Raw genomic sequence first — 115343 nt, forward strand, 5'->3', positions numbered from 1 at the left:
AGTAATGGAGAATGCAGCTTTTTTTGTATTTCCGCCAGCACCTACAAATCTGATTCAAAAAAATACATGCTCTAATAAAAGGAGCGTGTGCACAGCCGAGATCGGCGAGCGTGGTCATTATTGTGATTCCAGTCGATTATGCTATGCTGAATGACATACAGCTTTTTCAAATGAAAGAGGGATCAATATGCTTATTCTTGCAGTGGAGGATGAAAAAGCGCTGCTTCAGACAATTGCAGGAGTCCTGACCGATGAAGGATATCAGGTGGATAAAGCAGAGCGCGGAGATGACGGCTTGTTGTTGGCGGAACGCGGCATCTACGATTTGTTGGTCCTAGACATTATGATGCCAGGAATGGATGGTCTTTCACTGGTGAGAACGTTGCGTGCAAAAGGTATAATGACGCCGGTATTATTTTTAACGGCAAAAGATAGCGTAGAGTCGAGAGTCGAGGGATTGGATGCCGGAGCAGATGATTATTTGGTCAAGCCTTTTGCGGCCGAAGAACTGACGGCGAGAGTGAGAGCCCTTCTGCGCCGACAAGGGAAACAGAACGCAGAAGGCGAGTTGGCATACGGTCCTCTATCGCTGAAGATAAATGAATATGACGGTTTTGTTGATGATGAGCCGATGAAGCTAACAACGAAAGAGTACGAGCTGCTTAAGTACTTCCTGCAAAATCGGGAGCAAATATTGACGCGCCAGCAAATTTTTGACCGCGTATGGGGAATTGATTCAGATGCGAATTACGGAGTGGTCGATTTGTATGTCCACTACCTGCGCAAGAAGCTGGGTGCTTACGAAGGCTTCATCCGAACAATCCGCAATGTGGGCTACATTTTGAAAAAGGAAGACAAATGATGTTTCGAAAAACGAGGATTCGGCTCGTAACCTTGAACGTAGTAGTGGTGCTTCTCTTGTTAAACGGGCTGGGGAGTGCAGTCTACTACACGATGAAGTACCGTCTCTATTCGCAGGTGGACCGAGAAATGACCAAAGTCAGTCAAAGGCTGGCAGTTGATTCCTTGCCTCGTCTCCATCGAATTGAAGACGACCCTTTTCCATACAACCGTCAGGAGAGGAAAAAGTTTAACGATCTGGATCGCCGCTATGTTTTGCTTGTCTGGGATGGTTTTGGGCGTGTCATCGGGACCGCTTTTGGTGACCGGCTGGAGCCGGAGGAGTATGCAGAATTCCAGCATAACGGAAAAGCAGACGGAATCGAAACGAAAACTGTGAATGGACAAGTCTATCGCGTGCAGACAGTTACCGTTCCGAAAAAGGTCGTTGTAGGTAATCGGATACAGACCGCGTACCAGTTCCAACTAATTTACAATCTGGCACCTGAGCAAAACATGCTGGACAGCTTGCTGTACGTTGTCATCATCGGCGACATTATCAGTATTGTCATTGCGATCGTGACTGGGTGGTTTTTGGCGAGAAGGGCACTCATCCCGATCCAAGTCTCGTGGGAAAAACAACAGCAGTTTATTGCCGATGCTTCTCATGAGCTGAGGACGCCCCTCACGGCCATCATGGTCAATCTGGAGAGGCTTTTCAGACACCCGGATCATACGATTGAACAGGAAAGCGAAAAAATCATGATTGGGATGCAGGAGGCCAAGCGTTTGAGCAAGCTCGTCTCTGATTTGCTCACACTGGCTCGCAGTGATTCTAACGAGCTGCAGATCATGAATAAAACGCTGCGCTTAGACGAAGTCGCGATGAAATGCACCCAGGTTTTTGCACAACTTGCCATCGCACGGGAAATTCGTCTCGAAACAGACATCGAGCAACCCATTGAGATGGTGGGAGACCAAGAACGTCTGCATCAGCTCATGGTCATCTTGCTGGACAATGCCTTGAAGTACACGAACGAAGACGGCCGGATTTATGTCTCTTGCAAAAAGGAAGGCGGTCGCGTTTCGATTCTCGTAAAAGACAGTGGGATCGGGATTTCCAAAGAGGATATTCCGTATTTGTTTGATCGCTTCTTTCGGGTGGATAAAATGCGCTCTCGAGCGACAGAAGGAACAGGCTTGGGGCTTTCCATTGCCAAATGGATCGTGGATGCGCACCACGGAAAGATTCAGGTTAGCAGTGAGGTAGGTATCGGAACGAGTTTTTTGGTTACACTTCCAATAAAGCCTTAATCAGATGAAAAGAACCGTTTTCCCAGCGTAGGGAATCGGTTTTTTTTCAAATAGTGGAGCAATTCCATTTAATATACTTTTATGTTTCAAATATCTCTAAATTGAGGTAAACTATTAGCAGAGAGGAGTGGCGTACTAATGAACATGACGATCACTAAAGCAGCGGTAGCATGGTTTCGGGAAGAATGGGGATGCAAAGAAGGAGACAGCATTCGTTTTTTTGTCCGGTATGGAGGCGTTAGTACGGTTCAGGATTCATTTTCGATGGGGATTGCCAAAGAGTTGCCGAATGAAATCGGCATTTCTAAAGTAGAGGATGGCATCACATTTTATATGGAAAAAGATGAGTTGTGGTATATGAATGGAAGAGGGTTGATTGTCGATTATCGGCCAGAGACAGACGAAGTAGAATTTAAACTGGATTAAGCAAGGAAAAGGATAGCGAGTAGATGAAGGGCTCCGGATATACGGGGCCTTTTTTATATGAGCGAAAAACCAAAATACAATACTTTACAAACAAAAATGTATAGTATATGATGGGTACATAAATGGAAAAAGGAGGAAGTTACATGCGTTTACTTGATTCTTACTTGGAGCTTGGCATTACGGGAATGGCACGTGCAGCTGGAGCAGGATGGTTCGACGGTCATTATGGGGCAGCCTTATTGGCAGGGTACTTCATGGATCGTGAGCACGATCTCCCAGAACATGTAAAAGAGGGCATTGAGCGGACATGCGAGTCCTTCCGCAAGCAAAAACCTGAATGGTTTGTTCCACTAGATCAAGACGAGCAAGCTGATTCCTCCTTGTTACAGCACGTCATCGATGGCCTCCAGCAAAATGTGAAGCAACTGCGGACCTCAGGTCATGGACTAGCACTAGGTGTGTTGGCATTAAAAGCACTGCGCGAGCGCCCTGATATGATCACTCCGACTGTGGTGAACGGCCTGGTCAAGATTCTCAAAGCGACGACAGAAGACAGGTTAGACCGTTATTGGGGCATTGAGAATTACCATGGCATGACAATTGATGATGTCAAAGACGAAGTTGCGCCTTACCATACAACTGCAGAGATGGCAGAGCGGGCGTTTGACGAGCTACATTTGGTTATACCACCGCGTGATATTAACGGGGTACGCTATCATTTGGCGAGCGAGGTCGTCCATAACATCACACATGCTCATGCGTTAACAGATCTGGAACGATTCGGTTATGAGGATATTGTGAAGCCTGGAATCGTAAACCATCGTCTTCAAATCTATTTGAATCGCCATGTTCCTCCGTTTACTTTGGAGGATGAGGTGAAGGAGCCTGCGTTTGAACAAATTTTTTCACCGCTATACTGGGAAAGACTGTACAGCGATCCTCATGCATTGAAGCTTCCGTATGCTGCGTTGGATCTGCTAAAGCGGTTTCCGCCAGAGAAGAGAGCTCATGCCGAGCGAAATTTGTGCAAGCTTTTGACGATTACGGATTAATACAATCACCTAAATAAAAAGAACAGGGAGGCCAATAGGCTCTCTCTGTTCTTTCTCACTTCGATTGAGTGTTGTCTACCAGGTTGGAATGACAGTGGTAGTAGACTCTTGATTTGCATAGTAGCTTTTATGCTCGATTAGGGCATTGCGAATGGCAGACTCATTGATGTCGAAACCGATTCCTGGAGTTGTCGGTACAGCCAGCATACCAGGTGCTGCAAAATCGATGACAGGTGTCACGATATCTTCCGCAAAGTAGCGATGGGACGGGGATGTGTCGCCAGCAATCGTGAAGTTGCTAAGCGAAGCCATCGCGATGTTGTGCGCACGTCCAATCCCTGCCTCCAGCATTCCTCCGCACCATACTGGTACGCCGCGTGTCGCACACAGGTCATGAATCTTCTTGGCGTCGGTGAGACCGCCTACGCGACCGATCTTGATGTTGATAATCCGGCAACTGCCGAGCTCGAGTGCTTTGCGGGCATCTTCCACCGTATGGATACTTTCGTCGAGGCAGATCGGTGTTTTTAGTTCCCTTTGCAAGGTCGCATGGTCAATGATGTCGTCATGAGCCAATGGCTGTTCAATCATGATCAAACCGAAGCCATCCAAAGCCTTCAGCATCTCCATGTCTGCCAGCGTATATGCAGAGTTTGCGTCCGCCATCAGAGGAACGGCTGGTCCAAATGTGTTGCGGATCGCACGCATTGGCTCGACATCAAAGCCCGGTTTGATTTTCACTTTGATCTTTTTGTAGCCGTCACGAATGAAGCCTTCTACGCGTTGCAGCAGTTTTTCGATGGTCGGCTCGATTCCGATACTTACCCCGACGTCAATCGTCGTACGAGTTCCGCCCAATGCTTGGGAGAGGGAGAGGCCGTTCATTTTGGCGTACAAATCCCAGATGGCACCTTCCAAAGCGGCTTTGGCCATGTGGTTGCGGCGCATCCAGGAGAAGAGGCGGGAAACGTCATCAGGATGCTCGATCTCCCTTGAAAACAGCTGCGGGATTAAATACTTTTCGAGCATATACCAGACCGTATCGACATCTTCCTCATTGTAAACAGGGACGTCCATTGCGACGCTTTCGCCGAACCCGACATAGGCACCGCTGTATGCACGCACCAGAATGCATTCCTTGTGGGTTTCGACTCCCATGCTCGTCTCAAAAGGGGAATTCAACGGAATTTTGATTCGTTGCAGGTCCACGCGTTCGATTTTCATGTTCATCTCTCCTCAACCGTTCATATGGATTGTCGCTCAAACGTTTTCAGTACCGTTCTTGCCAAAATCTCGATGCCGTCTAACAGTGCTTCTTTTTCAAAAGTCATCTGCGGATGATGAAGTCCTGGTGTCAGGCCGCAGCCTAAACCAAGCATGGTCGCCCGAAGCTGTGGACGTTCTTTTGTGTAATAGTGGAAGTCCTCCGCGCCCGGTGTCTGAATCGGTGGTTCGAGCTTCTCTGCTCCCAAGGTTTGGGTAATGGCATCCGCCATGATCAGTCTCGCTTCTTCATTCACTTCCGCCGCATAGACGCGTTCGGTGATTTCGTAAGACAGTTCAACTTCATAGAGACGGGAAACGTGTTGCAAAATGTGCTCGACACGGGCAAATAGGGCGTGAATGACTTCATTCGTCTGTGCCCGCAGGTCCAAGTGGAACTGCGCCGAGCCCGGAATGATATTGCTGCTTTTGCTGCCGGCGGAAAGCTGCGTCATTTTGACGGAATAAGGGACGAGCGGATCGAGATGAATGCCTTTTAACTGCTCGACAATTGCAGTGGCTACCTCGATAGCGTTGACTCCGAGATGAGGCCGTGCACCGTGAGCATCGGCACCCTTGATTTGCCCGGATATCGTTCCAGCCGCCCCGTGCAAGATGGCAGAAGCAGCTGTGCCGCGCGGGATTTCCTGTATGGGACGAAGATGGACACCGTACAGAAAATCAATATCGTCCACAACTTTCTTGTTCACCATCGCAAGTGCGCCATTTCCGCTTTCTTCTGCTGGTTGGAAAATGAGCTTCAGGCGCCCAGGGAGCTGGACGTCCAATGCTTGCAATACCATCAGGACACCTAATGCCATGGTCATATGCGCATCGTGTCCGCAGGAATGGTTCGCGGTAAAGACGCCGTTCACTTCTTGCCAGAGTGCGTCCATGTCAGCTCGTACGCCTACAGTGAATTTTCCTGGTGTCAGATCGCCCCATTCGCCGACAACTCCTGTCACGTCGTCAAAGGTAGTGACACGGCAATTGTGTTTTTTCAAGAAGTCAGCGATGAATGAGGTGGTTTGGATTTCCTCCCAGCTTATCTCTGGATGCTGGTGTAAATGCTCGTATAGAGAAAAAATGGCGGGCTGCAATTGTTTGATCGTTGTGCGCATGGTTCCTCCATCGGTTTCGTTCGTAGGTAGTCAATAAGTGAAGCGAAGGCTACGCCAATCTACTTGACGCAGCCAGTTTTGCGAAAAGCTCATTTGTTACGAAATGCCGATTGTCACTGCTACAATGAGCGCGATTGAGGCGATCACGGCCCAACCGGCTAGCAGCTTCCAAATGAATTTGACCCATTTCTCATACGGAATGCCTGCAACAGCCAGATAGCCCATCAACGCAGAAGAAGTCGGGATAATGGAGTTGGTGACCGCATCACCGTATTGGAAGGCAAGAACCGCTACCTGACGCTGGATGCCGAGCAAGTCCGCAATCGGTACCATAATTGGCATCGTTGTCGCTGCCTGTCCACTACCGGAAGAAATGAAGAGATTGAGAAAGGCTTGAATCACAAACATGGCGATGACGGTTACGGCATCTGGCAAATGACTAATCGCCGAAGTCAGGCTGTTAATCATCGTATCGATTATTTTACCGTCTTCCAAGACGACCGTGATCGCACGGGCAAAACCGACGATCAGTGCGCCAAACGTAACGGCTCTCGCACCAGCGACGAAGGAATCAAACAGCGTATTGACCGATAAACCTCCGACGAGACCAGCAACCAGGCCCATGATCAGGAAGGAAGCGGTAAGCTCTGTCAGGAACCATTCGTACTTGAATACACCGTATACGTTGAAGGCGAGACCACAGACCATTACCAGGAACACGAGCTTGTGGCGTGCATTCAGATCTGGGATGTCTACTGTTTCCTGTTCTTGACTTTCGTGATTCTCTACGCCATAAAGCACACTCTTGGTCGGGTCTGCTTTCACACGATACGCATAGCGCATGACGTACCAGATGGCAAAACCGAGTACGAAGACATACACAACAGCACGGAAGGTAAGACCAGAGAAGAGCGGCAATTGCGCGAGCGACTGCGCCACCCCAACCGTAAATGGATTGATCATTCCGCCCATGAAGCCGGCTGCCGCCCCCATGGTGATCATGGCCGTACCTGTTACGGCATCAAAGCCCATTGCACGAGCCAGAGCGATACCGATCGGAACGAAGATGATGCTTTCTTCTGCCATTCCCATTGTGAAGCCACCGATGGAGAAGAGGAACATGGAAGCAGGAATGAGCAGCTTTTCCCGCCCTTCCAAGTATCGGACACCTTTATTGATCCCGGCTTCAATCGCTCCAGTCTGACGGATGATTCCGAATACACCGCTTACAATAAAGATGTAGAAAATGATTTGTGCTCCTTTTTGCATCCCTTCTGGAATCGCTTTGAACATGTCAAAGAACGAGACCGGATCACTTTCTACAGGATGGTAGCTGCCGTTGACGACGACGGTCTTGCCTGAGGCAACGTCCTTGACGCGTTCGAACTCACCAGCCGGGAGCACGTAGGAAGCTAGGGCTGCCAAAATGATGATGATAAAGAGGATGGCATAGGTATGCGGCACAGAAAAACGTTTCTTTGCAGGTTTCAATGGATGTGTAGACATGAGGTCACCTCGCTTTTTTTTGCTTATGACAAGCAAGGGTCGTGCCAAGTGTCGAAATTTCCCGAATATAAGCGTTTTCAGTGGATTTTCATAGGTAAGGTAAGGGAATAAAATGAGCTTTAGGAATGTTTATTAGGTTTTATGCAGCCTAATACATCCTATTATTCATTGGGCGGAAGCTAAATCCGCCCGTGTTTTCGCAACAATTCAATACCCGCGGGGGTGATGGAGGTTCCTTGTCGGGTTGTTCCTGAACGCACGAAACCTTGCTGCTCTAGCAGTTTTAGCTTGTGTCGCAGTGCACTCTCCGTCCAGCCTACGGACTGTAGTTCAGGGGAGTGCGCCAATTGATAACGCCCGACTGGTTTGTTGGATACGTAATAATGATGCAAGCAATACAAAATATCCAGGTCGCGGTTGTCGTCCAAATTGGGGATAGAAGCCGACTGCTGCTTTTGAAACAGGCTATCCGTTAATCGTTTAGGGAGGTCCTGAATGCCGATGACAGGATGCTCGCTTACCGTAATGGCATAGTCGACGACATTTTTCAGTTCGCGAATGTTCCCCCGCCAGTCATGGCGATAGAATAGCTCCATTACTTCTGACGACCAGGTTTTACGAATGCCTTGCTGCTCCAGATGTTCATCGATGAGAAGGGGAATATCACTGATTCGCTCGCGCAAAGCCGGAATCTGGATCGGCAGGACAGCCAAACGATAGAAAAGGTCCTCGCGAAAGCCTCCTTGGGAAACAGCGTCTTCCAAATCACGATTGGTAGCAGCGATGATGCGGCAATCCACAGAGAGAATGCCTGTACCGCCCACGCGGATGACCTGCTTTTCTTGCAGCACGCGAAGTAGCTTGACCTGAATGGCCCCAGAGATGTCCCCCACCTCATCGAGAAAAATCGTCCCACCGTCCGCTTGCTCAAACAGGCCGGGCTTTCCGCCTTTTCGTGCTCCTGTAAAGGCACCGTCTTCGTAGCCGAATAGCTCGCTCTCCAGCAGGTTTTCCGGCAAGGAGGCACAGTTGATTGCGACAAAGGGGCCGTTTTTGCGTAACGAGTGCTGATGAATGGCATGGGCGAACAGCTCTTTTCCCGTTCCGTTTTCGCCTGTCAGTAGAATCGTTTGATTGTTTTTGGCCATCTTTTTGCCGAGTTCGATGACTTGGAGCAGCGGTTGACTTTGTCCTTTGATATCGGAAAAGGAGTAGGTCGCTGTATGACCGCGCAAAGTAAGCGTAGTTCGCAAGCGTTGGATTTCGGTCACGTCTTTTAGTGTACAAACGAAGCCTAAATGCTCATGTCTGCGACGGATGCTTTGACTGCTGACGATAAATTGTTTGTGATCAATGGTTACGAGTGCGTCCTCCTGATCTTCCTGCTCAAAAAAGGGCTGCAGCAAGCTGTGCTCCTTTAACACCGTGTACGGTTGTCCAACAATAGAGGATGCCTGTGGACAAAACAGCTCAACAGCGACCTCGTTTATAAACGTGATCAGACCTTGTTCGTTGCAAGCGATCACGGGGTCTTTGACTGCCTGAAAAGTAGATTGTAGCTGGCTGTTGAGCTTTTGTACTTCTGCGTAGGAGGTGCCGAGCATTTTCGCGAGCTCAGACATTTCTAAGATGAAGGAAGACAAGTACTCGCGCTCCCATTCACTGGGCACGCCTACCTTGCGACCGATATCAATCAAGTCATGAATGTTGATTTTGCGAAATCCGAGATCGATAACCTCCACGTGAGGAGGCAGCGGTACATCAGCGATGCTCATAATGATTGCGTACTGAAATTCGAGATCATCAAATGTACAGCCAGGGTGAAAAGGAACGTAATTGATATGATCGACGTTCGCTTCTATTAAATTTTGGATGACCTCTTGTGCCGTCACTGGCGAATTGTTCATGACAGGGACGGTCGTCCCCGGAGGGATCTGCATCAGCGCTTTCATTTTGCGTAACTCGAAAAAACGGTTTAAAACCGTGATGGGTACGGAGTCGGCGACAGCTTGACGGGCAACTGTGTACAGCTCCGGGGATTTGGTTGTGATAAAGACATGATCGACTCCGCTCAAATCGGGAATATGCTCATGGCTGGCGTAACCGACGACTTTGCAATACGGCTCGAAGTAAGCTCGCAGTTCTTTTAACAAAAATTCGAGAGTGTCCGTTCCTTTTGCAATCAAGACAATGGTGTGGTCCATGCTGCACCGCCTTTGCTCAAACAATCGTGAATGTTTTGTAATCTCATGATAGCACAATGCCTGACTGTAATCGGATGGATTCGCTTGTATAGAGAGGAAAGAGAAGGATTGATTTGGGGGCAGGGAAATGTGATTTAATAGAAGATAGAAAAGCAATAACAGGAGCAGGAGGAATCAGCATGGGGGACAGATTGGTTCCAGAGGTGCTGCAAATGATTGGGGAAGTCGTGCCAGACGGGGTATCGATTGCGATCTCGGACGGCTCACAATACTTGTACTATCAACCGAGTTCCAATATTGATTTGAAAATTACGCCAGGGGATCTCGTTCCCATAGGCTCGGCTACACATCAAGCACTCATGGAAATGGGAAAAGTGGGGCATCAGGTGGAGAGTCGTATTTTTGGTGTGCCGTACTACGGACTCTCGCTTCCATTAGTGCGAAATGGTCAGGTCATGGGCTGTATTACCGCCATCTATCCACCTCAAAACGTTCCGCTCACAAATCCGGAGCCGCGTCTATCGTTTTTGGTCGGAAAAGGGGAGGACGGCTGGCTACCCATTCCGTTAACGGAGATCGTCTTTATCAGCTCTCATGAAGGAAAAACGCTTCTGCATACGGCTAGTGGATCATATGCGAACAAATACAACATGGCTGAACTCGAGTACATGCTCCCGCAAGAGCGATTTGTGCGCTGTCATCGGTCGTATTTCGTCAATATGGAATCGATCGGCTTTATTCACCCGCATTTTCATTCGACGTTTTTATTGGAGATGAAGGACAAGCAAAAGACGAGAGTTCCTGTGAGTCAGTCGTATGCCAGCTCGTTTCGGCAATTGCTCGGCTTCTGAAATATCTGACAAATGAGAATGGTTCGCTGTCGTTTTTGCTTGATCGCCGCTTAAATATTCTGTTTTGTTGAAAATCGAGTGCCCGCTCAGAATCCATGTGCTAGTGTAAAGGCAATAAAGATGGCATGGGAGGTCACAATGATGTGGGAGCGCTTACGCGATAAAAGACTGGCAGATAAAATCGTGACGGCTGAGGTAGCAGCAGGATGGATTGAGGATGGCATGACAATCGGGTTAAGTGGTTTCACGCGTGCTGGTGATGCCAAGGTCGTGCCGCTCGCATTGGCTGAGCTGGCGAAAAAAGAGAACAAGCCTTTTGGCGTAAACGTATATACAGGAGCTTCACTCGGCTCCGATGTGGATGCCGTGATGGCAGAAGCGGGGATCATCAACAAGCGACTGCCTTTTCAAGCAGATCCGGTCATGCGCAAAAAAATCAACGATGGCAGCATGATGTTCGTTGATCAGCATCTGTCGCATACAGCGGAAGCAATCCGTCAGGGAGCGATAGACGCGATCGATTACGCCATTGTGGAAGCGGTTGCAATTACAGAAGAGGGCATGATTATTCCGGCTACGTCCGTGGGGAACTCCAATATTTTCGTGGAAAATGCCAAGCATGTCATCATTGAGTTGAATATGGCTCAATCGGTGGAGTTGGAAGGCGTCCATGATATTTATACTCCAGCGAAACAGGGAGAGCGTGAACCGATTCCGCTCACGTCCGTGGATCAGCGAATAGGCACAGCGGGGATTCCCGTCGATCCGGATAAAGTAAAAGGGATTGTCCTGACGAATCAGTTGGATTCTCCCTCGACAATTGTGGAACCGGACGAAGAAACGGCGCAGATTGCGGCACATCTGATCGAGTTTTTGCGTCAGGAGGTAAAAGAGGGGCGCTTGCCGAACAACCTCGCGCCATTGCAATCGGGAATCGGATCGGTAGCAAATGCGGTTTTCAACGGATTTTTGGATTCGGAATTCACAGATCTGACTGTCTTCTCGGAAGTGTTGCAGGATGCCGTGTTTGATTTGCTCGACGCAGGTAAAATTTCGTTTGCCTCAGGTTGTTCGATTACATTAACGGCTGACAAGATGAAGCATGTCACAGAAAATTTCGCCCAATACCGTGACAAGCTGCTGTTGCGTCCGCAAGAAATCACGAACCATCCGGAGCTGATTCGCCGCCTCGGTCTGATTGCGATCAATACCGCGATTGAAGCGGACATCTACGGCAACGTCAACTCGACCAATGTATCAGGTACGAGAATGATGAACGGCATCGGCGGCTCTGGTGATTTTGCTCGCAACGCACGTCTGGGCATCTTCGTAACCAAGTCGATTGCCAAAGGTGGAAATATTTCGAGCATCGTTCCGTTTGCCTCTCATGTGGATCATACTGAGCACGATGTAGATATTATCGTGACCGAGCAAGGCTTGGCTGACCTGAGAGGCTTGGCTCCGCGTCAAAGAGCCATCAAAATTATCGAGAACTGTGCGCATCCGATGTACCGCGATCAATTGATGGCGTACTATGAGGAAGCACTCACACGCGGCGGGCACACTCCGCATGTACTGGAAAAGGCATTCTCCTGGCATGTGCGTTACGCGCAGGAAGGCACGATGCTGGAGAAAAAGCCAGCGCTGGTCTAGTTGATTGAATGATGAAAAAACAAACCCGCTCGGGCATGGAAGCCTTGGCGGGTTTTTCTCTATTTTTGCCGTACATACTGCTCGTCCCTCATGAACAGACGCCAGAAATAAATAAAGCCGGGTACGAGAATCGCAAAGCCGACTAAATAACAAATGAACAAAGCGTGGAACGTATCTGGATGTGTAAAGCTGGACTCAATCGTCACTTGGGGATAGACGATGTAGGGGAGGCGCGCTGCACCGTACGCATAGCTGGCGAGCAGGTATTGCGTCGTGGCGACAATGACCGCAATCCGCGGAAGATGGATGCCGAAGTATCGACGGTCTTGGGGCAACAAGAGAGCGATATAACTAATGAAAAAACAGACCGCCGATGCAATCAGCCACGGCAAATAGTCGAGCATGCGGTCATATAGCCATTTTGCCTCCAGTTGCATCGTGAGCACGGTAACCAATGCCGCAAGCAACGTAATTGGCCCCAGAAGCACCGCATCCCGGAGGTAGACGGAGAAGGCTTTCGTTTCACCTGCGACGAAGGAGTAGTCCGCGAGAAGCAGCGACGAGAGGTAGAGTGTGCTGCTGACGGCAAGACCAATAAAGGAATAGACGTGCGGGCTGGTCAAAAACAGTCCCCAATCGAGATACTCCACACCATTGATCGTTCGAGACAACCCGCCCTGAGTCACAGGAAGCACGCTGATTAACAGAGCTGGCACCAATATCCCAGTAACGCCGGAGACGATGCTGAGCATCTTGTCATACTTGTAAATTAGATGAGAAAACACCATGAACGTACTGCGAATCAGCATCAATAACACCACGAGACATCCGGGAACCAACAGCAGGCTCCCTAATGTGTAGGTCGCGCCAGGGAAAAAGGTTACGAGCGCGACAACAATTAACACGATAAAGACATTCACGACCTCCCAGGAGGGCGAGAGATAGCGATTGGCGATTTGAGTGGCTTTGGTTTTTTCCCGATTCAAATAGATCATCGACCAAAAACCTGCACCGAAGTCGAAGGAGGCCGCGACGGAATAGATAACGACGAAAATCCAGAGCAGCGTAATGGCAATAATCGTGTCGGTCATGCCGTTCCTCCGTCCACTTTCGGCTGTTCTGGCGGATCGAGCTCCAAGGGATGGCGGCCAAAATAGCTACGGAATACGAGCAGGGTGACGATCGCGAAAAATAGGTACACCGAGAGGAAAATCCAGAACAGGGTGGAGATGCCTGCTGCTTGTGTAGCGGCATCAACTGTTTTCATCACACGATAAACTACCCATGGCTGGCGTCCTGTGCAGGCAAAAATCCAGCCAAATTCGATGCCTAACAAGGCGAGCGGTCCACTCGCGACAAATACCCAGAGAACCCAACGAGGAAACTGAGAGCGCTTTAGGAGCTTCTTCCAAGCGAAGCCGATGAAACCAACGAAGATCAACAAGCTGCCGATGATGACCATCCCGTTAAATAGCGTATGGACGTAGAGTGGAGGCCACAGCTCCTGTGGAAAGTCATCCAGACCGACCACGACCTCGTCAAAGCGATTGGCTGCAAGGAAGCTGAGCGCCCATGGAATCTCGATGGCGTATTTGACTTCTTTCGTCTCGGGGTCGGTAAAGCCGCCAATCGCGAGTGGGGCGTATGCTTGTGTTTCAAACAGTCCTTCCGCAGCGGCCAGCTTTTCCGGCTGGTATTTATGCAAAAGCTGTGCGGATTCATGACCGTTCAAGGCGGTTAAAAGCGAAAAGGTGCCGCCCACGATTAAACCGGCCAAAAGAGCTTTTTGATGATACAAATAAACCCGACTGCCTTTTGCAGCCCGCAGCATTTTCCACGCTGCCACTCCAGCGACGATGAATGCCCCCGTCATATAAGCAGAGACCGTTACATGACCTGCCGTCACGATAAAGCTGGGATTGAAAAAAGCTTTCCACGGGTCCACATCGACGATCTGCCCATCGACCATCCGGAACCCAGTTGGCGTGCCTTCAAAGGCGTGGACATTCGTAATCAGAATCGCGGAGGCCGTCGCACCAAGCAAAACCATGAACAAACTCAACAAACGCATGTTACGGGATAGGCGGTGAGCTGCGTAGACGTAGATGGACATAAATAAAGCTTCCACGAAGAAAGCGAATATTTCGATCTGAAAAGGCAACGAGATCACCCTGCCGACAATCTCCATGAACCCAGGCCATAACAGAGAGAGTTGGACCCCAGCAATCGTTCCAGACGGGATCGCGACACCTAGCAAGATCGCCTGGGCTTTTGTCCAGCGTTTGGCCATAATCTCGTAGTCGCGGTCACGCGTCCGCCAAAAGAGGAGCTCCACCAGCAAGATCATGAGCGGGAGACCAACGCCCAAGGTCGCAAAAATAATGTGAAAGGCCATAGTCGTCCCGAATATGGCTCTGGTCATCACGATATCTTCCACGTTCAACTTCCTTTCTGATCGGCACCAAAAATTGTTAACGATTTCCTCGTTAATGTCCCATGAGGAGGCGGAGTTTATACGAAAAAGACCGTCACAAAAATGTGACGGTCGGGCTTGATGATAGGATAAGGGCGTTTGGAAGAGTAGATTATTTACGATAAAGTGGATAATCAACCTCAGTGGGTACTTGAATCAACACCAGGCGGAGCGGGGCATCCGTTGATGCTTGGTAGATGGCTGTGCTGCTTTCCTCGGAGGAGAGAACAACAAAGTCACCTTTGGTTGCCGGGGTGTGGTTCTCGCTGACAGTTGCTTTCTCTGCAACGCTTCCGTTCCCTTCCACTATGACGACTGCGTGAGCATAACCAGCCGGGAGTTCTTTTGCATACGATTTTCCAGCGGGAATCGTGATGTCGCGCATCAAGGAATCGGTGACCAACTGAATGGGAGCAGATGATCCGATGATGTGTTTTACTTGCACACCATCTGCATCCTCAGACGGAAACTCCTCATGATCATATTGATAGTAAGTCGGAGGTTGCTTCGTCGTTTGTGCAAGATGCGGTTCAAACCAGATTTGAAACATATCCGTATCCTTGCCAAGCTCTTCTGCATGGTACGCGCCTGAACCGGTTTGCATGATCTGCGCGCCGCCTGTCGACACCTCTTGAAGATTTCCGAGCGTGTCCCGATGTCCGACTGTCCCTGTAAGGACGTACGACAAAATTTCGAAGCCGGAGTGAGGGTGCAGCGGAATTTCAAATGTCTTCAGTGATTTTGCCCATGCCCAGTAAAATAGTGGTCCTACCCGTTTGACAACGGAGCCTTCATGAGGGAAGCCAATTGGTTTGTTCTCTACGATTTCACCGTCGCCAAAATGTCCTTTTGCTTGCTGGTCCTGTTTGTAGACGAGGATTTCCATCTGATGTTCCTCCCTTAGTACGATTGCTGACTTACGGGTGGTGAGGAGTCACCATTAAAACAAAACGTATGCGCCTGGACCGATCAACGCTACACCAATAACAACTGCGATTAACGTGAGGTTGTATTCGAATCCGTTTTGTGTGACCCAATATCCATTTTGACCGTGTACTTTCAGAATGGCAACCAGCATTGTGAAAGCAAGCAAAATAGAACTTGCCCAGATACCTACGCCTGCCGCAAACATCAGACCGCCAACGAGTTCAGCGAATCCAGCGACAAAGGCCATCGCTACGCCAGGTTTTACTCCGATGGACTCCAGCCAGCCGCCTGTTCCTTTCAAACCATAACCCCCAAACCAGCCAAACAACTTCTGCGCACCATGACCTGCAAACGTCAAACCGATGACCAAACGAATTAACAACAATCCAGTATCCAACACTTTTCATCTCTCCTTAATTGTTTTTAATTAGTATATCTTTATTTTGAGATATTTGTCCAAAAAGGCTGGCGGGCCTTAGAAGGATTCCGCCAGTTTTGCTGCTTTTTCTACACCAGCTGCAACGAGCTCAGCTGCTTTGTCTTGGAATTGGTTGTGACCTTCTACGATCACTTCAGTTACATTGCTGATGCCCCAGAAGCCGAGGATCGTGCGAACGTATTTGTTTGCCATTTCAATCTCAGCCATAGGCCCTTCGGAATAAACGCCACCGCGTGCGCTCAACAGAGCTACTTTTTTGTCGCCCATCAGACCAACTGGACCTTCAGCAGTGTACTTGAATGTTTTGCCTGCTTGGGAGAGGTAATCCATATAGGAGTGCAGAACAGCAGGAACAGTGAAGTTCCACATTGGGAAAGCAAATACGATTTTGTCTGCTTCTGTAAACTGGTTCAGGTATTTGTTAACCAAGTCAGCACGTTTTTGCTCATCAGCAGACAGCTCGATGCCGTTTCCTGCTTTCCACATAGCAGTCAGCATATCGTTACCGTAATAAGGGAGGTTTTCAGCAAACAGATCCAACTCAACGATTTCGTCATTTGGATGTGTTTCTCTGTATGCTTTCGTGAAAGCTTCGTACAGCTTTACACTTGTTGCCTGCTCAACTGGGCGATCGTTTGCTTTAATAAAAAGTACTTTACTCATGAAAATTTCATTCCCCTTCCATTTAGTAAGTTGCTAACTTTTAATGCGTAAATCTTGATTTTAAGATTATTACGTATCAGATCGTTTGTCAACACTTTTTTGAAACGATTGTAGTGGTAGGAGGGACTGCTCATCTAATAAGTAGCCTGAGCAGTGCGTCCCAACTTTTTTAGCAGTTCGATTGCTTGACGCTGTTCTTCTGGTGTGAGACCTTCCATCGCTTTCTCAATGGCGAGTTGATGAGGAGGGAAGATTTCGGACAAAAATTGATGCCCTTTTTCTGTGAGTTCCGCATAAATGACGCGGCGGTCTGCCGAACAGGGCTTGCGAATGAGCAGTTGCTTCTTTTCGAGTTTGTCCACAACGTATGTGATGTTTCCGCTGGAGATCAAGATTTTTTCGCCAATTTGCTGCAATGGTTGAGGACCTTTATGAAATAATACCTCTAGTACCCCGAATTCAGTCGGATTAAGTCCATGCTCGCGAATGTGACGATTGGAGTGAGCGGTAACCCAGTTGTATGACCTTGATAAAACTACAAAAAGATCGAGGGGATCATTTCGCAGTGGTTTGTCAGACATATGGACCCTCCTATACATCAAAATTTCGATATCTCTAATTTAAGATAATCCTACATGATCGTATTCCTATTTGTCAAATTGAGATAAAAATAAAATAAAAAACACGCTTGTACAAACAGTTGTCTTCATGATAAACTTTTGTTTGTAAACAAGCTGTGAAAGCGAAACAGAAGAAAGGAGGATGACCGTGGAAAAAGACATGCAGATCCTTCATCATATCCGGCAAAATCCTTTTATCACGCAACAGGAGCTGGCTGATCTGATTGGCATCTCACGTTCAGCGGTAGCTGGCTACATCGCACAGTTGACCAAACGCGGGGAAATCAAAGGACGGGCTTATGTACTTCGTGATGAAGGAATGATTGCTTGTATCGGTGGGGCCAACCTGGACCGCAAAGCACGCGGCAAGCAACAGGTGCGTCTACACTCATCCAATCCCGTAACGATTATGGAATCGTGTGGAGGGGTGGCACGGAATATCGCGGAGAACCTCGGTCGTCTTGGCTGCAATACGTCACTCATCACCAGCATTGGTGAGGACAAAGAAGGCGAATGGCTCTTGCAGGAGACGAAAAAGCACGGGGTGCACATCAGCCAAGTGTGGCGACTGCCTACACAGCGTACGGGAACGTATACGGCGCTTCTCGATATTGATGGCGAGATGGTTGTTTCCTTGGCGAACATGGATATTTACGATGCTCTCACACCGGAGATGTTCGCGGAGAAATGGTCGCACATTGCAGCAGCCCACGTGGTTTTCATCGATACAAACATTCCGGCGGACTGCTTGGCGTACATCATCGAACGTTGCCGGGAGGAAAACATCCTGCTCTTCGTTGACCCGGTCTCTTCAATAAAAGCAAAGAAGCTCCCACAGCAATTGGACGGAGTAGAAGCGATTTTGCCGAATCGCGAAGAAGCCGAGCTGATGGCTGGCATGAAGATCACGACGATCGAAGAATGCGCCGAGGCTTGCCGCAAGATTAGGGAACGAGGCGTCAAGCACGTCATTGTGACCTTGGGCGAAGAAGGCATTTATTATCAATCCGATGAAGTTGAGGAGCATATGGCTCCATATCCAACGGAAGTAGTAGATGTAACAGGTGCGGGAGATGCGTTCGCGTCGGGCCTCTTGTATGGCATTGTAAACGGAGAGTCTTTCCAGAGAGCATGTCGCCTTGGATTGGCAGCATCCGCTCTGACATTGCAAACAGAGCAGTCCGTATCTCCTCTATTAAAAGCAGAACAATTGGAACTGGCCGTAGAACAATTCGAAAAGGAGCGATAAGAGATGAAACAATATTTGACCTTTACTGAGGAAGTACGCCACGCACTGGAGAACAACCTGCCGGTAGTTGCTCTGGAGACGACGATTATTTCGCACGGTATGCCATATCCGCAAAACATTGAAATGGCAAAAGAAGTAGAGCAAATCATTCGCGACAACGGTGCTGTACCAGCTACGATCGGGATCATGGACGGCAAAATCAAAATCGGTTTGACTGACAGCGAGCTGGAAGAGTTTGCGACGAACAAAAATGTAGCAAAAGTAAGCCGTCGCGACTTCGCTTACATTTTGGCTAGCGGTAAAATCGGTGCGACTACAGTAGCCGCTACCATGATCGCAGCTGAGATGGCTGGCATCCACATGTTTGCAACTGGTGGTATCGGCGGGGTACACCGTGAAGGCGAAATCACTTGGGACGTGTCTGCTGACCTGACTGAGCTGGCGCAAACTGATGTAGCTGTAGTATGCGCAGGGGCGAAATCGATCCTCGATATCGGCCGCACCCTCGAATATTTGGAAACACAAGGTGTACCAGTTGTGGGCTACCGCACAGATGAATTCCCATCCTTCTTCGCTCGCGAAAGCGGATTTGGCGTAGACATGCGCATCGATACACCGGAAGAAGTCGGTAAGATGATGAACACCAAATGGGATCTGGGACTCAAAGGCGGTATGATTATCGCGAACCCAGTACCAGAATCCGATGCACTCAACCACCAGGAAATCGAGGCTGTGATCCAAAAAGCACTCGCAGAAGCAAAAGAAAACAACATTGCAGGTAAACAGGTAACGCCATTCATGCTCGATAAAGTGAAAAAGCTGACAGAAGGCAAGAGCTTGGCAACGAACATCGCGCTGGTGAAACACAATGCTGAAGTAGCTGCGAAAATCGCGGTAGCTTATCAGAAAGAAGCGAATCAAGGTAAATAAGAGAGATTGAACAACTAAATAGTTTTAAAAAAAACGAGCCTCTAGAATCGCTTCTAGGGCTCGTTTCGTTTATTTTACTCACTCCCACCAATGTTGCATTCCACGAATTCCAACATCCCACAGCTTGGCGTTTCCGGAAACGATAATGGTAATTTCGTTTACCTCGTTAAAAGGCATCTCCCTTAAAGCTTCTGCCCCTTGATAGGATTGTTCGTTTAACGGAGTTATTTCTTGTCCGTCTACGATGATTTTGGCTTCACCCTTAGAGTCTCCATTGTCGGGAATGCCGAAATAGAAAGAAAGCCAAACATTTTCTTTGTTCCCCAGAATATAGTTGTATGTTTGGGTTGATTCCCCTTCACTGCTATACACGTTCATTTTCGGTTCTATTCGCTCACCTGCTACGGTGAAGCTTGGGAGGTTCTCAGTCATAGGTGTAGTTCCTGTCATTTCTTTCATGACCGTTAATGATTGAATAGGGCCTTCTCTTTTTTTGAGGATTTCAGAGACCACCATGACTCCAAGCCATGAGCTTTTTATAAGAAATGTTTGAAGAAAATCCAACTCGATAGGCAATATAGCCAATCGCTGCACCTAATGTATTGGATATCACATCATTTACATCAAAGCTACCAAGATAGGTTAAAGCCTGAATAGTTTCTAGAACAAGAATCGCTAAGACAAACAAGGATATGAACTTCCCAAATCTTACACGATACAACAGGGGAAATAGTATTCCAAAAGGGATAAAAGCAGCTACGTTTCCAAAATCAACAATCCATGAATAATTTAGTTCTGGAAATGTAAGTGGTACTCCTTCTGGAACAAGGATAAAGGTGTATCCTTCTAGACTGGTTACACCGTCGAGCCTGTTAAATGCAAAGAACATAAAAAATAAAATGAAAATCGTATAGCATATGGTGCCAGCTAAAATGATTTTCCGTGATTTCGTTTCCATCATTTCAATCTCCTTAAAGCCATTGTGTCTGAATGATTTTACTCTGAATGAATACGTAAGTGATTAGCTGTTAGTCACATCCTTCATGTAACGGTGTAAAGCTGGGGGGTGACATTTGCTTCGCCCGGCACCAAGGATAGAGGACGCCCGACATTTTTCCCTGTGTTTTCAGCACTTGAAGCCCATTTAGAAAAAAATTGAAAAAAGTACTTGATATACCCTGAGGGGGTATTGTATAGTAAAGGTGTGATCAGGAAACAACGTAAGGGAAACGATACGATAAAATATACCCCATAAGGGTATTTGGAGGGATTAGAATGAGTGCCAAAACAGCAGAGGCAACAGTTGCAATCTCAGGGATGACTTGCGCAGCTTGTGCACTGCGCATCGAAAAGGGCTTGGGTAAAATGGAGGGAGTGGAGACCGCCAACGTCAATCTGGCTTTGGAAAAATCCACAGTCGTCTTCGACCCAACGAAAACGAATATCGACGACATCCGCTCCAAAATTGAATCGCTCGGCTATGGCGTCGTCACTGACAAGGTGGAGCTAAACATCTCGGGAATGACATGTGCGGCTTGCTCCACACGGATCGAAAAAGGCTTGAACAAAACCGCTGGGGTTCTGAAGGCAAACGTGAACCTGGCGATGGAAACAGCCACTGTCGAGTACGATTCATCACAGGTAAGTGTGACGGACATTATTCAAAAGGTAGAAAAGTTAGGGTATCAGGCGACTCGTAAGGAAGAAGGAAAAGAAGAAGAAAAAGTAGATCGTCGCCAGGAAGAAATCAAACGTCAGACCCGCAAGTTCTGGATTTCCGCGATTCTGTCGCTCCCGCTGCTCTGGTCGATGGTGAGCCACTTTTCCTTCACCTCGTTTATCTGGCTGCCTGAAATCTTGATGAATCCGTGGGTACAGCTCGCATTGGCAACACCAGTACAATTCATCATCGGCGCACAGTTTTACGTCGGAGCTTTCAAAGCCCTTCGCAACAAGAGTGCCAACATGGATGTGCTGGTTGCTCTCGGTACCTCGGCTGCTTATTTCTACAGCCTGTGGGTCGCGATCAACTCCATCGGTGCTCACGGTGGCCACATGCTGGAGCTGTACTTTGAGACCAGTGCGGTACTGATCACGTTGATCGTCTTGGGTAAACTGTTTGAGATGAAAGCAAAGGGACGCTCTTCGGAAGCGATCCGCAAGCTGATGGGCTTGCAAGCAAAAACAGCAGTAGTCGTACGGGATGGCGTCGAAATGACTATTCCTGTAGAAGAAGTGAGACTGGGCGACGTCGTTCACGTGAAGCCGGGCGACAAAGTACCTGTCGATGGCATCGTCATGGAAGGACAGTCCGCAGTTGATGAATCAATGCTGACTGGTGAAAGTATTCCAGTGGATAAAGCCGCAGGCGATACCGTCATCGGCGCCACCTTGAACAAAAACGGCTTCTTGAAGGTTCAAGCAACCAAAGTCGGAAAAGAAACGGCTCTGGCGCAAATCATTAAAGTAGTGGAAGAAGCACAAGGAACAAAAGCACCGATTCAGCGCGTAGCTGACAGCATCTCCGGGATTTTTGTCCCAATCGTAGTAGGGATTGCTATTCTTACCTTCTTGATTTGGTACTTCTTCGTTATACCTGGCAACTTCGGTGAGGCTTTGGAAAAAGCAATTGCTGTACTCGTAATCGCTTGCCCATGCGCTCTCGGTTTGGCAACGCCGACTTCGATCATGGCGGGCTCTGGACGCGCAGCTGAGTTGGGCATCCTGTTCAAAGGCGGGGAGCATCTGGAGACGGCTCACCATCTGGATACGATCGTCCTCGATAAAACAGGGACTGTAACCAAAGGCGAGCCAGAACTGACAGACGTCATCAACATTGATATCGAAGAGCAAGAGCTGCTCTCTTTGGTAGGTGCCGCTGAGAAAAATTCCGAGCACCCGTTGGCTCAAGCCATCGTTCGCGGTATTGCGGATAAAGGAATCACCCTGTCCGATACAGGTTCATTTGAAGCCATTCCTGGTTTCGGTATCCGGGCAACCGTCGCTGGTAAAGAAGTACTCGTCGGTACGCGCCGTTTGCTGGAAAAACACCAAATTTCGTACCAAGCAGTGTCTGATACCATGCTGGCACTGGAGCGCTCCGGTAAAACGGCGATGCTCGCAGTCGTCGAAGGCAAGCTCGCTGGCTTGATTGCCGTAGCGGATACGATCAAACCAACCTCCAAGCAAGCTGTTCAGCGCATGAAAGCAATGGGATTGACTGTGATCATGATGACCGGTGACAACCGTCAAACAGCCGAGGCCATTGCCCGTGAAGCAGGAATCGATCACGTCATCGCAGAAGTCCTGCCTGAAGGCAAAGCCGCAGAAGTGAAAAAACTGCAAGAACAAGGCAAAAAAGTCGCGATGGTCGGCGATGGTATCAACGATGCGCCTGCACTCGCTACCGCTGACGTCGGGATGGCAATCGGTACAGGTACAGATGTGGCTATGGAAGCAGCAGATATTACCCTGATGCGCGGCGAACTGACCAGTGTCGCAGACGCCATTGAGATGAGCAAACTCACCATCCGCAACATCAAGCAAAACCTGTTCTGGGCATTGGCCTACAACACTTTGGGCATCCCGATTGCCGCAATCGGCTTCCTCGCTCCGTGGCTTGCCGGTGCCGCAATGGCCTTCAGCTCGGTCTCCGTTGTACTCAACGCACTGAGACTGCAACGAGTAAAGCTGTAACAACAGTAACAAGCGGCTTTGTCCGCCTTACCTATATAACATAAAATGTAAGGAGAGATTGATCATGACAAATATCACATTGAACGTAGAAGGTATGTCTTGCAACAAATGCGTAGCGCGCATCGAGAACACATTGAAAGAACTGGGTGCAGAAGGCAAAGTAAACCTGGCTGAAAAAAAGGTTGAGGTTTCCTACAACGAGGGTAACTTGACTCTCGATGCAGTAAAAGAAGCAATCGAAGACCAAGGCTACGACGTCGTTTAAGCATCGTGTCTTTGAAAAGCAAAGCTCCTGCCTGATTCATTGAGGCAGGGGCTTTTTGGTGTTGAGATAAAAGTGGCTGTAGTGGAGGGGAAGAAGCCCCATTTCCAGTCTACGCTTCGGCCTACGCCCCGCAAGGGGTTAGACTGTCCGCTCCGAAATGAATGTCGGGAGCGCTTCAAAACTGAAAACGTTACAACGTTTTTGTATGTGATAAAAGCTGAAAACCCCCGCCATTCATTTCTCCGCTAGGTAGGGCTCCAGAGGCGCTAGGACTGGAAATGTTCTTCTTCCCAAGCAGCTTTTTACTACCTTTTGAAAGCAGCATTCAAGCTGTCTTTTAAAAAGCATGTAGAACCCCAACAGCTCGTAGAGGAAACAGGAGAAATAAGCGAAGATCTTTGGACACACCTACCGAGGCGCAGTGAAAAAAAGAGAAACTGCCTTTAGCGTCCACCTCTGAGCCACATCCTGATGGACTACTTTGGACGCGGTTTCGCTTTTTTTCACGGAGCCGGGCACCCTATGCTCCCGCGCAGGGGTTCCAAGAAGCTGAGCGTTTTCTCCTGTTTCCTCCCACCACAACAGCGAGAATAACGCACTAATACCTTGATTCAATGAGCAACCGAGAGCTAATCCAATCCGACTCATAAAGAAAGACAAAGTCTGGTTAAAACTGTGCTAAACAAACGTTCACAATAACTGGAAGCGAGCGTATAATCAAATCACAATCAAGCTACAAAACACATACGGCCTAGTTCCGAGATTCTCGGAAGCGGGGGAACCAATCTTTTGGGGTTAATCCTGAGTGATCAGGAGGGATGAGAAAATGTCTTCTCTGCCATCCTACCCGTCAGCTAACCTCGTCGGCCAAAGCAGGGAAGGTCATGGATGGATAAAGTCTAGGCATTTAATGCGCAACAAGGGAATTCCTTGCGGGCGTGTGATAGGCCGATGCAGGCTTTTTCTTTGGGACCTTTGTTCTGGAGAAAAAGGATGGATCGGCCTATTTTTTATGGAAATACCGATGAGCAGCTTACGCGATACAGACGTGAAGGAAAGGGTGTGGATCGCTGGGAGGCAGTTGGTACGACATAAACCGCTGACAATCGAAATCAGGAAGACAGAGTACAGGGAGTCCTGAAAATGGATGCCAGGTATTACGTAAGCCTGCGGATTTTCAACACGAGTAAAAATCAAGCGTGCCTTGGTTTTGCTGGAGTGTGGAAACTTCGCGGGCTTTTTTCATTTACAAAAAACGAAGGATGGGGATACCATGCCCAAAATGAAAGTCCATCAACTGACAAAAGTGTTCGGCAAGCAGCCCGAGCTGGCCTTGAAGCTGCTGGCGGAAGGACGTACGAAAGAACAAATTTACAAGCAAACGGGCCAGTCTATCGGGGTAAATCAGGTCAGCTTTGAAGTCGAGGAAGGTGAAATCTTCGTCATCATGGGCCTGTCCGGCAGCGGCAAATCAACCTTAATCCGACTGTGCAATCGACTGATTGACCCAACAAGCGGAAGCATCGAGATCGATGGGGAAGAGATCGTGGACATGAAGGCGACAGATTTGCGCGAGGTGCGGAGGAAGAAGCTCGGAATGGTTTTTCAAAATTTCGCCCTGTTTCCGCAGAGGACGGTACGAGAAAACGTCGAGTTTGGATTAGAGATTCAACAAGTACCACTAGGGCTCCGGCAAGAAAAAGCACGGGAAGCACTCGCGCTCGTTGAATTAACCGAGTGGGAAAATGCGTACCCGAATCAATTGAGTGGAGGGATGCGCCAGCGGGTCGGATTGGCACGGGCGTTGGCTAATCATCCCGATATTCTCTTGATGGACGAAGCGTTCAGTGCACTAGACCCGCTCATTCGAAAAGATATGCAGGATGAGCTGCTGGAGCTTCAGATGACGATGAAAAAGACGATCCTGTTCATTACACACGACTTGCACGAGGCGTTGCGGCTGGGCGATCGGATTGCCTTTATGAAAGACGGACAGATCATTCAGATCGGCCGCCCGGAAGAAATCATGGCAGACCCAGCGGATGAATTCGTGCGGAAGTTCGTGGAGGATGCGGACCTGTCCAGGGTGCTCATTGCTGAAAATGTGATGAAACGGGCAGAAGCAATCACCCCTGACAAAGGGGCGCGAGTGGCGCTGCAACTCATGATGGATAACGGCGTTTCCAGCTTGTACGTCGTGGACAAAAAGCGCACACTGCTCGGCTTGATTACGGCGTATGACGTATCACTTGCGATTGGTACGGGAGATTCGCTGGAGACGATTATGAAAACCGACCTCCCTACCGTTTCACCTGACGCACGTCTGCACAGTTTGTTCCCGATGATGGCAGACCTTCACGTCCCGATTGCTGTAGTGGGCGAGCAGCAGCGTTTGTTGGGTGTCATCGTAAAAGGAGCGGTACTAGGCGGGCTGGTAGGCAAAGTCAATGTTCAAGAGCACCAGAGAGCAGAGGTGATGAGTGATGGACGCCGTACCTAAGCTGCCGATTGGCGAATGGATGGAAGGGTTTGTGGAGGTGCTGGGCCAGTACAAAGGGGTATTGTTTGATCCAGTGTCTATCGTCATTTCCACGATGGTGACTTACTGTTCCACGGTTTTGGCAGAGATACCCTCGCTGATTCTCATCTTGCTGCTAGGGGCCGCTGCGTGGGTTTTTGCAGGGAGAGCGTCCATGGTCTTTACTGTTATCGGACTTTCTCTCATCCACAACTTGGGGTACTGGGATGAAACGATCGAGACATTGGGACTCGTCCTCACTGCCACCATGATTTCGATCGCCATCGGGATTCCGGTGGGCATTCTTTGCGCGAGACATGATACGTTTCGCAAACTGGTCACGCCAGTACTGGATCTGATGCAGACGATGCCAGCGTTCGTTTATTTGATTCCTGCGATCTTTTTCTTCGGCTTGGGCGAGGTGCCGGGAGTTATTGCCTCCGTTATTTTTGCTTTGCCGCCAATCGTGCGTCTCACGAACTTAGGCATACGTCAGGTCCCAGCGGAAATGGAGGAAGCAGCGGACGCCTTTGGTGCAACTGGCTGGCAAAAGCTCGTAAAAGTACAACTGCCTTATGCGAAATCGACAATCTTGGCGGGAGTCAATCAGTGCATCATGCTCGCCCTGTCGATGGTGGTCATAGCGGCTATGATCGGGGCGAAAGGTTTGGGCGCAGACGTATATCGCGCGGTATCACAAGTGGATATAGGAAGAGGATTCGAGGCGGGGCTATCCATCGTGATCATCGCTATCATCTTGGATCGGCTTACTCAACATGCGGGAAAAAAGGAGAGAAATACATGATGAACAAAATGGTTCCAGCTTTACTGGTAGTGATGATGGGAGCGACAGCTTGGCTCGCAGGCTGCTCCAGCCAAAACACAAACACAGCAATACCGACAGCAACGGTGATCGGTCCGATTCCTTCTGAGACATCGGACAACGCGCTAGGAGAAAAGCTCGACTACAAAATCATCGGAATCGACGCAGGAGCAGGCTCGATGGTGAAGACAGAGGAAGTCATGAATCTGTATGGCTTGGATAAATGGCAGCTTGTTGAAGGCTCAGACGCAGCGATGACAGCAGCTTTGATCAAGGCATACGAAGCGAAGGAACCGATTATCATTACGGGCTGGACGCCGCATTGGATATTTAAAAAGATGGATTTGAAATACTTGGCGGACCCAAAGAACGGCTTTGGCGGAGCGGAACAAATCCATACCATCGTGCGCAAAGGGCTGAAAGAGGATCAGCCTGCTGCCTATCAATTCTTGGATAAGTTCTGGTGGGAGCCAGCCGATATGGAGTCAGTCATGGTCCAAATGATGGACGGAAAAGATCCGGAAGTAGCTGCTGCGGAATGGGTAAAAAACAACGAAGCCAAAGTAGGGAAATGGGTGGAGGGTATTAAACCTGTCCAAAAAGAGAAACTAACTCTCGCTTATGTAGCATGGGATTCTGAGATTGCCAGCACGCATGTCGTAGAGCATGTGCTGGAGAAGAAGCTGGGGTATGAAGTCGACTTGAGTCAGGTGCAGACAGGACCGATGTGGGCAGGAGTGGCCATAGGGGATATAGATGGAATGGTGGCGGCTTGGCTGCCGTCTACAGATACGAGCTATTTGAAAAAATTTGGTGGGCAAATCGAGGATTTGGGTCCGAATCTCGACGGAACCAAAATCGGACTCGTGGTTCCTTCGTACATGAACATCTCGTCCATTGAGGATCTTCAATAAGGAAGGGGAGGCTCTGCTATGAAGCATTATCTCGTAATGGGCAAGGGGGAAGCATTCACTTCTTTTGTCCAGACACTATGCTGCGATAGTTTGCCAGCTTTTTGGGGAAGGAATCCCGGTGCCTTTTCCTTGACAGCGGGGCCTGGAGACAAGACGATTCAGCGCTTTTTGCCCATCTCATTTGACGAGTGCTACCGCGATCAGGAATCCTTGCTGCTCTACCATTCCGTCTATATCTTTCCCGACGAGTGGGCGGAGGGACGCGATTTGCTTACACTGTTCAAGCAGTTGGGCACCTGCCGGATTTTTGTGATGACGCAGGAGCATCGGAACGCGCTGTTATACAAGGCGCTCGGGGCGAATCACGTCATCGTGAGCCAGCCTGGGTATAAAGGCTACGGCTGGTTGGCTGAACAGATGAGTGGGTAAGAGAGGAATAGAAAAGGCTCCGCCTGCAAATGAAGGCGGAGCCTTGTTTTCGTAAAATTAGCCCAACATTTTTTCGAGGTCCTTGTCCAATACATAAACCTCGATCCGTTCGCCCATTTTCGTGCTGATGTCGCTATGACTCGATAGTACCTTGCAGCTTGTCAGCTTTTCTACGATTTCTTCCGATTCTTCGCTGTACATTTCACGGAGAACCTCGCGCATTTCTTTGACGATGCGGCGACCTTTATCATGACTGGACAGATGCTTTTCTTCGACGGTGAGAACACCTTTGAACCTGACGATGACCATATCACCGACGATGTAGGTCTTCGCTTCCTGCGGACCTCGTCCAATCAGATCGCGTTGAAATTTTATGAATGCTTCGCTGATTTCTGCTTCCAGCTTTTTTTTGTTAGAGATGGCCAAACGCCATACCTCCCATAATTTATCATTGTGCCTAATATTACTCAGCCGTTTAGAGGCTGTCAAACAAATAGGCTGATAATGTGAAAACGCAAGAGAATCGATGAAATATCATGATCGGATGAGGCCTGATAGGTTTAAATCGCTTACACGGATAAAGAATGCAGAAATCGTGTGAAAAAGACAGAAATAGGACATTAACATCCGATTATGCCGGACGTATAATGAGACTCGTAACCAACAATTGCAAATATGGCCAAATCCCGAGGCACTCGGGAACGGAGGACCCAATCAGTAGGGGTTAATCCCACGTATGAATCGTGGGAGGGATGAGACACTCTTTCGCCATCCTACCCGTCAGCTAACTTCGTCGGCTAAAGCGAGGGAGGTCTAAAGACCGCCTATTTGAGGAGGCCTTTTTGTTATCCGTTTAGGACGACAAAGGTTAACTCGAAACGTAATGCAGGTCTTTTCGTTTTGCTCAAAAACGGCCATTGACCGTTTTTACTTACAAGTAAATAGCTGTTTTTTTGAAAAAGGAAACGGGAGACAAAACGCAAAGAAGGCAACTTCAAGTCGGCTGGGCGTTAGGTAGACCAATGAGTACTTTTTCTCCGATACAAAAAATCGTTTTATTTGCCGCGGGAAGCGGGCGACTTCGTTCGTCTGTTCCTCTTCAGCTCGGTCAAATATGGCGATCTTTCGGGGAAATCGTAAGCATTGGTCTATTTTTTTCCCAAATGGCAGGTTTTCTTCAAAAAAGAAAACTCGTACAGGGGAAGCGAGAGAGACGAGTCGGCCAGACTTCACGGAATAGTACATACGACAAAAAAGGAGGGACATGGCATGGACGTGGTTTCCATACTGCTCTTGGCGCTTTCATTCGGAGTATTTTTTGTACTCATCAAGTTTTGTGACGCCGTGGTAAGAGAACAGGGAGGGAAAGAGAAATGATCTGGTTGCTTTTGATTGTGGCAGGGCTTGCGATGTACCTGTGTCACGCATTGATTTACCCGGAAAAATACTAGGGGTTACCCGAATCATTCGTTTATTTGGAACCATTTTTTAGAGGGAGTAGGAGGAACTGTCGTGGACTTTATACAAATAGCGTTGGTTTTGGTGGTGCTTTTCGTACTCGCCATACCGATGGGAAAATATTTGGCACGCTCCTTTTCGCTGGAGACGACCCGATTGGACCGTGTTTTTGGCGGGGTGGAAAAAGCGATATACAAGCTGTCTGGCATTCGCGTAGCAGATATGACCTGGAAGCAGTACGCAATGGCTGTTCTGGTCAGTAACATTTCGATGGTAGCGATTGCGTATCTCTTGCTTCGTTTGCAAGGGATGCTGCCTGGAAACCCGAGTGGAATCGCGGCGATGGAGCCGTTGCTTTCCTTTAACACGGCGGTCAGCTTTTTGACGAATACGAATCTTCAGCATTACAGCGGGGAGAGCGGATTGTCGTATCTATCGCAGATGCTGGTCATTATTTACCTGATGTTTACGACGCCAGCGACAGGGATCGCGGTCGTGATGGCCTTCATGCGAGGGCTGACAGGGCAGCGTAGCATCGGTAACTACTACGTAGATCTGGTGCGTGCTCATACACGTGTGTTGATTCCACTGGCGATTGTTGTGACATTGCTTTTGGTGTCCCAAGGCGTGCCGCAGACGATGGAGCCGACGGCAACAGCGACAACCATTAGCGGAACGGAGCAGCAAATCGCTCGCGGTCCGGTTGCTTCACTCGTTTCGATCAAGCATTTGGGGACAAACGGAGGCGGATTTTTCGGGGTAAACTCTTCGCATCCGTTTGAAAACCCGACACCGTTAACAAACGTGATCGAAATTTTGTCGATGTTCTTGATTCCAGCGGCACTGCCGTTCGCATTTGGCTTCTTGGCGAAGAGCCGCAAGCAAGGGTGGGTCATTTTTGGAGCGATGTTCGTGATGTTCCTGGCGTTCCTGATCACGGCGTATGCCAATGAGGTAAACGGCAACCCGGCGCTGGAACGAGCTGGCCTGTCACAACAAATGGGCAGCATGGAAGGAAAAGAAGTCCGTTTTGGTATCGCGCAAAGCGCCTTGTTCACTGCCGTGACAACAGCGGCAACGACAGGAACCGTGAACAACATGCACGATACATTGACACCACTAGGCGGCTTGGTTCCGCTCGGTGAAATGATGCTCAACTGCGTATTCGGCGGAGATGGTGTCGGAACGATTAACATTTTGATGTATGCGATTTTGGCTGTATTCTTGGCGGGCTTGATGGTGGGGCGTACGCCTGAATTCCTCGGCCGCAAGATCGAAGGAAAAGAGATGAAGCTGATCGCCATCGCGATTCTCGTTCATCCCCTGATTATTTTGGCGCCAACCGCCATTGCATTGGCGACAGAAATGGGCTCGTCCGCAGTATCGAACCCAGGCTTCCACGGCATTTCACAAGTGCTGTATGAGTACACTTCTTCGGCGGCAAACAACGGTTCCGGTTTTGAAGGATTGGCGGACAACACACCATTCTGGAACATTTCTACCGGACTCGTCATGCTGTTCGGTCGATACGTCTCAATTATTACGATGCTGGCGGTAGCAGGTTCCTTGCTCGCAAAAACACCAGTACCGGAAACGATGGGTACGCTGCGCACAGACAATAGTGTATTCACGGTGATTCTGATTGCGACTGTGGTGATCGTAGGCGCACTGACATTCCTGCCTGTGCTTGCGCTCGGCCCAATCGCAGAGTGGCTCACAATCCGATGATAAGAGGACGTTCAAAAGCCGACTTTTTGAACATCGATTTGAAAATGAATACTAGAGGCAAAGGAGTAATTTTCCATGAGTAGAACGCGCACGGTTGCGCTTCCTAAAGATTTGTACCAACGGGCCTTTGTCGAGTCTTTCAAAAAACTGGACCCGCGTGTGATGATGAAAAATCCAGTCATGTTCGTGGTAGAGATCGGGTTCTTCATAACGCTTCTCCTGACGTTTGTGCCCAATTTGTTTGGGGGAGCTTCGGACCCGTTTTACAACGGTGTCGTCAGCTTTATCCTGTTCGTGACAATTTTGTTCGCCAACTTCGCAGAAGCCTTGGCAGAAGGGCGCGGCAAAGCACAGGCAGAGAGCTTGAAAAAAACGAAGCAGGACACGCAAGCAAAAAAAGTGGGGAAAGATGGTCGCATTCAAGTCGTCAGTTCCACCGAACTGCGAAAAGGCGATCTGGTCATAGTGGAAGCAGGCGAGCTGATTCCATCCGACGGGGAAATCGTCGAGGGTGTCGCCTCTGTGGACGAATCAGCGATTACGGGTGAATCTGCTCCGGTCATTAAAGAAGCAGGTGGCGATTTCAGCTCTGTCACGGGAGGTACACGTGTCGTCAGTGACCGTATCCGCGTCCGTGTGACGACTGATCCCGGCGAATCGTTTTTGGATCGCATGATTTCGTTGGTGGAAGGTGCGAAAAGACAGAAGACCCCGAATGAAATCGCGTTAAATACGCTGTTGGTCAGCTTGACGTTGATATTCCTGATCGTCTGCACGACCTTGCAGCCAATCGCAAACTATGTAAATGCAGCCATTCCGGTTGCGACACTGATTGCTTTGCTCGTTTGCTTGATTCCGACCACGATTGGGGGACTCTTGTCAGCGATTGGGATTGCGGGTATGGACCGGGTCACACAGTTTAACGTCATCGCCATGTCTGGTAAAGCCGTTGAGGCATCCGGTGACATCAACACCATTATTTTGGATAAAACGGGAACGATCACACATGGTAACCGGATGGCTGCCGAGTTTGTCACCGTAGGCAACAGCAAAAGTACGGAATTGAACCGAGTAGCTGCACAAAGCTCGGTCCATGACGAAACACCGGAAGGACGATCTGTTGTAGAGTTGGCGAAAAAACAAGGTCTGGCACCTGCTGAACTTGAATTGCCGGGTTCCGAGGGCGTAGAGTTCCGTGCTGAAACGAGAATGAGCGGGACGAATCTGGCAAGCGGCGTCCTCATCCGCAAAGGGGCCGTCGACGCCATCAAAAAATACGTGGCAGAGCAAGGGGGCAACATCCCTGCTGATCTGGATGAAAAAGCAAACCGGATTGCAACGGCGGGCGGCACGCCATTGGCTGTAGCAGAAGGCAATACAATTCTCGGTTTGATTTACTTGAAAGATACCGTAAAGCCAGGGATGCGCGAACGCTTTGAAGAGCTGCGCCGCATGGGAATTCGTACGGTCATGTGCACGGGGGATAACCCGCTGACAGCAGCGACGATTGCCCGCGAAGCTGGTGTGGACGATTTCGTAGCCGAAGCCAAGCCGGAAGACAAGATTGCGTTGATCCGCAAAGAACAAGCGGCAGGCAAGCTGGTCGCCATGACAGGTGACGGTACGAATGACGCGCCAGCTCTCGCACAAGCCGATGTCGGTTTGGCGATGAATACGGGTACGGTAGCGGCGAAGGAAGCAGCCAACATGGTCGATCTGGATTCTGACCCGACCAAAATCATCGAGGTCGTAGCGATTGGCAAGCAGCTTTTGATGACACGCGGTGCATTGACGACGTTCAGTATCGCCAATGACGTAGCGAAATACTTCGCAATCATTCCTGCGATGTTCATGCTGGCGATCCCACAAATGAGTGCGCTCAACATCATGGGTCTGGCAACACCGCAAAGTGCGATTTTGTCTGCGTTGATCTTCAATGCGATCATCATTCCGATCCTGATTCCGCTAGCGATGAAAGGTGTGAAATACACACCGATGAGCGCGACAAAGCTGCTTAGCCGCAACCTGGTGATCTATGGCTTGGGAGGAATTATCGTTCCGTTCGTGGGCATCAAGCTGATTGACTTGATTTTGGTGGGGTTAAATTTAGTTTAGTTAAAATGAAAAAAGAAAGCTCAGGTGAACCGATATGATATGGAAAAATTTGCGTCTCAGCCTCGTTTTGCTGCTGATTTGCGGCATTGCCTACCCGCTGGCGATGACAGGGGTTGCACAGGTTGTCATGCCTGCACAAGCAAGCGGCAGTCTGATCACGGATGCAAGCGGCAAGGTGGTTGGCTCCGAGCTGATTGGGCAGACTTTCACCGATCCGAAGTACTTCTGGGGACGCATTTCTTCTATTGATAACAATGCGGCAGGCTCTGGCTCGAACAACTACGCGCCATCCAACCCGGCCCTGATCGAACGTACGCAAAAGGATATTGCCGCATTTCTGGCAGCGAATCCTGGCGTGAAGCAGGAAGACATCCCGGCTGATTTGCTGACGAACTCCGCTTCTGGTTTGGACCCGCACATCTCACCAAAGGCTGCCCAGATACAAGTCGAGCGTGTAGCCAAGGCGCGCAATCTCGAACCGGTACAGCTACAGGCTTTGATTGAAGCGAATACAGAGGGAAGAAGCTTGGGGGTATTCGGAGAACCGCGTGTCAATGTATTGAAGCTGAATTCGGCTCTGGACGAATTAAAGTAATGGAGGGAGGGCTGCGAGATGGTAGAGCAATATCGGCGAAAGTCCCCGGAGGAAATCTTGCAGTCCATCTCCAGAATGCACCGGGGAAGGCTGAAAATCATTCTGGGGGCAGTCAGTGGTTCAGGTAAAACCTATCACCTGCTAATGGAAGGGCAGACGCTAAAGAAAAAAGGGATTGATGTGGTTGTAGCTGGCTCAGGTGAGGCCACTCATCCCAAGCTGGCACAAAAGCGGGAGGGCTTGGAGCAAATCCAGCCAATCATCTGGTATTCCCTCGGGGAAGCAAGACATGATCTGGACGTCGCAGCCATTATCGAGCGAGACCCGGAAGTTGTGCTCGTAGACGGTTTGGCTCATCGCAATCGTCCAGATGCCCCGCGACCAACCAGCTTGGACGATGTTCAGTACTTGTTGAACCACAATATAAGTGTGATTGCGACGGTAAACATTTACGAATTGGCCGGGATGAAAGAGATGGCGGAGCGACTGACGAAGGCAGAAGTACGGATCGACCAGTGTGTCCCTGAGGATACGCTTGCCATGGCCGACGAGGTGAAGCTGCTCGACGTCACGCCAGAAGCCATTCTGAAACGGCTCCAAGAAGACGATCGCAACCAGACTCGAACCAAGCATCCGTTGTTTCGCAGAGACAATCTGCATGTGCTGCGGGAACTCGCTCTTCGGTTCGTAGCTACGGGCGTAAACGAGGATTTGGAGGATTATCGGGAGAAGCACGGCATGGTAGGGGCTTCAGGAGCCACAGAGAAGGTGCTGGTTTCTGCCCAGTATCATTGGAACGGCTCGATATTGGTTCGACGTGGACAACAGGTTGCCAAGCGGCTCGGCGGAGAGCTCTTGGTCGTCTGTTTTCTCCCTTTGTCCAAGAAGCTGACGAAGGAAGAGGCGACTTTTAAAAGATCCATTGGAAAGCTCGTGGACAAAGTCGGAGGTACCTTTGAAGAGCAGATGCTTGCACGTGAAAAGGACGTAGCAAACGAGCTCGTCGCCTATGCGATGGAGAATAATGTGACCCGAATCGTCATGGGGCAATCCAAGCGTACGCGCTGGGAAGAGATATGGTATGGCTCCATCGTCCATAAGATTCTTCGGCAAACGAAAAATATTGATATCTTGATCGTGGCAGATCGTTCCGAGCGGGACGGTGAGCGTGTCATGCCGACCAAGCGAGAACGGGCGATAACGGCCAATCCGTACCGACGACTCTCCGATGAGGAGATGCAGCAGGAAATCGGTAAAATCAAGCGCGGGACGCTAAAAGTATATGTAGGAGCAGCACCTGGCGTCGGCAAGACGTACACGATGCTCCGTGAAGGCAACGAGCTCGTCGAAAATGGCATCGATGTGGTGATTGGGCTTTTGGAAACGCATGGACGAAAGGAAACCATTGAGCAGGTAGGGGGACTTCCTCTCATTCCGCGAAAGCGCATTCCCTATAAAAATGTGACGCTGGAAGAAATGGACACGGACGAAATTATCCGGCGAAATCCAGAGGTCGTACTGGTGGATGAGCTGGCACATACGAACGTGCCGGGAAGCGCCTATGAGAAGCGCTACCACGATGTCGAGAAGATTTTGGCTGCGGGTATTTCCGTCATATCCACGATGAATATACAGCACCTCGAGAGCTTAAACGACAGCGTCGAGCAAATCACGGGAATCCGCGTGAGAGAGACGGTGCCGGACCATATTCTGCATCAGGCAGATGAGGTAGAGCTGATTGATATTTCACCCAAAGCACTGCGTCAGCGGATGCGGGAGGGCAATATTTACGCGATGGAAAAGGTGGAGCAGTCGCTGACCAACTTTTTCAAAACAGGGAATTTGATCGCGTTACGGGAACTGGCCTTGCGTGAAGTGGCGGACGACGTCGACGAACGCTTGGAGGCGTGGGAGCGACGAACGCTTCGTGGGCCTTGGCGGCAGCAGGAAGTCATTTTTGTCTGTGTGAATTTGCGTGCAGACAGTGAACGATTGATTCGACGAGGGTTCCGAATTGCCTATCGGCTGAAGGCGTCCTGGCATGTAGCTTACGTGCAGGATCATTCGTTGCTGACAGAAGAGGAAGAGATGCAGCTAGCGAAGCTGAAGGCACTAACAGAGCGGCTCGGAGGTCGTTTCGAACGATACGAAGCCCCTTCCCGACGCAAGGTTTTCACCAAGCTGGTTTGGCATATGAACGAAAAAGGAACGACGCAGGTCGTCATCGGGCAGTCCGCGCGTACCCGCTGGAAGGAAATTCTCGAGGGTTCGGTCATCCAGCGATTACTGCGGGAGGTCCGACACATGGATGTGTTGGTCGTGGCTGATCACGCACCCGATATGATGTGAGGGAGGGTAATGATGGGCACAGAAAAAGAAGGGCAATGGGACCAAAGCGTGGCATACGCCTATAGCCGTTTGGAGTGCCTGATACTAGAGCCAACTACGGAGGCAGATTTGTTTTCCAGGCTGATCCGGGTCTACCTGGAGGAAGAAGAGGTGCGCATACGGCAAAAGCTAAAGCGTAAATCCTCACAGCGAATCTCTCGCGTCATGCATGAGCGGGTGGGTGAGTTTTTGTCCGGGCAGTTGACCGGGCTTTCGTTTCAAGTGATCGACGGTCTCTTGTTTATAAAGAGGGAGGAACAGTTAGTCGGGGCACTCAAATGCATCCCTGATCTAGGCAGCTACGATACGCCGTCCTGGAATGCGACACTTGCCCGTTTTGCCAAGCAGTATCAGAAGCGGTTCAATCTGGCGCCAGAGAAGCTGCTGTTCGTTATCTGCTCGCTCGCAAAAAGCTTGGATGCAGCTCATGCCAAGGCGTTGACCGGAATTGATGTGTGGTGTGGCGCGGCACTAACAACTCCAGCCTATCGGGATGCGTTACAGGTGTATGTCAACAAATACGTGGAAGTCATGGACGCTCTCCCGCAGCCTATGCACCAAGTATATTTTTTAAGTGCGGATGTCCATCCGAATGCGCTTGCTTGCCAACTACTGCGCGGAGAAAAAGCATCCTTGCCAGATCGTTGGTTGCGGCCTTCCGTCAGTGATCTTATCCAATTATTGCAAACGAAGCTGTGATATACTTTTAGGGACATTCATACCATGAATTCCTTGGGAGGGACTGTTTATAAAAGTAAAAGTAGCTGGTATCCCGCATTTCACAGGTGCATATGTCTCTGGTACAGAATTAGCCCCGGACGCGATTCGTACAGCAGGATTGATCGAGCAGTTGCAGCAGCATAGCTTGGAAGTGCAGGATATAGGAAATCTACATCTTCCCGACGATTTGCCTCGCCATAATATTCCACCAGTTCGTAATTGGCCGGCTCCGCGTATGTTTTGGGATTTGCTGCAAAAGGACGCGCAAGAGTGGCTCGATACGGATGACTTTGTCTTGATGCTCGGCGGCGATTGCAGCTTGGTCGTTGCAACGGCACAGGCTCATCAGGCTCGGTATCAGGAAAAAGCGTATCTGCTCGTGCTTGACGGTCATCTCGATGCAGTAGTTCCATCAGCTTCCCGCTGTATTGGAGCAGCAGGGATGGGATTATGGTTTTTGCTTCAGGATCGTGGACAATGGGTCGAACCAAGCGGCTGGGATGCCGAGCGAATCCGCCTTGTCGGCTGCCAGCAGATGCCTGGAGAAACTTTCGGCGTTGACATCATGACCTTGGCCCAGCTCACAGAAGGCAGCATCGTGGACCGAGTTTCTCATACGCTCCAATCGATCCCACCTGATGCCAAAATCCTCGTTCATTTCGACGTAGATATTATGCACAAAGACGCGATGGCAGCCGCCTATTCTCCAAGTGAGATTGGATTGTCGCTGTCCGAAGCGGAGGCATTGCTCGCAACAGTTTTACGAGATTCGCGCGTGACCAGTATGGAAGTGACGGAATTCTCAGGGGCAAGAGATACCACTGGCGAGTATGCGCGGAGGCTAGTAGAATTGCTCGCCCGGGCACTATCTGCACGTGCTTAAAGCCCTCCCATGCGAAAAAGAATAGATTTGATAGCAAGTGAGCTCGGCAGTCCTGATTTCAGTTCAGGCTGTCGAGCTCTTTTTTTGATCTTCCTAAGTTCTAGAAGGTACCGATGAGCAAAGAAAGCTGGTGAGAAGAAAAAGCACAGGGCTCGCAGACCTTGACAACGCCTACCCAGTCGGAACTTTAAAAAGAGGACCACGCTTGTCGAACACTTCTTCCCCGAGAAACGTCCGCCCGTAGGGTGGCTTTGGCTCGACGGTCCTCTTTTTAAAGTGGAGACGGACAGTCAATCCCCCACGCTGGCGTGTCAGAGTCGAAGAGAACTGTGCTTTTTCTTCTCCTCCCCTATGTTGACTCAAACCCCAACTCTTTTGACAGGAAAATATTATTTTTAAAAATAAGGAGAAAGGATTTTCCAGCAAATTCGTATTAGTGTTGAATCAACCAAAACGGAAGCTGCGCAGCATTCCCCAAAGGCTGATCGGTTATAGATGGAGGAGTAGTAGAAATGCCGGACGATCGGGAATTGATCGAGCAAATCCTTGCTGGCAATCATCAGTTGTACAGTCAGATTATCGACAGGTACAAGGGCAAGATCGTTACTTACTTGTACAAAATGATCGGTAACATGCCGGACGCACAGGATTTGGCTCAAGACGTGTTTACCAAAACCTTTTACCTATTGAAAGACTATCGGCCTGAGCACAAGTTTTCTTCATGGCTGTATCGAATCGCGAGCAATCATTGTCTCGATGAAATACGAAGACGCAAAAGAACGGAGCGGACGGCAATCGTGGAGGATCAGATCGTTGATCCAGAGACGCCAGAAACCGCCCTGTTAAAAAAGGAACGGGACGCCCAACTGGAACGAAGTATCATGCTGCTGGATCAGGAGTATCGTGAGGTGTTCGTCCTGCACTACTTGCAGCGTCTGTCGTATCGAGAAATCAGCGAGCGATTGTCTCTTACGGAGAGTGCGGTTCAAATGCGCTTGTTCCGTGCTCGTAAAGAGATGAAAAAAAGCCTGACGAAAACGATGGGAGGGGGAGATGTTTATGACATGCTTCATGTTTAATCAATGGAAGCTCTATGAAAATGGCGAGCTCTCCCCTTCCGAAAGCAAAGGATTAGAGCAGCACGCAGAACAATGCCCACAATGCCAAAGAAAGCTGCAAGAGTGGGTAGATCACATGCTGGAAGAGGAATTTTCCGCCTATCCGGAAGTTCCTGTACCCGATACGTTTACGGACGAGGTCATGAGTAAACTGTTCGAAGCGGTTCCCGCACGTACGGCACGGAAGCACTCCTCCCGAACCAGAAGACAAAGGGGATGGGATATTGTGAAAAAGACAGGATTGGTAGTAGCAGGACTTACGGCGTTGGTAGTGACAGGAACGGTTGTATCACCGACGTTTGCTAATTATGTGAATAGCTTGTTCCAAATTGAAAAGGATGCGGGTATGAAAAACGCCGTCCATAAAGGCTTTGCCCAAAAGCTGAATCAAAAGATAACGGACCAAGGTATTACCTTTGAAGCAAAAGAGTTGATGGTTGACTCGATGCGGATCGCGGTCATCTATGATATGTACGACCAGAATGGCAAGCAAATTGATCTAGATGAACACTTCTTGGATTCTCAATTGATTGATCCGACTGGGAAAGATTTGATCAGTGAAAATGATGGAATCATTATGGCTAAACATGGGAATTATTTTATCGCCAAGTTGGCCTTAAACGATATTTTCGAGTCCTCTGATACTACTCCTGATCAGCTGGTTCTTAAAATAGAGCAGACAGAAATTGCAGGGAAAGAAGGAAAGTGGGAACTGGAATTCCCGATTGATATGAAGAAAGTAAAGGAAGCGACCAAAATAGCGAACTTCCATGATGCTAAGTATGAATCACCACAGGGACTCGTAATGGAGTTGAAAAAAATCGAGTTTTCTCCGAGCGCAACCCGAGCACTGATGGAGACCACGTACACGACAGCAGCCGAAGAGGCGAGGAATCAACAAGTAGAGACCTATAAGAAGAACCAGGAGCAAGGCAAGACAATTGGAATCAAGCCGGAGTTTTTGGCGGATTCTCTAAGTGGGAACGATATTGCGTATGAAATCACCAATGAGCAGGGAGAAGTGGTTGCAGCTTGGGATATGGATTTGGATAAAGGCATTAGAAATCGGAAGAATGTTCTCCATGTATCCGGAACAGTAGCCGAACCGGAAGGGGACAAAATGAAGTGGTGGCAAACTTTCGCTCCGATTCAGGGGGAACAAAAGTTAACGTTTCAGCTTAAAAAGATATATGAAAGGAAGCTGGCCTACCCCCAAATGGAGCTTGTTCCAGCCGAACTGGTTAAGCAGAAAGAGACCGTAAAGGATGAAGTCGGTAATACCTTTTCGTTTTCTTCCTTCGCGCTAGAGCCGGCTAATGGCGAGAAAAAACCAAAAGCTCAGGCGGTGATCACCGTAGAGGGTACGTTAGGTAAAAACGTGGTCAGAACCGGTTTTTGGTTTGCCAAAGATGAGAATGGGAAGGTTTATCATTCCTATCTGAGGGAGACAGAGAGCATCAGGGACAAGGACGGACACGTAAACTTCAAAGGCAAATTGGAGATTCCAGGCATGGAGCAGGAGCCGAAAAAGCTCACCGTATCCTATGCTGATTATACGGTCGAGCATCGCAATGTGAAGTGGGAAGTACCGATTGAAATCAAATAGTTTGAAGGTAAAGGAAGAGGTAGACACAGGCCTCTTCTTTTTTGTTCCGGGGATGAAAAAATGATTTTTTTATAAAAAGAGAAAGGATTTTCCAATCTCTCCGTATTAGCTTATGATTCAACCAAAACGGAAGCTGCGCAGCATTCCCCGCTGGCTTGATCTGTAATAGATGGAGGAGTAGCAAAATGCCGGACGATCAGGAACTAATCGAGCAAATCCTGGCTGGCGATCATGAGCAGTACAGACAAATTGTCGACAGATACAAGGGCAAGATCGTTGGCTATTTGTACAGGATGATCGGCAACATGCCAGACGCACAGGATTTGGCTCAAGACGTGTTTATCAAAACCTTTTATCGTTTGCACGACTATCGGCCTGAGTACAGGTTTTCCTCATGGCTGTATCGAATTGCGCGCAATCATTGCTTGGATGAAATGAGAAAACGCAAACGGACAGAGCTGGTAGAAATCGATGAGGAGCAGTTGATTGACCCAGACACACCTGAGACAACTTTGTTGAAAAAGGAACGGGACGCCGAGCTGGAACGGAGCATCATGCTGCTGGATGAAGAGTATCGCGAGGTATTCGTCCTGTTTTACCTACAGCGACTGTCGTATCGGGAAATCAGTGAGATACTGTCCCACTCGGAGAGCTCCGTTCAGATGCGTTTATTCCGCGCCCGCAAAAAGATGAAGGACAGCCTGACGAAAACGATGGGAGGGGGAGCTATTTATGAAATGCTTCATGTTTAATCAATGGAAGCTATACGTAAACGATGAGCTGGCCCCTGCCGAGAGCAAAGGATTGGAGCAACATGTGGAAAATTGTCCACAATGCCAGAAGCACCTGCAAGAGTGGGTAGAAGGCATGCAGGAAGAGGGTTTTTCCGACATTCCGGAGGCTCCTGTACCCGATGCATTTACAGACGAGGTCATGGATAAGCTGTCTGATGCAGTTCCTCCACGTTCTAAGCGAATGCACTCCTCCCAAACCAGAAGACAAAGGGGCTGGGATATTGTGAAGAAGACAGGACTGGTAGTAGCAGGATTTACGGCGTTGGTGGTAACAGGAACCGTTGTATCACCGACGTTTGCGAATTATGTGAATAGCTTGTTCCAGATTGAAAAAGACGCAGACAATGGCATGAAAAACGCCGTCCATAAAGGTCTTGTTCAAAAGCTGGAGCAAAAGGCAACCGATCAAGGAATTACTGTCGAGTTAAAAGAGCTGTTGGCTGACTCGATGAGGATCGCAGTCATCTATGATGTATACGACCAGAGCGGCAAGAAGATAGAAAACCATATTTTGGATGCGAAACTGATGGACCAGAACGGGAAGAATTGGTTCGAGGATGATGAAGGAGATAATTCGGGAAGTCATGGAGAGTTTTTCATCACAGAACGATTTTTGAACGAAATCTTTGAATCACATGAGGCTATTCCCGACCAACTGACCTTACATTTAGAACAGACAGAAATCGCAGGTAAGACAGGAAAATGGTCATTGGAAATTCCGATTGATATGAAAAAAGCCAAGGAAGCGACGAAAGCGGTTGCCTTCCAGGATACAGCTTTTCAATCGCCACAAGGGCTCGGGATTGAGCTGAAAAATATCGAATTTTCCCCGAGTGCGACACGGGTCAAGCTGGATACCACTTTCCCAAAATCAGCTTATTTGGAGGTTGAACGAACGTCGATCCTGTACGATCGGAAAAATCCGCGAGGCGCCATTATCACAGAAAAAGAGCGCGAACCTGCTTTTTCGGGAGAGAATATGATGTACGAAATCACCAATGAAAAAGGGGAAGTGGTGGCAGCTTGGGATATGAAATCATTGGATGATGGGCTTGATAACAAGATGAATGTTCTATGGACGCCAAGAACAGAAGAAGAACCCGAAGAAAAAGCAGAGGGCGATGTCTTGAATTGGTGGCATACGTTTGGTCCGATACAGGGAGAACAAAAATTAAAGCTTGAGCTCAAGAAAATTTATGAGAAAAAACTGGCTTCACCTAAATTCGATCTGGTTCCAGCAGAGCTAAACAAGAAAGCGGCGACTTTCAAGGATGAGACAGGCAGTACCTTTACATTCTCTTCTTTTGCATGGGAGCCTGGTAAAGGCGAAGATCTAGGTGAAGCTGTGATTACAGTGGACGGTACATTAGGAAAAGACGTACTCGAGAACCACTATTGGTCTGTAAAGGATGAAAACGGGAAGACTTACTATGCGTCAGTGAATACAGAAAGCACCAGAGACAAGGACGGACGTGTACAGATCAAAGGCACGATCACCATCCCACGCTTGAAGCAAGAACCGAAAAAGCTCACGGTATCCTATGCTTCCTATATGGTGGAGCACGACGTGAATTGGGAAGTGCCTTTTGAAATCAAATAGTTCAAAGAAGGAAGAGGCCGACAGTGGCCTCTTCTTTTTCATCACAGGATATTGCCCTTCACAATAAGAATGTAAACCGCAACGACAGGAAGAAGCCCAAGAGAATCGGTGCCAAGCCGAGCCAGACGACCGTTGGGAACAGGGTTGATGATCATGGCAGACTGTGGATTCAGCGGGTATCCCTCCGAGATGGCCATGATTTGTTGGCACACCAGCGGAGCTTTTCGCGTATACCTAATAGGCAATGGGAAAGAGGTGACCACATATGAGCGGATGGCTCGCACTCCTGCTCGTTTCCCTGGCCATCAGCATGGACAGTGTCAGTGTAGGATTGACGTATGGTTTACGGAACATGAGAATGCCCTTTTTGTCGCTCGTCGTTGTTTCCGGTTGTTCGTTTGCTGTTGTATATGGTGTCATGCTCGTAGGCTCATCCCTCACCGAATGGTTAACCCCCGAGATCGGCAAGTATATTGGTGCCGCGGTCTTGATTCTCATGGGGTTGTTTACTCTGTGGCGGCTCATTGCGACACGGTCGGGGACAGAGGCTCAGGAGTCTACCGCTGCGAGTAACGCTATTGTAGCCGCAGAAAAACAGGAAGAGCAGGAGCCCATCGTATTATTGTCGCAGTTCCGCATTTTTGGCGTCATGATTCAGATTTTAAAAGATCCGTCCAAAGCCGACGCTGACCGTTCTGGGCATATTATGGGCTGGGAGGCCGTCATGCTGGGGCTTGCTCTGTCATTGGATGCTTTCGGCGCAGGCATCAGCCTTACGTTTTTGGGATACTCGCCACTGCTTGTCGCTCTCTGTATCGCGGTGATGAGTGCCTTGCTTCTTGCGGTAGGAATTGCCCTCGGCAGGCGCGCAGGAAAATCTAGCTGGTTGACGCGACTCACCTGGCTGCCGCCGATTTTGTTGATTTGCATTGGTGTAGCCAAAAGCTTGAAATAACCGACAAACGAATCACAGACCCGTCCAGATAAATGGACGGGTTGTTTTATTTTCTAGCTCGTCTGCATACACATAAAAATGAGTGAGAAGTGGATGGAGGAGATGTAGGTGGATACACAGCCAATTCGAAAATGGTACACGCTGGCGGCGGCCGACGTGACCGAAGCCCTTCATAGTGATGCTGCGCAAGGGCTGACTCAGCAGGAGGCGGAGCGGCGACTGGCTAAACAAGGTGCCAACCAGTTGGCTGAACAAAAGCGAAAGCCTCTCTACTCGGTCTTTGTTGATCAGTTCAAGGACTTTATGGTGCTCATCCTGTTCATCGCAACACTGATCTCGTACTTCCTCGGAGAGTACTTGGATGCGATTGCGATTATTGCGATCATCCTCATTAACGGCATCCTCGGTTTTATTCAGGAGGCCAAGGCTGAGCGATCCTTGCAAGCGCTAAAGGAGTTGGCATCCCCGATGGCGCGCGTCATCCGGGCCGGGAACATTTCCATGATACCGGCTTCGCGGCTGGTACCTGGTGATCTGGTGCAATTGGAGGCAGGGGACCGTGTTCCCGCAGATTTGCGGTTGCTTTCGGCCAATCGGCTAGAGGTAGAGGAGTCAGCGTTGACAGGGGAGTCTGTCCCCGTCGGAAAAAACGTGAAAAGACTGGAGACAGCCCAGGCATCTACTGTACCGCTTGGCGACCAAAAAAATCTCGCGTTCATGGGCACGATGGTCACCGGAGGAACAGGGAGTGGAATCGTCGTAGCGACAGGGATGAGCACGGAAATCGGGAAAATTGCGCACTTAATGAATACAGCGGAAGAAGCAGAAACCCCTTTGCAACTGCGCTTGGAGCAAATGGGCAAAATTCTCGTAGTCGTCGCACTGTTGTTGACGATTGTGGTCATCGCTGCTGGTGTCTGGCACGGTCATGAGCTGTTTACGATGTTCCTCGCCGGGGTGAGTCTCGCAGTAGCGGCGATTCCGGAAGGCTTGCCAGCGATTGTGACTGTCGCGCTAGCGCTTGGCGTCCAGCGGATGATCCGCCGCAATGCGATCGTACGCAAGCTCCCATCGGTCGAGACATTGGGCTGCGCCTCTGTCATTTGTTCCGATAAAACAGGGACCCTGACTCAAAATAAAATGACCGTTACCCAAGTGTGGCACAGCGATTCCACGTATGAGGTGAGCGGCAGCGGCTACGCACCAGAGGGGGCCTTTCACTATCTAGGGAAAATGGTATCTCCTGCCCGTGACGGAGCGCTCTCACAAATGATCCGAATCGCAGATCGATGCAATAACGCCCGTTTGACATGCGAGGAGCAGAGCACGCGCAATCTGCTCGGGATGGGCAAGTCGTCACGCTTTTGGCAAGTGGTAGGCGACCCGACAGAAGGTGCTCTCAAGGTGCTTGCCGCGAAGGCATTGGGCGGCAATGCAGAGCGTAGCAACCAGAAGAATCAGGGACAGCGTGTGGAGGAGCTTCCCTTTGATTCTGACCGCAAAATGATGTCGGTCGTCGAAAAGGGGACGGACGGCGTGTATTCCCTGCTGACGAAAGGCGCGGCGGAGGCATTGCTGGCGAGATCGACACACATTTTGTGGAAGGGAGAGCTCATTCCACTCTCCGCGACGCTTCGCCACCAAGTACTGGAGCAAACGGAACGGATGGCAGGGAAAGCGCTGCGCGTACTGGGATTCGCGTATAAGACACTGCAAGGCTATCGCCCGGGACAACTAATCGGCTCCATGGAAAACAATCTCGTCTTTGTCGGATTGGCTGGGATGATCGATCCACCGCGTGAAGAGGTGCGTCCAGCAATCAATCTGTGCCATCAAGCAGGAATTAAGACGGTCATGATTACAGGCGACCACAAGGTGACAGCAGAAGCAATCGCCCGGCAGATTGGTTTGATGCGTGGCTACGGAGAAGTGTTGGAGGGGCGGGAGCTGGATGGCATGTCAGATGAGCAGCTCGCCGAGTATGCGGAGCGCGTCACAGTCTATGCCCGTGTGTCTCCTGAGCACAAGCTGCGGATCGTCCGTGCCCTGCAAAGCAAAGGACATGTTGTTGCCATGACCGGAGACGGTGTCAATGATGCTCCTGCGATCAAAACTTCAGACATTGGGATCGCGATGGGGATTACCGGTACAGATGTGACGAAGGAAGCGGCCGATCTCGTGCTGCGCGACGATAACTTCGCCACGATTGTCGCCGCCGTGGAGGAAGGGCGTAACATCTATGACAACATTCGAAAATTCATCCGTTATTTGCTGGCATCCAACGTAGGGGAGATTCTCGTCATGTTTTTTGCGATGCTCCTCGGGCTTCCTTTGCCTTTGGTGCCGATCCAGATTCTGTGGGTCAATCTCGTGACGGATGGCTTACCGGCCATGGCGCTGGGTGTCGATCAGGCGGAGAAAGATACGATGTATCAGAAGCCGCGCAACAAGGCAGAGAACATATTCAGCCGGGGGTTGGGCTGGAAAATTATTAGCCGTGGCTTCCTCATCGGGACCATGACATTGCTCGCGTTTTGGCTGACGCTCAAAGAGAATCCGAATGACTTGGTACATGCCCAGACTGTTGCTTTTGTCACGTTGGTTATGGCGCAGCTGATACACGTTTTCGATTGCCGGAGTCAATATAGTGTTTTTCACCGCAATGTATTTGAAAATAAATACCTCGTCTGGGCCGTGCTTTCGTCGATTGTGCTCGTGATCGGTGTCGTATACATGGAGACACTCCAGCCGATCTTCAAAACAACGGATCTGAATCTGCGCGATTGGGCATTAATTTTGGTCGCGGCGGGAGTTCCTACGTTTGTCGCGGGAATTGGTGGGGTGCTTACCAGCGGCAGACAGCGCACAAGCAATGAGAAACGCGCAGCTATGCGTACGGTTCGTCCTGACTAATCGAGCCGCCAAAGGGGAGAGGGAGCCATCGTGCGCTTGAGAAGGGGAGGATGGAAAAGGCGTAGAAGGAGAATTTTCGCTGGGCTCCTACTGATTATTGTGGTATTGATCACTTTGTTTATCATTGTGGAACGCAGGGTAGAGCCGACGTTGATGCTGATTGCCCAGGCCAAGGCAGAGCAGGTCGCCAAGCTCGCCATTACCGATGCAGTCACCAAACGTATGTCCCAACAGGGCCTCGATGTCAACGAAGTCGTCATCATGGAGAAAGACGAGAATGGCAGCATCAAAGCGGTGAATTTTAATTTCAAAGAGTACTCCCGGATTGTGGGGGAAACGACAGCCCGTATTCAAAATCGTTTGAAGGAATTCGAGCAGGAGCACGTCCAGACAACGATACCGCTAGGCTTGGCTACCAAAAACGTCTTTCTGGAGCACTTTGGGCCTGAAATTCCGGTGTCGTTCGTTCCGATTGGAGCCGTCAAAACGAAGCTGGAAACAGGCCTAAAGCAAGCTGGAATCAATATGGTGCTGGTGACTGTCTACATTCACGTCGAAGTCGATTTGCGGGTCATTATCCCGTTTGCTACCAAGCAACAGACGGTCACCACACAAATCCCGGTCTCCGAAGCCCTGATCGTCGGAAAGGTACCGACTTATTTGTACGACAACCCGTCAGGCAAGCCCGATGTGCCGATGCCACGAAACGACCAAATCCCAAGCCAGCCGTGATGTTTTTCGCTTATACGCGAACGATTTACACATCTATGAAAATTTATTTGAAACGTTTCTGAAAGGGTGCCGTCCAATGAATAGAGACACACAAAAACAAGCAAGAACATTGGAGGCGTAAACAACATGAAAACAATCCGTACAGGTATGATGACAATCGCGGCACTGGCCGTTTTGGGAACTAGCGTGGTATCTGCAACCTCCGAACCAGTAAAAGAACTTTCTGTTAATATTAACGGTCAAGCAATCGCACAAGATGCGATCTTCGATAAAGGTCAACAAACCGTTCTGGTTCCACTTCGTCCTGTTGCTGAAGCCCTCGGTTTCAAAGTAAGCTGGAACGACAAGGAAAAAGCAGCAGAAGTGCAACGAGGCGCGATCACCAGCTACGCAAAAGAAGGAGAGGATCGTTATCCTTTCGCAAAAATGTACAAAACGCTGGGAGCAGAGCCTCGCGTACTGAATGGCAGCACCTATGTGCCAGTCGCATTCGTTGACGAAATCCTGCAAGCAGAAGTAAATGTAACTGATGATACAGTGACAGTAGTTGAGGACGAAATCGCTCCTATGCGTACAGGTACCATTACAAGCATCAACAAATCCGATAAAGGCTACTCGGTTACACTGAACATCTATGAGTCTGGCATCATCCTGCACCTGACGGAAGACACGAAAATTACAGATGAAGCTGGTAAAGTGCTGAAGCCAGAAGACTTGAAGCTGGGTATGGCCGTTGATGCTACAACCGAAAAATTCATGGCGATGAGCTTGCCGCCACAAACGAGTGCGCTCAGCATCACGGTAAAAGGCGGACTGGAGACTCAGGACGTCCTGGGAACTGCGGGTAAAGTAGCGAGCATCTCTGCTGACAAAGATGGCAACTACAAAATGCTTGTAGAGGGTCGCGGTATTACCGAAACCTCCCAAGAAAAAATCAACCTGAACATTACGGAGAAAACAGTGATCATCAATGCGCGAGACAACAAAGTACTCTCGCCAACTGAGCTGAAAAAGGATATGCAAGTAGTAGCCTTCTACGGCCCAATGATGACCAAAAGCCTGCCGCCTATCGGCACTGCTGAAAAAATCGTAGTAGAGTAAGAGAAAGAACGGGATGGCATTTGCTGTCCCTTTTTTGCGTTTATGGCTAGATCGGCATATCAAAAGCTCTTTTCAATTCGAATGATGATAAGGGAATTCCCTGATACACTTTCTTTTATGGAAACTTTACAATAACGTTAGAACGATTGTCTCAAAAGGAGGAACGCATGGGTACGTCGAGTGAAGTGCTTTCCCTGATGCAGTCCATCTTTGCCAACGCTAGCGATGCGATCCTGGTAATTGATAATGAGGGACGAATCGTAAAGGCCAATGCTGCGTTGGAGCAGATGACGGGCTGGACAGAAGAAGAGCTGATTCGGGATAAACATATTTGCGAGCTGTGTCTCGGAATGGCAACGTGTATGGAAGAAACGAGCTGCACGGATTGCTTTTTTAAGCGCGTGCAAATGCCTTCATTCGAGATGAGGCTCCGAACGAAATCAGGTGTGGATTACCCTGTCGCAGCCAGCTCTGCGAGACTAGAGGATGAATCGCAGGGGAAGCTGGTCATGATTTTGCGTGATATGTCTGCGCAACAGCGAGTGGAAAAAGAGCGCTACCAGTACAAGCTGACGAATTTTGCGATCCAAGCACAAGAAGAAGAACGAAAGCGCATCGCCCGGGAGCTGCATGATGGCGTAGGGCAGGCGCTTTATAGTATTTTAGTGGGACTAAACGTAGTTAGACAACGAGAATTGAGCGAGCCGGTTATGCAGCATGTCACGGAATTGGTGAATATGACTTCCAAGGCGATGGAGGAAGTGAAGCGCATGGCGCTGGAGCTGCGCCCATCCGCACTGGATGATCTCGGTTTACTGCCTGCATTACGTTCGTTGATGAAACGGGTGGAAAAGACGTTTCATATCCAGGTGGAGCTGCATGTTCAGGGGGAGAAACGCAGATACTCTGCTGCGATGGAAACAGCGCTGTACCGGATTGTGCAGGAAGCCATGACCAATACGGCAAAATACGCAAAGGCGAGCCATCTGGGAATCATGTTCGAGAATAGGGAGAAGGAAATTGTCGTCACGATTGTAGATGACGGCGTAGGGTTTGAAGTAGAGAAAACATTGAACATCGGCAAAGGTCTCGGTGTGTTTGGCATGAAGGAGCGTGCCCAGTTGCTTGGTGGTACCGTTGATATTCGCTCCGCACCCGAGGAAGGAACGACGGTGATCGTCCGAATTCCGGTGCCGAAGGAGGGGGTAGAGGATGACCATTCGCGTCTTGATCGCTGATGATCATGCGATAGTACGCTCTGGGCTGGGGATGCTGATCAACGCCCAGGAGGACATGGAAGTCGTCGGCTATGCAGCTGACGGAAAAGAGGCATGTGAAAAAGCATGGGAAGTCCGGCCCAACGTTGTCTTGATGGATTTGAGCATGCCGCCTGGGGAAAACGGCTTGACAGCAACTGCCAGACTGAAGGAAACGGCACCAGACATCCAGGTGCTCGTGCTTACGATGCATGATGACGAGGAATACTTGTTTCGGGTACTGCAAGCCGGTGCTGCCGGCTATATTTTAAAAAGCGCCCCTGACCTTGATTTGATCACGGCGATTCGTTCGGTCAATCAGGGCATGGCCTATTTGTATCCATCTGCGACGAAATCTCTGATCGAGGAATTTCTGCAAATGGTCAAGAACGGTGAGGAGCAGGCCAAGTACGACATCCTGACTGATCGGGAAAAAGAAGTACTGGTCTTGATTGCAAAGGGCTTCAGCAATAAGGAAATTGCCGAGCAGCTCACTGTTTCCGTCAAGACGGTAGAATCGCATAAAGCGCATATTATGGAAAAGCTCCATCTGCGTACGCGGCCTGATTTGGTGCGATATGCGATTAAGAAGGGCTGGCTGGATTTTGAGTAGCGTACAATCTGTTGTATATAGTCAACAGCAAAACCATACGTTATGATAAAACTAAGAATGTAAGGCTAAAATAAATAGACTAGAGTGCTGGAACACTCTGATCTATCGTACAGTAGACGGTACCCTGTAAGGGGGATCGGCTCAGCAGAATTTAAAACGGGGATGACCGCTCAGGCCAGCTAGCTCAAGAGCGGTCATTTTTTTGGTCAGGGTAACAACGATTGCTACAATAAGGTCCAAGGACGATCCCAATACGGGGTCGTCTTTTTTGTGTCGATCCTGTGTCCGAAAACGGTCATAAAACGGTCGAAATCAGGGGTTTCCCGGAACATTTTAGGGGATTTCCCCGAATTACTTCCAAGGGGTTCCAGCGGTAGAATGAAGGCGTGAAAACTACACCGCGCCCATGAGGCACGTTAGGAAAGGAGAAGAGCGCGATGGAGACGCAAGTGGATAAGGCGGAGAAAGGCAAGAAATCAAAATCCAGCAAGCTGCAAACGAACCAGGAAGACTTGAAGGGAACGTTTGTTGCGGTTCTGATCGTCGGAGGTATTATTCTAGTCGGTTGGTTGGGTGTATTCGGGCTTTTCCTGGATAGGGCGTAATAAGGAAGTAAAGGAGGGTACTTATGCATTTGCATCGATATGAAAAAATCTGGTTGATGCTTGGCGCAGGCGGTTTGGCCTTATTTATTGTATTGTTGTGCGTCAATGCGTTTGCCATGGGGATGGCTCCGCCAAGTAATATGGAAATGATTGATCCAGAGAAGGTTACGGAGACGCCTCCTTTTGATAAACCAGGCTTGAAACAGGTAGGAGACAATGAATACGACGCTTACATGACAGCATTTGCGTTCGGCTTCGCTCCGACCAAGATGGAAATACCAGTTGGCGCAACGGTGAACTTCCACGTCACGAGTCCAGACGTTATTCACGGATTCCAGATTCCAGAGACCAACATTAACTTCATGGTTCTGCCTGGACACATCAGCTCGGCGACACACACTTTTGACGAGCCAGGCGAGTATTTGATCCTTTGTAACGAATACTGTGGCGCAGGTCATCAGGTAATGGCGACCACGATTATTGTGAAATAAAGGTAGGTGAATCCTATGGTAATCGCACGGAAGATCGACGATACACTCCCCCATGTTCCGGTTCAGCGTTCTGCGGCAAGACTTAGTTTGGCTTATGTGTGGGTAGCTTATATTGCATTCGGATTGGCAGCTGTGGCAGGGATGGTACAGGGCATGGTTCGCGGGGGAATCATGGAACTGCCGAGCTGGACAAATTACTATCAAATTTTGACCGCCCATGGCGTGTTGATGGCACTTATTTTTACCACGTACTTCATCGTCGGATTTATTTTCTCAGGAGTTGCCCGTACGACAGGTGGTTCCTTGCATGGAGCCGCTCTGAAATTTGGATGGGCCGGCTGGATTCTTATGACGCTAGGGACGTTGATGGCTGTTGTCACCATTCTAATGAATGAAGCCTCTGTTCTCTATACGTTCTATGCACCACTTAAAGCATCTCCGTACTTTTACATTGGTTCTGCCTTGCTCGTAGTAGGTAGCTGGCTAGCGGGATTCGGGGTTTTTGCCAGCTATCGCAAATGGAAACGCGAAAATAAAGGGAAAACGTCTCCGCTTTTCCTCTACATGGGGGTCACTACTTACATCCTGTGGATTACTGCGACGATTCCTGTAGCGGTGGAGGTTTTGTTCCAACTCATCCCGTGGTCACTCGGGCTGGTTCCAACGATTAATGTCATGCTCAGCCGTACGCTGTTCTGGTTTTTCGGTCATCCGCTCGTTTATTTCTGGCTATTGCCTGCTTATATGGCGTGGTACGTATGTTTACCAAGAATCATCGGCGGTCACGTTTTCAGTGATTCGCTCAGTCGACTCGCTTTTATCTGCCTGCTGTTGTTCTCGATTCCTGTCGGGTTCCACCACCAATTGATGGAGCCGGGAATTTCACCAGCATGGAAAATGATCCACGTTACACTGACGCTGATTGTTGTAATCCCATCTTTGATGACAGCATTTTCGATGTTTGCCATCTTTGAAACGACTGGACGTAAAAAAGGCGGAGTTGGACTTTTCGGTTGGTTCAAAAAACTGCCTTGGACAGATGTACGTTTCTTTGCTCCATTTGTAGGGATGCTGTTCTTCATTCCTGGCGGAGCTGGGGGTATTATTAACGCAAGTAACCAGATTAACGCGGTCGTGCACAATACGATTTGGGTTACCGGTCACTTCCACATCACCGTAGGAGCTGCGGTGGCGCTAACTTTCTTCGGCGTCAGTTTTTGGCTGATACCTGCATTGACTGGACGTCAGTTGACTAAAACTGCGAATCGCATGGGAATGGTGCAAACGGTATTCTGGGCAGTAGGAATGTTCCTGATGTCGCTCGCCATGCACGCAATGGGCTTGCAAGGGGCTCCGCGCCGCACAGATTACACGACGTATATGGACCACCCGTTGGCTTTGGGCTGGATGGATTATCAACGTGTAATGGCGTTTGGTGGCGGACTGCTGTTCGTCTCCGCGATTCTCTTGATCGCCATCTTGCTGTATCTGACTTTCTACGCACCAAAGGGAAATACGGAATATCCGATTGCCGAAACAGAAACGACGCAAGAAGTTCCAAAAATTTTGGAACGCTGGCCAGTTTGGATCGGATTGGTCGCCTTCCTGATTATTCTCGCCTACGGTTATCCGATTATGCAACAAATTCAGCACCAGGCACCAGGCTCGCCGCCTTTTGTGACTTGGTAAGACGATACGTACGAAAAAAGCCGCTCATTCCGTTTGGAAGCGAGCGGCTCTCCTTTTTTAAAATAAATCTAGCGCTGCCAATTCGGTAAAGGCAAGAATCAGATACCCGATTGCCAAAAGCCATAGGGCGAGAATTCTGAGGTCTTCCTCTTCAAATGGCATACAACTCCTCCTTTTTCTCTTGTTAGCACAACATATTCAAGAGGGAGGACATTGGTTTAGCTTATGGCTCGTATATCATCTTGCGGGTCATTCCACCATCTACAATTAGCTCAGTACCCGTAATAAAATCGTTGTCCTTTTGTGTCAAAAATAGGCACGCACGGGCAATATCTTCGGGTGTCCCTACGCGACCTGCCGGATGCTGGGCATGATCACCGGGACGAAGAGCGGCATAATCGCGGTGTTCGATCCAGCCGGGAGAGATCGTGTTGACACGAATCCCATCGGGGCCGAGTGAGACACCAAGCGCATGTGTTAATGATAAAATGCCTCCTTTGGAAGCAGCGTATGCCTCCGAGTGTGGCTCGGACATGTGCGCCCGCGTCGAACAAAGATTAACGATTGCGCCACTACCATGGCGACGCATGATTTTGGCTGCTTCTCTCGATGCGAGAAAAACACTACGCAAATTGGTGTTCAAGATATGGTCCCATGCTTCGACGGTCAGTTCATAGGGAGATTCCCATACGGACAAGCCCGCGTTGTTGATCAAAACATCGAGCCGCCCCCAGCGTTCATCGACAGTTCTCATCAAATGTTCGATCTGCGCTGGAACGCTGACGTCGATGTGCTCGAAGTGTGCCGTGCCTTTCACAGCTTCTGTCGCGTTGATTAGCGAGGCCGTTTCTTCTCCCGCTGCACGATTGTATTCGGCGATAACGACATGTGCTCCTTCGGCAGCATACATGGTGGCGACTGCCCGTCCGATGCCTTGGCCACCGCCAGTGACGATGACAATGTTATCCGTGTATTTCATCGAGAGTGCCTCCAAACAATAGGGTATGAAGCGAATTGTAAAAAGTAATTGCAAAATGTTTGTAACGATAATAAAGTAAGTAGTATCTTTTTAACAGCGTACTATACAGTATGGAGGAGATTCAACTATGAATACAGAACTGAAAATTACCGCTGAACAGGTAATGGAAGCCCGTCACAGCGTGCGTAAATATGATCCAAATGAAAAAATTCCACAAGGCGAGCTGAACGAAATCCTGCGTCTCGCAGCAAGTGCGCCATCTTCCTGGAATTTGCAGCATTGGCGCTTCCTCGTCGTGACCGATCCTGCGATCAAAGAAAAACTGCTCCCAATCGCATACAATCAGCAGCAGGTAGTGGATGCTTACGCTACCATCATCATTCTCGGCGATCTGGAGGCTTACAAGTCTGCTCGTCCTGTTTATGATGAAGCATTGGCAAAAGGATATGTTACAGAGCAAGTACGTGAGACCATGATCGCGCAAATCGAAGGGGCTTACAATAACAACCCGGAAATCGCGCGTGATGAAGCAATCCGTAATTCGTCCTATGCAGCGATGCAACTCATGCTGGCGGCAAAAGCAAAAGGCTACGATACGTGCCCGATGGGTGGCTACAACCGTGATGCGCTCATTAAAGAGCTGAACATCCCATCCCGCTATTTGCCAACACTCATGCTGACTTTGGGGAAAGCAAGCGTGCAAGCTTATTCCACTTCCCGTTTTGGCCTGGAAGAATTGGTCATTCAAAACAGCTTCTAATATCGTGTTCCAACAGAAAAAAACTCATCCACGCCTCATATGAATGCGGCAAGGGTGAGTTTTTTTGTCATATCTTCTTCAGGAGAACCATCCGCTCTTCCTGCTTTTATTGATTCGCCAACAACGGTAAATCCACCATAATTGATGTTCCTTGACCAAGAGCGCTGCTAACCGAAAACCGCCCGGCATGGAGTTGAATGATCTCTTTGCAGATCGCCAACCCCAGACCACTGCCGGAAAGCTTGGAGCGCCCCTTGAAAAACTTTTCTGTGACATGCGGCAAGTCTTCCGGGTTAATGCCTTCACCAGAATCCGTGACGGTGACAAGGAGCCTATCGCCTGACAACGAAGCTGCGATAACGATTGAGCCGTTTTGTGGCGTGAATTTCAATGCGTTGTCCAATAGATTCACAAATACTTGCTTGAGTCGATTCGCGTCTCCCATAACCATGAGTGGGGTAGGGGGAGTCTCCAGCTTCAATTCGATTTGTTTCGCATTGGCACGTACTGAAAATTGAAGATGCAAATCATGGAGAAGATCCCGGACATCCATGCGTTCGCGAGACAATTTCATCTCACCGGATTGAAACTTCGAGAAATCGAGCAATTCCTCGACGAGCCCGATCAACCGATCTGTCTCCTTGGAGATGACTTCGAGACCGAGCATCGTCTCTTCAGGCTCTTCCAAACCACCCGAAATGAGCGTTTCGCCCCATCCTTTAATCGACGTAAGTGGGGTACGCAACTCATGGGAGACAGAGGAGATGAAGTCATTTTTCAGCTTTTCGTTCTTCCCAATCTCCGCTGCCATGTAATTAAAAGTGTCCGCGAGGGTTCCTACCTCATCCTCGTATCGTTTTGGCGCGCGGACAGCGAAATTTCCTTCCGCCATTTGTTTTGCCGCATTCGTTAAATCTTCGATAGGGTCAACGATTCGCTTTGCCATGAGCAGGCTGAGCGCAAAAGCGAGGAAGACTACGCCTGTCCCGACGCCAGCCCCGTACAAGGCAATGCGATTTACTGCTTGATAAAGCGGTTCAGCGGAGATCGTGTACCGCAGAACGCCTACAAATTCTCCGCTGTACGTAAGCGGATTGGACACCGCGATGACACGCTCCCGCGACTGCGGGCTTTTCCCGATGTACAAACCACTTTGCCCCTTGAGGGCATCCATGACGTCAGGGGTATTGATGATCTCGCTGGTCTGAAAGCCGTAGGAGTTGAGAATGACTTTTCCTCCTGGGTCCAAGACCTCAATTTTGGCGTATTCCTGATTCGAAACATTCTCCAAAATGTAGCGTGCTTTGTCTTTTAACCGATAGCCAGTGGCGTACTTGTTAATAAAATTGGTGAAGGTCGTGCTGCGGGTCACTAATGCTTCGGTCGCAGTCCCGATGTAATACGTATGAACGGCCCAGTAAAACAGTCCTTCCAAGAGCAGTACGATCAGAAGGAGAATCAGGCCGAAATGAAGAACCAGCCTACTCTTAATGCCTTTCATCTGGGACGTCCTTTCGCCACAGGTAGCCATACCCCCAGACTGTCTCCAGGAAAGCTGGATGAGCGGGATCATCCTCGATTTTTTGCCTTATTCGGCGGATATTCACATCAACGATTTTTAAGTCCCCGACGAAAAATTGACCCCAAACTGCTGTCAAAATCTCATCCCGACTGATGGCTTTGTTTGCATTCTCAGCCAGTAATTTGATGATGGCGAATTCTTTTGGCGTGAGGTCAATTTCATGTTCCGCCCGAATCAGCTTGCGTTCATCGAGCAACAGCGTGAAGGGGGCAATGTTAATTTCATTTTTGTCCTCAACCTCAGGAATGGGTGTCAATCTGCGGTGCAACGCTTTGACACGGGCCAATAATTCCGCAGGGCTAAACGGCTTGGAGACGTAATCGTCTGCTCCGAATTCGAGACCCATGACTTTGTCCAGCTCCTGGCTTTTGGCCGTCAGCATAATAATTCCGAGACGCGGATATTTTTTTCGCAGCTGCCCGCATACTTCGAAGCCATCAATGCCGGGGAGCATGACGTCGAGAATCGCAATGACGATGTCTGATTGTTGATCTGCGAGATCAAGTGCCTCTTCTCCGGTCCCAGCCTCAATTACCTCATAGCCCTCGCGCTTGAGATTGATGCGCACAAAATCCCGGATGGATTTCTCGTCTTCCAGTAATAAAACCTTCATAGGGCAAATCTCCTCGATAAGGATATACTATTTCACTTTATTCCCGGTTTGTCATCGGTTTGAAGAGCTGACGAACTTCTTCAGCGGTAAGCTGCATCGATCGATATTCCGCGAGAGCAGCCTTTCCAAGGGTAGGTGTCGTTTGCGGTAAAATAGCGATCAAGACTTGTTTGCCCTCTTCCTTCAGCAAAATGTAGGGAACTTGCTTTTGCTTCAATCCGCTTTCAAATTTGATCCATTCGTTTTGTGGAATGCTTTGCAGCGTTAGTAATTCTGCCTTATTTTTGCCATTCGCACCGTAATAAAGGAATCGGACGAGGAACGGATTCGTATCATGGTTGATGGAGATGGTGTATTTTTCGCCCCATTTTGCCGGAATCTTGAGGTCAAAGCTTTGCGTGTAATTTTGATAATGATCTTCGATGTGCTTCAAGCCCGTTTTCCCGTCCCATTGGAAGTAGGAGGAGACCCAAGGGATTTCTGCCATGGCCAAATCCTCTGTCCCAGCGGGTTGTATCTTCGTGCCGATCTCGATAATGCCATCACCATTGATATCTTCACTTTCCAAAGAATAAGGCTTGAAGGTCAGATCCATCTCTCCTTCTATTTTTGCCAAAGGGTTGGACAGTTGTCCATTGTCCCAGAGGAGTAGTTCAGTGGAAGCAGAGTGAGCACCTAATCCAGCATCAATAAATAGTCCGTTTCGGGTTGGCGATGCTTTTCCGATGATAGCCTGATAGTAGCCATTCACATATCCGTCAAGGGCTATCTCTGTCTTTTTGGCGATTGTGCCATTCGCCGCCCCATACAGCTCCGCTTTGGATGTGAAGTTATTTTTATCGAGAACAACGAGAGCGAGATCCGCGTGATCATCTCCTGTCAAATCGCCAACTGCCATAATGGAATAGGGCTGCTTCATCAATTCCTGGGTCATATTATTCGCTAGCGAATAAACGGAGAGCTCCTTGTTCAAATCTTCGCCGCCTCCCATTCCAATCAGCATTTCCGGAATTTTGTCTTCAGTGAGATCTTGAAAGGAGACGTAGTCCAATTCGCTGCCGACACCAGTGAAGGAGGAGAGCTTTTCCCAGTTTCCTTGCTTTTGGGTAAGCACAAGCACACCGATTTCGTAATCGGTTTTTTCGGTTTTGTAAAAAGCGACGACCTCTGCAACCCCATCCCCGTTTAGATCCTGTAGGGAGACGGCACTGGCTTCTGCGGGATGAAGAGGAACAGATAATTGTGATCCAGCCGGCAAAAATTGCATGACGGCCTGATTGATCGATTTTTGATCGCCGTCTGCTGACGGGGCGCGCATTAATTCATTGGGTGTATCTGTGAGTCCGCAACCGCTAACAAGCGAGGCGCAGAGTGCTGTCGTTACGAGCCAAGCCTTTTTCATTTCAAATGTTCCTTTCTGTTGCTGCATCCATTTGACTATATTGTAGCTTGCCCATCCCGCAAAATTGTTGCAAAACGGTAAAAAAACCCGTTTTCGAGCTTTTCAAGAACAAGCGAACATGTTCTAAGCTCCCTTATACAGGAAAAAAGTGCGAGAGAACAGGGAACATTTTACTAGCAACAATTGACCTAGCAAATTCGTTTAAAAATGTAGGATAGGAGTTGGATGTTATCTATACGAAGGAGGAGAATAGGATGAAAGCATGGCACAAAACGATGGCGGCAGTTCTTTGCAGCGGTGCGGTTCTCATGGCTTCGGGCGTTGGGGCTGACTCGGTTCAAGCGAGCGGCACCCAATCGCAAGCGTACGCGCCGGTAGTCTTATTGCAACCAGAGCAAAATATCCCGTTCACCATACAATTTGCCGATGGATTTGTGGCAAAAGTAACGAATACAAAAACAAAAGCGACGAGTACAGTAGATATATCGGACAATAAGGCTACGTACGTGAAGCAAGGAATTTATCATGCCAATGGAAAGCTGCAAAAGGCAACCAATGGATATACGCAAAAGCTGGTAGAGCTGGTACCATTCCGGGATGCCAAGGGCAACCTGCGTTATATGGGCAAGCAAACCTTGCATGGGCTGAATACGGAGGATCGTTTGGCAGTGGCGATCAGTGTGTGGAACATCGTCAATAAACAGCCGCAGCTTTTACAGGTAACGGTTCAAAAAGCAGACTGGGACAATATGCCGTCACCAGATGTGACGATCAATAGCGGATTCAGTATGGGCAGCGATAGTACCTTTGTCCTTGATACGAAGTATGCAGACGTGACCGGAGACAACATCAAGGATCTTATTTTACTCGTAGGTGATAAGATGGGCGTATCGATGAATCAGACGGCCCATAACTTGCGCGTCGTGGTTCGCGAAGGGAAGGATAATCAACAGACGTTTATCTCTGTAGGAAAACGCGACAGCGGTATTCTTCCGAAGCTCGCCATCACGGATGGCAATGCTGATCAAGTGAAAGACATCCTCGTTACAATGCCGACTGCAACAGGTCATGTGTACAGTCAGCTTACGTGGAAAGAAAATCGCCCGCAGCCAGTCGTCGAGCAGGGGAAATTGAATGATCGTCAGGCGTACCAGCCAGTCATTGGGGCTTATGGTGAAGCGATTGAGATGAATAAGGCGAAAAAACAATAGTGGAGCAGGCGTGGAGGAAATCAGTCAGAGTGAAATCTGGCTGATTTTTTTGTAGTAGCCTAGCGGAAGAACCCAGTCTCCAAGGAGGTACAAACATGAGTCATGCGCTACCGACACATTTAGAAAGCATGTACAACATGGTCAAGAGGGCTTTCCCTGATGGGATAACAGAAGAGGAGTATTACTGTTTGCTGTTTGTCATGTATGAGTCAATGTCCAATAACCTGATGATAGACTCCATCAAGGTTGTTCAGCATGACAAGAAGGTTAAGGTTTACAATTTTACAGTTGCTGATTTCCATACTTACTTTGTAAGTGGGTGGGGAGTATGGGTTCATAATACCGCATGCATTACCATTACACCTGAGAGATTGGCACATGCCTCCTAGGGTGATTTTACCACCACTAACCGATTAATTAATGGGCGACATGGACAAGAAAATATAGACGATTTAATTGCTAATAATATTGAATTCAATATAGTTAGGGAATATTCGAATGGAGTGAGAATCGGGAATATTCCAAGCCATAAAAACGCGAATAAAAGATCAGGGACTGGCCAAGCCTGGTTTCCACAAAGCTGGACTAGAGATGATATTAAGAATGCTGCAGAATATGTAGCAAATATCTCGACAAACAGTAATAAAGAGGATGGGGTTTGGATGTTTGCAGAATATAAAGGTGTTCGTGTAGGTGTTATCAAAAACAACGGCTCAATTGGTACAGTAACCCCAGATAACAGTAGTCAACCATGAGGTGATTTTATTGAAAGAACTAGATATGATTAAAAAAATCATCGAAAAAAGAACATCCCTTCATCCGGATGATCCAAGAATCGTAGAATGTTGGGGTGAGCTTACAGAAATTTTTTCTAGAAATGAACAGTTTGTTATGGATGTTCTAGAGCAATGCTCTGAAGAAGAAATATTTTGGCTAAGTGAAATCTTTGAAGATATATCTTTGTATCTCCAAAGTAGTTCATTTATACGTTTTCTACGATCTATCCAAAAGAAGTACCCGAATATTGATATTGAGCTAGATATTCAATATGCAGAAAAAGTACTGGAAGATAAGAGTTGTTAGTGTGCGGACCTTGATGGATTATCCTCTATCAAGGTCTTTTTTTTGCAGAAGTAAGAATTAAGTCGATCAAAATACTAGAAGAATACCAAATAACATGAAACTAAAAGATTTTAGTATATGCTATAAGTGTACTCAGGTATTTATGAATAACCACGATAGAATATATCCATTTTTTGGAGTTTGCCTTGAATTGCTTCATCGAAAGACACAGATTTAACAGTACTACTATGATATTGCGTATACAATTGACGGTGAGTTTTCGGATGAGTATTTTGGTATGTATAAATAAGCGTAGAAGTGTATTGACTAGTTAGGGACTTATCTCAAGAGTGGGGTTTGAAGGTACTAACGGCATTTCCAGCTGTCAAATAAAGAGAGGGATATAATGGAGAAATACAGTACGTTTCAGTACTTTCTTGAATGCTACTTTAATGTTAGTGCCAATTACAATGAGTTGTATGGGAGTAGTTTGAATGATGCCTTGGAAGGATTCCTTTCAAGGATTTTTCATTTTTTTCAAATCGTAATAATTACGTTTTATATTGACTTTGGTCATTCTAATGCGCTATGATAACAAACAAATCGTAATCATTTCGTTTTATATTAGTCAAAAAGGAGAACCCACCATGAACAAAAACGAAAATAAAATCCCCGTCACAGTTCTGAGCGGGTACCTGGGAGCAGGCAAAACCACACTGCTGAACCACGTCCTAAACAATCGGGATGGGCTACGAGTCGCCGTGATCGTCAACGACTTGAGCGAAGTAAACGTAGACGCCTCTCTTATTCACTCAGGCAGTGGTCTTTCACGCGTGGACGAAAAGGTCGTGGAGTTGTCGAATGGCTGCATTTGTTGCACCTTGCGAGAGGATTTGCTGACGGAGGTAGAGCGTCTGGCCTTGGAAGGACGGTATGACTACATACTGATTGAATCGACGGGAGTAGGCGAGCCGGTTCCCGTCGCCCAGACTTTCACATACGTAGACGAAGAAAATGGCATCCATTTATCGTCGTTGTGCCGCTTGGACACGATGGTGACCGTAGTGGATGCGTACCGTTTCTGGCATGACTTTTCGTCCGGCGAAAACCTTTTGGACAGAGGGCAGGCAGTTGGCGAAGAGGATACCCGGGAGGTCGCCGATCTTTTGATCGACCAGATTGAATTCTGTGATGTATTGATCCTGAACAAATGCGATCGTGTCGCTCCTGACGATTTGATACAACTGGAAGCCGTTCTGCGCAAGCTACAGCCAAATGCTCGCTTTATCCGCGCTGTCCGTGGGCAGGTAGACCCGAAAGAAATTTTGAATACCTATCTGTTCGACTTCGAGACTGCCAGTCAATCAGCGGGATGGATTGCTGAGCTGCAAAAGGAAGTGCATACACCTGAGACAGACGAATACGGAATTTCCTCCTTCGTTTACCGCGGTCGCAGGCCCTTTCATCCAGCTCGGTTTGAAAAGTGGTTGGAGGATTGGCCAGAGGAAGTCGTGCGAGCCAAGGGCTTTTTCTGGTTGGCGACACGAAATGACGTGGCGATGTCACTCAGTCAGGCGGGGCCATCCATCGAGATCGGAACGGCAGGCTATTGGACGGCAGCGTTATCGGCAGAGGAGCAACAAGCCATTCTGGCAGAGGAGCCGGACTGGCAGCAAACATGGCATCCTGTACATGGGGATCGAACGACAGAGCTCGTCTTTATCGGGATCGATCTAAACCAGGAGCAAATCGTGAAGCGTCTCAATGCATGTCTCCTGAACGATGAGGAATACGAGGCGGACTGGAGTAAGCTACCCGATCCACTCCCGACATCAGATGCGGTTATCGAGACGACAGTATAACCAAAAAAGAGGAGGCTGACATCTATGCGCGTGAACGTTACCCTGCAATGCACGGAAACCGGAGATCGGAACTACATCACCTCTAAAAACAAGCGAAATCATCCGGAACGTTTGGAACTGAAAAAATATTCCCCCCGTCTGAAGCGTTATACCCTGCACCGCGAGACGAAGTGACATGACAAAGCTCTCCCTTTGATTCAGGATCAAGGGAGAGCTTGCTTTTTACAAAAGAATCAGTGCCAAGATTGCTACCACAACAATTCCCGTAATACCTTCCACGAGTGTCGCCAATGTCTGAGCACGATACGCGGTGGTGAGGCTCATTTTAGAGAACTGAGACACGACCCAGAAATAAGAGTCGTTCACATGACTGACGACCATTGCGCCGCTGCCAATTGCCATGACCGTCAGGATTTGCCCGATCGGAACAGTCCCCAGCATAGCGTCCAGCCCAAGCGAAGGCAAGAGCGGCATGACAATGGTGGAGGTGATGACGAGAGAGGCAGTCGAGCTGCCTTGTGCTGTTTTGATAACGGCAGCGATCAGGAAAATCACGATCAAGCCACCGACCCCAACCATCGCTGCGTTGCCATCCAGTAACGATTTGACATAGTCAGCGATCGGAGTCGCTTTGATGATCGCACCCAAAGCACCACCAGCACCGGTAATCATGATGATAATGGCTGAATCCAATAGCCCGGCACTCATCCAGTTGGTCAACGTTTCTTCATTTCGTTTTGGTAGTAATCCGAATATTGCGAACAAAAGACCAATAAACAACGCATTAACAGGGGCACCCAAGAAAGAGAGCAGTGTATGCGTAAAGCCGCTAGTCAGCAAAATCTTTTGGTCCTCGGCATCAACCCCTACCGGGAAGTTGGCAACAGAGCCAATTGCCATGAGCAGAATCGGAATAAGAATAGGCGCAAAAGAAGCAAAACCGGAGGGAAGCTTACCAAAACGAGCTTTGTATTCTTCAAAGGTTTCTACTGCCTCATCGAGGTCGGCTGGGAGTTTGTCTGCGACTTTTCGCGCCCATATATGCCCTGCAAGAGCGACAGGGATAGAGACGATCAGACCTACGACAATGACCCAAATCAATCCTTCGGGTCCAATGCCTACGTTGGTCGCCGCTGCAATTGGGCCAGGCGTAGGAGGTACCAGCGTGTGCGTAGCATAGAGTCCTGTAGAGAGGGCGACTCCCAATGTGACAACACTGACACCCGTGCGTTTGGCTAAAGACTTTTTTAACGAAGACAAAATGACGTAGCCCGAGTCACAAAAAACAGGGATGGAGACGATCCAGCCGATGATGCTCATCGCAATCGCAGGATGTCGATCACCGAGCAGGCGCAGTACGACCTCTGCCATTTTGACGGCGGCACCAGAGTTTTCCAGAATTTTTCCGATCAGCGTACCGAAAATGATGACGAGTCCGATGGAAGTGATGATTCCACCGAAGCCACCTGCGATTTCTTTTCCGATATCGGCAATCAAAGGCTTGTTGATGCCGTTGAGCGTGCCGGTAAGGTTGGTGAGCAAAGCAAAAATATACGTACTAGAAATGATGGATAAGAACGGATGGAGCTTCCATTTCGCAGTGGCGTACACGATTAATACAATGCTGATAACGAGGAGAAGTAAAATAATCGGACCTAGCTGTACGACTTCAGGACTCATACATGACGTACCTCCTTTAAAAGTAAGTGGACGATCAGATTTTCATGCTATAGATACGCATGACCTGCTCGGCTGTCTGCTCCAGGAGCGAGGCGGCTTCGCGCATCGATTGATCCAGCGTCATCGGTCTGTTGGTAATGCTGACAACGGCAGAAACACCTTTTTCATAAAGGACGTCGATGCCTTCTCCAATGGAACCAGCGAGGACAATGACAGGAATGCCATATCGTTGGGCAACTTGGGCAACTCCACATGGCGTCTTTCCCTGGGCCGTCTGAAAGTCGACTTGTCCCTCACCCGTGATAACAAGACTAGCTTTGTCCATGGCTTCTGCGAGTCCGTTCGTCTCAATCACAAAATCAATCCCGGAACGGAGCTGTCCATTCAGAAAAGCGAGAAGGGCACCAGCGACACCGCCGGCAGCACCTGTCCCAGGCAAATCGTGAATGGCGAAGTCACGGGTCTTTTTGATCAAGTCAGCGAAATGGCGCAAAGAATCATCCAATTGCAGCACCATTTCCGGCGTGGCTCCTTTTTGCGGGCCGAAAACTTGAGAAGCGCCATTGGGTCCAACAAAAGGATTGGTGACATCACACGCGATGACGAAATGACAGTCAGCTAGCCGCTTATCAACCTGACTCGTATCAATGCGGCTCAGTCGTGATAATTCACCTCCTCCAAAAGAGAGTGGCAGATCGTCTTGATCGAGTAGCGTGTATCCAAGAGCCTGGAGCATGCCAGCACCGCCGTCATTGGTAGCGCTTCCACCAAGTCCTAGAATAAATTTGCGGCAGCCCTGATCGAGTCCAGCCGTAATCAATTGACCAAAGCCATAGGTGGTCGTGACAAGCGGGTTGCGTTCTGCGGTAGAGATCAAATAAAGACCAGATGCAGCAGCCAATTCGATTACACAGGTAACACCGTCACCCAAGATGCCGAATTCAGCAGAAATGTCCTCGCCGAGCGGGTTTTTTACAGTGGTGGTCAGTATTCTGCCGTTTGTGGCATCGACCAGGCATTGCATAGTACCTTCTCCGCCATCAGCCATTGGTTTCACGATGAGTTCACTGTGAGGGAGTACGCGATGGACCCCGGAGCGAATGGCTTCGCCTACTTGTTTGGCAGTCAGGCTTCCTTTAAAGGAGTCGGGAGCAATAACGATTTTCATGACGGTGTTCCTCCTGCTGCTTAATTATGATTCACTATACAAAAAGAGCTTTCCCGAAGCATTTAGCAAACGATACAAAGGATCGTGTCGAAAAATATTCTTTTTTGTATACATTGTCTAGTCAATGAAAGCGAAGCAATTCCAGCGCCAGCTTCATTTTGAAGGCGTCGGCAAAATGACGGGGATGTAAACCGGATATTCGTTCGATTCTTTCCAGTCTGTAGAGCAAGGTGTTGCGGTGAATGTTCAGACGTTGGGATGCAAGCGTCAGGTTATGATCCGACGAAAAAAGGACCTGTAACGTCTCCATAAGCTCATGGTGCTTGACGAGGGGCCCTAATACTTCTCTGATCACGCGCTGCCGAGATTCTTCTCTGGTCTCCAGCAGCAGAATCTCCAGGGCTGCATCGTCATAATGGCAGATCGACCCTTTTTCGGGAAAGCGTTCTAATACGATTAGCGTTTGTTGCGCTTCCTGAAAAGACTGCTGCATACAGGAGAGATCGGCATAACCGTGACCCATCGTGACGAAGAGCTTTTCTTGCCCCAGAGAATGGAAGAGTGAAGATAGCTTCCCGGCACATTCATACAAGTATTGCTTCACTTTTTGCGTTCCGTATCGATTGCGCAAATCGGTGACAATGATCCAGCGATTATAGTTCACGGCTGAGATACAGACTTGATCAGCGTATTGAAAACAGGCTGCCATTTTTGATTGCCATTGTCTGGACGAAGAAGATCTCACTGACCAATCGTCCTGGCCCTCTTTTTGAACGATGACGATAGAGCGTGGACCGCTTAAATCGAGTCCTAGCAATTTCCCTCGGGATTGCACAACTTCCGGTGAGGAATCAAGTGTTCCGGAGATTAAGTCCTGCACCAAAAAGTTGAGAGAGCGTTCTTCCAGTGCCATCTGCTCTGTCAGGTACGCTTGCTGAAGCATCATTTCCGTCATCATTCGCACGGCTTTTCCAAAAGGGACGACCTCTCTGGGGGACCCTGAAATACCTATCACTCCGACAATCTCCTGCTCAAAAAAAATCGGCATGTTGATACCAGGACGAGTTCCAGACCATTTTTTGCTCTCTTGCGTAGTCAGGACGATTTCTTCGCCAGACTTGATGACTTGCTGTGCAGCTTCATGGATGGTCGAAATCCGCTCGGGATTGCTGGAGCTGATAATGATGCCATCTCGATTCATCACATTGATGTTGAGCTGGGTGACTTCCATCGTTCGTTTGACGATCTTGTCCGCCAGCAATTTGTTGAGTTTCATCGGCATCATCTCCTTTGTGTTCATCATAAAAAAGACTGTCCCCCGCGTCTATGGCGAGAAACAGTCTTGGTTGTGTTAGGCGTTCTTTTTTAATGCCATTTCTTCTGGCTGCGATGTTTTCGAGAAGAACATTTTCATCATTGGCGGAGTGACAATGGTGGTTAAGAGTACGACGATAATCAGGACGGCAAACATGTCTTGAGTGAGCAAGTTGTTCTCCAAACCAATCGCGGCGATAATGAGTGCCACTTCCCCACGGGATACCATGGCAGCACCGATGGCCATCGAGTTTTTCCACGGGAAGCCTGTGATTTTTGCACCAAAAGCACCACCGATGAGCTTGGAAACAATCGCGATGACGCTCAGAAGCACAATCAGTCCGAGATTTTCCAAGATGCCAGAGAACTGTGCCGTTACCCCGATCGAGGTGAAAAACACGGGTACGAAAACCGCGTAGCTGATGGTTTCGACCTTGTGCGTTACTTCTTGCTTGTAATTGGTCAAGCTGATGGCAACACCGGCAATGTACGAACCGATGATAGCAGCAACCCCTGTATATTCAGCAAAATATGCGAACAGGAAACAGATGATAAGAGCTGCGGAAATGACCGATTCTGTAACCTGCAACGGAGCGAATTTTTTCAAAATCCAAGGGACAACCTTCCAGGAGAGAACGATGACGATGGCAAAAAACGCAACCTTTTTCAAAATCACCATGCCGAGATTAACGTCACCGCCAGCAAAGCTCATCAAGAAAGCGAGTGCCAAGATGACCAAAACGTCATCAATAACAGCGGCTCCCATGATCGTTGCACCTTCCCTTGATTTTAGCTTGCCCAATTCCTTCAACGTTTGTACGGAAATACTCACACTGGTAGCAGAGAGCAACAGGCCCAGAAAGATCGATTCGATGTTGGAGAGACCAATCACAATCCCGGCACCATAACCGAGTGCAAGTGGCATGACAATCCCTGCGACACCTACGCTGGTTGAAGACTTGGCGGTGCGTTTGAACTCATCAATATCGGTCTCCAAGCCCGCGATAAACATGAGCAGGATAACCCCGATTTGGCTAATTTCCTTGAGGATTTCTGTGTCTGTGACCAGCCCGAGAACGGTAGGACCTAAAACGATACCGATGAGCAGTTTCCCCAAAACGGATGGCTGTCCCAGCCGCACACTGATGTCCCCAGCGATTTTGGAGGCGATCAAAATGACAGCCAGCTGAAAAATAAGCATGTGGTTTCCCCCTTTTTACGAAATAAAAAAGAGCCCGCAATCACAGACTCCTTTTTGTCGGCTAAAAAAGACAAAAAGAACCCTATGATGACAGGCTCCTCCAGTAACGAATCAAATATTCACTTAGAATACACAAATATTTTAACATACTGGGCAGAAAAAGTAAACACTTGGTGACAAATGCTCCTCAGCGTGTGAAGATAGAGCAAAAACCGGAGGAGCAGGTATGGTGAAAATCAGCAAAGAGAATGCAGAGCATTATCATTGGGGCGATCAATGCGATGGCTGGCATCTGGTCAAAGGCCAAGAGCTCAGCGTCATTCATGAGCGGATGCCGGGGAATACCGCCGAAGTGCGTCACTATCACGAGCGGTCGCGTCAGTTTTTCTTCGTGCTATCAGGACAGGCTATTCTGGAAATGGATGGCGTTCATCATGAGTTGGGCAGGCAGGAAGGGGTAGAAGTGCCTCCGGGAGTCAAACACCAGATGAAAAACGAGGGAGCAGAGGATGTGGAGTTTCTGGTAATTTCGCAGCCGACAACAAGAGGAGACCGCATCCAAGCAGATTAAAGAAAGCCTGACCGTCAAAAGAAGCGGTCAGGCTTTTGTATGCGTCAAGCTTATTTGAAATTGGTGAAATCGGACATTTGCGCGAAGATATCTGCCAATGCGTGCATTCCTTCGAATGTTTGATAAGCGAAAATAGGCAGACCCACAACAAACAACAAAGCTTCTCCGATGTATTTGGCGATCATATGATCAACCTCCTTTTGGATTTTCGTTACGCTACGCGATCCAAAACAAAGGAACCATATGTATCCATTTCGCCATCTGTATGCTGTATGCGCCTGAATAAGCGAAGGCGCTGCGGTTGCCTTGCCGCCAATGGATAAGTCTCGACCAACAATGTGTTAATGGAAGGTCGGTACGTATCGGTGACGTTCTGGTGTAGAGCCCGATTTTGCAGGCAACACTGTCTGAGACAATAAGCAGAAGTGAAGCATCCTACAAAAAGCGCGACCAAGGCGAAGAAATCTTCCAGCGAAAACAGCAGCAATAGCATATCTTCCATGGCGATTCTCCTCCTTTCGTATTCATCATTCTACTCTTGTTCACAAAATCGTGCAATCCTGAAAAAGCATGAGAGCGGATACATTTCCAAACTGCCAACTATTTCAATTTGTTAATCGATAGGTTGACACGGTAGTTCCCAAAAGGAAGCAGGGCATCTAAAAAATGATTGAGAGCATCTTGATCTGGAACATGTACCACCATGGTATAGCAGCCTTCACCGCTGATGCGGTGCGCCTCGACGATCTCGCTGCGACTTTTGATAAAACGAGTGAAGAGAGAATGATCGGTAGTGGTCATGAACATGGTAACCAGTGCAGTGAGGACCGGGGAGATTTTGGCTTCATCAATGAGAGTTGTATAGCCTTGAATAATGCCTTGCTCCTCCATTCGTCTAATGCGGTTTCCGACGGCTTGACCGCTTAGATGGACCTGTTCGCCAATGTCCTTCCACTGCAATCGGCTGTTTTTGCGTAGCAAGGCAAGGATGGAGAGATCAATTTGGTCTAGCATGTATATCTCCTTTCACGGCGAAAGTCGGTAGCCAGCAATCGTTTCGCGGCAACCGTTAACGATCTTATACAATAAATGTACATCCATTATAACGATAACGAGGAAAGGAAGAAATGACATGCAGATTCAGCTTGTACGACATGCTACCTTGCGTGTGGAATATGCAGGGCTGACATTTTTGGTCGATCCGATGTTTAGCTCCAAGGGCGAAATGCCAGCAGTACCAAATACACCAAATCAGCGCACGAATCCAGGAGTAGAATTGCCCATATCCGTGGAGGAGGTACTCGCTGACGTGGACGCTCTCTTGGTGACGCATACCCATTTTGATCATCTCGATGAAGCGGCCATACGCCTTCTCCCGAAACATTTGCCTGTATTTTGCCAACCACCGGATCTGGATAAGCTGGTACAGCATGGCTTCGAACAAGTCATTGTCATCGAAGAGGAGTATACATGGCAAGGGGTTCACCTGCATCGGACAGGTGGTCAACACGGAACAGGGGAAATTGGACAGCAGATGGGGTCAGTATCTGGCTTCGTTCTGGAGCGCGCTGGTGAGCCGAAGCTGTATGTGGCGGGGGATACGATTTGGTGTGAGGAAGTGGAGCAGGCTGTTGCAGCGTATCGTCCTGATGTGATCGTCGTTTTCGCAGGTGCGGCCCAGTTCTTGACGGGAGACCCGATCACGATGACGAAGGAGGATATCGTCCATGTCGCAGATGCCGCGCCCGACAGCCGTATCCTCGTTGCCCACATGGAGACGTGGAACCATTGCTTGCTCAGCCGCCAGGAATTGAGTGAATGTTTGCAGGAAAAACAGTTGTCCAATCGCGTCCATGTTCCGCAGGATGGCGAAACCATCTCATTTCAATAAGCGAACCGAATCGTAATGAAAAACAAAAGCTCCGCAGGTCATAGCGGGGCTTTTGTCGTTGTCGAAAAAAAGGCTTATCCATCATTTGACAAACAAAAACGAACGTAATAAACTATTTTTACGTAAATGATTAATGTCATGAGGTGTTGTTGTGGCGCACGAACAACTGGAAACATATGTAGTCGAGAAGCCGGAACAGGCGATGGCGCTATTGAACCCGCTCCGTGCCGAGATATTAAGCCGTTTGGCAGAGCCTGCTTCAGCAGCAGAAGTCGCACGTGGTATCAATGAAATCCCGCAGCGTGTCAATTATCACTTGAAGGCCTTGGAAAAGGTCGGATTGGTCAGACGGGTAGGGAGTCGACAGGTGCGCAATCTCGTCGAGGTGCTTTATTTGGCGATTGCGCGGACGTATGTGCTCTCGGAAGGACTGAACTGGGGCAACGATACCGTTCAGCAAATGAAGGATCAAGGATCGTTGTCTCATCTGGTCCAGACGGCAGAACGAATCAAGCGGGATGCCATGCTCTTGCTGGAGCGCTCCGATCAAGAGGTGGAGGTTCCGAGCGCCTCACTGAATGCGAGTATTCAGCTTGCCAGTGCGGAACAGCGCAGTGCTTTTGTAGAGGAATACGTCCAACTGGTGAATCAGCTTGTGGCGAAGTATCAGCCAAAAGAAAAGGGACAAGAGACATATCAGGTGGTTCTCGCGGTTTATCCAAAACAAGGAGGAGACGAGGCATGAAGGCACAAGCTGTGGAGTCAAACAAGTCCAAACCCGTAATCGTTTGGGAAAATCGTATCCAGCCACAATCTGATCAGGTCATTGCCATGCCAGCTCGAAACGGAAATGGGGTTGCAGTCGAAAGAGAAGCAGCTGTTCAGACATGGTCAGTAGGTCCGGCGAGTAATCCCGCAGTGGTGACGCAGGTTTCATCTGGATTTAACAGAAAATCAGTGGCAATGCCACAAGCAACCAGCATGCGTATGGCCGCGTAAAAAGTCGAGTGTAAACAAGTGAAGGAGGGTTTTTCATGAATCTCATTCCGGTAGTAGTCGAGCAAACGAGTTATGGAGAGAGGTCCTATGACATTTACTCCCGGTTGTTGAAGGATCGCATCATTTTTCTCGGCAGTGCCATCGATGATCAGGTAGCCAATGCAGTCGTAGCTCAATTACTGTTCCTGGCAGCAGAGGACCCGAAAAAAGACATTCACCTTTATATCAATTCGCCCGGAGGCTCTGTCACAGCAGGGATGGCGATTATCGATACGATGAGTTTCATTGCGCCTGATGTGTCCACGATCTGCACAGGGATGGCAGCTTCCATGGGAGCGATGCTTCTTGTCGCAGGAGCGCCGGGCAAACGGTACGCGCTGCCCAATGCAGAAGTCATGCTCCACCAGCCGTGGGGAGGCAGTCAAGGACAGGCGAGCGATATCAAGATCGCAGCCGACCGTATTTTACGACATCGCACCATGCTGTATACGATCATCGCGGAGCGTACGGGAAAGACAGTCGAGCAAATCGAAAAAGATGCAGACCGCGACTATTTCCTTACCGCCGCAGAGGCGCTTGAATATGGCTTGATTGATAAAGTGATCGAAAAATTGTAGAGATGGGGGTGCTGGGGTGAAGATCCTGTTTTTGGGGGGAACGCGTTTTATCGGTCCACATGCAGTGAAGCACTTGGCAGAATTAGGTCATGAGGTTGCTGTATTTAATAGGGGGCTTAACCCCAGTGCTGCTTCTCTTCCACAAGGTGTTGTCTTTATTACGGGAGATCGTGCCCACCTGAATGAATATCGGGAGACTTTTCGTTCCTTTGCACCTGATGTCGTTATTGATCTGTTTCCGTACACAGAAGCAGATGCCCGCCTGCTGATAGAAACGTTTCAGGATATAGCAGGCCGTGTCGTAGCGATCAGTAGCTGTGACGTGTATCAGGCATTCGGACGGGTAAACAAGATCGAATCGGGTCCGATTACGACGGAGCCGCTTACGGAAGAGTCGACGCTTTGTGAGAATCGTTACCCGTTCCGTGGAGCAAGGCCAGATCGTGAAGATTATGACAAGGTACTCGTGGAGCGAGTTGTGATGGGGCAGCAGAGCTTGCCAGGCACGATTTTGCGCTTGCCGATGGTGTATGGCCCCCATGATTACCAACATCGCGTCTACCCGTACCTTCAGCAGATGCGTGACGGACGTCCGTTTATTTTGCTCGAAGAAGGCTTTGCTTCTTGGCGATGGGCACGCAGCTACGTAGAAGACATCGCGCATGCCATTTGTCTGGTGGCTACCGACGATCGAGCAAAGAATCAGATTTATCACGTAGCAGAAGAGCAATGCTTGTCGATGCGAGAGTGGATTGAGCGAATCGGCAGCGTTTACGGTTGGAATGGCAAAGTGATTACAGCTCCGTCTACTGAGTTACCGACCGAATATGTCATGCAGATCGAAACGAAGCAGCATATTCAACTGGATACGGCAAAAATCAGGCGAGAGCTGGGGTATACAGAACAAACGACTGCAGAGGAGTCTATGCGACGTACGATTGCATGGGAGATTGATCATCCTCCTGAGAACATTTTGCAAGGAATGGACTACATTATTGAGGATAAAGTGGCTGCGAAGCTCGGAGTTTAGGCGTACCGAATGTTTGAACCGTCAGGGATTTTGCCTGACGTTTTTTTCTGCACACGAACGTGTTTAAAGGATTAAGTTTTATCGACTTGTTCCAGGAAGTTGTTCAATTGCTCCATAGCGTTGTTAACATTCATAAAAAAGATATCGATATCCGTAACGGTATGCTTTTCAAGTAATTTCTCAGGTTTGGTAATTAAAGTATATAGATTTATACCTGTCTCATCCTTTTCTTGCTCAGGGTATACATAGATGAGTAGATCGTCAATTCGCTCTCTTAGCTCAATGATTTCATTTGCGGTGAGTTTTGCCGCTATATGTTCTTCTGTCAACAAATCATTAAGCTGCCTTGTAAGTTGGGATAATTTGCGATTCGCGTCAAATAATTTTACGATGGTTTGTTCATTGTAGTGTTTTGCAAAGTAGAGCGAGATGATATTTTCTACACTTTCATAAATTTTCTTCCTGCCATTTCCTTGTTTATACCCACTAACATACATTTGAAGTGATTCCAATGTGATTTCTTTTCCATTAGCATTACCTAAAAAATCACTGATAGATCCAATGTATCTATAGTTATTAAATACATTTTCTGAGTAGGTGTATGCAAGCATGCGGATTTCATCTTCACTGATATCTACTGCATCCTTATTGCATCCGGAGGTCACCAACACTAGCATCAAGGATAGCATGATTAGTATCTTTTTCATTATTACCGCCCCTTCATTATAATTATATAATAAAGACTGAATTTTCCCGCTCCATCAAGAAAATAGGTGTCCACCATAAAGGGGGACACCCAAATATTAACATTATCCTTTCCAATATTCACCTGTAGAGGTGAGTGTATTTAAATACTTCACACCCGTGTTCCATGTTATATTAAAACCTCCACCGCCACCTGATACGTTACCACCTATCCCAGTAATTGAAGTGCTTGTCCAAGAATGGTCATATTGTAAATAGACCCGCTCTTTTTTGTTTGTTGTAACTTTTTCAAGTACAGCGGTTATTGTGCCATTTGTAACATATCGATCATTAATCCAAAAGCCAACACCTGCGTCTGTAGCGCGTTTTGCTAACGCTACCTTACCACGTTTTTTATCAGTTCTTGTATCGAAGTAAGCTTCTTCATCACCCAAGCCATTCCAACCTTGGATGACAACCCCATCTACGTCTATTGGCATACTTCTTTTATTATCTGTATAAACACCTACGAAATCGTATGGATCACGTCCGACAAAACCTTCTTTCTCATCCCACTCCCAATATCCAACAAACACATATTGATCACTTTCATCATCGTAAACAATTCTATCAGTAAATGTTATCCATCCTTCCTCGTTAGATAATGCATTGATCGGTTTTCCATCTTCACCATCTGAATTTACTACCTTCAAATTATTGTATTTTTCTTTTGTTATTTTCATTGCCTTATCAAAATCTTTCGTTTTTCTTACTTGCTCTCGTAAGTAATCTAATTTTTCGTTAAGTTTTTCAAGTTTTTCTTGTTTTACTGCTTTCTCGTATTTTGCATCAACTTTTTCAGCAAAAGCCATACTTGGAACAGTGAGCAATGACATTGAAAGTGCAAGAGGTGTAATTATCTTAGATAAATTATCTAATATTAACTCATCTCCCTAATTATGGTATATACTTCGTTTGTATTCTACTATGTACTTGGATGTTTGTTCAATATTTTTTGAAAAATACTAAAATTACCCCAATTTAATCTGGCGGTTTTTGTTTGCACATCAAAGTGTTTGAAGGAAAGAGGAGCCGGGAATGAACAAGAGTATCAGATGACGGGAGGCTCACCTTGTGAAAATCAGAACAAAAATCATCCTGGCTTTTGGTGTCATATTGGCAGTCATGTTCGGTTCAGGTACGTATATGCACCTGGAAATGCTAGCAATGAAGGCATCCTACACAAAAATTATCGAAGAGGAAAAATTATTGACGGACCTGCGTGAAATGCAGTTCATTATGACAGGTCGAAATAATGACGAGCGAGCCTACTTGTTAACAGGCGATGAAGAATTTCGGATGGAATTGAAGGGAAAGGCAGCAAAGGTGGACAGCCTGTTTGCCAAAATGAACAGTTCTCTAGAGTCTTCGCACCATCGTGAAAAAATGGAGGAGGCAATGGGACTGTACAAGTCCTTTCTGGAGTCGAGTGATAAAGCGGTAGAGGCACAGGATAATGGGCTACATGAGGAAGCCATCGCTCATCACTTCGGCAAGGAGCGGCAATCGAGAATAGCATTGGATTCGGTTGTGAGTGGATTGGTCGAAGAGGTGCGTAATGAAATCGAAGTAGATAGACAGGAGCTGGCGGAGAACGAAGGAATATCGGCCATGATCCAGTTGTTTTTTAATGCAATGGGAATTCTCGTCGCGATTGTGGTCGGCGGTTTTCTGATTCGCTCGATTGTGGCACCCCTGCATCGGGTGAACAAACAGCTACACGATATCGCTGAAGGAAAAGGAGATTTGACGCAAGAGTTGACCGTTTTTTCCAAAGACGAGATTGGACAGTTGGCAGGCTCATTCAACCGGATGCTAGCTAACTTACGAGAGCTGATTTCTCAGGTTCGCGGGCATGCCCAGCAGGTTGCAGCCGCGGCTGAACAACTGACAGCGAGCTCGAAGCAAACGAGCCAAGCTACGGAACAGATCGCCATCACGATCCAGGAAATGACGGAAGGAACGGACAGGCAATCCCAAAACGTAGAAGAGAGTCAGCAAGAAGTCGAAGAAATATCCGCAGGAATTGAAAAAATTGCGGCACGTGCGCAAAGCGTATCTGCTGCGGCTGCCAGTACCTCAGAGCTGGCGACAGAGGGGGATCGAACCATCCAGCAGTCGGTTACCCAGATGAACGGGATCGGAGAAACGATGGAGAATTTGACTGCACTGGTAGGTGGCTTGGGAAAACGCTCCGAGCAAATCGGTCAAATCGTGGAAGTCATTACGCAAATTTCAGGTCAGACGAATCTATTGGCATTGAATGCTGCCATCGAAGCGGCGAGGGCTGGCGAGCATGGCAGAGGCTTTGCTGTCGTGGCGGATGAAGTGCGAAAGCTGGCGGAGCAGGCATCTGCATCGGCACAAGAAATTTCCCAGTTGGTAGCGTCGATCCAGATGGAGACGAACGAAGCGGTCCTCACGATGGAAAAAGGCTCTCAAGAAGTATCAGATGGAATGGGAGGTGTCGCAAGAGCAGGAGAAGCGTTCTCTCAAATTCGCGATGCTGTTGTGGGCGTGACGAATGAGATTCAAGAAGTATCGACTGCTGCACATACCCTTACGGAAAGTACAGGCAAGGTCGGACAATCGATGCAGATGATTGCCACTGTCGCGCAATCGGCTGTCTCTCACTCGGTGGAAGTCTCGTCTGCTACAGAAGAACAGCTTGCTTCGATGGAGGAGATATACTCCTCGGCTGCATCACTGGCGAGTCTCGCGGATGATTTGGAAAAACTGATAGGCCATTTCAAGGTATAAAGCTTTGCTACAAGATACACCCCTTAGAATCGACAGAATGATTCCGAGGGGTGTTTTTGATGGAAAAGACAATCCCGAGCTTGAAAATAGATCCGGTGATCCCGCTAATTCTTCCGATCATGTGGGCAGGGAGCACTTTTTTTGATTGGCACCCCGGGCTAGCTTGGCGAAAGTGGGGGAATCTTTTTGTAGAACGTACGTTCTTGTTGTGGTAAACTTCTCCTGTGGGGAGGTGAATCGCGATGCTCCGTAAAAAAGTGTTTCATTTTCGAATTTTCCCTAATCAAGAACAAGCCGTACTCATCTCGAAAACATTGGGGTGTAGTCGCTTTGTGTTCAATCGATTTCTTGTACGCTGGAACGAAACCTACAAACAAACGGGCAAAGGGTTAGAGAGCACCGTCCTTCAATCCTCCCTCCCAAACCTCGCAGATACATTCACCCGATTTATATGAATGCAAGCATCCGGATCGACGGTAACCAAATCAAGCTGCCAAAGCTTGGCTGGGTGAGATTCGCAAAATCCCGAGAAGTAGAAGGGCGGATTCTAAACGTCACGGTGCGAAGGAATCCGACTGGAAAATATTTGGCTTCAGCAGTAATCGTGGAAGATGAATCTATCACAGCGCCTCTAGTTGCGCTATGATAAGGCTTACATGTCAAAAGGTGGAGGTAATCAACGGAAATATATAACATTAAACAACTTTGTACAAAAATAAACCTATAGTACAATGTAATCGGTGATGAAAAATGTACGCTATAGGGAAGTTTGCAAAGATGATCGGTGTAACACCTAAAACGTTAAGGGAATGGGATAAGTCAGGAAAGCTAACCCCAATTCTAGTAAAAGAAAATGGGTATCGTTATTACTCGGATGAACAGTTGTATGAGTATCTACGAAGACCTGCTGTCGAGCAGGAAAGAATAACAATTGGCTACTGCCGAGTATCAAGTAACAAGCAGAAAGATGACTTAGAACGTCAAGTGGATAATGTAAAATCCTACATGATTGCGAGAGGTTACTCTTTTGATGTGATTACAGATATCGGCAGTGGTATTAATTATGAAAAACGTGGGTTGCTTCAACTCATGGATTTCATCATTCAAGGTAAGGTTGATCGCGTTGTTGTTCTTGACAAGGATAGGTTACTAAGCTTTGGCTTCGAACTCTTTGAGAATCTATGCAAAAGATTCAGCGTTGTTGTTGAAATAATAGACAACTCCGAGAAAACAGAAGAACAGGAATTAGTTGAAGACCTTATCCAGATCGTAACGGTGTTTAGTTGTAGATTGCCAGGAAAGCGAGCAAACACAGCAAAGAAAATGATAAAGGAGTTGGCAGAAAATGATTCTAGCGAAGAAAGTTAGGCTCAAGCCAACTCCTGAACAAGAGCGACAACTTTGGAAATCTGTCGGTACTGCTCGTTGGGCTTACAACTGGACGCTTGCAAAACAAGAAGAAAACTATCGTAACGGTGGAAAGTTCTTGCTAGACGGTGATCTACGTAAGGAACTGACGCAGCTAAAGCAATCGGAAGAATATTCTTGGTTGTATGAAGTATCCAATAACATCACAAAGCAGGCGGTCAAAGACGCCTGCGATGCTTACAAGAAATTCTTCAAGAAGTTAGCGGAAAAGCCAACCTTCAAGAGCAGAAGACGCTCTAAGCCGTCTTTTTACAACGACAACGTGAAGCTGAAAGTTAAGCAGAATCACGTTCTCATTGAAAAGGTCGGATGGGTAACGACATCTGAACAATTGCCAACAGATGTGAATTATACGATGCCTCGAATCTCTTTTGACGGGAAGTATTGGTACTTATCTGTGGGTGTTGAACAAGAATTCATTCAGCCGGAGCTGTCAGGCGAGAGCCTTGGAATTGACGTAGGCGTAAAAGAGCTTGCGGTATGCTCTAACGGAATGACTTTCAAGAACATTAACAAGACAAAGGTAATGAAGAAAGCAGAGAAACGCTTGCGTAGGTTGCAACGTAAGGTTTCTCGAAAATACGAAATGAATAAGGAGGGAAGCCGTTTCGTCAAAACTTGCAACATTGTAAAGGTCGAGAAACACATTCGTTTGCTTCATCGGAGATTAACGAATATCCGTACCAATCACAGTCACCAAGCTACTAGCGCTATCGTGAAAACCAAGCCTAGCACAGTAGTTATGGAGACATTGAATATCAAAGGCATGATGAGGAACCGCCACCTATCAAAAGCTATCGCACAGCAAAAACTTTACGAGTTCAAGCGACAGTTACAGTACAAGTGCGAGAAATATGGGATTCGCTTTATGGAAGCCGACAAGTGGTATCCTTCATCCAAAACCTGCTCTGATTGCGGTGAGGTCAAGAAAGACTTAAAGATCTCAGATCGAATATTCAAATGTGTTTGTGGGCTAGTGTTAGATAGAGATGTAAACGCTTCTATTAACCTAGCAAAATTAGCGAGCTAACCCCAATAAGTTACCGCTAATCTGTAGGATTCGTTGTATCCGAATTTACGCCTGTGGAGTGTCCGATCAAATGCGAGTAGCTTCGGCCAAAGCAGACACAGAGAAGCAGGAAGCAAACAAAAGATGTGTAGACTTTTACAATCTTTTGGCAACGGGGAAGTATGAAACGATTCCGATTTGATCAGCAAGTAGGCAAAACGATTGATCGCTATAATTCCGTCCATGCGACGATTTCTCGTGTCTTGCGCACGCCCGAAGCGGTTTCGATCGGGTGTATCCATTTGAAAGCAGGCGGGGTTGTTGGCTATCATCCGGCAACTTGTCCTCAACTCTTCCTTGTCGTGAGTGGAGAAGGCTGGGTACGCGGTGAAGGTACAGAGCGCATCCCGATCCACAGTGGACAAGCGGCATTCTGGATCATAGGAGAAGGGCACGAATCAGGCAGTGAAACCGGAATGACGGCAATCGTGATCGAAGGAGATGGACTCGATCCGGAGAGCTTTATGTCCTTGTTGGAGACATAGCATCCGTTTGTATGATGGTATTGGTTTGCCATTCCACCAACCCTACATAAGCTCATTAGACTATCCTAGAAAGACGGTGTGAAAGGCGAATGAATTGGAAAACACATATGGCACTTGGTGCCATCGCAGGTTACTGCGCCTATCCTTCATGGAAGGGCAGCGTCATTGGCGCGACAATGGCACTCGTACCTGATATCGATCAGGCAAATAGCAAGCTCGGAAACTTGATGGGACCTGTATCCAAAATGCTCCAAAAAGGATTCGGTCATCGTACAGTGACACACTCATGGGTAATATTGTTCCTTCCATTTCTGCTATTCGGTGATTCTCCGGCAGCAATGGCAGCTCTGTGGGGGATATTGTCCCATCTGATCAGCGATATGCTGGTGGGCCGCATTCAGTTATTGTGGCCGTTGCGAGTGGGCTGGCTCGGCATTCGGGTGTCCAAATCGATGTATCGGACTGTGGATCGAATCGTATTTTATGTAGCGATTGTGTATATCGTGATCAAGGGTTATCAGTAGGAAGAATGGACATGGAGAAAGTACCTCCTTCAGGAGGTACTTCTATTGAATGTAATCGGAATATTTTGAACGAATCGTGATTGTAATAAAAAAGCTGACACCGGTTTAGGACCGATGCCAGCTTGCTAGTAACTATTATGAGCGAATTCTTCTTATCACGAAACAATTAAGGCATCATGAACTGTTGCACGAGCTCAGCGTTTTCAGTCATGAATTTATCTGCGTTTTGCATGACTTCTTGTTGTGCTTCCATCATTTGTTGGTCAGTCACAGTAGCGAAGTTGATGGAGTTGTCAGCAGTCATAGCTGGAATTTCCAGTGCTTTGCCAAATTCTGCTTTGGACTTCAGCTTGAAGCTAAAGCCTTTTGGCATATCTGGAGTAGGATTCGAGAAGTTTACTTTTACTGCGCCGTCTGAATCTACACCATTGTCCGTCTTCGTCTCGTTCACGGTAACATTACCGGTCAGGGCAACAGGGTTGGAGGAATATTCGTCTGCTGCTACGAGTGCAAAGTCATACTTTCCGGTTTTTTTCTTGTCTTGCTTGGTTGTCTCGAAAGTAGTCGAGAAGTCCAGAATTGGCTGGTCGGTCTCTTTTGCCAGGATGCTGAACTTGCCCTTTGTCTTGTCTTTTTCTTCTGTCGCTCTGTACGTGAAGGACATTTCGCCACTTTGCTGATCAGACAGGTTGTGCAGGGAGTAACGGTAGTACGTTTCTGCGCCTTTATCGTAGGAGACACTGCTGTAGACCAATTGATCTTTTTTCTCTTTCTCATCGAACAAGAGCTTGCGGGACAAGATTTGATGATCGCTATTTACGAGCACGACCATTTTCAATTGATCAGTTGATTTGGTGTCTGTATCATTTGTATCCTTGATGATGTCATCGAAGGCTTGCTCGTAGTTTTTCTTGAATTCTTCTTTGCTGATTTCTTCTACTTTGTAGCCGCTGTCGAGCATCAACGTAGCCACATTGTGGTAGCGGCTGTAGATCAGGTCAAACAGCTTTTGGTCTGCTTTTGCCTTCTCTGCAATTTGCTTCGTCAGAGCCGCGCCTTCTGCGTTGTTAAAAGTAACAGTGATCTCACGTGCATCTTCCTTGAGTCCTTCTTCAGAGAAAGGAACATCTTTTTTGATGCTTACCTGGCTGTCTTTGATGTTGTCAGCGTACAGCATGGCATACGGAGTCATTACTGTTTTGAGTTCATCTTGGTTGAAATTGATCGCTTCATGTAAATCGCTATAGCTTACGAAGCGCTTCGGCAGTTCCTCGCCCAGCTTTTCCTTGAGGGCATCGCGATCTTTCAGGTCCATATAAGCGTATTTAGAGTAAAACTCTGGCAGCTTGAAGCCCATAACAGAATCATTCATGAAGTACTCAAGGGTAGCCAGCTTTTTATCTTGCAGGTGAACTTCCAGGTTCCCTGATTGCTGATTTTTCTGTTCATCGATGTTGCTTTGCATCACGAGCTTCGCTTTACCTAGCATGTCGAGAATTTTTTGCGCTTCCGGGTCTGGGATCGTTGCATCTAGGGCAATTTCACTCAACTCGGTGGTGGAGTGAACTGGTTTTTCCAGATATGGCTTCATGTAGTCTTGGTATTCCCCGTAAGCTTTGGATACGTCGCTTGAAAACTTCATCATGCTCTCCGCTTCCGCTTGCAGGTAAATCGTTTTTGCGCTCTTAAACAAATCGAATTTGGCATAGGCGGTTCCTAATCCACCCAGCACAACGACAGCCGCTGCCCCCGCGATCAGCCATACTTTTTTCTTGCTTTTGCGCGGTGGGTTCACGTTTGTTGCAGTTTCCATCTTTTCTCTCCCCTTTTTGCTCTCTCTCTTTGGTGAGGCCAATGTGCGTAAGGATTTTGCGCACTCGATTTTGTATTGTACCATAAGGAGGAGAAAGGGGAACGACTTCCAGTAAAATTCTTCAAAAAAGAGGAAGAAAGACCCAAAAAGTTGCGTTCTTCCTTCTTTTGTATGCATATAGAACAAAGAAAAAGCGACAGCAGGGGGGAGATCACGTGGATTTTCGGGTGCTGCAAACGTTTATGGTGGCGGCCACGACAGAAAATTTTCACCAGACAGCAGAAGCGTTGTTCATTGCGCAGCCTACTGTCAGCCAGCATATACGACAATTGGAAAAGGAATTGGGGATCAAGCTGTTTGAACGGGTTGGCAAACGCGTTCGGTTAACGGCTGCGGGCAAACGCTACTTGCCACATGCAAAAGGACTCCTTCAACAGTGGCATAACAGTATGGAGGACTTGCAGGCTTGGAGACAGGGCTATCGGGAAAAGCTTCAGTTGGCTGTTTCACCGATTATTGCCCGTGCTCGTTTTTCCCATTTGCTGCACCGTTACACCAAGCTCTATCCTGATGTAGATATCTCCATTAAAATTGTCGACTCCGTGGAAATTGGCCCGCTTGTTCAAAATGGACAGGCTGATCTGGGCTTAACCCGGATGGTACCGGGAGAATTCCAGTTGTCTACTTATCTTTTGTACGAAGATCCTGTCGTTTTTGCAGTCCCTCACAGTGGCGGAGATATGGAGGCGCCCTTGCCAGATTGGGAGCAAGAGGTGCAAACGAACCGTTTGTTGACCCACAATCATCCGGGCTACTGGGATGAGGTGCTGTTGCTTTTGCGTCAGAGGGGGCTTTCCTTGCGTACGATGGCTGTTTCGCAGGTAGACATTACAAAGCGATTCATCGAGGATGGATTGGGCGTTTCCTTTTTGCCTCGGACGGCTGTTGATCGGGATTTGTTTGAAAACCGCTTTATCGAACTGCCCACACCTGGTCTTGTTTTGCCAAAGGTCGCTTCTTATTTGCTGGTACCAAAAGCAGGGATTAGCGAGCCAGCGCAGCATTTTATCGATATCTTGCAGTCCTTGTATCCACCGATGCCGCTTGTTCAGTCCGGTGGACGGACATAAAAGATAACAAGCCTGTAAGGTAGATGTAAGGTGAATCGATAGTTTTGACCAGCATATGTATCCTATACTGAACCCTGCTTGAAGACAGCAGGAGGGAATGACGAATATGCAGGCTGAACCAATCGCACAGAAGGATCGGATTTATTCTATTGATATTGTAAGGGGATTGGCATTGTTCGGGATTTTGCTGGTGAACTTGCCAAGCTTTATCATGTATTCGGAAGACGTTCCTCTACCAATAGAGGCGGGGATCGATGCGTGGATTCGCTTGAGCTATGATTTATTCATTCAGACGAAATTTTTCGGGATCTTTTCGTTTCTGTTTGGCTTAGGTTTTTACATTTTCATGTCAAGGGCTGAACAGCGGGGACAAAAAGTATTTCGTCTCTTCAGCAGACGGTTATTCGCGATGTTTGCCATTGGTGTGATTCACATCTTTATTTGGTTTGGTGATATTTTGGCGGTGTACGCACTTCTCGGCTTTTTACTGATGCCTTTTTATCGAAGAAAGCCTTCTACGATTCTAGCATGGGCAGGCAGCCTGGGAGGCGTGTACATGCTAACTCAAGGCGTGGCACTCGTACAGACGCTCAATGGTCAAGAAGTCTATTCGTTTGTAGCATCACTCCAGACGACACTGATACCGATCTTCGTGATGTTCCTGTTTGGTTTGTATGCGGGATCGCGCGGGTTGATTGCTCAAATTCGTGAGCATAAGCCGTTGTTGAAACGAATCGCGGCTACTACACTTGTAATCAGTCTTCCGATCGCAGCAGGGATTATGTGGGCAAGCGGTGTTGTCTATGGTCCAAAGCTTGAGCAGGTGAATAAAATATTGGTTGATCTAAGTACGCTGCCTATGGCGCTGTGCTTTATCGCCAGCTTGTTTCTGTTGCTGGATCGTGAGCTGGCAAGGAAAATTCTCCAGCCGTTTGCTTACACGGGACAAATGGGGTTAACGACTTATTTGGGTCAGACAGTCATCATGACCATTCTGATTCCTTTGTTCGGCATTACGGCCATGCCGCTATCTTCTTGGCTTTTGCTCGCGTTTCCGATCTATGCGTTTCAATTACTCGTAAGCTGGCTGTGGCTGAAGCGTTTTAATCGAGGGCCGATGGAAAAGCTGTGGCGCTTCCTGACATACGGACGTAAAAAGAAATCGGTTCCAGCTCCTGCTAACTGATTGTAAAACGTGATCAAAACTACGGTTTTCTTCTATTTCCCTTCACGATTATGAATCGATTATACTGAAGAGAAAAGAGACGAAAATGGAGTGGTGATGATGACAAAACAACATCCTTTGGCTATCGGCTTGGATGGTATCGCCGTAGCAGAAACAGACCTTAGTTTGGTGGATGGGATTAATGGACTGCTGGTGTACCGCGGTCATTGGGCGCGTGATTTGGCTATCCATCACACATTTGAGGAAGTGGCACACCTGCTCTGGTTCGGACATTTGCCTAGCGAGCAGGAGTTGACTGATTTAAAAGATAAGCTCAAAGCAAACCGTGAGCTGCCGGAGCACGTAAAGGGAATCTTGAAGCTGATCCCGGCAGATGTAGATATGATGAGTGTACTGCGTACAGGTGTTTCGGCGCTGGGCAGTTCCTCGCACGGCTTCCCGCCGACCATCGATGAGGTGATTTCGCTTGCTGCCAAGATGCCAACCATCGTTGCGTATCGCTTCGCTTGTTTGGAGGGCCGCGAGCCGTTGGCACCGAATCCGGAGCTGGACCATACAGCGAACTATCTGTATATGCTCAAGGGCGAAAAGCCAAAAGCGGCGCATGCTCGCGCACTGGATGCGTACCTGATTTTGACGCAGGAGCATGGCATGAATGCATCCACATTCTCCGGTCGTGTCGTTAGCTCGACCGAATCCGATCTGATTTCTTCCATTACGGCGGCAATCGGAACGCTGAAAGGTCCTTTGCACGGTGGAGCACCATCTGAAGTGACGGAGATGATCGAGGCTATCGGTACGAAGGAAAATGCAGAGCCATGGCTGCGCAACAAGCTGGAGAACGGCGGACGCTTGATGGGCTTCGGGCACCGCGTCTATAAAACGATTGATCCGCGTGCGACTGCTCTGCGCGTTGTTGCATCCGAGCTGTCGTCCAACGATCCATGGTTCGATCTGGCGACACACGTGGAAAAAGTAGGCTTGCAGCTGCTGGAAGAGTACAAACCAGGTCGCAAGCTGAATACAAACGTAGAGTTTTTTGCCGCAGCAGTCATGCGTGCAGTGGGTTTGGACGATAATTTGTTTACACCGACATTTGCTGTGAGCCGTGTGGTCGGCTGGAGTGCGCACATTCTGGAGCAGGCAGGCAAAAACCGCATTATTCGCCCGCAATCCAATTACATTGGCACGATGCCCGAATAATCGAGACGTGAATCATGAAAGCTATCCGTTATGCGGGTAGCTTTTTTTCGTGTTTATATATGTGGCTGCGGTGGGGAGAAGAATATTTCCAGTCTAGGCTCCAGGCTCCGTCCCACTGGAGGATTAGACTGCCCGCTCCGAAGGGATTTGCGGGGAAACGCAAAAGTGGTAGCCGCTTCGTCGCGTGGGCACGTTGCGTTTCTGTTGCCCGCAAATCCCTTCTCCGCTCGGTAGGACTTCACAAGTCGCTACGCCTGGAAATATTCTTCTCTGGCGTAACTGATGAGGTTCTTCCATCTCTTTTAAGTTATTAAAAAATCGGATCACACGGAAAGCTCGTAGAGGAAACAGGAGAAAAAAGCGAAGATCTTTGGTACACCGACCGAGCCGGAATGGAGAAAGCGAAACACGCTCTTAAGCGTCCACCTCTGAAGAACATCCTGAAAGAACTACTTTGGACGCGGTTTCGCTTTTTGCATGGAGGCGGGCAGTGAATCCCACAGCGGGAGGGACAAGAAGCTGAGCGTTTTCTCCTGTTTCCTCCCCAGCACTACAGCGGTACAAAGTCCTTTATCGTTTTGACAAAGTGCAACTTGGGATTGCAGAAGATGCTTACTTTTGGCATGATAATAAAAAAAAGTAAGGAGTGGAGCAAATGGCGTTGTTGTCTACCCCGTTTCAGTTTAAAGGACTTAGCTTGAAAAATCGGATCGTCATGCCGCCGATGTGCCAGTACTCTGTGGATGCACACGATGGAACACCAACCGACTGGCATTTTGTTCATTACGTTTCTCGTGCAGTAGGCGGAACAGGTCTGATCATTGTGGAAATGACCGATGTCGAGCCTGATGGCAGAATTTCCAACGGCGATTTGGGCTTGTGGTCTGACGAGCAGATTCCGGCGTATGCACGGATCGTCTCCGAGGTTCATAAGTATGAGACCAAAATTGGTATACAGATTGCTCATGCGGGCCGCAAAGCGGAAGACGCAGAAGTGCCTGTATCGGCGTCCGCAATTGCTTTCCCAGGGGCGCGCTACAAAACGCCACGGGCGTTGACGACAGAAGAAGTCAAACAAATGGTCGTCAAGTTCCAGGACTCTGCGAGACGTGCGGTGGAAGCCGGGTTTGACACCATTGAAATCCACGGTGCGCACGGATACCTGATTCACCAGTTCCACTCCCCTTTGACGAATCAGCGAGACGATGAATATGGGCGGGATAAAGCGCTGTTTGGCGTGGAAATTATTCAGGCGATCAAAGAGGTTATGCCAGCGGACATGCCGCTGATCATGCGCGTCTCTGCCGTAGAGTACGTGGATGGCGGGTATGGGCTGGATTACAGCACGGAGCTGTGCCGCCGTTACAAGGAAGCAGGCGTGGATATTTTCCATATATCCAGCGGTGGGGAAGGACCGATTGGTTCAGCAGGCCGTCCAGGTGTTCATCCTGGCTATCAAGTACCATTGGCACGCGCGATTAAGCAGGCATTGGATGTTCCTGTCATTGCAGTCGGCAACCTCGATGATCCAAAAGTGGCCGAAGCATCGATTGGTAATGGCGATACGGATTTGGTAGCGGTTGGTCGTGGCATGCTGCGTGACCCTTATTGGGCACTGCATGCGATTCATGAGCTGTCGGCGGATGAGTTGCAGCCACCGAAGCAATATTCAAGAGCGTTTTAATCGAGTAAAAGAGCGAGGGGCTTTCCTTTCGACTGCATGAGTCGGAGGAGAGCCTTTTTTACTTTGAGCCCCTTGACACTTTTTGGCAGTAGATTTAAGATGAATGTCAGTCAGTACTGACAATCACTTCCGGGAATGAGGATAGCAATGAGCAGCAGCAAAAGTCTTACAAGCAGCGAAAAACTGATGACAGCCGCAATCGATCTCATCGCGGAAAGAGGCTACAACGGCGTAACCACGCAAGAAATTGCCACAGCGGCAGGATTGAGCGAGAAGACGTTGTTTCGTCACTTCGGCAGCAAGCGGAATTTGCTGGAGAGCGCCTTTGACCGTTTTCATTACACGGAAGGACTGACAAAGCTTTTCGCGGAGAAGCTTACCTGGGATTTGCGCGAGGATTTGCTTTTAATCAGCCGAACGTATCACGAAATGATGAACCGCAATCGGAAAATGATCTTGATTAGCATTAAGGATGAGGCCCATTTGCCCGGCTTCCGCGAGCGGACCCAAAAGCACCCGCGACAGTTGATGGTACTGTTTACAGATTACTTCAAAGAGATGGGCAAAAAGGGCAAGATGATCCAAACGAACCCGGAGGCACAGGCGACTGCCTTTATGGTTATGAATTTCGGGGCGTTTTTGAACGATCTGGATGGCACTAGCAATTTTTCAGGGGTATCTCTGGATGCATTTATCGAAGAGAGTGTAGAGATTTTTGCTAGGGGTTTGACTCCCTAGTTTTTTTACCACTCGCATGTCAGTCAGTACTGACAGTCAAAACAAGAATCAAAGTGAAGGGGAAGATACGGCATGGAAGTGACAAAAACGCAGCAAAACAGGGACATATTAATCCGAATCTTGATGTTTACCTTGGTCATATCCTCCATGAGTGCCCTGGTGTTTAACATTGCACTCCCCGAAATTAGCAAGGAGTTTGGTTTGAGCATAGCGCAGGTGAGCTGGCTATCGACCGCATATGGATTGTTGTACGCGATCGGAACCGTGACGTATGGCAAGCTGGCGGATCGATACAAGCTCAAGAATTTGCTGACGTTCGGACTCTTGGTGTTTACGGCTGGTTCGTTTTTCGGTTTGGTCTCCGATTCCTTTGCGATGGCTCTATTCGGGAGATGCTTGCAGGCAGTAGGGGCGGCTGTCATTCCGGCTACTGCAATGCTCATTCCATTGCGATACTTCCCGCCGGAGCGCAGGGGTTCTGTTTTAGGAAGAACGGCAGTAGGATTGGCTCTTGGCGGTGCACTCGGTCCTGTGGTCGCGGCGTTAATCGTCAGCTTTGCCCATTGGCGCTGGCTGTTTTCCATACCGCTCCTGATCTTGCTTACACTGCCGTTCTACCGCAAATATCTGGACGATGAGGAGATCGCGTCTGGTGGGAAGTTTGATTGGGTGGGTGGCTCCTTACTTGCAATCAGCGTGACGTCACTGCTTTTGGGAGTAACGAATGGATCGTGGTGGTTTGCATTGGGCAGTTTGGTTACTTTGCTCCTGTTCGTCGTACGTATTCGTTCGGTAGCTGATCCGTTTGTACAGCCGAAGGTTTTTGCCAACAAGCAGTATACAATCGGGATTCTGATGGCATTTCTCATAAATGGAATGGGGATATCGCTTTATTATCTCAGTCCGCTGCTCTTGGCTCAGGTACAGCAGCTATCAACGAGCTGGATCGGTTTTGTGATGGTTCCAGCGGCCATCGCTTCGGCATTGCTTGGCCGTGTGGGAGGAAAGCTCGCGGACAGGCGGGGGAATGTTTTTTTGTATTTCGTTGCGTCTAGCTTACTGATTGGGTGCTTTGGGTTGCTGTCTACTTTTACAAGCGCCTCGGTTATAGGCATTGCGCTTTTCTTGATCCTAGGCAATGTAGGGCAGTCTTTTATGCAAATCTCGATGGCGAACTCTATCTCGAGGACGTTGACGAAGGAGCAGGCGGGAGTAGGCATGGGAATCTTTTCAATGCTGAGCTTCATTTCCATGGGGATCGCGTCTGCGGTATACAGCAAGGTTATCGATCTTGGCGCGGCTACCAATTGGAACCCGGTGAATCCTTATACGAGCGGCTTTATTTACAGCAATATTTATTTGATGATGGCCCTGATGCACGTGTGTCTTATCGTCTTCTACTACTTTCAGTTTGGTAGGGCCAAGAGACAAAGCCTTCTGGCGGATAGCTGACCTTTTGTTCACTCAGGCTTAATGCAATATGTGGTAGACTAAAAAAAGGAAGGGAGTTCCGGTTGACGGTGGAGTAAGAGGAAAGAAGAAAACGCCTTTTCCAATCAGGAAAGGGCGTTCTTTATGTAACTACTCTTTGCCCAACTAATACATCACCATGTTCCCAGTCTTTTTCATATGCTTCTCCGCTTGCTTCAACAACACGACGGTCGCCGTCACGAGCACCAACAAGACGGCGGCTAGAAGTCCCATACTCGGCAGCATTGTTTGCAACGACGCTCCCTCCATCAGCAGCTCGCGAATCAACTGAAGGGCGTAGGTCAGGGGAAAGCAAAAGGAAATGACCTTGGCCCAAACCGGAAAGGCCATCGGGGGCAGACGGACACCGGAAAAGATCAGCATCGGTTCATCCAGAACGGTGTAGAGAAAGCTCGAATCGCGTGAAAACAGAAAGAGCACACAGAGAAAGCCGCCCCAGACGATGGCCGATACCAGCAAGATGAGGAAGGCGAGTGGAGGCGCCCACCAGCCGCTCAGTTGAATGCCATCGACAAAAAACAAGGCTAGCAGGACAAAGCAAAAGAACAGCCAGACCCCTTCGATCAGCGAGGAAAGCGAGCGCCCATACAGAAAAGCGAGCCGGTTGACCGGGCTGATGAAGATCATTTCCATGGTCCCTGCTTGCCGTTCAAAGCTCATTTGCCACGACGACTGTACCAGGCACCAATAAAAGATGTAGCCTAAATAGCCAGTCAACAGGAACAGCGGCAACTGCTCGTAGCTAATGAACCGGGCAAGAGGGGAATCAGCTCCCATCCGAAACGGGGCAAATGAATAATACGCGGTCACGAAATTGATGACGGGCCAGACCAAGAGCGAGAAGTAGATCATTTTGCTGTGAAACGAATGGCGATGCTCCTTGATGATTTCGGCCAAAAGCAGGCTACCTAGCTGTTTCATGCCCCCCTCCGATCTGCCATGTGCAGGATGACGTCCTCCAGTGATGGCTGTTGGGTAGAGAGACGCAAGACAGGGGATTGATGAGCAGCCAAGAGGGAAAGCAGCGGAGTCGTCATATCCGTTTTTCCCCGTAACGTCACTTCCCAGGTTTGCTCGTCTGTTTCTGCGATTTCACGCGAGCCGCCGTAATCCAGAGCTAGCTGGCGCAGATCGTAATCGAGCGAGTCGGAAAGTGAGGGGATCACTACCTGTAAGGCAGTATCCAGGTGGAGCGATTTGGTCAGGTGCTCCGGTGTATCATGCGCTACAAGCCTTCCTTTATCGATGATATATACCTCGTCGCAAAGCTCTTCTACCTCATGAATGTAGTGGCTGGTCAACAAAATGGCTTTTCCATGCTGAGAAGCGAGCTCACTCACATGCTTGCGAAGCTGCCGGGCGATGGGGGCGTCCAAGCCGAGAGTCGGTTCGTCCAGGAACAGGTAACGCGGATCATTGATCAGGCCGCGGGCGATTTGCAGTCGCTGCTTCATGCCCTTGGAATAACGCTCGACGGGAGTGTTGGCAGCCTCATACAGGCCAACCTGCAAGAGCAATGAATCGATCCGATGGCGCAAGGCCTGCCCTTGCAAACCGTACAGACTGCCGAAATATTGCAGGTTTTCCCGCCCTGTCAGCCGCCAGTACAGCATGCGCTCGCCCCCTGCGATCATGTTGACCTTGGCCTTGACGAACCGATCGTCCTTAACCGCGTCATATCCGTCTACCGTGATCGTGCCGCTGGTCGGGGTGAGCAGTGTGGAGCACATCTTGATTGTGGTTGTTTTTCCTGCGCCATTAATGCCTAACAATCCAATGATTTTGCCGGGTACCATGCGAAAGGACAGATCAGCAACTGCCTCGACCTCTGTCCATTGCTGGCGAAACCAGCCTTTTTTCTCCTTCACCCGGTATACCTTCCGTACATTTTCTGCAATCAGCATGATTGTTGACCTCCTCGTTCGTTATCCAAAAATCGATTCCATGACGCGTTTTTCCATCCGACGTATGCCCCACACCCCAATGACGAGATAGATGAGGGACAAGGCTGCCATATGAAAAAGCTGTGGGGAAACAGCATGCAGCGGCGCTCCTTGAATCACGCATTGCCGAAATGCATCCAGCGCAGGCGCGAGCGGCATGATAAGACCGAGTGGTTGCACCCATTCAGGCAAATACGGAATCGGAAACGTCACCCCACTGACAAAGGCCATCACAGCAAACAGCGTGTTTTGTGTGATGTACGTATCGCGGAACCAAAGCATGAGACTGCCCAATACGAGCGCCTGGCAAAAGAAAGCCCCTGTAGACAATATCCAGACAAGGACGGCGCTCCATACGTTCGTATGAGAGAGCGTGAGTCCGAACAACGCCCCTACAAGAACAATCACGGAAAATTCGAACAAAGTACGCATGAGCTGTTGAGCGACATTCCCCAAAAAGTACCCCCTGCGCAAGGAAGGGGTGAGTAATACCGCCTCCAAGGTCCCTTCCCGCAGCTCTGTAATGAGTGAGCGGCTGACATTCATCAAGGTAGAGACGGCAAACGCATAAAAAGCTCCGCCGAGGATGGCGTACGACAAGTAATCGGACGAGCCGGTGAGATGTGCGAAATTCTCGTCCAACTGCCCGGCAAATACATAGTGATAAGCGAAGAAGGCGAACAGCACCGTATATACCCCGGAAAAAATGTGGCCGATGACAAACGACCACGGATAGGCACGAATCATTACGCGGGTATTGCGGATAAAGGTAGCTTTGGCGACATGAAACACGTTATTTCCTCCGTTCTGGGGGATGTGATGAAGCAGGTGGAGAGACAACTCCGGGAACAGGCATATCGATGAACTCATGCAGATCGACGGCGAGCTGTTCCAGCCTTGATGCAATCGCGCGGTAAAACACATACCGTCCCCGTCGTTCACTCCAGATAAAGCCTGTTTCTACCAACAGATTCAAGTGCTTGTTGACGGCAGGCTCACTAATGTTGTGCAGGTCAGCCAACTGCTGCGTGCAGTAAGGATGAGCCAATAACGATTTGAGAATCGCTGTCCGCGTCGGGTCACTGAACACCTTCATTTTGCTGATGAAGTCAGCGGGAATCACCGAGGTGGCTTTGGTGCCGGGAACGTCTACGGATAAGCACACAGAGATATGGTCGTCGTAAATGCCGAGCAACAAATGCGGCGCAATAAAAGTAGAGACACGCAAATGGATACGCGCTAGCTCCGAATAGCCAAATGTGTACGTTTTTGCTTTATGAAATTGCAAGAAGTCTTCGTGCACCTTCAAGCGCGGGTGTATCTGTGACAAAAACGGAATCGGATCAAGCTTGATCTGCTCTTGTGCCTCATGTACGGCGCGGACGAGCCACGGTTCAATCCGCCGTTCTTCTGTCTGGAAAAAAGGCAGGTAGTCGTAGCAAAACTCCAGAAAACTGCGCTTGGTCGAGAGCGGATGGCGCAAAAGCTCCCGATGCTCCGGTTTCAGCTCATCAAAAATCTCGTCTGTACGTCCTTGCATCCAAGCATGAAGTTGTCTGGGATGATAGACGGGACCGATCATGAGCTGGGCAAACTCGCCTGCATCCATCGCCTGTACACGCTCCAATGCGGCCTCAACCGAATGCTCAAAGCACTCCTCCCACGGTGCTAAGAAGTCCATGGCATCGAGAAACTGATTGGACATGGAGCTAAAATAGTGAAGCTTTTTCAAGAACGGGGCAGGTAAAGCAGTGAGCAACTCCTCCGCCCAATGCAAGCGGGAGGTGTGATGCTCCGGCTTGGCAAGTACATGGAGACTTAAGAAAAACTCATGGCCGGGTATGTATGCGACATGAAGATGCTTACGCAGCCAGTCAGGCAAATCTTGCACGGAGCATCCTCCTTTCTTGTTTAATTAACCATTTGGTGAATTCAATTTGAGAGTGGGCAAAATTGAAGAAATTATGCCGGAGGGGCAACTCGATGTCAAGAGAAAAAGAAAACAACCACGGCTAACGGGTAGCACGTGGTTGTGGAGCGGTATTACATCTCAGAGAAACGAGAGCCGATCGTCTGCACAGCTTGCTGCATCGCTGTCAAATCCGCTTCGGGAAGCGACTTTTCCTGATAGCGATATTGCTGATAGTAACGTGTGATGCGAGCGACTGCATCTAGCTGAGCTGCATCTAGCAAGGACTGTTCGCGCAGGCGATTGAAAAACTCTTGGGGTGTCTCATGCAGCTCGATTGGCATTCCTTGCTTCTCCATGAGGACGAGAAATTGATAGTAGGCGTACCTGGTTGGATCATCCTCTGGGCCAACGGGCTGTTTGAACCATTTAGCAGAGCCATCTTCTACGCTTTCTTCACTGGAAGAGGGAGGAACAGTGGTCAATACGGTATTTTGTGCAGCCGCCACTTCTTTTTCCAGCGTAATCGTCCCCTTGAAGCGCTTTTTCCATATGTATCGGCCGAGCAGGATCACACAGGCAAGGATGAAGGCAATAATTAAGTAGGGCTGTAGAACAGAAAAGAGTGATTCTCCGAGCTGTATCTGGACCACTGGATTATCTTCTCTTGGCCCCGCACTTTCCATGAGAACCTGTATGTTTGCCTGTTTTTGGTTTGCCCTCTCGTACAACCGTTCAAACAATTCCACAATGAAAATAAGCACAGGCTCAAAGAGCGTATACAGTCCAGCGCTGACAGGTCCTTTTATCCAACTCCATATCCAATAGATGAGACTAAGTACGATAGAACCGACAGCCAAATAACCCGCGATCAAAAGAAAACGAGTGCCCAGCACTTGACTGCCGAGTAGCAAGCTAATGCGGGCAGGCAGCCTCGTAGAAAGTGATCCTTCCCGCAGCACGAACGCCACAATCGCCACAAAAATATAGCTGAGAGTAATGAGGACGAGCATGGAAAAAGAAGATGCGAGCGAATAGGAACCCGGGTCAACGATGGAGGTGTAAAGCACTGTTAACACGAGCTGTATCAGACCCGCCATCAGCGCCAGAACAAATCTGCGTTGCAGACTGTCATGTCGATATCCTTCCGATGCAGCACTTTGTACTCTCCAGAAATAAACAGCAGCCAATATAAGCGCGATGAGCCAGGAATCGTAGAGATAGTAGCTGCCCATTCCTATGACAAACACAAGGGGGTACAGCAACAGATGGAGCATAAAGCGACCGCCGCCACTATGGTACAGCCAGCTCCCCGCCATGAGCAGGAGCGCTGCGACTAGGCAAAACGAGAGCAGTTGACCAAAGCCTGCTGTCATATACCCAAACAAGATCAGGAAAACGCCCGTCAGCATGGCCTCTAGCCAAAATGCGAGCGTCCAGCGCCCCATCAAGGAGAGTGTCATCCCATCATCACGCTCCTTTTTTTCAAGCTAGCATGCTCAAAACGCTGGATGGTGACAAGGTCAGAAGAAACATCCAGCACCGCAACCTGATGACCGCGTTGAACAAGGCGCTCCGCCGAGGCTTGTACAGATGGGTCCATTCGTGGTGTCACAATGAGAATGGCTTCCTTTCCAGGTGCCCCCTCTAATCGGCGAAGAACAGGCGCCAGTGGCGTTGTCACAAAATGATGGATTTGCGCCAGTTGAGTCATGACGTGCAGATGGTGCGCCTTGCCACTTCCTGTAGGCAAATGAAAATGTTCGCGTCCTCGTTGTTTCACAGTGAGGTACAGCTCGTATCCGACCGATTTTCTCCTGCACAGGCCAGCCAAAGCCGCAAGACACGAGATCGTCCGTTCATTGGAGGTGTCGTTATACTTTTGCATCATCGGTTCATAGGAGGGCAGGATATGCCCGACGATTCGCCAGTTCGGATGGGCTGTATACTCGAAAAGACGCGTCTCCAGTGAGCCTGTTTTGGCGGTCGCCTTCCAATGGATATGCTTGAAACGGTCGCCTGGCATGTACGACCGAACGCCACGCTGAAACGTGACATCGTCCTGCTGGCGCTGACGAGATAGCCGATTCCCGTCCGGTTCCGTTTCAGCGAGCACGACGGGAGAAAGAGCAAAAGGCAACGGATAGACCAGCAAGGAAAAGGAAATCGACAATGTCAAAGCGGTAGGCTCCTCGCCCAATAACGGCAATGTTTCGGATTGGACATCCGTCAGCCAGACTGTGCCTCGCTTGTTCGGGATGAAAATTAAGGAGCGTGTAGCACTTTGTCGCATCGGCAGATCAAACCGCAGGCGAACGCTGGTCCGATGATTGAGGATTCGCACTTCGTCTGCGCCTTCCACCGAGACATGCTCTGGCAGTGTGAAGCGAAGCCAGGTAACAGGCAAAGGCAGCCACGAACGATTGTGCAAGCGAACTGTAACGTGCACGGGTGTCCCTGACAGGACGCGCGTTTGATCACTGGACCATTCGAGTGACACCCATTTGGACATGGATTTGACCCACCAGTCTTGAGCAGCGGGTAGAAAAAAGAAAAAGCCCCCAAACAGAAAGAAAAACCAGTGACCGGAAAAAACCGCAAAGAGTAGCAAGACAAAACCGATTATGTGAAAGGTTTGCTTGGTGATCATAGCGCTACACGCTTTCTTCGACGGGAGCGGGGACGCTGGTCAAGATTTGCTCCACGACTTCCTGCTCTGTCACATGCAGCTCTGCTTCCATAGAGAGGCGGATGCGGTGAACTGCCAGACTTGGGAACACTACTTTCACATCATCCGGCAAGACATAAGTACGACCAGAAACGTACGCGTAAGCCTGGGCGGATCGCAACAGGGCGAGCATGGCGCGCGGACTGATGCCCACCTCAACCGAGCGATGCTGGCGAGTCGCTTCCGTCAGATCGATGACATAGTCTTCCACCGGTTGACTGACATGAACGGTCGTGACCTCGCGTTGCAGAGCCGCAATTTGCTCGACGGTGATGACCGGATCGACGGCCTCTAATGGGGAGCTGCTGCGGAATCTCCGCAAAATTTCTTTGGCATCCTCTCGCGTACCGTAGCCAAGAGACAGCTTGAAAAGAAAGCGGTCCAACTGTGCTTCTGGCAGCGGATAGGTTCCTTCCGATTCAATCGGATTTTGGGTGGCAATGACCAGCATGGTTGATGGGAGTGGCAAGGTGACGCCTTCGATGGTAACCTGGCGTTCCTCCATGCATTCCAGCAAACCGGATTGAGTCCTGGGAGTGGCCCGGTTTATTTCATCTGCGAGCAAGACATCCGCAAAAACAGGTCCCTTGCGTAGTTCGAATTCACTTGTTCGTTGATTGAATACGTGAAGACCGACGACATCAGATGGCAGTAGATCCGCAGTAAATTGCAGGCGGTTGTAAGAGCCGCCAATCGCTTGCGCCAATGTTTTGGCAAGCACGGTTTTTCCCATTCCGGGCAAATCCTCCAGCAATACGTGACCACGGGCGAGCAAGGCCGTTACCAATAGGCGGATCTGACTTTCTTTGCCCACGATGACGCTGCTGATAGCATGCTGAAGCTTATCCAATGTCGGATGAGTCATGAAAATTCTCCTTTTCCCATTCAAAATTTAGGAGTCTTACGGTTTTTATTATATATGGAATATCCTGTTAGTTACAAATTTTCGAAATAATATTCCCGCCAGCGCGGAGAGCACGATGAGGGCACCGACAGAGATGTAAAGGGGGCGAATCCCTACCTGATCGCTCAACTGTCCGCCAAGCCAAATACCGACGGGCATCGTTGCACGCACAATGAGCAGTCGGACAGACAATACACGCCCCATTAGCTCGGAAGGAACGTGAAGCTGATACAGGCTTGTGCTATGTACCTGGAAAAAAGGGGCAAACAGACCAGCCAGTAGTTCGATGGTGATTGCAAGCCAGAGGTCATGGGTAAAGCCTAGTGCAACAAAGCTTAAGCCACCTAATACCAGCGATCCCAACATAATCAGGGGCTGTCCAAGGCTGCTATGTAAGCGTGGCACGAGCAAGGAGCCGAAGAAATAGCCCAACGGATAACCAGCCAAAAACAAGCCTACATGAAACGAGGTGCCTTGCAGCTCGCCGGATACAAAAGGCAGGTTTAGTACGAGTGTGACTCCGACAGCAAATTGGACGAGAGCCGAGTACAGGCCAAGCCAGAGCAAAAGGGGCTTCTGCCAAAAAATCGCAAGACCAGCCTTAAACATAACGAACCACGATTGCTTCTTGTTGGCGGTATCGGCTGGGGCAATTGGACAAAGAACCAGAAAGAAACCGCTGAGTGCATAGCTGATCGCGACCAATGCGAGTACGGACTCACCGCCGATATTCGCCACGAGAATCCCAGCCAAAGGAGGACCTGTAATCAAGGCAACTCGCAGGACACTATCCAAATAGGCATTGGCTTGGAGGAGCTGCTCTCTTTTGACCAGAGCAGGGAGGAGCGACTGGCTGGCTGGCACATACAGCGGTTGAACGAGACCGTTGATCAAGGCAGTGAAATACAGTGGCCAGAGCGATTCTGTCCCGGAAGTAATGACCGCAAAGGACAAACAAAACGCAGCAGCTCGCATCCATTGAGAAAAAATCATGACACGCTTCTTGTCGAATCGGTCGATGTACGGTCCGGCTACCAACTGAATAGCGAGCGACGGCAAGAAATACAGCAGCCACATCTGTCCGACCGCACCTTGTGAGCCTGTTGCCTGATAGATTAACCAGCTATTGGCGAGGGTACCGAGTGAGGCGCCGAGTTCTGAAATGAGCTGACCGAAAAGAATCCAACGATAAGAACGCTGCTGCCAGACAGAGGCTTGGACCGCGGTTTGGCTCATGGGGTGCTCCTGTCTAGGAATTCATCCCACATCAGGGGGAGCTTGTCCAGGGTATGACGGCGGAGTCTGTAACGGGAGCCTGCTGTTTCAACGAGATGAGCAGACCGCAGCATGGACAGGTGATGGTGCACTGTCGATTTTGCCATGGAGAGTTGATCTGTTATCTCTTGCAGGCTCAGGTCCTTTTCCGCCAGCATTTTGACCATGCGCAGTCTGTGCTCATCTCCGAGTGCTTTTAAGGCTTGCACCAGTGAAGGGGGTGGCTGATTAGGGTCTACAGCATCGTGCAAATTTTCGTCGGCAACAGGGTAATAAAAAATTTTCGTCCCGACAGCATCGGCCTGTACGGTCCACGGGCGATAAATCGCTTGTGGAATCAGCAATACGCGTGTCACCGCAGGTTCTGGGAGGTAGCTCGATCCCGTCGCATACTCCACCAAGGCTTCCGGATTGAGCTTTCCTAGCTTGCTTTGCTTTTGCGACCAATCCCGTTCTAGCATACGAACGATCTCTTCCTCACGTGGCTTGATATGCGTGGTATACCAGCCTTCCATCAATCGGAGAATATGACTCCGAAGCTCTTCTGCATCAACGGAAGTAATATGTCCGATATACGATTCAAAAAAGAGATGCGCGCGGCACGCTTCCTGCAAAGCGGCGCATTCATCCGTGCTTCCTTGTGCAGCCTTCCGCCGTGCTTCCTGCATATTTTCACCTAGATAAGGGAGGGCCTCGTATCGGAGCTGTTCTGTTGAGAGCTCTCTGACGTACGAGAGAAATGAATCCAGATCAGCGAAAGGACAAAGATCGAGCAGTTGCAAAAGCGTCTTCCACGTGTTGTGTTCCCTCGCATAGTCAACCTCTTGCTGTACAGAGGGTGATAGCTCGTCCAACAGTTGACGCCAGTAGGCAGGAGGGTGTTCCATCGTGTGATGCAATTGATCGTAGGTAGCGGCAGCGATTCCCAAGGCAGCTTCGAATAAAGGAGAATACGAGATCTCAACCCGATAGGTCGTTCGTTCACTGCCAATGTTCAAAATTTTCATGTGATCATCCTTCCAAAATTTGTACATAATTATGTATTTTATAAATAACGAATTTGAAATTCAATATTTTTCGAATGAAAATAGAAAAAGAAAAGAAGAATCACAAATCTCTATCCAAAGAGATCATGGTTCTTCCTTCTTCTAAAAGTATGGTTAACCTACCGTAGATAATTGAAACGCACGCTGCAGTGCTTGCTCCAGATCAGAGAGGATATCGTCGATCGATTCTGTGCCGACTGAGAGGCGAATAAGTCCCGGAGTCACTCCGGCTGCTGCTTGCTCTTCTTCCGTCATCTGCTGATGCGTTGTGCTAGCTGGATGAATGATGAGTGACTTGGAGTCCCCGACATTTGCGAGATGGGAGAACAGCTTCACTGATTCGATCAATGTTTTTCCTGCCTCAACGCCACCACGAATTCCAAAGGTCAGGATCGCGCCAGCACCTTTTGGCAAATATTTTTGTGCCAATTCATGCTGGGAGTCAGACTCCAGCCCCGGATAACTCACCCACTCTACGGCAGAGTGATTGGCGAGGAATTGGGCTACTGCCAGGGCGTTCTGGCTATGTCGCTCGATGCGCAGATGCAGGGTTTCTAATCCTTGCAGGAACAAGAAGGAATTGATCGGGGCGACTGCCGCTCCGATATCGCGCTGGAGCTGGACGCGCGCCTTGATAATATAGGCGAGTGGACCGACTGCCTCTGTATAGACAACTCCATGGTAGCTTGGGTCAGGTGTAGTCAGACCTGGGAATTTTCCGTTGTTCCAGTCGAATTTTCCAGAGTCTATGATGATACCGCCAATTGCTGTTCCGTGTCCGCCGATGAATTTGGTGGTGGAGTGCACGACAATATCGGCCCCGTGCTCAAAAGGACGGCATAAAATTGGAGTCGCGAAGGTGTTGTCCACGATCAAAGGTACGCCATTTTCGTGGGCAATATGGGCGATGGCCTCGATATCAGCGACATCAATGCGCGGATTGCCAATCGTCTCGCAAAACACGGCTTTTGTCTTTTCATTGATATAGGTACGGAAATTTTCCGGATTGGATTGATCAGCAAAATGAACCTTGATACCGAGGCGGGGAAGAGTGTGGGCGAACAGATTGTAGGTACCGCCGTAGAGGCTGCTGGAAGCGACGATCTCGTCTCCTGCATGCGCAATATTTAAGATGGCGAATGTAATAGCAGCCTGCCCGGATGCAGTCGCGAGTGCACCAACTCCGCCTTCGAGCAGGGCAACACGCTTTTCAAACACATCCTGGGTCGGATTCATGATACGTGTATAGATGTTCCCAAACTCTTTTAAGCCAAACAGATTGGCTGCATGCTCCGTATCACGGAAAACATAGGAGGTCGTCTGATAGATCGGAACAGCACGTGAGCCTGTTACAGGGTCAACCTCCTGCCCACCGTGGACCGCAAGTGTTTCTGGCTTCCATTGTTGTTGATCGGACATGTCCATCTCTCCTTTTACTATGGGAAATCGGCTAATAAAAAACGGAGCATTCTCCTGAGAAGAAGAAGGCTCCGATCATGCACGGGCTTGTGTTCATCTCTCAGAATCACTGGATTCTGCAGGAATTAGCACCATGCAGCTAGTCTGCTGGTTGCCGGGTTTCGTAGGGCCTGTCCCTCCACCGCTCTTGATGAGAAAAGTTGTTGTCGTAATTGTATGAAAATAAAACCTCGCTGTCAACGCATAATCGTAAGTTATCAGGGAGGTTTTTGTGTATATGTGTATGGAAGGCTTTCACTCATGCCATTAATTTGTAACGCTTTTGCCTCAAGCTGTTCACATCCCGTGATGCTACTGCCGCAGTGAAATAGGAGATAATGGTAGAAAATAGGGAGCATGGATGCATAGTGAAGCCAAGTGCTCTTCGCGTTAGAAAAGTAAAAAAGCGTGTGATATCATGGAGGTGGTTACAACTGATCTGATCGTACATATAGGAGGATAAATAGCGATGAGCCATGGAGTAAAGGAAATGACACCACAAGAGCTGTTGGAAAAGCTGGAAGCCAAAGAGGAACTGCAAGTCATTGATGTACGTGAAGTCGATGAGTGGAATGCAGGTCACATTAAAGAGGCAAAGCTGATCCCACTCGGCTTTTTGCCGCACCGTATCGATGAGCTGGATAAGAACATTCCGATTGTGATGGTTTGCCGTAGTGGTGCCAGAAGCCATAATGCTACAGCGTATTTGAGTGAACAAGGATATGACGTGGCGAATATGGTTGGCGGCATGCTCGCATGGCCAGGTGAAGTGGAACAGTAAGAAGAGATAGAAACAGTGTGAATGCCTCCCGTGTGTAAACAGGAGGCATCTCGCATGGGACAAGCAGGGAGGAAGCAACCCGTGAGTGAAGGAACACAATTGCAGCAGGAATCTGCGATAAAAAAACATTGGTTTCCTGTGTTAGCTGGTATTATCCTTTTGGCTATCGTCGGAGTATTTGGTTATAAGTACATGACAGAAGAGAAGATCGAAGTGTTGAAGCCCATCGCGGACTTCACCTTGGACAACAGTGACGGAACAACCTATACGTTTAATCAAAGTGCTGGCAAGGTACGGCTGGTGGAGTTTATGTTTACCAAGTGCCCGGATATTTGTCCGGCGACTACGTACAACATGGCCAAGCTGCAAGATCAGTTGAAGGAAAAGGGACTGTTCGGAGACAAAGTAGAATTTATCTCTATCTCCTTTGACCCTGATAATGATACGCCGGAAGTCTTGCAGGAGTATGCAGCCAAGTTCAAGGCAGATCAGAGTGGCTGGAAGTTCCTGCGCGGGGACGCTCAGGCTGTAGAAAAAGTGACGAAGGACTTTGGTCTGATGGTCATGAAGCAGCCAGATGGATCTTATGCTCATACGGCTCGCATGTTCCTTGTTGATGGAGATGGAAACATGCGCCGCGCGTACGGGATGGCAGCCGACATGGATATGGAAGTCATGATGAAAGAGATGGAACAGCTCGCTGACTAGTGAGTCTCCTCATAGGAGATGTTTACGACATCTTCTGTCTGATTCACGAATTCAATATGAATGAGTAACGCCCACCTGCGATTGCCTTCTTGAAGCAAGAGCTTAAACGTCTCTTCCGACGTGGTGGGCGTTTTTGGTTTTCGTCCGACATGCAGGTAGTCCACAATTTGAGCGTTTGGATATCGCTTCATCGTTTCCTGCATCGCGAGCCTGCCCCATTTTGCATAGGGAGGCTGGGCATAGGCAGGGAACGGCTGAAAGAGGAGCAGGAAAAGTAAGGTGGAGAGAAGGGGCATCATGTTCCGATGGCGAAATAAGCGACGAGCGGTTTGCACTTGCTGATCCCTCTCCTTTTTGAAATGGTTTTCCATGTATTTTGAAGACTTTTCGGAATATCATTCGTAGAAAATAATGACAATGAAGTGCGGGAGGTTTTCGATGCATTACTTGCTCATCCCCTTATTTGGCGTTCCTGTTTTGGTGGGGGTTCTTGCCGCCATTTTCCAAAAGCCTCCTTTTTGGAAAAAATGGGGACTCACGATTGCTTCAGCCGTATTGATTTACGGAGGCTGCTTCGCCGCGAATGTACATTGGCAAATGAAGTATGGTATTCCGGTGTTACCCACGGAGTCCGACTTGGAGTTATTTTTATACTTTTGTATCCTGTTGGTGTTTGTTTGTATCCTGATGTATATTGTCTTTTTGATCACGATGAGAAAACAGTTTTGGAAAATGAACCTCGTTTTTTTATGCACAGCCTTTGGTATGTTTAGCTTTTTTGCTGCTGCCTTTTTAGGGATGGGCCCCTTTTTGAAAAAAGCGGAGTACGTCACCGTCGTACAAAAAGCAAAAGACCGGTGGAAAGAGGCAAAGATGGACAACGAGAAGCCTATTGATCTCGCCCTCGTATACAGCAGACAAGACTGTACCAAAAATTGTGCCGGGTATCCGTATACAAGTCTGATCCTGGTACGGAATCAATCAGATCAGCCGTTGGAGATTGATTTGAAACTGCGAGTACAAAACAAAAGCGGCACCGTATTAAAAGAAGTCGAAGCCGTACCACTAAAACTCTCTTCAGGAGAAATTACGGAGGTATGGACGGGCGATTCTTATGCAAAGCACGACTTCTGGGCGAGAGCCAGTGTCGTTACCGATGAACGAGTTGCCGATTTGGAGTATCAGTATTCAATTATTGACCGAAGATGAATGTGTGGAATAGACAAGACTGGGTGAAACGAACGTCTTACGTTGTGATATAATAAGAATGGCATGCTTGGTTCGGATTCCCATAATCATGCACGACGATGTTAGGAGGAAAGAGTTTGAGCGACGTTAAGATTTTCGCGATGGGCGGCCTCGGCGAGATCGGAAAAAATATGTACTGCGTCGAGTATGAGGACGAAATCATCATCATTGACTGCGGGGTGAAATTCCCCGAGAATGAAATGTTCGGTATTGATCTGGTTATCCCGGATGTTTCCTATTTAGTGGACAACCAGCACAAGATCAAAGCACTATTATTAACGCACGGACATGAGGATCACATTGGTGCGATTCCTTATATTTTACGACAAATCAAGGTGCCGATTTACGGTGGTCGTCTGACCCTGGGCTTGGTCAAGGCGAAGCTGGAAGAGCACCGTTTGCAGAACGAAGTGAAGCTGATTCCGATTTCGGAAGATACGGAAATTCCTTTTGCGAAGCTGAAGGCGACATTTTTCCGGACGAACCACAGTATTCCAGATTCTTTGGGAATTGTGCTTCATACACCAGAGGGAATGGTCATTCACACAGGTGACTTCAAGTTTGACATGACACCAGTCGGACAAACAACGGAGTACGGAAAAATTGCACGCTTTGGTGCGAGCGGTGACGTTTTGGCGCTTTTGTCCGATAGTACGAACAGTGAGCGTCCTGGATTTACGATGTCAGAGAGATCGGTAGGAGAAGGGATTCTCGATGTGGTACGCAAAGCACGTGGACGCATCATTCTGGCTACCTTTGCTTCCAACGTACATCGCTTGCAACAGGTGGTAGATGCTGCTGAGCAGTGCAATCGCAAAGTGGCGGTTATTGGCCGCAGTATGGAAAAGGTTTTCTTGATTGGCCAAGAGTTGGGCTACATTCAGATGCCAGAGGGCATGCTGATTGATATTAAGCACATCGACAACTACGCAGACAACCAAGTGCTGATTATTTGCACAGGCAGTCAAGGTGAGCCGATGGCAGCGTTGACCCGAATTGCATCCGGTTCGCATCGCACTGTGTCCATTTATCCGGAAGATACAGTGATCATTTCTGCATCTCCGATTCCAGGAAATACGATCAACGTAAGCCGCACGATAGACAAGCTGTACCGTGCAGGTGCCAACGTAGTATTGAGTCATGAATTTGATATTCACGCATCGGGTCATGGCAGTAGCGAAGAGTTGAAGCTCATGCTCAACTTCATTCGTCCGAAATATTTCATCCCGATCCACGGGGAATACCGGATGCTCAAGACTCACTCCAAGCTGGCCCAACAGGTTGGGATCGAGGAGAGCAACATCTTTATTATGGACAACGGCGAAGTGCTGAACTGCAACCGCGAAAAAGCGTGGCTCAGCAAAGTACAAGCAGGGATTGTCCTCATTGATGGCAGTGGTATCGGCGACGTCGGCAATATCGTTCTGCGAGATCGCAAGCATTTGGCAGAGGATGGCTTGATGGTCGTGGTTGTCAGCCTGGATATGAAAAACTTCAAAATTTTGACGGGCCCAGATATCGTGAGCCGCGGCTTCGTATACGTACGCGGTTCGGAATCCTTGATTCAGGAAGCGACACAGCTCGTTCGTGGGCGTCTGCAAGAAGCGTTGGATAAGAAAATCAAGGAATGGTCTGAGCTGAAGTCACAGATTAATGAAGTGATCAAGCCGTTCATTTACGAAAAGACAGGCCGCAACCCAATGATTCTTACCATTTTGATGGAAGTGTAGCTCCTGCTTTCTCGGGAAGGCGCAGTCGGGGTATAATATAAGTAAGTTGAACACGTGATACAAAGGAGAGGTTGCCCAATGATGTCTTATGAAGCATATATGAGCCAAGTAATTCAACCGATGCGCGATGAGTTGACTCGCAACGGTTTTCAAGAGCTTCGCACTGCTGAAGAAGTAGAGCAAGCACTGCCAAATGCAAAAGGCCTGACACTTGTTGTCGTGAACTCGGTTTGTGGCTGCGCAGCAGGACTCGCTCGTCCAGCAGTTGTACATTCCTTGAATCACGCTACAAAGCCGGATAACATCTTCACTGTATTCGCAGGTCAAGACAAGGAAGCGACAGCAAAAGCTCGTGAGTATTTCGAAGGCTATGCTCCGTCTTCCCCATCCTTCGCGATCATGAAAGATGGCAAAATCATGACCATGATCGAGCGTCATCAGATCGAGAACAACGAATTGGCAACAATCGCTGGCCTGTTGACCAACGCTTACGACACTTACAAATAAGAAAGTACGAAACATCACGAGGCGCTCGGCAACGGGCGTCTTTTTTGACAGACTTGGTGTTAGTAATCGTTTGAAATGGGGCTGTAGTGAAGAGAAGAATATTTCCAGTCTAGGCTCCAGGCTCCGTCCATCTGAGGGTAAAGACTGTCCGCTCCGAAGGGATTCGCGGGGAAACGCAAAAGTGGTAGCCGCTACGCCTGAAAATATTCTTCTCTGTCGTTACTGATGGCATCTTTACATTCTTTTCAGGCATTTAAAAACCGATCACCAACCGAGACGCAATGCAAAAAGCGAAACACGCCTTTAAGCGGCCACCTCTGAAATGCATCCTGAAGAGACCACTTTGGCCGCGGTTTCGCTTTTTGCATGGAGTCGTGCAGTCAATCCTCTAGGGGGTGGCCCTAGAAGCTGAGCGTTTTCTCCTGTTTCCTCCCAACACTACAGCCCTAAGTAAAATGTATTGGGATTGATTCCCTTCTTTTATTATACTAAAATGTTTAATAAGTATAATAATGGAGAGGGAGAGAGAATGAGCAAGCTGGTAGTGATTACAGGTGTGACACGTGGTTTGGGTAGGGCGATGGTCGAGCGTTTTCACGAAGCAGGCTGGGCGGTTGCAGGCTGCGGTCGTTCGGAAAAAGAAGTGCAAGGACTGCGTCAGCAATTCGGAGAGCAGCATCATTTTTCTGTCGTGGACGTATCGGTAATGGAGCAGGTGGAACAGTGGGCAGAAGAAGTAAAAGCCAAGGTGGGCGTTCCCGACTTGTTGATTAACAATGCCTCCATTATAAATCGGAACAGTCCAGTCATTGGGCTTGCGGCAAGCGAGTTTTCGAGAGTGATGGACATCAATGTGAATGGTGTTTTCTATGTAATTCGCGCCTTTTTACCGTTTATGGTTCAGCGCGCAAATGGCGGAGTCGTCGTAAATATCAGTTCGTACTGGGGAAGACACGGGGAAGCGTTTTTATCCCCGTACTGCGCATCGAAGTTCGCCATCGAAGGATTGACGCAATCATTGGCAGCCGAATTGCCTGAGGGAATGGCAGCAGTGGCGCTTGATCCAGGAGGGAGTATCGATACTTCCATGCTCCATTCATGCTCGCCAGAAGAGGTGGACACGGCACCGAATCCGGTAGAGTGGAGCCGTGTAGCGGTACCGTACATCATGGGATTTGGTCCGCAAGACAACGGAAAGTCGCTTACCTGCCCACCAGTGAGAAACAACTGAATATCTTTATCAATGATTTACCATGCTGCCGCGAATCCCTCGGCAGCTTTTTTGGTATGAAAAAATCTCCCGTCGATGGGAGACTTTATTCATGGAGACTCTTTCAATGTAGGGTTTCCAGCCTGTATTAAAACTTTGTTTTTCCTTAACAACATAGCCAGTATTAAAATGAATAGCCCCGTTGCAACCAGTAGCCACTCAATTTTAACAACATCTGCGATTGGTCCAAAAATAAGCATACCTATAGGCATCATCGAAGTGGAAATCATGCCGAACACACCGAAAATTCTTCCCAAATAGTTCTCATCCACTTTCTCCTGAACCAAGACCATTGTCGGGGTATTGAAAATGGGCATAGCTACGCCAAATAGCGCCATGAAGACTAGATAAATCCAAAAGTTCGGAATGATACCAAGGGCTATTGTGCAGGCGCCCATGACAAAGCTCGCGAATGTCATGGTGTGCACTCTGTTTGTAAAGCCTCCCCAGGAGGCAATAATTCCGCCGCCAGCCATCATTCCGACTGAAAAAGCAATTTCAATTGCCGTTAACCGCCAAACCTCGTCGCCAAAGCTTCGTGTAACTTGCAGTGGGGTCAAAAATGCGGCAGGCGCCATCAGAATAAAGAAGAAGGCAAAGAATAGAAAGAATTTCTTCAGAAAATCATTGTTTTTAATGTAGAGTAATCCTTCTTTAAAATCGCTGAAGTAGCTCGTTTTTTGTATTTCGGAAGCCTTTTCGTGTAAAGGAATCTTGAGGAAAATGAGCAACGTACCAATGGCAAGCATGGCGGTAATGACATCGATAAAGAAAATCATTTCAATGGTAGATAATGTGAGTAATGCAGCACTCACTATCGGGGATACGAACATAATAACAGCCTGCAAGCTTCCGTTTATGCCATTCATTCTCGTTAGTTGGTCACTTGGTACGATTTGCGGCAAAATAGCTCCGACAGCAGGGGTTTGAATACCGGCTCCGACTGCACGAATAGCAGCCATGAGAAAGAGCAGCCAGGTCGCATTGTATCCCATTAAAAAGACGACTGCGAGGATAAGCGTTGCAAAGGCAATCATTGCATCTGCATAAATGATCAACAGTTTGCGATTGTAGCGGTCAGCCCAGACACCCGCAACGGGGGATAAAAGAAAAGTAGGGACGAAACCGCAAATGATATATAGCGTCATCATGATACCGGATTGCGTATTCAGCGTTATATACCACATCATCGCATATTGAACTAAAGATGATCCAAAAAGTGAAATCGCCTGACTGCTTAGAAAGAGAATAATGTTCTTTTTCCAATGTGGATTTGGCGTTACATGATCATTTGCTTCCATCACTAATGTTTACCCTCTCTTTCTTTCATTCTCTTCTTCATTTCCCAGTTGTGATATTTACGTAAGACATACCTATGATAGCATATGCCTATCTACATTGATTTCTTCTCGATTGCTATTTAGGCTACCCGACTGCCACAAATAACTCTCAGGTAATCAAAACCTCCACATTTTCGTTCGACTATTTCACTAACATAATATTTTTCAAAAAAGTTGCGATCTTTTTCCACCATTTTCCGTCGTATTAAGGTGTACAAGCAAAAAGGTGATAGCTGCGCAGCGTACCTTTTTGGACCTGTAGCCCTCGATACAGGTTTTGATATGGGGAGGAAGACAGATGCAGGACGACAGGCTGATCATTGAGGAGGTCCTCCAAGGGAACAAAGAGGCGTATTCTCAGATCATACAAAAATATAACAAAAGGGTCAGATTGCTCATTCGCAAGATGATCGGGCAGCCGCATCTTGAGCAGGACATGGCTCAGGAGATCTTTATCAAGGTGTATTACCACTTGGGTGACTACAGCAAAAGCTACGAATTCGGTGCCTGGCTCTACAGGATTGCCGCCAATTATTGCTTTGATGAACTACGAAACCGGAAACGATCGATTACGGTTACAGAAGCAGAGATTGAACTGGCTACCAGTCATACACCTGAGCTCGAATACCTTGCGAAAGAGCAGAAGGTCTTTTTACAAAATCGAATGATGACCCTGGAGTCTAAATACCGTGTCGTCCTGGAACTGCGTTATCTCCAATTTTTGAGCTATGAAGAAATTAGCGAGGAGCTGGATGTTCCCATCAGTACGGTGCGAACACGTCTTTCCAGAGGCAAGGCCAAGCTCAGAAATGCTATTACGAATTCGGGTAAAGGAGGGGACCTCCACCTATGACATGCTTGGATACATTCATGCTGAATGCGTATTTGGAAGACACGCTTCCTTTGCGAATGAAACAAGAAGTACAACGACATCTGGATACATGCAGTTGGTGCCAGAGCAAGTTTGAGCAATATTTGGATGAGTTGGATACATCCGATGATGAAGGCGAAGATGTCTGGCAGACGGAAGCAACCATTCAAAATGTCATGGACAAGCTCCCCGCCTACCCGATGAACGTACTCAAACTCAAACCAATACAAAAACAACAAGTTCAAATGAATTGGAAAAAACGGAGTGTGGATATTGTGAAGAAAACGACGATTGCAGTTGCGGGATTGGCTATGGTTGTTACGTTTGGAACAGCTGTTTCGCCTACATTTGCGAATTATATGAGTGGAATTTATGCGTCGATCAATCCGAGCGAGGTAACAGTAACAAAAGGACCTTACAATGCGAAACAAGTAGTCAACCTGTTTGATAAAAAGCAGACGGACATCGGCGTGAAGAAAGCAGCAGAATACGGCTTTGTACAGCCGCTCGACATGAAGGTGACAGACCAAGGACTAACCATGGCAATCAGTGCGGTTGTAGCAGATCCGTTGCGTATTATGGTTCTTGGCTCAGTGACGGACTCGTCCGGCAAAAAGATTCAGTCGTTCTGGAAGGATCAGTTCACGATCATATCAAGCGACAATGTAAAAGATTTCAGGGAAGTTCGACTTAAAGATAAAAATGGCAAGGTGATCATGCGATTAGATGATAATCAGAGGGAAACGCTCCCTTGGCCACCGGTGCCGAACGGTGAAAACTTCGCCTACGGAGGACAACTGAGCGGATTCTTTGATGAAGCGAATCCAATGCCGGACGAATTGATTTTGGAAATGCGTGTGAAGCGCCTGACAGATACGAAAGGCACGTGGAATTTCGATATTCCGATTGATATGCGACCAGCAAAAGCAGCCATGAAAACAGTAGCATTGAACAAGGAGTTAGAAACTCCAACAGGGGCAACAGTAGAGCTAAAAGAAGCGCGCTTTGCTCCCACTGCTACGCAGCTAGAGTTCTCAAACAGCAATCCGAATGAGAAAGTAGTGGAGGGTTTTCGTTACGAGCTTGTCGATGAAAAGGGTACTGTAGTGGGCAAATGGGATGATATGATTGAACCCGATGAAAGGGATCACAATCTCAGTATCTTAGGCATGAGCCATGGCGCTTCGGTTAACTTCACAGAGAAGTGGCAGCCAAGTACGAGTTTTGTCCATACGTACATGCCGCTAGACCCTGCAAAAAACTTGACAATGAAGCTCGATGCTGTTTATACAGGAGAGAAGGTCTCTTCTCAAACCAAGCTATCTCTTGCTGAACTGGAGAAAAATCCGAAAAAAGTGGATGTAGCTGGGAACCAAATCACGTTTCAATCGATCAAAATGGAAGAAGATGAGGAGTATACCTCATTCAATATTCCATTGGAAGCCATTCTGGCCAAAGATATTGTGGGACTTCCAGAGCGATGGACGGTGAAGGACGAAAACGGGAATGATGCCGAACTAGTATGGTTAAGGGTCAACAAAAAAGAAAACCCAGATGGTACGATAAAACTCGAAGGGAAGCTAGATGTGCGCTTTGAGAAAAAAGATGTAAAGGAAATATCAGTTGTCCTCGATCATGTAATCAAAGAGAACAAAGTCGATTGGGAAGTGCCAATCAAGGAAGAAAAGAAGTAGTGTAATGAACAAGCCGCTCGGTCCTGTAAAAGGATCGGGCGGCTTCTTTGCAGTTGAAATCAGTATTTAGCTTCAACATCAGTTCGTTTTTCCCGATGAAAATAAGCATGTAACAGACAGAGGAGGACCGAACCCGCAGAGACAAGCGTTGCCAGGAACAGGGTTGGATTAATTCCACCATGGTCATACATGAACCCCATAGCCAAAGGCCCCAACAGCCTTCCGCCCGTTGTAATCGCCCCTACGACCCCTAAATAAAATGGTGCATTCTCTCCGGTTTTTTCCGATATAAAAGTAGGAATAGTCGGCGAGATAAGCATTTCACCAAATGTAGTGATAACCATTCCGACAACAAATGCGTAATAACTACCGTGGTAGACAAGCATACACCCAAAACCGACAGCATACGCGATGGCACTAACGACGAGTTGGGCTGACAAGCTCTGATTCAACAGCCGTTTGATCCAGGATGTGATGGGCTGGCCAGCAAAAATGATAATACCGTTAACCGTCCACAGCCAGCTATATGATGACAGTGGCATACCCTGCTCTGTAATGTAAGGAGCTACACCTGTGTTCCAAACCGTGTTGGAAAAGAAAATGAATGCTGCGCCTAATGCCATAAACAAGTATAATTGGTAACGCAATAGCAGGGTAAAGCTGTTTTTCTCGCGGTGTTTTTGCTGTTCCTCCTGTTGCTCTCCGACCAGATCCTGATGAGATATGTTCTTCATAAAAAGGAAGAAGAACAAGGCAAACAATAAGGTGCTCGTGCTGTTGAACCAAAAAGTAAGCTGGAAGGATAAAGAGGCAATGACGCCTGCCAATGCGGTTCCGATTGCCATCCCCAAATTATTACCGACGTAGACGATGTTAAACAATTCTCGGCGCTGTTCTTTCCAGCGAAAACCGATAAATGCCTGAATTGCCGGGAATGACAGGTTGAATGTAAAGCCAAGCCCCATCATGAGAATCAGGTAGACAGGCCAGCTCTGAACGAAAGGAATGGAAAATTGAATAAGTCCTTGAAAAATCAATGCACCGACAATGAGACGCTTGGCACCTAGTCGATGAAACAACGAACCGCCGATGAATTGGCCGAAGATTCCGGCCAGAGATTGGATCATCAGGACGAATCCAGCTTCTGTCATCGAGCGTTGCAAAATGGTATGTACGTATAAGGTAGTAAGTGGCCACATAAAAGCACTCCCGGAGGAGTTAATAAAGCTGGCGATAAGGAAGAAAATGGCCTCACGGGGATAGCGATTGAGGAAAGCTGAAGGTGATATCACGCGAATGCACCCCTTATCATTAAGGATAAGATTAGTATAACGAATATTCTAAACTTTGTAAATTAAAATGTTTACAATGTCACAGGTACCCAAATAAAGGCTGCTCCACTTTCCGCAAATTCGAGTATACTAAACAAAGTGGAGAGATGACATCAACTGAGGATAGAGAGAATAAAGGTGGACTTTATGAAAATATGGAAACGAGTGTTGCTTCTTTTGCTTGTCGTGATGGCTACGACAGCTGGATATTACGGATACTCTTTTTATCAATTTGCTCAAAATATTCAAGAGCCCAATATCGCACCGCCTAGTGGTGGGAATTCCACCAAAGCAGCAGAAATACCAGAGTGGGATGGCAAGGAACGGGTTAATATCCTGCTGATGGGAGTAGACCGCAGAGGAATGAAAAATAACGGGCTTCCTCGTTCTGACTCCATGATGCTGGTCAGCATTGATCCTACGGGGAAACGTTATGACATGTTTTCAATCCTGCGTGATACGTATGTAGATATTCCCGGTAGAGGCAGCTCCCGGATCAACTCTGCGATTGTAGAGGGTGGACCTGAACTGGCAATGGAAACGGTTAGTCAGTTCACTGGACTTCCGGTAGATCGTTATGTGATTACTGACTTTGAAGGCTTCAAGGCTCTGATTGATGCAGTGGGCGGAGTCGAGATCGATGTCGAAAAAAACATGTATTATCATGACCCGACTGACAAAGGCGCTTACGATATTAATCTGAAAAAAGGTCTGCAAAAGCTGGATGGAGACAAAGCCTTGCAATATGTTCGTTTCCGCCATGATGCGACCTCCGATTATACACGGACGGAGCGTCAGCGGAAACTAATGACGGCAGTCGTGGATCAGATGAAAAATGGTACGACGCTGATGCAGCTTCCTACCATATTGAAGGAAGTAACACCGTATGTTCAAACCAATATTAGCTCGGTGGACATGCTGAAGCTGTCTGCACTCGGATTAAAATTGAATACGTTAGAGCCGGGTAACTATCAATTGCCGCCAATGGGGATGTTCCGCGAATCGCACCGCGCAGGTTCTGTTCTGGTTCCGGATGTCGATCAGGTTCAGTCGTTTATCCAAGAAAAAATTGCACCTCCTACAGAAGCAACAGATCAACCCGTGGGAGAAAAGAAAAGCAGCACGCAAAACTAAGCGTGCTGTTTTTTTGTGTTTTGGGAAAGACTAACCATGATTTTCTAAGTTCTGAGGTGAAGATGTCGATGGATCGGGAAAGTGCACGCAATTGGTTTGAACATACCAGTGACCTGATTACGGAACATATCGATGAGCCAGAAGGCCGCGTGCGACTTTTCTATTTATCTTCTATGGCAGATGGCAAGGTTGTCTACAGCGAGCTTATCCCGAAGCTGCGTGATCTTTGTTTGGAGGAAAGTGGGATTGAGGAAGTCGCCAGGCATTTAGGTGCTTCCAGCAGCAATCGTGTTTTCAATGAAGGGGAAGCCATTGAGCGTTTACTCCGAGGTCATATTGTCATTCAAGTTGCGGAATCGCCCTACTGCTTGTCGTTTCCCAGCGATGGTACTGCTGGCAGAAGTATTCAAGCACCCGAAATCGAAACGGTTGTACTCGGCCCGCAGATCGCCTTTGTAGAAGAACTGAATGTGAACATCTGCATCATTCGAAAATATATGTCTACACCAAAATTGTTCCATGAACAATTAAGCGTGGGAATAAGCATACCGATGGATGTGTCGATTTTATATTTGAGCGGGACGGCAGATGAGGAAAATGTGAATACGGTACGTCAGCGGATTTGTGATCTGGAGTTAGACAGCAGTCTGGATTCTACCATACTGGCGCAGCATATCGCAGACAATGAGAAATCATTATTTCCTACGCTTCAGCAAACAGAGCGTCCAGACCGGGTCGTACACGGATTGCGACAAGGACAGATTGCCATACTCGTGGAGGGGAGCCCGTTCGCTTTACTCGGTCCCACCACCTTACTGCAATTTTTTCAGTCGCCAGATGACTATTATTTGCGCTGGAGCCTTGCTACTTTCAACAGACTCATGCGAATCTTTGCCATGATCTTGTCCCTGATCCTGACCCCGATCTACGTGGCTGCGCTGACCTATCATTACGAGATGATTCCGGCAGACCTTTTGCTTTCCCTTGCGCAATCACGCTCCCGAGTACCGTTTCCACCACTGTGGGAGGCTATTTTGATGGAATTGATTATTGAGCTTTTGCGGGAAGCAGGAGCGAGGCTGCCGACCAAAGTCGGTCAGACGATTGGTATCGTTGGCGGTATTGTGATCGGACAGGCCATTGTTCAGGCCGGATTCACCAGTAATATCCTGATTATTATCGTTGCCCTCGGGGCTTTGTCTTCCTTTATCGCACCTAGCTATATGATCGGTTCTACGATCCGGGTTATTCGTTTTCCAATGATTTTGCTGGCGGGCATGCTGGGGGCATTGGGCATTGTGGTCGGATTCAGCTTCCTAGCCAGCCATTTGCTCCGACAGACGAGCTTGGGGCGTCCTTACATGTACCCCATTTACCCCGTGCGCTATTCCGATTGGAAAGATGGCTTTATTCGCGCTCCATTATCCTCTCTTTCCGAACGCCTCAAGTTTTTTACACCAAAACGAGTACTTCGTTTTGACAGGGGAAAAGCCAAAGAGAAGAAAGACATTGACGAGTAAGCGAGGCTGCTATGAACATTAACATCGATGTAAGCAAGGGCAATACAATATCAGAATATCTTGCAGGGTTGCTGGTGCATGGTACTCAACTTGGAATGGGCATCTTGGGCTTTCAACGAATCATTGCGAAGGAAGCAGGGCATGATGCTTGGATTTCGGTCATACTTGCAGGCTTGGTTACGCATCTAACATTGTGGATCATTATCAAGACCA

109 protein-coding genes, 2 pseudogenes and 3 riboswitches (1 of these 114 running past the window's edge) are annotated in these 115343 nt (G+C 48.5%); of the genes and pseudogenes, 70 read left to right on the top strand and 41 right to left on the bottom strand.

The window, feature by feature from the left end; genetic code table 11:
- Positions 1-187: 187 nt before the first annotated feature.
- From HP568_RS12255 to HP568_RS12270, 4 genes are all read left to right on the top strand, one after another.
- Positions 188-862 (top strand): response regulator transcription factor, encoded by a 675-nt coding sequence (locus tag HP568_RS12255; protein WP_173629216.1) that lies wholly within the window; start codon positions 188-190, stop codon positions 860-862.
- A complete protein-coding gene (locus HP568_RS12260) occupies positions 859-2154 on the top strand; it encodes a sensor histidine kinase (protein WP_053079666.1) in 1296 nt (431 codons plus the stop codon). Before HP568_RS12255 ends, HP568_RS12260 begins: the two co-directional genes overlap by 4 nt.
- Positions 2155-2292: 138 nt before the next feature.
- Entirely contained in the window at positions 2293-2580 is a 288-nt protein-coding gene (locus tag HP568_RS12265) for a HesB/YadR/YfhF family protein (RefSeq protein ID WP_173629217.1), read from the top strand.
- A gap of 143 nt (positions 2581-2723) precedes the next feature.
- A complete protein-coding gene (locus tag HP568_RS12270) occupies positions 2724-3632 on the top strand; it encodes a hypothetical protein (RefSeq protein WP_173629218.1) in 909 nt (302 codons plus the stop codon).
- Positions 3633-3707: 75 nt separating this feature from the next.
- Here HP568_RS12270 and menC read toward each other — a convergent pair whose 3' ends face one another.
- From menC to HP568_RS12290, 4 genes are all read right to left on the bottom strand, one after another.
- Entirely contained in the window at positions 3708-4856 is a 1149-nt protein-coding gene (gene menC / locus HP568_RS12275; protein WP_173629219.1) for an o-succinylbenzoate synthase, read from the bottom strand.
- A gap of 20 nt (positions 4857-4876) precedes the next feature.
- Positions 4877-6016, bottom strand: coding sequence for a M20 peptidase aminoacylase family protein (locus tag HP568_RS12280; protein ID WP_173629220.1), 1140 nt, complete (start codon positions 6014-6016; stop codon positions 4877-4879).
- 96 nt (positions 6017-6112) lie between these two features.
- A complete protein-coding gene (locus HP568_RS12285; RefSeq protein WP_048036104.1) occupies positions 6113-7522 on the bottom strand; it encodes a YfcC family protein in 1410 nt (469 codons plus the stop codon).
- 179 nt (positions 7523-7701) lie between these two features.
- Positions 7702-9726, bottom strand: coding sequence for a sigma 54-interacting transcriptional regulator (locus HP568_RS12290; RefSeq protein WP_173629221.1), 2025 nt, complete (start codon positions 9724-9726; stop codon positions 7702-7704).
- A gap of 179 nt (positions 9727-9905) precedes the next feature.
- Here HP568_RS12290 and HP568_RS12295 point away from each other — a divergent pair, with 179 nt between their 5' ends.
- Positions 9906-10577: a LytTR family DNA-binding domain-containing protein gene (locus HP568_RS12295; RefSeq protein WP_048036106.1), complete on the top strand. Its 672-nt coding sequence runs from the start codon at positions 9906-9908 to the stop codon at positions 10575-10577.
- 141 nt (positions 10578-10718) lie between these two features.
- Positions 10719-12230 (top strand): succinyl-CoA:acetate CoA-transferase ScpC, encoded by a 1512-nt coding sequence (gene scpC, locus HP568_RS12300; protein ID WP_048036107.1) that lies wholly within the window; start codon positions 10719-10721, stop codon positions 12228-12230.
- A gap of 59 nt (positions 12231-12289) precedes the next feature.
- On the opposite strand, the gene HP568_RS12305 is transcribed toward scpC, so the two are convergent.
- The 6 genes from HP568_RS12305 to HP568_RS12330 form a co-directional block, all read right to left on the bottom strand.
- A complete protein-coding gene (locus HP568_RS12305) occupies positions 12290-13321 on the bottom strand; it encodes a cytochrome d ubiquinol oxidase subunit II (protein WP_048036108.1) in 1032 nt (343 codons plus the stop codon).
- Complete coding sequence (locus HP568_RS12310) at positions 13318-14652, bottom strand: cytochrome ubiquinol oxidase subunit I (protein ID WP_048036248.1); 1335 nt, start codon at positions 14650-14652, stop codon at positions 13318-13320. Before HP568_RS12310 ends, HP568_RS12305 begins: the two co-directional genes overlap by 4 nt.
- Before the next feature lie 163 nt (positions 14653-14815).
- On the bottom strand, positions 14816-15589 hold the full coding sequence (locus HP568_RS12315; RefSeq protein WP_173629223.1) for a pirin family protein: 774 nt from the start codon (positions 15587-15589) through the stop codon (positions 14816-14818).
- A gap of 54 nt (positions 15590-15643) precedes the next feature.
- Entirely contained in the window at positions 15644-16030 is a 387-nt protein-coding gene (locus tag HP568_RS12320) for a DoxX family protein (RefSeq protein ID WP_048036110.1), read from the bottom strand.
- A gap of 75 nt (positions 16031-16105) precedes the next feature.
- Positions 16106-16732 (bottom strand): FMN-dependent NADH-azoreductase, encoded by a 627-nt coding sequence (locus tag HP568_RS12325; protein WP_048036111.1) that lies wholly within the window; start codon positions 16730-16732, stop codon positions 16106-16108.
- Positions 16733-16866: 134 nt separating this feature from the next.
- Positions 16867-17313 carry a MarR family winged helix-turn-helix transcriptional regulator gene (locus tag HP568_RS12330; RefSeq protein ID WP_017247165.1) on the bottom strand — a complete coding sequence of 149 codons (447 nt, stop codon included), beginning with the start codon at positions 17311-17313 and terminating at the stop codon, positions 16867-16869.
- A gap of 187 nt (positions 17314-17500) precedes the next feature.
- Here HP568_RS12330 and HP568_RS12335 point away from each other — a divergent pair, with 187 nt between their 5' ends.
- Both HP568_RS12335 and HP568_RS12340 read left to right on the top strand, forming a co-directional pair.
- On the top strand, positions 17501-18601 hold the full coding sequence (locus tag HP568_RS12335; protein WP_048036112.1) for a carbohydrate kinase: 1101 nt from the start codon (positions 17501-17503) through the stop codon (positions 18599-18601).
- Positions 18602-18604: 3 nt separating this feature from the next.
- Positions 18605-19531, top strand: coding sequence for a pseudouridine-5'-phosphate glycosidase (locus tag HP568_RS12340; RefSeq protein ID WP_017247167.1), 927 nt, complete (start codon positions 18605-18607; stop codon positions 19529-19531).
- A gap of 78 nt (positions 19532-19609) precedes the next feature.
- On the opposite strand, the gene HP568_RS29745 is transcribed toward HP568_RS12340, so the two are convergent.
- Both HP568_RS29745 and HP568_RS29750 read right to left on the bottom strand, forming a co-directional pair.
- A complete protein-coding gene (locus HP568_RS29745) occupies positions 19610-20095 on the bottom strand; it encodes a hypothetical protein (RefSeq protein ID WP_254551175.1) in 486 nt (161 codons plus the stop codon).
- The gene (locus HP568_RS29750; protein WP_254551177.1) at positions 20034-20489 is read right to left on the bottom strand and encodes a VanZ family protein; all 456 of its coding nucleotides are present in this window, start codon (positions 20487-20489) and stop codon (positions 20034-20036) included. Before HP568_RS29750 ends, HP568_RS29745 begins: the two co-directional genes overlap by 62 nt.
- Before the next feature lie 317 nt (positions 20490-20806).
- Here HP568_RS29750 and HP568_RS12350 point away from each other — a divergent pair, with 317 nt between their 5' ends.
- The 6 genes from HP568_RS12350 to HP568_RS12380 all read left to right on the top strand — a co-directional run bounded on the left by HP568_RS12350 (position 20807) and on the right by HP568_RS12380 (position 28176).
- Positions 20807-23227, top strand: a complete 2421-nt coding sequence (locus tag HP568_RS12350; protein ID WP_048036114.1) for a heavy metal translocating P-type ATPase — start codon at positions 20807-20809, stop codon at positions 23225-23227.
- 64 nt (positions 23228-23291) lie between these two features.
- Positions 23292-23492 carry a copper ion binding protein gene (locus HP568_RS12355; RefSeq protein ID WP_048036115.1) on the top strand — a complete coding sequence of 67 codons (201 nt, stop codon included), beginning with the start codon at positions 23292-23294 and terminating at the stop codon, positions 23490-23492.
- 738 nt (positions 23493-24230) lie between these two features.
- Positions 24231-24377, top strand: a riboswitch (cyclic di-AMP (ydaO/yuaA leader).
- Between the two features lie 388 nt (positions 24378-24765).
- Entirely contained in the window at positions 24766-25992 is a 1227-nt protein-coding gene (locus HP568_RS12365) for a quaternary amine ABC transporter ATP-binding protein (protein WP_173629224.1), read from the top strand.
- Positions 25976-26815, top strand: a complete 840-nt coding sequence (locus tag HP568_RS12370; RefSeq protein ID WP_173629225.1) for an ABC transporter permease — start codon at positions 25976-25978, stop codon at positions 26813-26815. The genes HP568_RS12365 and HP568_RS12370 overlap by 17 nt, the downstream gene beginning before the upstream one ends.
- Positions 26812-27747, top strand: coding sequence for a glycine betaine ABC transporter substrate-binding protein (locus HP568_RS12375; protein ID WP_173629226.1), 936 nt, complete (start codon positions 26812-26814; stop codon positions 27745-27747). Before HP568_RS12370 ends, HP568_RS12375 begins: the two co-directional genes overlap by 4 nt.
- 18 nt (positions 27748-27765) lie before the next feature.
- Positions 27766-28176 carry a hypothetical protein gene (locus tag HP568_RS12380; protein ID WP_173629227.1) on the top strand — a complete coding sequence of 137 codons (411 nt, stop codon included), beginning with the start codon at positions 27766-27768 and terminating at the stop codon, positions 28174-28176.
- A 57-nt stretch (positions 28177-28233) separates the two neighbouring features.
- Here HP568_RS12380 and HP568_RS12385 read toward each other — a convergent pair whose 3' ends face one another.
- Positions 28234-28602: a Na-translocating system protein MpsC family protein gene (locus HP568_RS12385; protein ID WP_048036120.1), complete on the bottom strand. Its 369-nt coding sequence runs from the start codon at positions 28600-28602 to the stop codon at positions 28234-28236.
- A gap of 241 nt (positions 28603-28843) precedes the next feature.
- Positions 28844-28990: riboswitch (cyclic di-AMP (ydaO/yuaA leader) on the top strand.
- A gap of 559 nt (positions 28991-29549) precedes the next feature.
- On the opposite strand from HP568_RS12385, the gene kdpF reads away from it, so the two are divergent.
- From kdpF to HP568_RS12440, 11 genes are all read left to right on the top strand, one after another.
- Complete coding sequence (kdpF, locus tag HP568_RS30285) at positions 29550-29627, top strand: K(+)-transporting ATPase subunit F (protein ID WP_111914364.1); 78 nt, start codon at positions 29550-29552, stop codon at positions 29625-29627.
- Positions 29628-29688: 61 nt separating this feature from the next.
- On the top strand, positions 29689-31362 hold the full coding sequence (kdpA, locus tag HP568_RS12395; protein ID WP_048036121.1) for a potassium-transporting ATPase subunit KdpA: 1674 nt from the start codon (positions 29689-29691) through the stop codon (positions 31360-31362).
- A 75-nt stretch (positions 31363-31437) separates the two neighbouring features.
- Entirely contained in the window at positions 31438-33477 is a 2040-nt protein-coding gene (kdpB, locus tag HP568_RS12400) for a potassium-transporting ATPase subunit KdpB (RefSeq protein ID WP_048036122.1), read from the top strand.
- 34 nt (positions 33478-33511) lie between these two features.
- Positions 33512-34072 carry a potassium-transporting ATPase subunit KdpC gene (gene kdpC, locus HP568_RS12405; protein WP_173629228.1) on the top strand — a complete coding sequence of 187 codons (561 nt, stop codon included), beginning with the start codon at positions 33512-33514 and terminating at the stop codon, positions 34070-34072.
- 18 nt (positions 34073-34090) lie between these two features.
- A complete protein-coding gene (locus tag HP568_RS12410; RefSeq protein ID WP_173629229.1) occupies positions 34091-36421 on the top strand; it encodes a universal stress protein in 2331 nt (776 codons plus the stop codon).
- 12 nt (positions 36422-36433) lie between these two features.
- The gene (locus tag HP568_RS12415) at positions 36434-37159 is read left to right on the top strand and encodes a hypothetical protein (protein ID WP_173629230.1); all 726 of its coding nucleotides are present in this window, start codon (positions 36434-36436) and stop codon (positions 37157-37159) included.
- Between the two features lie 49 nt (positions 37160-37208).
- Positions 37209-38063 (top strand): arginase family protein, encoded by an 855-nt coding sequence (locus HP568_RS12420; RefSeq protein WP_173629290.1) that lies wholly within the window; start codon positions 37209-37211, stop codon positions 38061-38063.
- A 512-nt stretch (positions 38064-38575) separates the two neighbouring features.
- Complete coding sequence (locus tag HP568_RS12425) at positions 38576-39142, top strand: RNA polymerase sigma factor (RefSeq protein WP_173629231.1); 567 nt, start codon at positions 38576-38578, stop codon at positions 39140-39142.
- Entirely contained in the window at positions 39135-40787 is a 1653-nt protein-coding gene (locus HP568_RS12430; RefSeq protein ID WP_254551179.1) for a DUF4179 domain-containing protein, read from the top strand. Before HP568_RS12425 ends, HP568_RS12430 begins: the two co-directional genes overlap by 8 nt.
- 185 nt (positions 40788-40972) lie before the next feature.
- Complete coding sequence (locus HP568_RS12435) at positions 40973-41539, top strand: RNA polymerase sigma factor (RefSeq protein ID WP_173629233.1); 567 nt, start codon at positions 40973-40975, stop codon at positions 41537-41539.
- Positions 41532-43181 carry a DUF4179 domain-containing protein gene (locus HP568_RS12440; protein WP_254551181.1) on the top strand — a complete coding sequence of 550 codons (1650 nt, stop codon included), beginning with the start codon at positions 41532-41534 and terminating at the stop codon, positions 43179-43181. Before HP568_RS12435 ends, HP568_RS12440 begins: the two co-directional genes overlap by 8 nt.
- An 88-nt stretch (positions 43182-43269) precedes the next feature.
- Here HP568_RS12440 and HP568_RS12445 read toward each other — a convergent pair.
- Positions 43270-43366 (bottom strand): annotated as a pseudogene (locus tag HP568_RS12445) (HXXEE domain-containing protein); the annotation flags it as partial.
- Positions 43367-43446: 80 nt separating this feature from the next.
- Between HP568_RS12445 and ytaF the strand changes: the two are divergent.
- The 9 genes from ytaF to HP568_RS12490 all read left to right on the top strand — a co-directional run bounded on the left by ytaF (position 43447) and on the right by HP568_RS12490 (position 53536).
- Entirely contained in the window at positions 43447-44136 is a 690-nt protein-coding gene (gene ytaF / locus HP568_RS12450) for a sporulation membrane protein YtaF (RefSeq protein ID WP_173629235.1), read from the top strand.
- 108 nt (positions 44137-44244) lie between these two features.
- On the top strand, positions 44245-47049 hold the full coding sequence (locus HP568_RS12455; RefSeq protein WP_173629236.1) for a calcium-translocating P-type ATPase, SERCA-type: 2805 nt from the start codon (positions 44245-44247) through the stop codon (positions 47047-47049).
- A gap of 30 nt (positions 47050-47079) precedes the next feature.
- The gene (gene yunB / locus HP568_RS12460) at positions 47080-47781 is read left to right on the top strand and encodes a sporulation protein YunB (RefSeq protein WP_173629237.1); all 702 of its coding nucleotides are present in this window, start codon (positions 47080-47082) and stop codon (positions 47779-47781) included.
- A gap of 126 nt (positions 47782-47907) precedes the next feature.
- Entirely contained in the window at positions 47908-48882 is a 975-nt protein-coding gene (locus tag HP568_RS12465) for a copper amine oxidase N-terminal domain-containing protein (protein WP_048036135.1), read from the top strand.
- A gap of 167 nt (positions 48883-49049) precedes the next feature.
- Complete coding sequence (locus HP568_RS12470; RefSeq protein ID WP_048036136.1) at positions 49050-50120, top strand: PAS domain-containing sensor histidine kinase; 1071 nt, start codon at positions 49050-49052, stop codon at positions 50118-50120.
- Positions 50095-50751 (top strand): response regulator transcription factor, encoded by a 657-nt coding sequence (locus tag HP568_RS12475; RefSeq protein ID WP_007726116.1) that lies wholly within the window; start codon positions 50095-50097, stop codon positions 50749-50751. The genes HP568_RS12470 and HP568_RS12475 overlap by 26 nt, the downstream gene beginning before the upstream one ends.
- 437 nt (positions 50752-51188) lie before the next feature.
- Complete coding sequence (locus tag HP568_RS12480; RefSeq protein ID WP_017247199.1) at positions 51189-51356, top strand: hypothetical protein; 168 nt, start codon at positions 51189-51191, stop codon at positions 51354-51356.
- Positions 51357-51379: 23 nt separating this feature from the next.
- Complete coding sequence (locus tag HP568_RS12485) at positions 51380-51847, top strand: cytochrome c oxidase subunit II (RefSeq protein ID WP_007726119.1); 468 nt, start codon at positions 51380-51382, stop codon at positions 51845-51847.
- A 15-nt stretch (positions 51848-51862) separates the two neighbouring features.
- Complete coding sequence (locus tag HP568_RS12490; protein ID WP_048036137.1) at positions 51863-53536, top strand: b(o/a)3-type cytochrome-c oxidase subunit 1; 1674 nt, start codon at positions 51863-51865, stop codon at positions 53534-53536.
- A gap of 223 nt (positions 53537-53759) precedes the next feature.
- Here the strand turns inward: HP568_RS12490 and HP568_RS12495 are convergent, their stop codons facing one another.
- Positions 53760-54515, bottom strand: a complete 756-nt coding sequence (locus HP568_RS12495) for an SDR family NAD(P)-dependent oxidoreductase (protein WP_173629238.1) — start codon at positions 54513-54515, stop codon at positions 53760-53762.
- Positions 54516-54642: 127 nt separating this feature from the next.
- Here HP568_RS12495 and HP568_RS12500 point away from each other — a divergent pair, with 127 nt between their 5' ends.
- On the top strand, positions 54643-55275 hold the full coding sequence (locus tag HP568_RS12500) for a nitroreductase family protein (RefSeq protein WP_048036139.1): 633 nt from the start codon (positions 54643-54645) through the stop codon (positions 55273-55275).
- 106 nt (positions 55276-55381) lie between these two features.
- Here the strand turns inward: HP568_RS12500 and HP568_RS12505 are convergent, their stop codons facing one another.
- Genes HP568_RS12505 through HP568_RS12515 form a run of 3 tightly spaced genes read right to left on the bottom strand, consistent with a single transcriptional unit; the run spans position 55382 to position 58872 of the window.
- Entirely contained in the window at positions 55382-56776 is a 1395-nt protein-coding gene (locus HP568_RS12505) for a sensor histidine kinase (protein WP_254551183.1), read from the bottom strand.
- The gene (locus tag HP568_RS12510) at positions 56763-57470 is read right to left on the bottom strand and encodes a response regulator transcription factor (protein WP_173629240.1); all 708 of its coding nucleotides are present in this window, start codon (positions 57468-57470) and stop codon (positions 56763-56765) included. Before HP568_RS12510 ends, HP568_RS12505 begins: the two co-directional genes overlap by 14 nt.
- A gap of 37 nt (positions 57471-57507) precedes the next feature.
- Positions 57508-58872, bottom strand: coding sequence for a hypothetical protein (locus HP568_RS12515; protein WP_048036250.1), 1365 nt, complete (start codon positions 58870-58872; stop codon positions 57508-57510).
- 254 nt (positions 58873-59126) lie between these two features.
- On the opposite strand from HP568_RS12515, the gene HP568_RS12520 reads away from it, so the two are divergent.
- The 6 genes from HP568_RS12520 (at position 59127) to rpmG (ending at position 63181) form a co-directional block, all read left to right on the top strand.
- Positions 59127-60083, top strand: a complete 957-nt coding sequence (locus HP568_RS12520) for a hypothetical protein (RefSeq protein ID WP_173629241.1) — start codon at positions 59127-59129, stop codon at positions 60081-60083.
- 95 nt (positions 60084-60178) lie between these two features.
- Positions 60179-60472, top strand: coding sequence for a polymorphic toxin-type HINT domain-containing protein (locus HP568_RS30030; protein ID WP_048036143.1), 294 nt, complete (start codon positions 60179-60181; stop codon positions 60470-60472).
- Positions 60473-60499: 27 nt separating this feature from the next.
- Positions 60500-60838, top strand: coding sequence for an EndoU domain-containing protein (locus tag HP568_RS12530; RefSeq protein ID WP_173629291.1), 339 nt, complete (start codon positions 60500-60502; stop codon positions 60836-60838).
- Between the two features lie 10 nt (positions 60839-60848).
- Entirely contained in the window at positions 60849-61166 is a 318-nt protein-coding gene (locus HP568_RS12535) for a hypothetical protein (protein ID WP_048036145.1), read from the top strand.
- A gap of 626 nt (positions 61167-61792) precedes the next feature.
- Complete coding sequence (locus tag HP568_RS12540; RefSeq protein WP_173629242.1) at positions 61793-63007, top strand: GTP-binding protein; 1215 nt, start codon at positions 61793-61795, stop codon at positions 63005-63007.
- Between the two features lie 24 nt (positions 63008-63031).
- Positions 63032-63181 (top strand): 50S ribosomal protein L33, encoded by a 150-nt coding sequence (gene rpmG, locus HP568_RS12545; protein ID WP_007726139.1) that lies wholly within the window; start codon positions 63032-63034, stop codon positions 63179-63181.
- A 48-nt stretch (positions 63182-63229) separates the two neighbouring features.
- Here the strand turns inward: rpmG and HP568_RS12550 are convergent, their stop codons facing one another.
- The 4 genes from HP568_RS12550 to HP568_RS12565 form a co-directional block, all read right to left on the bottom strand.
- Positions 63230-64657, bottom strand: coding sequence for a GntP family permease (locus HP568_RS12550; protein ID WP_309142219.1), 1428 nt, complete (start codon positions 64655-64657; stop codon positions 63230-63232).
- A gap of 64 nt (positions 64658-64721) precedes the next feature.
- A complete protein-coding gene (locus tag HP568_RS12555; RefSeq protein ID WP_173629244.1) occupies positions 64722-65855 on the bottom strand; it encodes a glycerate kinase in 1134 nt (377 codons plus the stop codon).
- Positions 65856-65976: 121 nt separating this feature from the next.
- Positions 65977-67131 carry a CdaR family transcriptional regulator gene (locus HP568_RS12560; protein ID WP_173629245.1) on the bottom strand — a complete coding sequence of 385 codons (1155 nt, stop codon included), beginning with the start codon at positions 67129-67131 and terminating at the stop codon, positions 65977-65979.
- A 75-nt stretch (positions 67132-67206) separates the two neighbouring features.
- Complete coding sequence (locus tag HP568_RS12565; protein WP_173629246.1) at positions 67207-68370, bottom strand: cation:proton antiporter; 1164 nt, start codon at positions 68368-68370, stop codon at positions 67207-67209.
- 226 nt (positions 68371-68596) lie between these two features.
- On the opposite strand from HP568_RS12565, the gene HP568_RS12570 reads away from it, so the two are divergent.
- Positions 68597-68941, top strand: coding sequence for a cupin domain-containing protein (locus tag HP568_RS12570; protein ID WP_173629247.1), 345 nt, complete (start codon positions 68597-68599; stop codon positions 68939-68941).
- 50 nt (positions 68942-68991) lie between these two features.
- Here HP568_RS12570 and HP568_RS30035 read toward each other — a convergent pair whose 3' ends face one another.
- The 3 genes from HP568_RS30035 to HP568_RS12580 all read right to left on the bottom strand — a co-directional run bounded on the left by HP568_RS30035 (position 68992) and on the right by HP568_RS12580 (position 69955).
- Positions 68992-69126, bottom strand: coding sequence for a hypothetical protein (locus tag HP568_RS30035; RefSeq protein WP_007726154.1), 135 nt, complete (start codon positions 69124-69126; stop codon positions 68992-68994).
- A 26-nt stretch (positions 69127-69152) separates the two neighbouring features.
- Positions 69153-69443, bottom strand: coding sequence for a hypothetical protein (locus HP568_RS12575; RefSeq protein WP_048036153.1), 291 nt, complete (start codon positions 69441-69443; stop codon positions 69153-69155).
- Positions 69444-69541: 98 nt separating this feature from the next.
- A complete protein-coding gene (locus HP568_RS12580; protein ID WP_048036154.1) occupies positions 69542-69955 on the bottom strand; it encodes an Lrp/AsnC family transcriptional regulator in 414 nt (137 codons plus the stop codon).
- 118 nt (positions 69956-70073) lie between these two features.
- On the opposite strand from HP568_RS12580, the gene HP568_RS12585 reads away from it, so the two are divergent.
- The 5 genes from HP568_RS12585 to HP568_RS12605 all read left to right on the top strand — a co-directional run bounded on the left by HP568_RS12585 (position 70074) and on the right by HP568_RS12605 (position 73478).
- Positions 70074-70832, top strand: a complete 759-nt coding sequence (locus HP568_RS12585) for an MBL fold metallo-hydrolase (protein WP_048036155.1) — start codon at positions 70074-70076, stop codon at positions 70830-70832.
- Positions 70833-70983: 151 nt separating this feature from the next.
- Positions 70984-71577 carry a winged helix-turn-helix domain-containing protein gene (locus tag HP568_RS12590; protein ID WP_007726169.1) on the top strand — a complete coding sequence of 198 codons (594 nt, stop codon included), beginning with the start codon at positions 70984-70986 and terminating at the stop codon, positions 71575-71577.
- On the top strand, positions 71574-71831 hold the full coding sequence (locus HP568_RS12595) for a hypothetical protein (protein WP_048036156.1): 258 nt from the start codon (positions 71574-71576) through the stop codon (positions 71829-71831). The genes HP568_RS12590 and HP568_RS12595 overlap by 4 nt, the downstream gene beginning before the upstream one ends.
- Positions 71832-71866: 35 nt before the next feature.
- Complete coding sequence (gene clpP, locus HP568_RS12600; RefSeq protein ID WP_173629248.1) at positions 71867-72448, top strand: ATP-dependent Clp endopeptidase proteolytic subunit ClpP; 582 nt, start codon at positions 71867-71869, stop codon at positions 72446-72448.
- Positions 72449-72464: 16 nt separating this feature from the next.
- The gene (locus HP568_RS12605) at positions 72465-73478 is read left to right on the top strand and encodes an NAD-dependent epimerase/dehydratase family protein (protein ID WP_173629249.1); all 1014 of its coding nucleotides are present in this window, start codon (positions 72465-72467) and stop codon (positions 73476-73478) included.
- Positions 73479-73549: 71 nt separating this feature from the next.
- Here HP568_RS12605 and HP568_RS12610 read toward each other — a convergent pair whose 3' ends face one another.
- Positions 73550-74185 carry a hypothetical protein gene (locus HP568_RS12610; RefSeq protein ID WP_173629250.1) on the bottom strand — a complete coding sequence of 212 codons (636 nt, stop codon included), beginning with the start codon at positions 74183-74185 and terminating at the stop codon, positions 73550-73552.
- A gap of 102 nt (positions 74186-74287) precedes the next feature.
- Positions 74288-75058 carry a hypothetical protein gene (locus HP568_RS12615; protein ID WP_173629251.1) on the bottom strand — a complete coding sequence of 257 codons (771 nt, stop codon included), beginning with the start codon at positions 75056-75058 and terminating at the stop codon, positions 74288-74290.
- A gap of 238 nt (positions 75059-75296) precedes the next feature.
- On the opposite strand from HP568_RS12615, the gene HP568_RS30165 reads away from it, so the two are divergent.
- The 6 genes and pseudogenes from HP568_RS30165 (at position 75297) to HP568_RS12650 (ending at position 80488) form a co-directional block, all read left to right on the top strand.
- Entirely contained in the window at positions 75297-76982 is a 1686-nt protein-coding gene (locus tag HP568_RS30165; protein WP_173629252.1) for a methyl-accepting chemotaxis protein, read from the top strand.
- Between the two features lie 242 nt (positions 76983-77224).
- Positions 77225-77595, top strand: a pseudogene (locus HP568_RS29760) (helix-turn-helix domain-containing protein); the annotation flags it as partial.
- A 137-nt stretch (positions 77596-77732) separates the two neighbouring features.
- Positions 77733-78350, top strand: coding sequence for an IS607 family transposase (locus tag HP568_RS12635; RefSeq protein WP_048036159.1), 618 nt, complete (start codon positions 77733-77735; stop codon positions 78348-78350).
- Positions 78328-79440: an RNA-guided endonuclease InsQ/TnpB family protein gene (locus HP568_RS12640; RefSeq protein ID WP_048036160.1), complete on the top strand. Its 1113-nt coding sequence runs from the start codon at positions 78328-78330 to the stop codon at positions 79438-79440. Before HP568_RS12635 ends, HP568_RS12640 begins: the two co-directional genes overlap by 23 nt.
- A gap of 161 nt (positions 79441-79601) precedes the next feature.
- Complete coding sequence (locus tag HP568_RS12645) at positions 79602-79964, top strand: hypothetical protein (protein ID WP_048036161.1); 363 nt, start codon at positions 79602-79604, stop codon at positions 79962-79964.
- An 89-nt stretch (positions 79965-80053) separates the two neighbouring features.
- A complete protein-coding gene (locus tag HP568_RS12650; RefSeq protein WP_048036162.1) occupies positions 80054-80488 on the top strand; it encodes a metal-dependent hydrolase in 435 nt (144 codons plus the stop codon).
- A gap of 166 nt (positions 80489-80654) precedes the next feature.
- Here the strand turns inward: HP568_RS12650 and HP568_RS12655 are convergent, their stop codons facing one another.
- The gene (locus HP568_RS12655; RefSeq protein WP_173629254.1) at positions 80655-82301 is read right to left on the bottom strand and encodes a DUF6583 family protein; all 1647 of its coding nucleotides are present in this window, start codon (positions 82299-82301) and stop codon (positions 80655-80657) included.
- A gap of 215 nt (positions 82302-82516) precedes the next feature.
- Between HP568_RS12655 and HP568_RS12660 the strand changes: the two genes are divergently transcribed.
- The 6 genes from HP568_RS12660 (at position 82517) to HP568_RS12685 (ending at position 89694) form a co-directional block, all read left to right on the top strand.
- On the top strand, positions 82517-83431 hold the full coding sequence (locus HP568_RS12660) for a LysR family transcriptional regulator (RefSeq protein WP_048036164.1): 915 nt from the start codon (positions 82517-82519) through the stop codon (positions 83429-83431).
- Positions 83432-83528: 97 nt separating this feature from the next.
- Positions 83529-84617, top strand: a complete 1089-nt coding sequence (locus HP568_RS12665; protein WP_254551185.1) for a DUF418 domain-containing protein — start codon at positions 83529-83531, stop codon at positions 84615-84617.
- Positions 84618-84716: 99 nt separating this feature from the next.
- Positions 84717-85820: a citrate synthase/methylcitrate synthase gene (locus tag HP568_RS12670; RefSeq protein ID WP_048036166.1), complete on the top strand. Its 1104-nt coding sequence runs from the start codon at positions 84717-84719 to the stop codon at positions 85818-85820.
- A 655-nt stretch (positions 85821-86475) separates the two neighbouring features.
- Complete coding sequence (locus tag HP568_RS12675) at positions 86476-87504, top strand: NADH:flavin oxidoreductase/NADH oxidase (RefSeq protein ID WP_173629255.1); 1029 nt, start codon at positions 86476-86478, stop codon at positions 87502-87504.
- A 147-nt stretch (positions 87505-87651) separates the two neighbouring features.
- Entirely contained in the window at positions 87652-88242 is a 591-nt protein-coding gene (locus HP568_RS12680; protein WP_235617597.1) for a TetR/AcrR family transcriptional regulator, read from the top strand.
- 72 nt (positions 88243-88314) lie between these two features.
- On the top strand, positions 88315-89694 hold the full coding sequence (locus HP568_RS12685) for an MFS transporter (protein WP_173629256.1): 1380 nt from the start codon (positions 88315-88317) through the stop codon (positions 89692-89694).
- 144 nt (positions 89695-89838) lie between these two features.
- On the opposite strand, the gene HP568_RS12690 is transcribed toward HP568_RS12685, so the two are convergent.
- The 10 genes from HP568_RS12690 to HP568_RS12735 all read right to left on the bottom strand — a co-directional run bounded on the left by HP568_RS12690 (position 89839) and on the right by HP568_RS12735 (position 100957).
- Positions 89839-90654, bottom strand: coding sequence for an ABC transporter permease (locus HP568_RS12690; RefSeq protein WP_048036170.1), 816 nt, complete (start codon positions 90652-90654; stop codon positions 89839-89841).
- The gene (locus HP568_RS12695; RefSeq protein ID WP_173629257.1) at positions 90651-91637 is read right to left on the bottom strand and encodes an ABC transporter ATP-binding protein; all 987 of its coding nucleotides are present in this window, start codon (positions 91635-91637) and stop codon (positions 90651-90653) included. The genes HP568_RS12690 and HP568_RS12695 overlap by 4 nt, the downstream gene beginning before the upstream one ends.
- Before the next feature lie 21 nt (positions 91638-91658).
- Positions 91659-92468: an ABC transporter permease gene (locus tag HP568_RS12700; RefSeq protein ID WP_048036172.1), complete on the bottom strand. Its 810-nt coding sequence runs from the start codon at positions 92466-92468 to the stop codon at positions 91659-91661.
- 1 nt (position 92469) lies between these two features.
- A complete protein-coding gene (locus tag HP568_RS12705; RefSeq protein WP_173629258.1) occupies positions 92470-93567 on the bottom strand; it encodes an ArsR/SmtB family transcription factor in 1098 nt (365 codons plus the stop codon).
- A 152-nt stretch (positions 93568-93719) separates the two neighbouring features.
- On the bottom strand, positions 93720-95033 hold the full coding sequence (locus HP568_RS12710) for a DUF4129 domain-containing protein (protein WP_254551187.1): 1314 nt from the start codon (positions 95031-95033) through the stop codon (positions 93720-93722).
- Between the two features lie 11 nt (positions 95034-95044).
- A complete protein-coding gene (locus tag HP568_RS12715; RefSeq protein WP_173629260.1) occupies positions 95045-96235 on the bottom strand; it encodes a DUF58 domain-containing protein in 1191 nt (396 codons plus the stop codon).
- Positions 96236-96239: 4 nt separating this feature from the next.
- Complete coding sequence (locus HP568_RS12720; protein WP_048036176.1) at positions 96240-97178, bottom strand: AAA family ATPase; 939 nt, start codon at positions 97176-97178, stop codon at positions 96240-96242.
- A 48-nt stretch (positions 97179-97226) separates the two neighbouring features.
- Positions 97227-98453: an MFS transporter gene (locus HP568_RS12725; RefSeq protein WP_173629261.1), complete on the bottom strand. Its 1227-nt coding sequence runs from the start codon at positions 98451-98453 to the stop codon at positions 97227-97229.
- Positions 98450-99499 (bottom strand): ArsR/SmtB family transcription factor, encoded by a 1050-nt coding sequence (locus HP568_RS12730; protein ID WP_173629262.1) that lies wholly within the window; start codon positions 99497-99499, stop codon positions 98450-98452. The genes HP568_RS12725 and HP568_RS12730 overlap by 4 nt, the downstream gene beginning before the upstream one ends.
- A gap of 153 nt (positions 99500-99652) precedes the next feature.
- Positions 99653-100957: a homocysteine synthase gene (locus HP568_RS12735; RefSeq protein ID WP_173629263.1), complete on the bottom strand. Its 1305-nt coding sequence runs from the start codon at positions 100955-100957 to the stop codon at positions 99653-99655.
- A gap of 90 nt (positions 100958-101047) precedes the next feature.
- A riboswitch (SAM riboswitch) is annotated at positions 101048-101154 on the bottom strand.
- A gap of 311 nt (positions 101155-101465) precedes the next feature.
- Between HP568_RS12735 and HP568_RS12740 the strand changes: the two genes are divergently transcribed.
- Together HP568_RS12740 and HP568_RS12745 are read left to right on the top strand one after the other, a co-directional pair.
- Positions 101466-101777 (top strand): rhodanese-like domain-containing protein, encoded by a 312-nt coding sequence (locus tag HP568_RS12740; protein ID WP_017247247.1) that lies wholly within the window; start codon positions 101466-101468, stop codon positions 101775-101777.
- 81 nt (positions 101778-101858) lie between these two features.
- Positions 101859-102485: an SCO family protein gene (locus HP568_RS12745; protein WP_235617599.1), complete on the top strand. Its 627-nt coding sequence runs from the start codon at positions 101859-101861 to the stop codon at positions 102483-102485.
- On the opposite strand, the gene HP568_RS12750 is transcribed toward HP568_RS12745, so the two are convergent.
- Positions 102482-102856 (bottom strand): YqzG/YhdC family protein, encoded by a 375-nt coding sequence (locus HP568_RS12750; protein ID WP_235617600.1) that lies wholly within the window; start codon positions 102854-102856, stop codon positions 102482-102484. The two genes, HP568_RS12745 and HP568_RS12750, sit on opposite strands and share 4 nt — an antisense overlap.
- A 67-nt stretch (positions 102857-102923) precedes the next feature.
- On the opposite strand from HP568_RS12750, the gene HP568_RS12755 reads away from it, so the two are divergent.
- From HP568_RS12755 to HP568_RS12770, 4 genes are all read left to right on the top strand, one after another.
- Positions 102924-103694, top strand: a complete 771-nt coding sequence (locus HP568_RS12755) for a hypothetical protein (RefSeq protein ID WP_048036183.1) — start codon at positions 102924-102926, stop codon at positions 103692-103694.
- Positions 103695-103792: 98 nt separating this feature from the next.
- Positions 103793-105463 (top strand): ribonuclease J1, encoded by a 1671-nt coding sequence (rnjA, locus tag HP568_RS12760; protein ID WP_048036184.1) that lies wholly within the window; start codon positions 103793-103795, stop codon positions 105461-105463.
- A 78-nt stretch (positions 105464-105541) separates the two neighbouring features.
- Positions 105542-105970: a BrxA/BrxB family bacilliredoxin gene (locus HP568_RS12765; RefSeq protein ID WP_012684201.1), complete on the top strand. Its 429-nt coding sequence runs from the start codon at positions 105542-105544 to the stop codon at positions 105968-105970.
- A gap of 529 nt (positions 105971-106499) precedes the next feature.
- The gene (locus HP568_RS12770; RefSeq protein ID WP_173629264.1) at positions 106500-107201 is read left to right on the top strand and encodes an SDR family oxidoreductase; all 702 of its coding nucleotides are present in this window, start codon (positions 106500-106502) and stop codon (positions 107199-107201) included.
- 89 nt (positions 107202-107290) lie between these two features.
- Here the strand turns inward: HP568_RS12770 and HP568_RS12775 are convergent, their stop codons facing one another.
- A complete protein-coding gene (locus HP568_RS12775) occupies positions 107291-108541 on the bottom strand; it encodes an MFS transporter (RefSeq protein WP_173629265.1) in 1251 nt (416 codons plus the stop codon).
- Positions 108542-108878: 337 nt separating this feature from the next.
- Between HP568_RS12775 and HP568_RS12780 the strand changes: the two genes are divergently transcribed.
- On the top strand, positions 108879-109433 hold the full coding sequence (locus tag HP568_RS12780; protein ID WP_048036186.1) for an RNA polymerase sigma factor: 555 nt from the start codon (positions 108879-108881) through the stop codon (positions 109431-109433).
- On the top strand, positions 109430-111145 hold the full coding sequence (locus tag HP568_RS12785; protein ID WP_173629266.1) for a DUF4179 domain-containing protein: 1716 nt from the start codon (positions 109430-109432) through the stop codon (positions 111143-111145). The genes HP568_RS12780 and HP568_RS12785 overlap by 4 nt, the downstream gene beginning before the upstream one ends.
- Positions 111146-111204: 59 nt before the next feature.
- Here HP568_RS12785 and HP568_RS12790 read toward each other — a convergent pair whose 3' ends face one another.
- Positions 111205-112437 carry an MFS transporter gene (locus HP568_RS12790; RefSeq protein WP_173629267.1) on the bottom strand — a complete coding sequence of 411 codons (1233 nt, stop codon included), beginning with the start codon at positions 112435-112437 and terminating at the stop codon, positions 111205-111207.
- Between the two features lie 186 nt (positions 112438-112623).
- On the opposite strand from HP568_RS12790, the gene HP568_RS12795 reads away from it, so the two are divergent.
- The 3 genes from HP568_RS12795 to HP568_RS12805 all read left to right on the top strand — a co-directional run.
- Positions 112624-113610 carry an LCP family protein gene (locus tag HP568_RS12795; protein ID WP_048036189.1) on the top strand — a complete coding sequence of 329 codons (987 nt, stop codon included), beginning with the start codon at positions 112624-112626 and terminating at the stop codon, positions 113608-113610.
- Between the two features lie 68 nt (positions 113611-113678).
- A complete protein-coding gene (locus HP568_RS12800; protein WP_048036190.1) occupies positions 113679-115130 on the top strand; it encodes a spore germination protein in 1452 nt (483 codons plus the stop codon).
- 11 nt (positions 115131-115141) lie between these two features.
- On the top strand, positions 115142-115343 hold the start of the coding sequence (locus tag HP568_RS12805; RefSeq protein WP_173629268.1) for a GerAB/ArcD/ProY family transporter. 923 nt of this gene lie beyond the right edge of the window; only the first 202 of its 1125 coding nucleotides appear in the window; its start codon is at positions 115142-115144; its stop codon lies off the right edge, out of view.

It is taken from the genome of Brevibacillus sp. MS2.2, from assembly GCF_013284345.1.
GTDB lineage: Bacteria > Bacillota > Bacilli > Brevibacillales > Brevibacillaceae > Brevibacillus > Brevibacillus brevis_C.

Coding starts and splice junctions, on each gene's coding strand:
- HP568_RS12615 (WP_173629251.1), bottom strand. CDS start 75,058: ATGTCATTGCTCACTGTTCCAAGTATGGCTTTTGCTGAAAAAGTTGAT.
- HP568_RS12580 (WP_048036154.1), bottom strand. CDS start 69,955: ATGCTAGACCAAATTGATCTCTCCATCCTTGCCTTGCTACGCAAAAAC.
- HP568_RS12255 (WP_173629216.1), top strand. CDS start 188: ATGCTTATTCTTGCAGTGGAGGATGAAAAAGCGCTGCTTCAGACAATT.
- HP568_RS12720 (WP_048036176.1), bottom strand. CDS start 97,178: ATGACTCATCCGACATTGGATAAGCTTCAGCATGCTATCAGCAGCGTC.
- HP568_RS12410 (WP_173629229.1), top strand. CDS start 34,091: ATGGTAGAGCAATATCGGCGAAAGTCCCCGGAGGAAATCTTGCAGTCC.
- HP568_RS12655 (WP_173629254.1), bottom strand. CDS start 82,301: ATGGAAACTGCAACAAACGTGAACCCACCGCGCAAAAGCAAGAAAAAA.
- HP568_RS12260 (WP_053079666.1), top strand. CDS start 859: ATGATGTTTCGAAAAACGAGGATTCGGCTCGTAACCTTGAACGTAGTA.
- HP568_RS12265 (WP_173629217.1), top strand. CDS start 2,293: ATGAACATGACGATCACTAAAGCAGCGGTAGCATGGTTTCGGGAAGAA.
- kdpC (WP_173629228.1), top strand. CDS start 33,512: ATGATATGGAAAAATTTGCGTCTCAGCCTCGTTTTGCTGCTGATTTGC.
- HP568_RS12380 (WP_173629227.1), top strand. CDS start 27,766: ATGAAGCATTATCTCGTAATGGGCAAGGGGGAAGCATTCACTTCTTTT.
- HP568_RS12670 (WP_048036166.1), top strand. CDS start 84,717: ATGACAAAACAACATCCTTTGGCTATCGGCTTGGATGGTATCGCCGTA.
- HP568_RS12575 (WP_048036153.1), bottom strand. CDS start 69,443: ATGGAAGATATGCTATTGCTGCTGTTTTCGCTGGAAGATTTCTTCGCC.
- HP568_RS12770 (WP_173629264.1), top strand. CDS start 106,500: ATGAGCAAGCTGGTAGTGATTACAGGTGTGACACGTGGTTTGGGTAGG.
- HP568_RS12375 (WP_173629226.1), top strand. CDS start 26,812: ATGATGAACAAAATGGTTCCAGCTTTACTGGTAGTGATGATGGGAGCG.
- HP568_RS12505 (WP_254551183.1), bottom strand. CDS start 56,776: ATGAAAGGCATTAAGAGTAGGCTGGTTCTTCATTTCGGCCTGATTCTC.
- HP568_RS12565 (WP_173629246.1), bottom strand. CDS start 68,370: ATGCTTATTTTTCAGCTGGCTGTCATTTTGATCGCCTCCAAAATCGCT.
- HP568_RS12775 (WP_173629265.1), bottom strand. CDS start 108,541: ATGGAAGCAAATGATCATGTAACGCCAAATCCACATTGGAAAAAGAAC.
- HP568_RS12755 (WP_048036183.1), top strand. CDS start 102,924: ATGCATTACTTGCTCATCCCCTTATTTGGCGTTCCTGTTTTGGTGGGG.
- HP568_RS12340 (WP_017247167.1), top strand. CDS start 18,605: ATGAAACAATATTTGACCTTTACTGAGGAAGTACGCCACGCACTGGAG.
- HP568_RS12645 (WP_048036161.1), top strand. CDS start 79,602: ATGAAACGATTCCGATTTGATCAGCAAGTAGGCAAAACGATTGATCGC.
- HP568_RS12665 (WP_254551185.1), top strand. CDS start 83,529: ATGACGAATATGCAGGCTGAACCAATCGCACAGAAGGATCGGATTTAT.
- HP568_RS12485 (WP_007726119.1), top strand. CDS start 51,380: ATGCATTTGCATCGATATGAAAAAATCTGGTTGATGCTTGGCGCAGGC.
- kdpF (WP_111914364.1), top strand. CDS start 29,550: ATGATCTGGTTGCTTTTGATTGTGGCAGGGCTTGCGATGTACCTGTGT.
- HP568_RS12585 (WP_048036155.1), top strand. CDS start 70,074: ATGCAGATTCAGCTTGTACGACATGCTACCTTGCGTGTGGAATATGCA.
- HP568_RS12330 (WP_017247165.1), bottom strand. CDS start 17,313: ATGTCTGACAAACCACTGCGAAATGATCCCCTCGATCTTTTTGTAGTT.
- HP568_RS12730 (WP_173629262.1), bottom strand. CDS start 99,499: ATGAAAATTTTGAACATTGGCAGTGAACGAACGACCTATCGGGTTGAG.
- HP568_RS12415 (WP_173629230.1), top strand. CDS start 36,434: ATGGGCACAGAAAAAGAAGGGCAATGGGACCAAAGCGTGGCATACGCC.
- HP568_RS12740 (WP_017247247.1), top strand. CDS start 101,466: ATGAGCCATGGAGTAAAGGAAATGACACCACAAGAGCTGTTGGAAAAG.
- HP568_RS12285 (WP_048036104.1), bottom strand. CDS start 7,522: ATGTCTACACATCCATTGAAACCTGCAAAGAAACGTTTTTCTGTGCCG.
- HP568_RS12325 (WP_048036111.1), bottom strand. CDS start 16,732: ATGAGTAAAGTACTTTTTATTAAAGCAAACGATCGCCCAGTTGAGCAG.
- HP568_RS12610 (WP_173629250.1), bottom strand. CDS start 74,185: ATGAAAAAGATACTAATCATGCTATCCTTGATGCTAGTGTTGGTGACC.
- clpP (WP_173629248.1), top strand. CDS start 71,867: ATGAATCTCATTCCGGTAGTAGTCGAGCAAACGAGTTATGGAGAGAGG.
- HP568_RS12680 (WP_235617597.1), top strand. CDS start 87,652: ATGAGCAGCAGCAAAAGTCTTACAAGCAGCGAAAAACTGATGACAGCC.
- HP568_RS12435 (WP_173629233.1), top strand. CDS start 40,973: ATGCCGGACGATCAGGAACTAATCGAGCAAATCCTGGCTGGCGATCAT.
- HP568_RS12640 (WP_048036160.1), top strand. CDS start 78,328: ATGATTCTAGCGAAGAAAGTTAGGCTCAAGCCAACTCCTGAACAAGAG.
- HP568_RS12470 (WP_048036136.1), top strand. CDS start 49,050: ATGGGTACGTCGAGTGAAGTGCTTTCCCTGATGCAGTCCATCTTTGCC.
- HP568_RS12785 (WP_173629266.1), top strand. CDS start 109,430: ATGACATGCTTGGATACATTCATGCTGAATGCGTATTTGGAAGACACG.
- HP568_RS12695 (WP_173629257.1), bottom strand. CDS start 91,637: ATGCTGATTGCAGAAAATGTACGGAAGGTATACCGGGTGAAGGAGAAA.
- HP568_RS12305 (WP_048036108.1), bottom strand. CDS start 13,321: ATGACCGACACGATTATTGCCATTACGCTGCTCTGGATTTTCGTCGTT.
- rpmG (WP_007726139.1), top strand. CDS start 63,032: ATGCGCGTGAACGTTACCCTGCAATGCACGGAAACCGGAGATCGGAAC.
- HP568_RS12290 (WP_173629221.1), bottom strand. CDS start 9,726: ATGGACCACACCATTGTCTTGATTGCAAAAGGAACGGACACTCTCGAA.
- menC (WP_173629219.1), bottom strand. CDS start 4,856: ATGAAAATCGAACGCGTGGACCTGCAACGAATCAAAATTCCGTTGAAT.
- HP568_RS12560 (WP_173629245.1), bottom strand. CDS start 67,131: ATGAAACTCAACAAATTGCTGGCGGACAAGATCGTCAAACGAACGATG.
- HP568_RS12280 (WP_173629220.1), bottom strand. CDS start 6,016: ATGCGCACAACGATCAAACAATTGCAGCCCGCCATTTTTTCTCTATAC.
- kdpB (WP_048036122.1), top strand. CDS start 31,438: ATGAGTAGAACGCGCACGGTTGCGCTTCCTAAAGATTTGTACCAACGG.
- HP568_RS12750 (WP_235617600.1), bottom strand. CDS start 102,856: ATGGAAAACCATTTCAAAAAGGAGAGGGATCAGCAAGTGCAAACCGCT.
- HP568_RS12800 (WP_048036190.1), top strand. CDS start 113,679: ATGGATCGGGAAAGTGCACGCAATTGGTTTGAACATACCAGTGACCTG.
- HP568_RS12570 (WP_173629247.1), top strand. CDS start 68,597: ATGGTGAAAATCAGCAAAGAGAATGCAGAGCATTATCATTGGGGCGAT.
- HP568_RS12715 (WP_173629260.1), bottom strand. CDS start 96,235: ATGATCACCAAGCAAACCTTTCACATAATCGGTTTTGTCTTGCTACTC.
- rnjA (WP_048036184.1), top strand. CDS start 103,793: ATGTTAGGAGGAAAGAGTTTGAGCGACGTTAAGATTTTCGCGATGGGC.
- HP568_RS12765 (WP_012684201.1), top strand. CDS start 105,542: ATGATGTCTTATGAAGCATATATGAGCCAAGTAATTCAACCGATGCGC.
- HP568_RS12725 (WP_173629261.1), bottom strand. CDS start 98,453: ATGAGCCAAACCGCGGTCCAAGCCTCTGTCTGGCAGCAGCGTTCTTAT.
- HP568_RS12480 (WP_017247199.1), top strand. CDS start 51,189: ATGGAGACGCAAGTGGATAAGGCGGAGAAAGGCAAGAAATCAAAATCC.
- HP568_RS12465 (WP_048036135.1), top strand. CDS start 47,908: ATGAAAACAATCCGTACAGGTATGATGACAATCGCGGCACTGGCCGTT.
- HP568_RS12355 (WP_048036115.1), top strand. CDS start 23,292: ATGACAAATATCACATTGAACGTAGAAGGTATGTCTTGCAACAAATGC.
- HP568_RS12270 (WP_173629218.1), top strand. CDS start 2,724: ATGCGTTTACTTGATTCTTACTTGGAGCTTGGCATTACGGGAATGGCA.
- HP568_RS12370 (WP_173629225.1), top strand. CDS start 25,976: ATGGACGCCGTACCTAAGCTGCCGATTGGCGAATGGATGGAAGGGTTT.
- HP568_RS12425 (WP_173629231.1), top strand. CDS start 38,576: ATGCCGGACGATCGGGAATTGATCGAGCAAATCCTTGCTGGCAATCAT.
- HP568_RS12685 (WP_173629256.1), top strand. CDS start 88,315: ATGGAAGTGACAAAAACGCAGCAAAACAGGGACATATTAATCCGAATC.
- HP568_RS12555 (WP_173629244.1), bottom strand. CDS start 65,855: ATGAAAATCGTTATTGCTCCCGACTCCTTTAAAGGAAGCCTGACTGCC.
- HP568_RS12310 (WP_048036248.1), bottom strand. CDS start 14,652: ATGACCAGAGCCATATTCGGGACGACTATGGCCTTTCACATTATTTTT.
- HP568_RS12430 (WP_254551179.1), top strand. CDS start 39,135: ATGTTTAATCAATGGAAGCTCTATGAAAATGGCGAGCTCTCCCCTTCC.
- HP568_RS12350 (WP_048036114.1), top strand. CDS start 20,807: ATGAGTGCCAAAACAGCAGAGGCAACAGTTGCAATCTCAGGGATGACT.
- HP568_RS30035 (WP_007726154.1), bottom strand. CDS start 69,126: ATGATCGCCAAATACATCGGAGAAGCTTTGTTGTTTGTTGTGGGTCTG.
- HP568_RS12365 (WP_173629224.1), top strand. CDS start 24,766: ATGCCCAAAATGAAAGTCCATCAACTGACAAAAGTGTTCGGCAAGCAG.
- HP568_RS12675 (WP_173629255.1), top strand. CDS start 86,476: ATGGCGTTGTTGTCTACCCCGTTTCAGTTTAAAGGACTTAGCTTGAAA.
- HP568_RS12315 (WP_173629223.1), bottom strand. CDS start 15,589: ATGGAAATCCTCGTCTACAAACAGGACCAGCAAGCAAAAGGACATTTT.
- HP568_RS12780 (WP_048036186.1), top strand. CDS start 108,879: ATGCAGGACGACAGGCTGATCATTGAGGAGGTCCTCCAAGGGAACAAA.
- HP568_RS12475 (WP_007726116.1), top strand. CDS start 50,095: ATGACCATTCGCGTCTTGATCGCTGATGATCATGCGATAGTACGCTCT.
- HP568_RS30030 (WP_048036143.1), top strand. CDS start 60,179: ATGAGTCATGCGCTACCGACACATTTAGAAAGCATGTACAACATGGTC.
- HP568_RS12710 (WP_254551187.1), bottom strand. CDS start 95,033: ATGGGGCGCTGGACGCTCGCATTTTGGCTAGAGGCCATGCTGACGGGC.
- HP568_RS12515 (WP_048036250.1), bottom strand. CDS start 58,872: ATGAAAAAGGCTTGGCTCGTAACGACAGCACTCTGCGCCTCGCTTGTT.
- scpC (WP_048036107.1), top strand. CDS start 10,719: ATGTGGGAGCGCTTACGCGATAAAAGACTGGCAGATAAAATCGTGACG.
- HP568_RS12690 (WP_048036170.1), bottom strand. CDS start 90,654: ATGAAACAGCTAGGTAGCCTGCTTTTGGCCGAAATCATCAAGGAGCAT.
- HP568_RS12295 (WP_048036106.1), top strand. CDS start 9,906: ATGGGGGACAGATTGGTTCCAGAGGTGCTGCAAATGATTGGGGAAGTC.
- HP568_RS12510 (WP_173629240.1), bottom strand. CDS start 57,470: ATGAAGGTTTTATTACTGGAAGACGAGAAATCCATCCGGGATTTTGTG.
- HP568_RS12540 (WP_173629242.1), top strand. CDS start 61,793: ATGAACAAAAACGAAAATAAAATCCCCGTCACAGTTCTGAGCGGGTAC.
- HP568_RS12495 (WP_173629238.1), bottom strand. CDS start 54,515: ATGAAATACACGGATAACATTGTCATCGTCACTGGCGGTGGCCAAGGC.
- HP568_RS12520 (WP_173629241.1), top strand. CDS start 59,127: ATGAAAGCATGGCACAAAACGATGGCGGCAGTTCTTTGCAGCGGTGCG.
- HP568_RS12595 (WP_048036156.1), top strand. CDS start 71,574: ATGAAGGCACAAGCTGTGGAGTCAAACAAGTCCAAACCCGTAATCGTT.
- HP568_RS12795 (WP_048036189.1), top strand. CDS start 112,624: ATGAAAATATGGAAACGAGTGTTGCTTCTTTTGCTTGTCGTGATGGCT.
- HP568_RS12650 (WP_048036162.1), top strand. CDS start 80,054: ATGAATTGGAAAACACATATGGCACTTGGTGCCATCGCAGGTTACTGC.
- HP568_RS29750 (WP_254551177.1), bottom strand. CDS start 20,489: ATGGAAACGAAATCACGGAAAATCATTTTAGCTGGCACCATATGCTAT.
- HP568_RS12500 (WP_048036139.1), top strand. CDS start 54,643: ATGAATACAGAACTGAAAATTACCGCTGAACAGGTAATGGAAGCCCGT.
- HP568_RS12440 (WP_254551181.1), top strand. CDS start 41,532: ATGTTTAATCAATGGAAGCTATACGTAAACGATGAGCTGGCCCCTGCC.
- HP568_RS12635 (WP_048036159.1), top strand. CDS start 77,733: ATGTACGCTATAGGGAAGTTTGCAAAGATGATCGGTGTAACACCTAAA.
- HP568_RS12735 (WP_173629263.1), bottom strand. CDS start 100,957: ATGTCCGATCAACAACAATGGAAGCCAGAAACACTTGCGGTCCACGGT.
- ytaF (WP_173629235.1), top strand. CDS start 43,447: ATGAGCGGATGGCTCGCACTCCTGCTCGTTTCCCTGGCCATCAGCATG.
- HP568_RS12490 (WP_048036137.1), top strand. CDS start 51,863: ATGGTAATCGCACGGAAGATCGACGATACACTCCCCCATGTTCCGGTT.